The following is an 84,249-nucleotide window of genomic DNA, read 5'->3' as shown; positions in this document are numbered from 1 at the left end:
GACACCCCGCGCCACGGTTAGTAGCCCGGGGCGCGCGCGCCCCCCCCACCGGCCGGCCCGCGCGGGCAGCCGGGGGGGGCCCGCGTCGCGTCGCGTCGGCTTACCGGAACTTCCGGCTGGTCGCCAGGTAGACCTCCTTGGCGTTCGCGCCGAGGCGCGGACCGGTGACGTAGGTCCGGCGGTCGCTCAGGGAGTTGTTGGAGACGAGGTACGTACGGCCGTTGTGGCTCATGAACCAGGGGCCGCCCGAGGCGCCGCCGTTCATCGTGCAGCCGATCATGTACTGCGCCGGGTACGAGCTGGGGTAGCTGTACCCGAGCACCGCGCGCTTGGTCGCGCCACGGCAGTCGTAGATCTTCGAGCCGTCGTACGGGGACTCCGCGGGGTAGCCGCGCACCTTCATGTTCTTGATCTTGTTGGCGGCCGGGGCGTTGAACCACACCGGAAGCGCCGAACCGATGCTCTCCTGGAGGGACTTGTGGCCACTCTCCGGCTTCACGTGGATCACGGCGTAGTCGTACGCCGAGGCCACCGTCCCCTCGTGGGCGCCGCCCTTGATCCACGTCCCGGAGGTGGTGGCCCAGTCCGCCCACCAGATGCCGTAGGGCGAGACGGCCCTGGAGCGGATGTTCTGTCCGGCCTGGCTGATGTTGTACCGGCCGGTGTTGTCGAACGACGGAACGAAGGCGATGTTGCGGTACCAGCCGCCGCCCTTGCCCGCGTGCACGCAGTGCCCTGCCGTCCACACCAGGTTGGACTTGCCCGGGTGCGCCGGGTCGGTGACCACCGCACCGGAGCACACCATGTCACCCTGCGGCGTGCTGAAGAACAGCTTGCCGACGGGCGCCGCGTAGTGGTGGTACGTCGTCGCGACCCGGGTGGCGGCCTTGCGCTTCACCAGACCGTCGGGCGCGTACATGTACGTGCGGCGGCCGCCACCGGTGCTGGTGTTGCGCGCCACGGTGACCCCGGGAATGCTGGCCGCGGCCTTGGCGACCCGCTCCGGCGTCCAGAAGTCCTTGATGTACGGGTTGGTGAAATCCTCGGCCCGGGACTTCCAGTGGCTGAAGTCCTTCCAGCCACCGTTCTTCCACTTCTGCATGGCCTGGCCGGTCAGCTGGGTGGGCACACCGGCCGGCAGCTTGAAGCCGCCGAGCGACGTCCCGCCGTCCTCTCCGGTGTCGACGCCCGGATCCTTCTGGCCCGCCCCCTGCGACGACGAGGCGGACGCCTTGGCACCCTCGCTGTCCTTGTTGTTGCAGGCCGTGGTGGTCACCATGACCGCGGCGATCACGGCGGCGGCGGCCGCGATGCCGCGGCGGCGTATGAATGGCATGGAGCTGGGTCCCCCTGTGGCTGATTCTTGTCATGCTCCGGCTTGGCTGGAGCCACCCCACTATGCACGGGCGCGGACGCGGAAAGATCATGGGGGGACGGCCGTACACAAGAGCTACATGACCGAAATCCTTCCGTGACATGACGTCACCTCGGACCGCCCGCATGGTTACGGGGTGTCAGGAGAGCGAGTCGGGGCGTACGTCATGGAGGCCGCGGGCCCCGGTATTGCGTTGTGGGTCCGGGGGTGACGTCCTAAGGTCACCGGAATGTCTTTGCGTCTTCGTATGCGTCAAGCACTGCCCGAAGCCATGCGTGCCCGTGACAAGGCCGCGGTGAGCGCTCTGCGCGCGACCCTTGCCGCGCTGGACAACGCCGAGGCGGTGCCCGTCGACGAGACCGGGCCGCGCGGCTCGGCCCTCGAGCACACGCCGGTCGGTGTCGGCGTCACCGAAGCGGCGCGGCGCGAGCTGAGCGAGCGCGGCGTGGTGGACGTCGTGCGCGCCGAGGCTGCCGAGCGGCTGGCGGCCGCGGCGCACCTGACCGCTCCCGCGCACGCCGACCGGGCCGCACGGCTTCGCGCGGAGGCCGCCGTACTGCTGCGCTTCCTCGACGGGCCCGCGGGTGCATAGCGGCGGCTGCCGGGGAGGCGGATAGGTCGCTGGCAGAATATTTCGGTGACCGTTGTAATCTTGGGGGTATGGCCACCCGTACGAGTCCCCACCCGCCCACCAGGAGCTGGGCCGCACTGCTCACCGCCGAGCGGCCGCGGCCCGAAGGGATAAGGTCGCGGCCCAACGGCTGGTGGCTGGCCGTCGGCACGGTCTGCTTCGGCGCCTTCATGGGCCAGCTGGACGCCAGCATCGTCACGCTGACGTACGGCAGCCTGCGCACCGATTTCCACACCTCGCTGGCGGCGGTGGAATGGGTGTCCCTGGCCTATCTGCTCACCCTGGTGGCGCTGCTGGTGCCCGCCGGCCGGCTCGCCGACGCGCACGGCCGCAAGCTGCTGTACCTGTACGGGTTCGCCGTCTTCACCCTCGCCTCCGCCGCCTGCGGCCTCGCCCCCACGCTGCTCGCGCTCGTCGCCTTCCGCGTGGTCCAGGCGGCCGGCGCGGCCCTGATGCAGGCCAACAGCGTGGCCCTGGTGACCACCAGCGCCCCGCGCGGGAGGATGCGCAGCGCGCTGGGCGTGCAGGCCGCCGCCCAGGCCCTCGGACTGGCGCTGGGACCGACGGTCGGCGGGGTGCTGGTGTCGACGCTGGGCTGGCGATGGGTGTTCTGGGTGAACGTGCCGGTCGGCCTGGTCGCCCTGGTGAGCGGCCACTATCTGCTGCCGCGCACCCGGGCCCGGACGAAGGCCGCCGGTTTCGACTGGCCCGGGCTGCTGCTGCTCGCGGTCGCCAGCACGAGCGCCTTGATGGGCGTGTCCGCGGCCTCCGGCCTCGCGGTGCCCGGCTGGGGCGTGGCCCTGCTCTTCGCGGCGGCCGCCGGTGCCGGCTGGGCCTTTGTGCGCAGGCAGCAGCGGGCCGCGGCGCCGCTGCTGGACCTGGCCCTGCTGCGAGTGCGGGCGGTGGCGTTCGGGCTGCTCGGGGCGCTGAGCGGCTATCTGGTGCTGTTCGGGCCGCTGGTGCTGGTGCCGGTCGTGCTCACCGCGCGGGGCTCCTCGGAGCTGACCGCGGGCCTGGTGCTCACGGCGCTGCCCGCCGGGTTCGCGCTGGCCGCGACCGGCGCCGACCGGCTGCTGCCGTCCGTGTCGGCGGACCGCGAGCGGTGCCTGGCCGGGGCCGCCCTCTTCGCCCTGGCGGTGGCCGCGCTGCTGGTCGTACCGCTCACCACGGGCTGGCTGGTGCCCCTGCTGGTGCTGACCGGGCTGGGGCTGGGCACCTTCACCCCGGCCAACAACGCCATGATCATGGGTGCGATCCCGGCTCGCTGCTCCGGGACCGGCGGGGGGCTGCTCAACATGACCCGCGGACTCGGTACCGCGCTCGGCGTCGCCCTCGTCACCCTCGCCCTGCACCTGGTGGGCGGCGGGGGGCAGCACGGCGCGCGATGGGCGGCCGGCACCCTCCTGGCGGCCTCCGCCCTGGCCGTCGCCTCGGCATGGCTGAGCCCGGGCGGCCGCCCTCGCCGCGTGTGAGCCCGGGACCGTCGCACGGGAACAATTCCGGCGCACCGGGCGCTGCTCTGTGTACCCGGCTGTACCCACAGGGGTATGGGGGCCGTCCTGTCCGGCGGCCGCCGGGACGACCGGTGGAGGAGCGTGGGACCCATGGAAACGGCGCACACGGACCAGCCGCACCCGGCCGAGGAACACCTCGTGACCACGTGCGGGCGAAGGATCGCCGTACGACGTCTCCACCTCGGCCTGCCGGACCGGGCCGTCGGCCGGATCACCCTGGACGTGGGCGAGGACTGCGGCGGCGAGCCCGGGGTGTGGGCGGCGCTCACCCCCGACGAGGCACGCGACCTGGCCCGGCTGCTCCTCGGAGTGGCGGAAGCCGCCGACGACCACCGCTGACGCGCGGGGCCGCGGGGCAGCGCCGGTCGGCCTGCCGTCGTACCCCGCCCGTCTCTCGTTGCCCCCGGCGGAAGAGGCCCGGCCGCGACCGGTGTCCCACCGCAGAGCGCAACCGCCCAGCCGCACGGCGCCGAGGTACACCGGCTCGCTGCCACCCGTGTCGCCGGTGACGCCTGCGCCGTCGATGTCCGCGGGCACCGCCTCCGGGCCGGCCGGCCACCCCGAGGCGGGCGGCCCGGACACGGGGCCGACCCCCACCGCACTGTTCGCCGCCGCCCTGGCAGCGTGCCTCGCCTTCTGCGCCGGCCGCTGCCTCGACCTCACGGTCTGCCGCGCGCGGGGCTCCGGGTGAGCACCGAGTTCGTCATGGCCGGCGCCGACCGCCCCGTGTCGCCTCCATGCGCGTCGTGGCGGTCCCGCCGCCGGAACGCGACGACCGGCGCCGCGCCGCACTGCTGGCAGTCGCCTCGCACTGCACGGGCCGCAACCCTCTCGAACGGCACCCCGCGGTCGCCGTCGAACCGGCGGCGCCCTGAGCGTGCGGGGCGGCTCTCAGCGGGCCCGCAGTGCGGCGAGTGCCACGTCCAGGTCGGCCGTGCGGGGGCGGTTGTGGGGGAGCTTGCCGAGCAGGACCGCCATGCCGCAGGTGTCGGTGAGGGCGGAGAAGACGAGGCCGCCCGCGACACCGGCCGAGAGCAACGCGAAGGCGGGGTGTACCAGCAGGGCGAGGAGCAGCCCCGGCAGCACCAGCGTGCCCGCGGTGAAGCGGACCTGCCGTTCCATGCTCCAGCCGGCCCGCGTGGCGCAGGCCGCGGGCCGGTGCAGATCGTGCCCCTCGGCGGCCCACGCGCTGGTGCCCCCGGTGAGGGTGGCGGCCGGTACGCCCTGCTCGGCCAGGATGCGGCAGGCGTTCTCGGAGCGGGCGCCGGACGCGCACACCGTGAGGACCTCGCCGCGCCGGGCCGCCTGCCGGATCTCCGGCAGCGCGCGGCGAAGGCGGTCCAGGGGGATGTTGAGGGCACCGGGCAGATGGCCGGAGGCGTACTCGCGGGGCGTGCGTACGTCGATGACGGTCAGCTCGTGCAGTCGCTCGTGGGCCTGGTCGGTGGTGAGGGTGCTGGGGGTGACGGGAGGTGTCATGACAGCTGTGATCCTTGTGAGGGCCGGAGGTTGTCGTCGTCGTCCCGATTCGGGACGTACAGTACCCCTAGGGGTATTGCTGTGGAGGAGTGATCGTGGAACTGGAGCTTGAGGGTGCGTCGTTGAAGGCGGTGCTGAACCGGCTGCGCCGGGCGCAGGGCCAGATCTCCGGGGTGATCCGGATGATCGAGGAGGGCCGCGACTGCGAGGAGGTCGTCACCCAGCTGGCCGCGGCCTCGCGGGCACTCGACCGGGCCGGTTTCGCGATCATCGCCACCGGGCTCCAGCAGTGCGTGGCGGACATCGAGTCCGGCCGCAAGACGGGGGAGGACTCGGAGCAGATGCGGTCCCGGCTGGAGAAGCTCTTCCTGTCGCTGGCGTGAGGCCGGCGGGGGGCCTCAGACCACCGCGTCGACCAGCATGAACCCGGCCACGGCCAGCAGCACCAGAGCGAACACCCGTTGCAGCGCGGCTCCGGGCAGCTTCGCCGACAGCCGCTTGCCGTCCCACGCGCCCAGCACCGCCGCCCCGGCGAACGGGCCGATGAGGGACCAGTCGAGGCCGCTCGCCGTACCGGCGCGCAGGGCCAGCGCGGCGAGCGAGTTGACGCTGATGACCAGCAGGCTGGTACCCACCGCCGCCCGCATGCGCAGGCCGACGACGTTGACCAGCGCGGGGACGGCGAGGAAGCCGCCGCCGACACCGAGGACGCCGGTGACCGTGCCCAGCCCGGCCCCGGCCGCCGCCGCCCGCCCCGGCCGTACCGGCGCGGAGGCTCCGGGCGCCGGGCGGCGCCGGAGCATGGGGAGCGCGGCGGCGACCGCGACCCCGGCGAAGGCGACGGTCAGGGCGGCGGCCGGCAGCCGCCCGGCGAGCGCCCCGCCGAGCATCGCCGGCCCGATCCCGGCCGCCGCGAAGAACAGCCCCGTACGCCACTGGACCCGGCCGTCGCGGGCATGCGCGAACAGCGCGGTGCCCGATGTGACGCTGACGATGACCAGGCTGGCGGTGGTGGCCGCGACCGGGGTGAAGCCGAGCAGATAGATCAGGGCGGGGACGGCCAGGACGCTGCCGCCGCCCCCGAGCGCGCCGAGCGCGAGACCGATGACGGCCCCCGCCACCAGCGCCAGCACCACCGCGCTCACGTGACGGTCCCTGCCCTGTCGTCCCCGTCCACCGTCGGCAGTCCCGCCGCGGCCCGGACCGGCATGCCGCCGACGACGTCCACGGCGTCGACGGCTTCGACGCCCCTCGCGCGCAGCAGTCCGGCGGCCTGCCGGGACCGGTTGCCCGAGCGGCATATCACCGCGACGGGCCCGGCCTGCGCCACCGAGGGCAGCCCGGCACCGGCACCCGGCGCGCGCCCGGCCTGCCGCTCGTGGGGTTCGCGGACGCCGGGCAGTACGGCCGTGCCGTCGCTCCCGGCGGCATGCCCGGTGCGGGCGGCCGCCTCCTGCACGGTCGCGCCCCCGGGGCCGCCGCGGCCTCGGAAGATGTTCATTTCTCTCGCTCCTGTGCGCTCCGGGTGCTCCGCGCGCCCGGTCACGGGGTCCGCACGGTGAGCCCGGCCCGCTCGGCCGCGTCGAAGGAGTCGTCCACCGCGACGACGTCCCGGCCGGCCGCGTCGAGCAGCGAGGCGGCGACGGCGGCGCGCATGCCGCCCGCGCAGTGCACCCACACCTGCCCCTCGGGGACGTCGCCGAGGCGCCGGCGCAGCGCGTGCACGGGGATGTGCACCGAACCCTCGATGAAGCCGTTCGCCCGCTCGGAGTCCCTGCGGACGTCCAGGACGACGACGCCGTGCCCGGAGTGCCGCGCGAGGTCGGCGAAGCGGGCCCGCGGAAAGGACGCGAGGGACTCGCCCTCGCGCACCCAGCGCGCCGGTTCCCCGGTGGCCGCGGCGGCCGGACGTTCGATGCCGACGCGCACCAGCTCGCGCTGGGCGGCGGCGAGTTGCCCGGGTGACTCGGCGAGCAGGGTCACCGGCCTGCCCCACGGGATCAGCCAGGCCAGGTAGGTGGCGAGCTGTCCCTCGGCCTCGAAGTTGAAGGAGCCCGCGACATGGCCCGCGGCGAAGGCGACGCGGTCGCGCAGGTCGACCACCCACTCGCCGGCGGCCAGCCGGGCGGCGATCTCCTCGGCGTCGGCGACGGCGGGCGGGGTGAGGTCGACGGGCGCGGGCCCGGCGGCGTTGGCCGGGCTCATGTGGGCGTAGTAGGCGGGGATGTCGTCCAGCCCGGCCAGCAGTTCGGCGACGAAGGTGTCCACGTCCCGGGTCAGGGCCGCGTTGGACGCCTTCTCCTTGCCGATGGTGGTGGCCTCGCCCTCCGCCCGCCCCGAGGAGCAGAAGCTGCCGAAGCCGTGCGTGGGCAGCACCGTGGTGTCGTCGGGCAGTTCGGCAGCCAGCCGGTGCGCGGAGGCGTGCTGGGCGCGGGCGAGGTGCCGGGTCAGCCGGGGTTCGACCAGGTCGGGCCGGCCGACCGCGCCGATCAGCAGCGAGCCGCCGGTGAACGCCGCGACGGCCGTGCCGTTCTCCTCCAGGACGTAGGAGGTGTGGTGCGGGGTGTGGCCGGGGGTGGCCAGCGCGCGCAGGGTCAGCGCGGCGGCCGCGTCGATCTCCGTGCGGTCGCCGTCGTGCACCGGGGTCCGCTCGTACGACACCTCGGCCGCGGCCGGCACCAGGTAGGCGGCGCCGGTGAGGCGGGCCAGCTCCAGGCCGCCGGTGACGTAGTCGTTGTGCAGGTGTGTCTCGACCACGTGGGATATCCGCACCCCGCGCCGTGCCGCTGCCGCGATCACCTGGTCGATGTCCCGTGGCGGGTCGACCGCTACGGCGCTGTGCGCACCGCCGGCCAGATAGCTGCGGTTGCCGAGCCCGGCGATCTCGATGGTGTCGATGAAGAACACGGGAGTGCTCCCTTCCGGTGAATCCGGTGAAAAATTACCCCCGGGGGTATCTGCTTCGACGGTAGCATGAGTACCCCGGGGGGTATTTTGGGTCCGGTGTCGGGTACCCATCGACACCGCGGACCGGTACGGCACAGCTCCGCACCGCACAGAAAGGCCAGGTCATGCGCTACGACCGCAGCGTCCACCTCGACACCGACTTCGCCACCGCCGTCGCCCGGGTCCGGGAGGCCCTGGCCGCCCAGGGATTCGGCATCCTCACCGAGATCGACGTCACCGCGACGCTCAAGGCCAAGCTCGACCAGGACATGGAGGACTACGTCATCCTCGGCGCCTGCAATCCTCAGCTCGCCCACCGTGCTCTGGACGCGGACCGCACCGTCGGCCTGCTGCTGCCCTGCAACGTGGTCGTCCGTACCGACGGCGACGGCATCGCCGTACAGGCCCTGGACCCGGACACGATGGTCGGCCTGACCGGACTGGACGCGCTCCGGCCGGTCGCCGAGGAGGCCACCCGCCGCCTCGACGCCGCCCTGGCCGCACTCACCGCAGCCGACCCGGGGCACTGAGCCGCCCCGTACGCACGACACCCACCGGCACGGCGGACGCACCGGCCGTCCGAGCCGCGGACAGCCGGGCCGGGCGGGTCGGCGGCACGGCTAGGCTTGCCGCATGTCCGCGCAGCCCCGTACCGACGTCTCCTCGCCTTCTCCCGGCGGCGGTTCGTCGCCCGGCACCGGGGGCGGGGAGCCGCAGGCCCGTCTTCTCACCGAGGCGGTGACCCGGCTGCGGCGCGCGCTGCGCTCCTCGATCCGCACCGACTACCCGTGGGAGACCCTGCCCATGGCGCAGGTCGAGCTGTTGCAGGTGCTCGGCGAGCACTCGCCCGCGCGGATCAGCGATCTGGCGTCCCGGCGGCGCCTGGCCGTGAGCACGGTCAGCGGGCTGATCGGTCAGATGATCACCGCCGGGCTGGTCGCCCGGGACGTCGACTCCGCCGACCGCCGGGCCTCCGTCGTGACCCTCACCGACGCGGGACGGGAGAAGCTCGACGCCTGGACCACCGCCCACGAACGCCGGATCGACGCGGCGCTCGCCGCCCTCGACGACACCGCCCGGGCGGCCATCGCCGACGCGCTGCCCGCCCTCTTCCAACTCGCCGAACACCTCGGCGAACCGGGCGAGGGCACGCCGTCGGCCTGAACGGCCACCGCGTCCGCCATCCCCCGGCACGCCGCTTCGGCCGGTGCCCGGTGGGGAACTCGGCGTCCGGAACGGGCGGAACGCCGACCGGTGGAGGAGGTGCCGTCGCCGTGGACGACTGGGAGATGTGGGAGATGCGCGACGAGGTACCGCTGTCGTCGCGTGAGCGGCTGACGCTGGTGCTGATCGAGGCGGAACTGAGCCGGGACCGCGGGTTCGCCCGCCGGATGGGCGCGGCACGGCGCGAGGTCTGGCTGCCGCTGGCGGTGGCGCTGCTGGCGGTCGCCTCGCTGTTCGTCGCCGTCATGGGCGTCCGCACCTCGGACGCCGGGCTCCTGTGGTGCTTCGCGGTGTTGTGGCCGATGACCCTCTGCCAGGCGTTCCGGCTGCTGTGCCGGGCGGCCCGGCACCGGCCGGGCTCCACCGACCGCGTCACCCCCTGGATGTGACGGCACCCCTGCCTGATGCACCCCGGGGGGGGGGGCGGGGGGGGGGGGCGCGGGGGGGGGGGGGGGGCGCGGGGCGCGGGGGGGGGGGGCGGCGCGCGCCCCGCCCGCCCCCCCCCCCCCCGGCCGCCCCCGCGGGTGAGCCCCCGCCGCGGCCACCCCCGCGCCGCGGCCGCCGATAGCACCGCCCGCGCGCGCGCCCCGGGGTGTGTCGACGCTCGGGACGGGCGCGTTCAGCCCTCCTTGCCCCGGCCGCTCAGCGCGTCCCGCATCCGGTCGACCAGGCCCGCCCCCGGCGCCAGCAGCTTGTTGGCCGGCGGGGTGTCGGGCGCCGACGGGTGCGGACGGGTCGGCGCGGTCTTCTTCGCCCGGCGCACCTTGTCGCCCAGGTCCATCAGCGCGTCGGGCGGACAGGCGGACTCCAGCCTCGGGAAGAGGTTCTGCTCCTCGTCCTGCACATGCGACCGGATCTCGCGCATCAGCTGCGTCATCAGCGTGTCGAACCGCGGGTCGTCCGCCTGGCAGCCCTCCAGATCCTTCATGATCTGTTCGGCCTGCGCGTGATCCTCCAGCTCCTTGTCGGCCAGCGCGTCCCCGCCCGGTACATGCTCGCGCACCGCGGGGTACAGATAGGCCTCCTCCGCGACGGAGTGCCGCACCAGCTCGATCGTGGCCTGGTCGGCGAGGTTCTTGCGTTCCGGGGAGCCGGGCGGCAGCGCCTCGATACGGCCGAAGAGCTCCTCGACCTCACGGTGGTCGGTGGTCAGCTCATTGATGACGTTTCCGCCGTGACCCATGTCATTACCTCCTGCGAGATCTGCGGGGCATCACGGCGGGCCGTGAACGGCCCGCCGTCGCCGCGCCGAGTGCCCCGCGTACGGCCCGCTACACGGCCCTCCCGCCGCCGGTCAGCGCATCGAGTGGCGGGCCGCGGCCGTCCGGCCGCATTCCGACAGCGCCCACTCCCACCAGTGGTCCAGCACCTCCTCGTCCAGCGCCCCCGCCTCCACCAGCGCCGGCCGGCCCAGCGTCCGCGCCTGCGCGCCGACCTTCGCGCCGCCCGCCACCGGGTCCACGGCGATCACCGGAGTGCCGGTGCGCAGCGCCAGCACCAGGCCGTGCAGCCGCGTGGTGACCACCACGTCGAAGCGGGACACGAGGGCGAGGAACTGCTCGGCCGTGCCGCACAGCCGCCAGTCGCCCGCGGCCGGCCGGGTGTCGGCCGCGACCCGGCGCAGTCCTTGCCGGCCAGCCGGCCCGTGCTCCGCGCGTTCACCTCCTCGTGCCGGCGGCGGGCGCCGTACTCGCCCTGCCCGGACGAGAGCACCACGCCGGCCACCGGCGGCGGCGGACCCACGGGGGCGCCGGCGGCGAGGTCTGGCCGGGCCGGGGCCGACGTGCCGTCCCGGGCCAGGATCTCGTGGAAACCGGTGACCGCGGGATCCGCCGGATCGACGACCGAGACCCCGGCCGCCAGTCGCCGACAGGTCCTGAACCTGGCATGGAGCGCGGCCACCTGCGGCCCGTGCACCGGACCGCACACGAAGAGCAGCACGTCGTACGCCCCCGGTCGCGCCGTCTCCAGTGACAGCGCGCCGGGCCGGAAGACGGGGCTCCACGCGGTGTCGTACCGGATGCCCGCCCCGGTCAGCGCCTGCGCCAGGTGCCGCTGCGCGAGCACGTCACCGGCCGTCGCCTCACCGTCCCGGAAACTGAACCAGCCGGTCAGCAGCACCCGTTGCGGGTCCGGCCGGGCGCGCACAGCCTGCGCAGCACCGCCGCCGCGGCGTCGTCGTGCATGACCCTCTCCACCGTGCTATGAGATCTCCGGAGTCGCGCGAGTACCCGGCATTGCGGACAATTAGAATCCAACGTGTGAAACCAACTGGCAGGGAAACTCAGCTGCCAGTGCCGTCCAGCCAGCGGCGGCCGACCCGGGCGGTCCTCGAGAATCCGTGGGACCGGCCCCGGTGTTCTCCCTTCCCGAGCGGGCCGACGACATCGGGCCCCGCGGACGCGGCACGCGCCGAACGCCCATGACAGGGGCGCCGACCAGGCGCGGCACCACGCGGACGCCGCGGGCGACGCGGACGTAAGGAACAGCTCCCATGACTGGTGACACACCGTTCTCCTGGCGGCGCGCCCTGGTGACCGGCGGCGCCGGCTTCCTCGGCTCGCATCTGTGCGAGCGGCTGCTGGATTCAGGCGTCGAAGTCGACTGCGCCGACAACCTGGCCTGCGGGCGCCGCGAGAACATCGCCCACCTTCAGGACCGGCCGGGCTTCCGGTACGTGCACTGCGACGTCTCCGCGACCGGCTGCGCCGAGCTGCTCACCGGGCCGTACGACCTCGTCCTCCACTTCGCCTGCCCGGCCTCGCCCGCCGACTATCTGCGGCTGCCCCTGGAGACCCTGGACGTGGGCAGCCTCGGCACCCGCAACGCGCTGGCGATCGCCGCCCGCGACGGCGCCCGCTTCCTGCTCGCCTCCACCTCCGAGGTGTACGGCGACCCGCTGGTGCACCCGCAGCACGAGGGCTACTGGGGCAACGTGAACCCGATCGGGCCGCGCAGCGTCTACGACGAGTCCAAACGCTTCGCCGAGGCCCTGGTCACCGCCCACGCCGGCACCCGTGGCACCGACGCCGGGATCGTGCGGCTGTTCAACACCTACGGGCCGCGCATGCGCGCCCACGACGGCCGCGCGGTGCCCACCTTCATCTGCCAGGCCCTGGCCGGCGAACCCCTCACGGTCACCGGCGACGGCAGCCAGACCCGCTCGCTGTGCTACGTCGACGACACCGTCGACGGCATCCTGCGGGTGGCCCAGAGCAGGTCCGTGCGGCCCGTGAACATCGGCGGCAGCGACGAGATCACCGTGGCCGAGCTGGCCCGGCGCGTCGTCGCCCTCACCGGCTCCCGCTCCCCGATCGCGTTCGTCGACCGGCCCGTCGACGACCCCGGCCGGCGCCGCCCCGACACCGCCCTCGCACGCGAGCTGCTCGGCTGGTCGCCGCAGGTGCCCTGGGAGGAGGGCCTGAAGCAGACCATCGCCTACTTCGCCGCCCAGCAGCCGCCGGCGCCCGACGGCCAGCCGGTGCCGCGGTCCTGACCCCGCCCCCTCGCCGCCCAGGAGACAGCGCATGCACGTCCTCGGTATCAACGCCCTCTTCCACGACCCGGCCGCCGCCCTGATCACCGACGGCACGGTCGTGGCGGCGGCGGAGGAAGAGCGGTTCTCGCGCCGCAAACACGGCAAGCGGCCCGTACCCTTCTCCGCCTGGGAGCTGCCCGAGCAGTCGGCCCGCTGGTGCCTGGAGCAGGCCGGCCTCACCCCGTCCGACCTGGATGCCGTCGCCTACTCCTACGACCCCGCGCTCGCCCGCCCCGCCGAGGAGATGGGCCTGCACGACCCCTGGGACCAGCTGCGCCAGACCTACGCCCGCGAGGCCCCGGACTTCCTCGCCGAGGCCCTGCCCGGACTCGACCCCGCCAAGGTCCGCTTCGTCCCGCACCACGTGGCGCACGCCGCCTCCGCCGGGCCCGTCTCGCCGTACCCGGACTGCGCCGTCCTGGTCCTGGACGGCCGCGGCGAGTGCGGCTCCCACCTGGCCGGCCGCTACGCCGGCCGCGAGCTGACCGTGCTCGCCACCCAGCAACTCCCGGACTCCCTCGGCCTGTTCTACGAGGACCTCACCCAGCACCTCGGCTTCCTGCGCAGCAGCGACGAGTTCAAGGTGATGGCGCTCGCCTCCTACGGCGCCCCGCGCTTCGCCGGCCGGCTGCGCGCGTACGTCGAGGCCGGCGACGACGGCGGCTTCCGGGCCCGCCCGGTGCCCTGGGCCGACCTCGTCCCGCCGCGCCCGCCCGGCGGCACCTGGAGCCAGGACCACGCCGACCTCGCGGCCAGCGCCCAACTCTGCCTGGAGGAGGCCATGCTGGCCCTCGCCCGCTGGCTGCGCGCCCGCACCGGCGAGGACGCCCTGGTCATGGCCGGCGGAGTCGCCCTCAACTGCGTCGCCAACACCCGGCTGTGGCGGGAGAGCGGCTTCCGGCACATCTGGGTCCAGCCCGCCGCCGGAGACGCCGGTACGGCCCTCGGCGCGGCCGCGCACATCGCCGGCCAGAAGGACACCCTGGAGCCGATGCCCACCGCGGCGCTCGGCCGGGGCTGGAGCGACGACGAACTGCGCGCCTGGCTGGAGCGGGCGGCCGTACCGTACGAGGAGCCCGCCGACATCGCCGAGACGGCCGCCGAGGCACTCGCCGCCGACGGGATCGTCGCCTGGTTCCAGGGGCGCAGCGAGTACGGGCCGCGCGCACTCGGGCACCGCTCGCTGCTCGCCCACCCCGGGCACGCGGTGAACCTGGAGCGGCTCAACGCGGTCAAGGGACGCGAGGAGTTCCGGCCCGTCGCGCCCATGGTGCTCGCCGAACGCGCGGCCGAGATCTTCGACGGGCCGCTGCCCAGCCCGCACATGCTGTTCGTGCACGAGGTGGCCGCCGACTGGAAGGACCGCATCCCGGCGGTCGTGCACGTCGACGGCACCGCCCGCATCCAGACCGTCGACCGCGCCCAGGAGCCGCTGGTGGCCCGGATGATCGACGGCTTCGAACGGCGCACCGGGCTGCCGGTGGTGGTCAACACCAGCCTCAACACCGCCGGCCGGCCCATGGTGGACGACCCCCGGGACGCCCTGGAGTGCTTCGGCTCCGCACCGGTCGACCTGCTGGTGCTCGGCCCGTTCGCGGTCCGGCGCGGAAAGGCCTTCGCATGACCGACGCGCCCGCCTACACCGTCGTCGTCCCGACGATCGGCCGCCCGTGCCTCGCCGAGTGCCTGCGCGCCCTCGCCGAGGGCACCACCGCACACGCCCCGCACGAGGTGGTCGTCGTCGACGACCGGCCCGCGCCCGACGGCGACCTGCCGCTGGAGCAGGCCGGGCAACTGCTCGACCGGGTCCGCACCCTGCGCACCGGCGGCCGCGGACCGGCCGCCGCCCGCAACGCCGGCTGGCGGACCGTGCGCACCCCCTGGACCGTCTTCCTCGACGACGACGTCCAGGTGCTGCCCGACTGGTCCGGGCTGCTCGCCGCGGACCTGCGGGCGGCCGGCGAGGACGTCGGCGGCATCCAGGGGCAGCTGCGTGTCCCCCTGCCCCTGGACCGCCGGCCCACCGACTGGGAACGCACCACCAAGGGCCTGGAGAACGCCGCCTGGGCCACCGCCGACATGGCCTACCGGACCCGGGCGCTCACCCGCGTCGGCGGCTTCGACGAACGTTTCCCCCGCGCCTTCCGGGAGGACGCCGATCTCGCCCTGCGCATCCAGCGGGCCGGCTGGGAGCTGGTCCGCGGCACCCGGGTCACCCGGCACCCGGTCCGCCCCGCCCACTGGTGGGCCTCGCTGCCCGCGCAACGCGGCAACGCCGACGACGCGCTGATGAACCGCCTGCACGGCCGCGACTGGTGGGCCCGCGCCCAGGCACCCCGCGGCCGGCTGCCCCGCCATGTCATGGTCACCGGCGCCGCGCTCGCCGCCGCCGGCTGTGCCCTGGCCGGCCGCCGCCGCACCGCCACCGCCTGCGCGGCCCTGTGGACGCTGGGCACCGCCGAGTTCGCCCTCGCCCGCATCCTGCCCGGCCCCCGCACCGCCCGCGAGATCGCCGGCATGCTCGGCACCAGCGTGCTGATCCCGCCGCTCGCCGTACGGCACTGGCTGCGCGGAGCGGTCCGCCACCGCAACGCCGGCCCCCTGGGAGGTGCGGCCGAGTGAGTACCGTCCACGCCGTACCGCTCGCCGCCGTCCTGTTCGACCGCGACGGCACCCTGGTGGCGGACGTGCCGTACAACGGCGATCCCGGCCGGGTCCGGCTGCTGCCCGGCGCGGCCGAGGCCGTCGCCCTGGCGCGGTCGGCCGGGCTGGCCACCGGGGTGGTCAGCAACCAGTCCGGCATCGGCCGCGGTCTGCTCAGCACGGCGCAGGTGCAGCGGGTCAACGCGCGCGCCGATGCGCTGCTCGGCGGCCTGGACACCTGGCTGTTCTGCCCGCACGCCCCGGACGCCGGCTGCGACTGCCGCAAGCCCCGGCCCGGGCTGATCCTCGCGGCCGCCGCCCGGCTCGGCGTCCCGCCCGCGGCCTGCCTGGTGATCGGCGACATCGCCACCGACGTCCTGGCGGCCCAGGCGGCGGGCGCCCGCGCCGTCCTCGTCCCGAACGCGGCCACCGCCCCCGAGGAGACGACCCGCTTCGCCGCCGTCACCGCCCCGGACATCCACACCGCGGTCCGCGACGCGCTCCGGGCAGATGGGCGCGACGCCCTCCGGGCCCATGGGCGCGACGCCCTCCGGGCCCATGGGCGCCTGACACCGGGACAGTGCTCCACGTGGGGCGGGGGCCCGGCGACAGCGACGCCTGAGCCGCCCACCGGCGGCCCGTCACCGGGCCGGCGCTCCTCGCCGGACGAAGGCCCGGCGACTGAGATACCCGCTTCGCTCGATGGTTGCCCGGCCCCGGGCCGGCGTTCCTCGCGGGCCGGAGGCCCGGGGGCCGGAACGCCTGCGGCGCTCGATGGTCGCCCGGCCCCGGGCCGGTGTTCCTCGCGGGACGAAGGCCCGGGAGCTGCCCTGTCCGCCGCGCCCGAGGCTTGCCCGACGCCGGGCTGGCGCCCCTCGCGGGAGGGCCGTCCGGTGGCCGCCACGTCCGCCGTATCCGACAGCCCTCCGGCGCCGGGCTGGTCCCTCTCCTGGGACGAGTCTCCGGGAGTTGCCCCGCCCGGCGCGCCCGAGACGGGCCCGGCGGCAACGCACGTACCCCTGATACCCGGGAGGTGGTCGGCGTGAGGTCTCTCGTCGTCCGGCTCGACAGCTTCGGGGACGTTCTGCTCGCCGGGCCCGCCGTGCGTGCCGTCGCCGCGCACTCCGCGCATGTCACCCTGCTCTGCGGCCCGCGCGGTGCGGACGCCGCCCGGCTGCTGCCCGGTGTCGACGACGTCCTGGTGTGGGAGGCCCCCTGGGAGGGCTTCGAACCGCCCCCGGTGATCCCGGCCGACATCGACGCCCTGGTCGGCCGGCTGCGCGCCGCCGCCTACGACGCCGCCCTGATCCTGACCTCCTTCCACCAGAGCCCGCTGCCCACCGCGCTGCTGCTGCGGCTCGCCGGGATCGACCGGATCGGCGCCGACAGCGTCGACCACGCCGGACGGCTGCTGGACGTCCGCCACCGGCGGATCCCGGGCCGCCACGAGGCGGAGGCGGCCCGGGACACGGCCGCCGCCATGGGGTTCCTGCCGCCGCCCGGCGACGACGGCCGGCTGCGCGTCCTGCCGCCCCCGGACACCGGAAACCTGACCGGCAACGGCCCGTACCTCGTGCTGCACCCGGGCGCCAGCGCCCCGGCCCGGGCCTGGAGTCCGCGGCGCTGCGCCGAGGCGGTCGCCCTGCTCACCGACGCCGGGCACCGCGTGGTCGTCACCGGCGGCCCCCACGAGACCGTGCTCACCCGGTGCGTGAGCGGCGACCTGGCCGTGGACCTCGGCGGCCGGACCACCCCCCGCACCCTCGCCGGCGTGCTCCGCATGGCCGACGTGGTGATCAGCGCCAACACCGGCCCCGCCCATCTCGCCGCCGCCGTCGGCACCCCGGTCGTCTCCCTGTTCGCGCCGGTCGTCCCGGCCGACCGCTGGGCGCCGTACGGCGTCCCCGTGATCCTGCTCGGCGACCAGTCGGCGCCGTGCGCGGACACCCGGGCGCTGACCTGCCCGGTGCCCGGCCACCCCTGTCTGGACGAGGTCACCGGACAGGACGTGGTGCGCGCGGTGCACAAGCTCATCCAGGAGCGCCGCTCATGAACATCCTCGTCTGGCACGTGCACGGATCCTGGCTCACCGCCTTCGTGCAGGGCCCCCACACCTACCTGGTGCCGGTCACCGAGGACCGTGGACCCGACGGGCTGGGCCGGGCCGTCACCTGGGACTGGCCGAGCACCGTGCGGGAGCGGACCCCGGGGGAGCTGCGGGACACCCCCATCGACCTGATGGTCCTCCAGCGCCCGCACGAACCCGACCTCGCCCTGCGCTGGACCGGCCGCCGCCCCGGCGTGGACGTGCCCGCCGTGTACGTCGAGCACAACAGCCCCGACGAGAGCGCCGAGCGGCAACTCCACCCGCTGGCCGGGCAGTCCCGCATCCCCCTCGTCCATGTCACCCACTTCAACCGGCTGATGTGGGACAACGGCCGGGCACCCACCGAGGTCGTGGAGCACGGCATCATCGACCCCGGCCACCGCTGGACCGGCACCGAGCGGCGCGCCGCCGTCGTCGTCAACGACCCCGTGCGCAGGGGCCGTACGACGGGAACCGACCTGCTGCCCCGGTTCGCCCGGTCCGCACCCCTGGACGTCTTCGGGATGCGCACCGAAGGGCTCGCCGAGCACCTCGGACTGCCCCCCGAGCGCTGCCGCACCCGCGACCTGCCCCAGCACGGACTCCACCGCGAGCTGGCCCGCTGCCGCCTCTATCTGCACCCCGTGCGCTGGACCTCGCTCGGCCTGTCCCTGCTGGAGGCCATGTTCCTCGGCATGCCCGTGGTCGCACTCGACACCACCGAGGTGCGGGAGGCGGTACCCGAGGGAGCCGGGGTCGTCTCGAACCGCCTCGACGTACTGGAGGACGCCGTACGGACCTTCCTCGCCGACCCCGAGCACGCCCGCCGCACCGGCGCGGCCGCCCGGGCCGCGGCCCAGGCCCGCTACGGAGAGCGGCGCTTCCTGGACGACTGGGAACGCCTGATCAAGGAGGTCACCCGATGAGCCGCATTCCGCACACGGCCGGGCGCGTCGCCATGGTCTCCGAGCATGCCAGCCCGCTGGCCGCGCTCGGCGGACCGGACGCGGGCGGCCAGAACGTGTACGTGGCACAGACCGCCCGGCAACTCGCCAGAAACGGATACCGGGTCACGGTGTACACCCGGCGGGACGCGGCGGGCCTGCCGGACCGGGTGACCCTCATCGACGGAGTGCAGGTGGTGCATGTGCCCGCCGGCCCGCCCGCACCCCTGCCCAAGGACGAACTCCTGCCCCACATGGCCGAGTTCGGCGCCTTCCTGGCCCGGCAGTGGGCGGCGAACCCGCCCGACGTGGTGCACTCCCACTTCTGGATGTCCGGCCTCGCCGCCCTCACCGGCACCCGCGGCCTCGGCATCCCCGTCGTCCAGACCTACCACGCGCTCGGCACCGTGAAGAAGCGCTACCAGGGCGCCGCCGACACCAGCCCCGCCGAACGCCTCGCCATCGAGGAGGCCATCGGCCACGAGTGCGCCCGGATCATCGCCACGTGCAGCGACGAGGTGGCCGAGCTGAAGGCCATGGGCCTGCCGGAGGACCGGATCAGCGTCGTACCGTGCGGTGTCGACCCGGACCAGTTCGCGCCCGCCGGCCGCACCCGCCCGCCCGGCGCCCGCCGCCGGCTGCTGGCCGTCGGCCGGCTCGTGCCCCGCAAGGGCTTCGACCGCGCCATCCGCGCCCTGGCCGGCGTCCCCGACGCCGAACTGCTCATCGCGGGCGGGCCCGAGGCGGACCTGCTCGGCTCCGACCCCGAGGCGGCGCGCCTGTACGGCATCGCCGGCGAGTACGGCGTCCTCGACCGCGTCACCCTGCTCGGCGGGGTCGGCCGGGCCCGGATGCCCCGGCTGATGGCCGGCGCCGACCTGGTGCTGTCCCTGCCGCTGTACGAGCCGTTCGGCATCGTCCCGCTGGAGGCCATGGCCTGCGCCACACCGGTCGTGGCCACCGCGGTCGGCGGCCAGCTCGACACGGTCGTGGACGGCACCACCGGCGTCCTGGTCCCGGCCGACGACGACTACGACCTCGGCGCGGTCGTCCGCACCCTGCTCGCCGACCCCGACCGGCTCGCCCGCTACGGGGCCGCCGGCCGGCAACGGGTGCTGACGCACTACACCTGGGACCGGGTCGCCGAAGGGGTCGCCGGGGTCTACAGCGAGGTGTCCCCGGTCCGCTCCCTGTCGGGGGTGGTCCGATGAAGGCCGCGGCCCACCTGCGCACCGACCGGCGCGCCGAGCCGTGCGCCGCCCAGGACAGCGCGCACTGCGACGACCTCGCCAAGGCCCTGGAGGCGTTCCGCGAGCACGGCCCGCGCATCGAACGCTGGGGCGCCGAACTCGCCCGCCGCCTGGGCTCCGGGGCCCGGCTGCTGGTCGCCGGCAACGGCGGCAGCGCCGCCCAGGCACAGCATCTGACCGCCGAACTCGTCGGCCGCTACCGCGAGGACCGGCCGCCGTTCTCCGCGGTCGCCCTGCACGCCGACACCTCCTCCACCACCGCGATCGCCAACGACTACGGCGTCCAGGAGGTGTTCGCCCGGCAGACCGCCGCCCACGGCCGCCCCGGGGACGTGCTCCTGCTGCTGTCGACCAGCGGCGCGAGCGCCAACCTGCTGGCCGCCGCCGAGCGCGCCCACCGGCTCGGTCTGACCGTGTGGGCGCTGACCGGACGGGCCCCCAATCCGTTGCAGCTCGGCGCGGACGACACGGTGTGCGTGGACGCCCCGGTCGCCGCCACCGTGCAGGAACTGCACCTGGTCGCCGTGCACATGCTCTGCGAGTCCTTCGACCGGGCGGTCGAGCGCGGCACGGTCGGCCCGGGGGAGGCGAACGGCACCGACGGCAAACCCGGTGTCGTCGGGCGGCTCGTCGGCCGCGCCCGGACCGTCGGCCGGTCCGTGGACGGCACCCCGGCGGCCCCCAGGAAGGGACACGCATGAACGCCTCGCACACCCGTCTGGTCGTGGTCGGCGACGCCCTGCTCGACCACGACCTGTGCGGCCGGGCCGAGCGGCTGGCCCCGGACGCGCCCGTGCCGGTCGTACACGGCACCCGGCGCAGCTCGCGGCCCGGCGGCGCGGCCCTCGCCGCCTGCCTCGCGGCCGCCGACGGCCGGCCGGTCACCCTCGTCACCGCCCTCGGCGACGACCCGGCCAGCACCACCCTGCGCGAACTCCTCGCCGGCCGGGTCGACCTGGTGGAGGTGCCGCTGGACGGCGCGCTCAGCAGCAAGACCCGGGTGCTGGCCGGCGACCGGCCGCTGCTGCGCCTCGACGACGGCGACGGACGCGCCCGCGCGGCCACCGACGCGGCCGTGGCCGCCGTGACCGGAGCGGACGGCGTCCTGGTCGCCGACTACGGCCGGGGCACCGCCGACGTCGTGCGGGACGCCCTGGCGCACACGCCCGCCCCGATCGTCTGGGACCCCCATGTACGCGGCCGGCCGCCGGTGCCCGGCGTCCGCCTCGCCACCCCCTCCGCGCAGGAGGCCCGCGCCTTCGCCCGGCACCTGGACGAAAGTGAGGGGCCCGGCGAGGAGGCCGGGCTGCGCACCGCCGCGCGCGACGCCCGCACCCTCGTACGGGCCTGGCAGGCGCGGGCCGTCGCCGTCACCCTCGGCGAGCGCGGTGCGCTCCTCTCGTACGGCGAGACGCCGCTGCTGGTGCCGACGCCGGCCGCCGCCTCCGGCGATCCCTGCGGCGCGGGCGACCGGTTCGCCTCGGCCGCCGCGGGCCTGCTCGCCGACGGCGCCCTCACCGAGGACGCCGTCCAGGCCGGCGTGCACGCGGCCACCCGTTACGTCGCCGAGGGCGGCGCCCGCGCGGTCGCCGCGCCCGAGGAGTCCGGGCCGCCGGCGGAGGCAGCCGTCGACGGCGACACCACCGCCGACGCCCTCCGTACCGCCGCCCGGGTCCGCGCCGCGGGGGGCACCGTCGTCGCCGCGGGCGGCTGCTTCGACCTGCTGCACGCCGGACACGTCGCCCTGCTCCAGGCCGCCCGGCGGGCCGGTGACTGCCTGATCGTCTGCGTCAACTCCGACGCGTCGGTACGCCGCCGCAAGGGCGACGGCCGCCCGCTCGTCCCGGTCGCCGACCGGGTCCGGGTGCTGCGCGCCCTGGAGTGCGTGGACGCGGTCGCCGTCTTCGCCGAGGACACCCCCGAACGCATCCTCGGCGACCTGCGCCCGCACATCTGGGCCAAGGGCGGCGACTACGCCCGGACCATGCTGCCCGAACAGCCCCTGGTGGAGAGCTGGGGCGGCCAGGTCCTGCTGCTGCCCTACCTCGACGGCCGCTCCACCACCACCCTCGCCCACCGAGCCGCCCACACCCCCACCCCGGCGGCAAACCCATGACCCCACCCCGCGCTGCTCCGGGGGCCCGGCCCTGCCTGGCTCGCCTGCCCGTCCCGGTCACGCGGCCGCGCCCCGGACCGCGCCTCCACCCCGCCGGTAAGGCCATGCCTCGGCTCGTGCTCCCGCCTGGCCGGGCGGCTGTGCCCCGGGCCGTGCCGCTGCCCCGGTGGCACGTCCATGGCCCGTCCCGCGCCGCTCCGGTGGCCCGGCCCTGCCGGGCTCGCGCGCCTGCCGTGGCCCCGAGGCCCTGCCCGGCTCGCGCCCGCTGTCCCGGCCGTGAGGCCATGCCCCGGGTCGGCGCCCCCGCACTGGGGGCAAGGCCGTGCCCGGGCCTGCGTCGCCCTGGTGGCACGGCCCTGCCCGGCTCGCGCACCTGTCCCGGTCGTACGGCCACGCCGCCACCCCGGCGGCAAGGCCACGACCCCGGCCCGAACCGCCCCGGTGGCAAGGCCCTGCCCGGCGGTGAGGCTGTGCCTCGGCTCGTACCCCCGTTCAGCCGCGAGGCCGTGACCCGGGGCCGCGCTCCCGTCCCGGCGGTCAGGACACCCCCGCTCGCGCCCCGCCGAACCCACCTGGAGGATCCACCCGGTGACCCCCACCCTGCACCCCCCGACCGTCCTGGTGCTGCGCGCGCTGGGGCTCGGTGATCTGCTGGCCGGTGTGCCCGCGCTGCGCGGGATCCGGCGGGCCTTTCCCGAGCACCGGATCGTGCTCGCGCAGCCGCCGGGGCTCGGCGCGCTCGCCCTGACCACCGGCGCGGTCGACACCGTCTTCCCGGCCGAGGCGCCGGGCCGGGCGGTGCCCTCTCTCACCCACTGGCCGGGACCGCCGCCCGACCTGGCGATCGACCTGCACGGCAACGGCCCCGAGAGCCGGGACGCGCTGGCCGCCCTGCGCCCCGCCCGGCTGCTCGCCCACGCCTGCCCGGACGGCCCGCCCTGGCGCGCCCAGCTCCACGAACGCGACCGCTGGTGCGCCTTCCTGGACGCCTACGGCATCCCGGCCGACCCCCTGGACCTCCGCCTGCCCCCGCCCCGCACGCCGTCCCCGGCGCCGGGCGCGGTGGTGGTGCACCCCGGGGCGGCGTCGGGTGCGCGCCGCTGGCCGGGGGAGCGGTTCGCCACGGTCGTACGGTGCCTGCGCGCCGCCGGACACCGGGTCGTGCTCACCGGCGGACCGGGCGAGGAGCCCCTGGTCCGTTCCATCGCCGAGCGCAGCGGGCAGCACACGGCCGACGTGCTCGCCGGCGGGCTGCCCCTCGCCGAGCTGTCCGCGCTGGTGGCCGAGGCGTCCCTGGTGCTCAGCGGCGACACCGGCCTCGCCCATCTGGCGGTCGCGCACGGCACCCGCTCGGTCACCCTGTTCGGGCCGGTGTCGCCCCGCCTGTGGGGCCCGCCGCCCGGCCCCGACCATGTGGCCCTGTGGCAGCCCGGCCCGCCCGGCGACCCGCACGGCCGCACCCCCGACGCCCGTCTGCTGCGCATCGGCACCGGCGAGGTGGCCGCCGTATGCCTGACCCTGCTGCGCCAGGCCCGCCCGCACGCCGAACGGGAGACGGCACATGCCCGCTGACCACGCCCACGGCGACGCCCCGCGGCCCGCCGCCGCACCGCCGACGCCCGCACCGGCCGCGGAGCAGCGCCCGGCCCGGGCGGCGGCCGGCAGGCGGCCGGTCTCCGCCGAGCAGGCGGCCCGGCTCCCGGGCCGGGCCGCGGGCGGCGACCCGCGGACCACGGTCGCGGTGATCACCCGCGACCGCTGCGCCAGCCTTCTGCGCACCCTCGACGCGCTGGCCGCACTGCCCGAGAAACCGCCCGTCATCGTCGTCGACAACTCCCGGGACGACACCACCCGCAGGGCCGTCCTCGGCCACCCGGCCGTCAGCCGCCTGCTGCGGCCCGCCGCCAACACCGGCGCCGTCGGCCGCAACCTGGCCGTGCGCCACGCCCGCACCCCCTACGTGGCCTTCAGCGACGACGACTCCTGGTGGGAGCCGGGCAGCCTGGGCAGGGCCGCCGACCTGCTCGACAGCCACCCCAGGCTGGGTCTGCTCGCCGCCCGCACCCTGGTCGGCGAAGAGGGCGCCGACGATCCCCTCAACGCCGTCCTCGCCGCCTCCCCGCTGCCCGGCGAGGCCGATCTGCCCGGACGTCCCGTCCTCGGCTTCCTCGCCTGCGCCAGCGTGGTCCGCCGGGCGGCCTTCCTCGACGCGGGCGGCTTCCACCCGCTGCTGTTCTTCGGCGGCGAGGAGACCCTGCTCGCCTACGACCTGGCCGCCCACGGCTGGGGCGTCAGCTACGAACCCGCGCTGTGCGCCCGGCACCACCCCGAACAGCAGGGCGGCCGCACCGGCCGGCCCTACCTCGTCCAGCGCAACCACGTCCTCACCCGCTGCCTGCGCCGCCCCTGGCCCGTCGCCCTGCGCGCCGGTGCCGACCTGGCGCGGGCCGCCGCGGCCGACCGCCCGGGCGCGCGCCGCGCCCTGCGCGAGACCCTCGCCCGCCTCCCCGCCACCCTCGCCCGCCGCCACACCCTGCCCCCGCACGTCGAAGCCGCCGCCCGCCTCCTGGACCGGCAGGCGGACACACCCGCCGAGGAAGGCGCGCCCCCATGACCGGGCCCGGACCCGACGGCCGTACGACCGTCGTCCTGATCACCCACAACCGGCGCGACGAACTCCTGCGCACCCTCACCCTGCTGCGCCGGCTCCCCGAACGCCCCCGCGTGATCGTCACCGACAACGCCTCCGGCGACGGCACCGCCGAGGCCGTCGCCCGGGACTTCCCCGAGGTGACGCTGCTGCGCCCGGGCCGCAACCTCGGCGCCGTCGGCCGCAACCTCGCCGTCCAGCAGGTCGACACCCCGTACGTCGCGTTCTGCGACGACGACACCTGGTGGGAGCCCGGCAGCCTGCGCCGCGCCGCCGACCTGCTCGACCCCCGGCCCCGGCTCGCCGCCGTCACCGGGCGGATCCTCGTCGAGCCCGGCGGCACCGAGGACCCCGTCGTGCGCGAACTGCGCGAGTCCCCGCTGCCCGGCCCCGGCTGGCTCCCCGGCCCCGCCCTCGGCTCCTTCCTGGCCGCGGCCACCGTGCTGCGCACCGACGCCTTCCGCGCCGGCGGCGGCTTCCACCCCGGCCTCTGGCTCGGCGGCGAGGAGGAGCTGCTCGCCTGCGACCTGCTCCGCCAGGGCTGGTGGCTCGCCTACGCCGAGGACCTCACCGTCCACCACCACGCCTCCCGGCTGCGCGACGGCACCGCCCGCCGGGTCCTCGGCATCCGCAACACCCTGTGGTTCACCTGGCTGCGCCGCCCGCTGCCGTCCGCGCTGCGCCGCACCGGGCACCTGATCCGCACCGTGCCCCGGGGCACCGCCTCCGCCCGCGCCTTCGCCCGGGCCACCGCCGGACTGCCCTGGGTGCTGCGCCAGCGCGATCCGGTGCCGCCCGAGCTGGAGCGCCGGCTCGCCGTGCTGGAGCGGGCGCGCCGGAACTCACCCGCCCGGCGGTACGTCGGCTGACCGCGTGCCGCCGCCCGGACTGCGACACGCCCGGACAGTCGTTGCGCCGGGCCCCGGGGCGGGGCACAGTGATCCCCCGGTCAGGACGCGGCTGGATGATCCTTCCCCCCGCCCAGGAAGCGTTGCCCATGGAAAACGGCCGACAGCCCCGTGCCCGCCCGCGCCCCGGCGGCCCCGCCCCCCTGCTCCTGGAGACCGTGCCGGAGCACCGCCCGGAGACCGGCGCGGTCAGTGTCCTGAAGGCCCGGGGCACGGTCGACGCCGCCAACGCCCAGGACTTCGCCCGGGCCCTCGCCGAGCACATCGAGGACGCCGACCGGACCGGCGCCCACCCCCTGCTGGACCTGACCGAGGCGTATCTCGCCTGCCCCGCCGCGGTGCGGGCGCTGGACCGGGCCACCGCGGTCCTGGCCTTCTCCGGCCGCGCGCTGGCCGTCGTACAGCCACGGCCGCACGTCCGGGAGGCGCTGCGCGCCGCCGGGCTGCCCGGCGTCCGGGTGCACGCCACGCCGGCGGCCGCCCTGGACGCCCTGGAGGTACGAGGACCGGTGGCACCGGCGGGGCAGGGCGGGGAGCGCGACCCGGCCCGGCGCGGTTGATGGCCGGGCCCCCGCCGGGCAAGGTGGATCACGGTCAGGCAGCGGCCGATCGAGTTCCTTGCGACGTCCTGTCCGGGTGATGCCATGAACCCCGCTTCCGGCCGGCCGGGCACCCCGGCCGCGCTCGTCATCGAGTCCTCCGTCGTGGAGGGCCTGCCCGCCGAGGGCGCCCTGCTGCTGCGCATGTCCGGGAACCTGGACGCCGACGCGGCCGAGACCTGGTCGGAGGAGCTGCGCGACCATCTGGAGCGCGCCGACCGCGCCGGACTGCGCCCCGTCCTCGACATGGCGCATGTCCAGCTCGGCGGCGCCGCGGTGCTGCGCGCGCTCAGCGAGACGACCCGAACCCGCTCGGGCCGCCCCGACCTGATCATCGTCCGGGCCCGGCCGGGCGTCCGCGAGGCGGTGCACCTGGCCCGGCTGGACGGCGTCCGGCTGTACGCCACCCTCGACGAGGCGCAGCGCGAACTGGCCCGCGCCGCCGCCCGGGTGGAGGAGCTGCCCGCCTGGCGGTCGCAGCTCGCCGACCCGCTGCGGCCCTCGTACGAGGACCTGCACAAGGAGGTCCGGGCCCTGCGCGCCCGGGTGCGCACCGCGCCGGTGATCGGCATGGCCCAGGGCACGCTCATGGTCCGCTACGGCCTGCCCGACTCGGGCAGCGCCTTCCGGGCGCTGCGGGAGGCCTCGCAGCGGTTCAACGTGCCGCTGCGGGTCCTCGTCTCCGCCGTGGTGGCGGCCCGGCCCCCGGAGGGCGGGGAATGGTTCCCCGGCCGCCGCCCGCTGCCCGTGCCCCCGCTGCGGATCCTCGCCCGCGGCGGCCGGGACCCCCGCTACCGGCGGCAGATGGTCGACGCCGTGCTGCACGAGGCGCTGGCCATCGGACAGGCGCCGGCCGGATACGTGCGGTTCGTCGACCCCGCCGTGCACACACTGGTGCTGGAGACCCAGTACGGCTGCCCGGACGCCTTCCTCGACCTGCTGGCACGCGGCCGGGACGAGGGCACGGCCGACGGGCTCGCCCGGGCGCGGGGACGCCGGGTGAGCGTGCCCGACGTGGCGGCCGACGCGCTCCTGTCCGAGGAGAGCCGGTGCGCCCTGCTCACCACGGGCACCCACGCCCTCCAGAGCCTCCCGGTGCTGTCCGCCGCGGGTTCCTGCACCGGCGCGATCACCCTGCACTGGCCGGAGCCCGGGCACCGGCCCTCCGCCGCCCAGGCCGAGGCCTTCGGCGTGCTGGCCGCCGACACCGCGGCCTGGCTGAGCTGGTACCACCGCACGGTGCTGCTGGACGCACTGGAACACCTCCACCACACCCTGGCCGCCGCCGCCCCTGGCGGCTCCCCGGCGGGTGCGTCACCCGCCGCCCCGGGGGAACCCGGAGCCGCGAGGAGCACGCATCACCCGGAGGGGGTCCGGCACATGTCCAATCCGCAGCAGCCCGAACAGCGGCGCAGTGACAAGGGAGGCGCCACCCCGCAGGACAGCGGCGAGCTCAGGGCCCGCCAGCAGGCGGGCAAGGGCACCGGCGCCCACCCGCACGGCACCGACAAGGGGAAGAAGGGCGGGGGAGAGGGCGGCGGAGTGCCTCCGGCACAGCAGCCCGAGCACCCCTGACCTCGGCGCCGGGTCCGGGCCCGCTGTTGCGGCGCCCGGACCCGGCGTGTGCTCCGGCGCCCGGACCCGGCGTACCCTCCCGCGTATGCGCATCTCCGTCTCCTCCGACATGGACGAACCCGTGGCCCGCCTCCTCGTGGCGGAGCTGCGGCGCCGCGGCCACGAGGTACGCGCGCACGGCGCGCTGCGGCCCGGGGCCGACCCGCAGTGGGCGGTCTGCTCGGAGGCGGCCGCCCGGGACGTGGCCCAGGGCGCGGCGGACCAGGCGGTGGTGTGCTGCTGGACCGGCACCGGGGCCTCCATCGCGGCCAACAAGGTGCCCGGCGTCCGCGCGGCCCTGTGCACGGACGCGGTGACGGCGGACGGAGCGCGCCGCTGGAACGACGCCAACGCGCTGGCCCTGAGCCTGCGCCTGACCTCCGAACCGCTGCTCAAGGAGATCCTGGACGCCTGGTTCGCGGCCGAACCCAGCCAGGACCCCGAGGACCGGCAGAACGTGGCCCGCGTCGACCGCCTGGACACCGCCCGCAAGGACTCCTAGGCGGGTACGGCGGCCGGCGCGGGCCGGGCGTGCGTCGGGAGGGTGTGGGTCCGGGCTCAGTGGGCGCCCAGTCCGCCACCGCCGAACGAGCCGCTGGACCCTCTGCTCCAGCGCGGGCGCTGCTGGTTGGCGCTGGTCTTGGAGTCCATGTTGCTCAGCTCGTACGGGGTGAGCGCGCGACCGCCCTTGGGGACCTTGGGAATCTCGGCGGCCTCCCTGTTCTCCCGCACCTCCCGCACCGGTCCGTCCGGCGGCAGATGAGGCTGGTCCTCGGGCCGCGGCCGGGGGGACTCGCGGTACCTGACCCGGGAGGTCATCCAGAAGCCGCCGGCGAGCAGCGCCAGCACGGCCATGGCCACGATGAACAGCACAAGGCTCATCAGGCCGCTCGCTGCGGCCAGCTGCGTCGATGCGGTAGTCATAGGAATGGGGTACCCAGCCCAGAACGGGATGAACCGGACATAATTATGTGTCCTGTAGCGGGCCGTCCGGAGAGGTTTGCGGGCTGGTGCCCCGGCTACCCGCAGGGGGTGACCCCGACGGCTTCGCAAGCGCAGCTCTACCGGTTCCTCGAGGACCGTTTCACCTGTGCCCAGGCGTGCACGGAATGCGCCCGGGCCTGCGCCGTGCGCGCCAGTCTGGTTGACCCGGACGGAACCGAGCGCCGGGAGCGGGTGCGCCGGCTCGGCATCATGTGCGCCGAGGTCTGCGACGCCACCTGCCGGGCGCTGTGCGAGGAGAACCGCCAGGACGAGGAGTCGATCCGGGTACGGCTGGAGTGGTGCCGTTCGGTCTGCCTCGAATGCGCCCATGCCTTCGACGCGCAGTCCGGCGCCGAGTCGGCCGCGGCGTCCTGCCGCGCCTGCGCGGCGGCGTGCACGGACTTCCTGGAGACCCTCAGATGACCGGTGAGGTGACCGGCCTTCCCAATTTCTGAAACACGTTCTACGGTGTGCGCCGTCAGGACCACCCTTGGGGACCCTGGAGGCGCCGTGCACCTCGACCACACGCCCGAGCAGCAGCGGCTGCGCGCGGAACTGCGCGCCTACTTCGCTGACCTGGTCCCGGACAACGTCTACGCCCGGTACGCCGACCCGGCCGAGCAGAAGCGGTTCTACCGCGCCACCATCCGCCGGCTCGGCACCGACGGCTGGCTCGGCGTGGGCTGGCCGAAGGAGTACGGCGGGCGCGGGATGACCGCGATGGAACAGTTCATCTTCTTCGACGAGGCCGCGCAGGCCGGCGTACCGCTGCCGCTGATGGCGCTGAACACCGTCGGGCCGACGCTGATGCGGTACGGCACCGAGGAGCAGAAGGCGTACTTCCTGCCCCGCATCCTCTCCGGGGAGATCGACTTCGCGATCGGCTACAGCGAGCCCGGCGCCGGCACCGACCTCGCCGCCCTGCGCACCAGGGCCGTACGGGACGGCGACACATATGTCGTCAACGGCCAGAAGATCTGGACGACGAACGGCGACACCGCCGACTGGGTCTGGCTGGCCGTGCGCACCGACCCCGAGGCGCCACCGCACCGGGGCATCACCATGCTGCTGGTGCCGACATCCGACCCCGGCTACTCCTGCACCCTGATCACCACCCTGGCCTCCCACGACACGACCGCCAGCTACTACGAGGACGTCCGCGTCCCCGTCTCCCGCCGGGTCGGCGAGGAGAACCAGGGCTGGCGGCTGATCACCAACCAGCTCAACCACGAACGCGTCACCCTCGCCGCCCACGGCACCATGGCCGTCCGCGCCCTGCACGACGTCCAGCGCTGGGCCCTCCAGACCAAGCTCGGCGACGGCCGCCGGGTCGCCGACCTCGCCTGGGTGCGCCGGCTGCTCGCCCGCACCCACACCCGGCTCGAGGCCCTGAAACTCCTCAACTGGCAGATGGTCACGGCCGTCCAGGACGGCACCCTCACCCCGCAGGATGCCTCCGCCGTCAAGGTCTACGGCTCCGAGGCCCGCCGGGACGCCTACGCCTGGCTCATGGAGATCGTTGCCGCAGCCGGCCCGCTGAAGGAGGGCTCGGCGGGCGCGGTCCTCCACGGCGAACTGGAACGCGGCTACCGCTCGGCCGTCATCTTCACCTTCGGCGGCGGCAACAACGAGATCCAGCGCGAGATCATCTCCTGGCTCGGCCTGGGGATGCCCCGGGTGCGGCGCTAGCCTGCTGTGACCACCGTCTTCAGTTGTCACAAACCGGGGATGGTTGGCACCAAGATCACCGAATGTCTCAGGGTACGCGGCCCACACCGCCCTTGACGGTGGCGCTACGACGTGGCGAACGGCCAGCAGTCAGTTCGGTTCGGCGGTGAGCCGGTGTCGTGCGCAGGTGGACGTGTGTCTTCTTCAGGTGCTCAAGTGCGCCGTGAAGTGCATGGACCGTTTCGGGGACGACGGACGCCTGCGACGTCGCGGCGGCGCAGGCGACGCAGGCGTCGGTGAGGCGCCACAGACCTCCCCCGCACTCGCGGATCAGCAGGAGCTGGATTGGCCCGTGGGATTGGTCCGTGGCAGCCGCGGTGCCGGGAGTGCCACGGACAGCCTCGGTCGTGGCACTGACACGTCCGCAAATGTGCGGGAAGTGGACTTCGCGGCGGTTGGGCAACTTCCCGCAGGCTTTCACCCATCTGTCACTGATCATGGCAGCCACCACCCTGGATGACGCCCTCGACCAGCAGGTCAGCCGCCGGTGGCGAAGCCAGGGAAGAGGGTCATGCCGCCGTCCACGTAGAGGGTGGTGCCCACTACGTAGTCCATGAGGTCTGAGGCGAGTCCGACGGCCGCGTGGGCGATGTCGTCTGGATCACCGACGCGCCCGTAAGGGATCAGTTGCAACAGGTCCTTCTCGGCATCGGGAGTGTCCCAGGCATCGCGATTGATGGGCGTCCTGATGGCGCCCGGAGCAATCGCGTTGACCCTGATCCTGTGGGGTGCGAGTTCCTGGGCGAGTGTCGCCATCATCATCTGCACGCCGCCTTTGGAGGCCGCGTAGTTGACGTGGCCGGACCAGGGGATGAGCTGGTGCACCGAGCTCATGCAGATGATCTTTCCTGCGGCTCGCGACACCTCCGGGACGACCCCCCGTCTCAGGAATTCCTTCGTCGCCTCACGCGCGCAGAGGAACTGGCCGGTGAGGTTCACGTCCAACACCTTCTGCCACTGGGCCGTCGTCATCTCGGTGAAAGCGGCGTCGCGCTGCAGCCCCGCGTTGGCCACGAGGATGTCGATGGTCCCGAATTCCTGGACCATCCGCTCGATCATCGCGACGACCTGGTCCTCCTGGGACACATCGGCCTCGTACGCCGCCGCGCGCACTCCAAACCCGGAGATCTCCTCGACCACCTGCTCGGCCTCTTCGCGTCCGGCGACGTAGTTCACGACCACGTCGGCTCCGGCGCGTCCCAGGCCGATGGCCGTCGCCTTGCCGATGCCCGAGTTCGCGCCGGTGACCAGTGCCTTCTGGCCTTTCAGCAGCTGCGCGGGAATGACACCCTGCGGGGCTCCCTGAGTCACGCTCACGCTGGTTCTCCTCCTCGGCTGGCCGGCCGCGGGACCTTTATGTGAGTCCGGTTGGCTCCTGTCGACACCGAACCATCCGGAAGCCGGGGCCACACGTCGGCCGCGGGCAGATTGCGCCGATCGGCCGAACACGGCCGGGCCTGGACGCGGGATCCACTCCAGCCGACAGGGCAGCCCTTTTCCGGGTGCGGGCCAGATATGCGCGGGATAGGCTGACTGGCAGGAAGGTCAGGATCTCTGAGCGGTTTACCCGCCGGTCGCCTTGTATGCGATAACCAGCTCTTTCTGCGGCGACCCGACAAGCGGGGTGCACCCTCCTCGCAGTCCGCCGAGGTGGGCAACGGCCAAGTCCTTCTCTCCAGCCGTCTCGCGCCTGGGGCGCCGCAATGGCGCCGGCTTCTGGGCCCGCAGCTTGCAGTCCCCGTGGAGGTTGGGATGCGAGTTGTCGTTGATCTTTCCCGATGCGAGGGGTATGCACAGTGCGCCTTCCTGGCTCCGGAAGCGTTCCGGATGCACGGTGAGGAAGCGCTGATGTACGACCCGAACCCCGACGACGCCCGGCGCGACCAGGTACTGCGCGCCGCGGCGGCCTGCCCGGTCCAGGCGATTCTGGTCGACCAGCTGGAGGGACGGGGCGCACCGGCAGAGGCGTCGACACCATGACCAGCGCCGACAATCTGCAAGCGTTCAAGCGTGACGGCCGCATCGTGGTCGTCGGGGCGTCACTGGCGGGACTGCGGGCCGCGGAGGCGTTGCGCGAGGAGGGTTTCACCGGGTCGCTGACCATGATCGGTGACGAGCTGGGCGAGCCCTACGACCGGCCTCCCCTGTCCAAGCAGGTACTGACCGGGTGGGTGCCGGCCGACGGGACCAAGCTGCCGCGACGTCGTGAGATCGACGCGGAGTGGCTGCTGGGCGTGCCCGCCAGCGGACTGGACCTGGCGACCAACCACGTGCGACTGGCCGACGGCCGTGAGGTGCCCTTCGACCGAGTTCTGATCTCCACCGGTGTCCGGGCCCGGCCGTGGTTCGTCGAGAGCGAGGCAGCCCTGGACGGGGTGTTCGTCGTGCGGACCCGCGAGCATGCCGAGGGTCTGCAGCGAGCCCTCGCCGCCGGACCCTCCCGGGTGCTGGTCATCGGCGCGGGATTCACCGGCTCCGAGATCGCGTCCATCTGCCGAGAGCGGGACATCCCGGTGACCGTCGCCGAACTCGCGCCGGCTCCGCTGGTGGGGGCGCTCGGCGCCATGATCGGTGAGGTCGCGGCGGACCTGCAGCGCGCCCACGGTGTGGACCTACGCTGCGGGGTCAAGGTGACCCGGCTGGAGGGCGACGCGCAGGGGCGGCTTCGCCGGGCCCACTTCGACGACGGCAGCACGGTCGACGCCGACGTGGCGGTGGTGGCGCTCGGAGGCATCCGCAACACCGAGTGGCTGCAAGGCTCCGGACTGGCGGCGGGCGTCTGGGGTATCGCCTGTGACACCGGCTGCCGCGCGATGGACCTCAACGGCCTGGTCACCGACGACATCTTCGTCGCCGGGGACGTGGCGCGCTGCCCGAACCCGGTCTACGAGTACCGGCTCATCTCGCTGGAGCACTGGGCCAACGCGGTGGAGCAGGCCGAGGTCGCGGCGCACAACATGGTCAGCGGCCAGGCGGACCGCTGGCCCCACCTGTCCATCCCGCGGTTCTGGTCGATCCAGTTCGGCGTCAACATCAAGTCCGTCGGCGTACCGACCTTCGCCGACGAGGTGGTCGTCGCCCAGGGATCGGTGCCCGATCACCGCTTCGTCGCCGCGTACGGCTACCGGGGCCGCGTCACCGCGGCGGTGAGCTTCAACAACGCCAAGTGGCTGGACCACTACCGCACGCTGATCGAGACGGCCGCACCTTTCCCGCCGCCCTGCCCCGCGGCTGACCAGCCCGTCGACATGAAGCCGGTGCCCGTGGACTTCCCCGGCCCCACCCTGCTCGCCCAGGGCGCCACCGTGGTCGTCACCGGTCACGACCCGAGCGAGCGACGCGTCACGGCCGTACACCAGCACCACCGGTAGGAGGGAAAAGGAGATGACCACGACCGAGACGCCTGGCATGCTGCGCCGGATCCTCGACTACTCCTCCCGGGCCGACCCGTACCCGCTGTACGCCGAACTGCGCAGGACGCCGGTGGCCCGGCAGGAGGACGGCAGCTACGTCGTCAGCACCTACCGCGAGATCACGGACCTCCTGCACAACCCGCACCTGAGCTCCGACGCCCGCAATCTCGCGCACCCGATGGCGGGAGCCGGGGAGCAGGCCACGCCCGCGTTCATCAACCTCGACCCGCCCGAGCACGACCGCCTGCGGCGCATGGCGATGCGCCATTTCGGTCCCCCGCACACCCCGGGGCTGGTGACGGGCATGGAACCGGCCCTGACCACCACCGTCAGCGGCCTGATCGACGACTTCGCAGGCAAGGAGCAGATCGACATCGTCGACGACTTCGCCTACCCGTTCCCCGTCGCCGTGATCTGCCACCTGCTCGGCGTGCCACGCGAGGACGAACCGAGGTTCCACCTGTGGGTGAACGACCTCATCAACTCGATCGACTACGACCCCAAGACCGATCCGAAGGAAAAGCTGGACAAGGGCGTGCAGGCCCGCAAGGACCTGCGGGAGTACCTCGGCGGGCTGCTGGAGCAACGCCACGGTGGGCAGGGTGACGACCTGTTGTCCCGGCTGGCCAACGACGACGGGCCCGACGGGCGGATGACCGACGAAGAGATCGTCGCCACCGCGAACCTGCTGCTGGTCGCCGGCCATGAGACCACCGTCAACCTCATCACCAACGGCATGCTGACGCTGCTGCGCAACCCGCCGGTGCTGCAGCGCCTGCGCGACGAACCCGACCTCGTCGTACCACTGGTCGAGGAACTGCTGCGTTACGAACCCCCCGTGCACATCATCCCCTGGCGGGCGGCCTACAGCGACATCACCGTCGACGACACCGTCATTCCCAAGGGTTCGCAGGTCATGCTCATCCTGGCCTCGGGCAGCCGTGATCCTAAGCGCTTCCACGAGCCCGACCGCTTCGACCCCGATCGCCGGGACAACCAGCACCTCGGCTTCGGCAGCGGCATCCACCTGTGCTTCGGCGGCCCGCTGGCCCGGCGGGAGACCCAGATCGCGCTGACCGAGCTGGTACGCCGCCTCGACCGGCCCGGGCTGGTCGCCGACCCGCCGCCGTACCGGCGCAGTCCCGTCCTTCGTGGTCCGATCCACCTGCACATCGAGCAAGGCGGCGCATAGCGCGCCCGCCGAGAACAGCAGCGCCAGACCGAGGATCTTGATGGGCGTGAAGCGGTCGATCGCCGCCATCCGCTTCGGGAGCTGCGCCTGGGTGGCGTCCTTGGGGCGGCGCTGCCACTGACGAGCACCGAAGACGGCAAGGAGTGCGCCCAGAACGAGTTAGAGAACCGGTCGCACTACCCTTTTGACCAGTGGCTTCAAGTTGGCGGAGGCTCAATGTCCGCAGGACCCGGCGGACTATGGCCTGGGCGTGCTACGGCGCGGCCACGGAGCCCGTGCCGGCTACGGCCGTGGCAGGTGTGAGGGCCTCCGCGATGCCTCGGTCGTCCTCGACGACCAACTCCCGTGTTTTCTCGGCCACGCCCGTGTCCCTGGCGCTCATGCCCGTCGTCCGCCCCCGTCGGCGGGGAGATCAGCTGTCCAAACCCGACACGCAGCCCGCCCTTCGCGCCGAATTCGACGGCAGACCGTTCGCCCCTGTAGCGCGCTGTCCGTCCCACCCCGTCGTACCGGCACGGAAGTCGGTCAGCCACCTGGCCGCCATGGGGTTCAGCCAGGGCGTGGTGCTCAGTGCATCCGGTTCAGCGCAGCCCGGAAGGCGGCGGATCCTTCGTGGTGCCCTACCCGCCCCGTCGGCCAAGTGCTCGTGCAGCTCCACTGCGGCTGTGCCTTCCCACAGGCTGCAGGCGGGTCAGTGGGGGGCCGGTCTGCTTCGCCTGGGCTGCGAACAGCATGTACGTGGCGTAGGCAAGGGCCTCGCCGTACATCGCGGTGTCCAGGTTGGTTTTCGTACGGGCGGAGCGCACCTGCGGCAGCCCGGCCTGAGGTCGCTCTCGTACCGCCTCGCGCAGGGCATCTTCGAGGCCGGCTGCCGCCTGTTCCTCGCGCAGCCGGGCGGCGTCGTCAGCGATCAGCATGTGGCCCACGCGGCCGTAGGCCCTCCGGCGGTTGGCGTTCGCGCCCCGGACCACGGACGACCGGGCAGACGGCCCGGGCCGCGACCGCGAGGCTGACGGGTCCCAGTAGCATCCCGCGATCTCGCAGCGCCCACATGACCCCGTGACCAGCGCGAAATCCTCGGGCGCCGTCCGAAGCAGCCCGGACACGGCGGCCACCATGACGTCTGGATTGGGTCCGGGCCCGTTCCACGCTCGACGCGACGATGTGCTCGGCCATGACCTCCTCGGCCGGACGGTCGGTACAGAAGGACGGTTGGGCCCCTCGTACAGCTCCCAGAGGGAGGCATGGGCGAGGCTGAGGGGCAGACCGTGCCGTGCCGCCTCGTCCACGGCCCAGTCGACCGCTGCCAGACTGGAGTCGGATCCGTCGACGCCCACGACGAGTGGGAGTTCCATAGCCGGCCACCGCCTTCTCGTCCGGCAGCCGAGATTCTCCTGTGAATACCGTCGCACCGCCTGCCCGGCGCCGCGACACGCCACCGAGCCGAGGCAGGGCGGCTCTCCGGCCGGTTACCGACCCGCCAGGTCCTCGCGCTCGCCGGAGTCCACCTGGTCTCCGGCTGGACCAGGTGAAGGCCGAGCTCGTCCGTCTCCGCAAGATCGTCGCCGGCGCTGCCGACACGGGGCAGAGGGACCATTGGACTCCCGCAGCTGCCCACGTGGCTCTGTCGGCGCGGCGCCGTACGGGAAATGCTGCGATCGTTGGACTTGAGGGGACGGCGAGGTTCCACATGCCGTCCGCTGTGCCGAAGGAGGCCGGTCATGAGTGCCGACGCCGATGTGAACGCCTCCCGGCCGCCCGCGTGCGACGAGCTCGTCATGGGCAAGGACGGCATGGCCGCGCTCGTGGACGTGCTGATCCGGCGCGGCTTCACCGTGGTCGGACCCACCGCGCGGGACGGCGCCATCGTCCTGGCGGAGCTGCGGTCGGCCGACGAGTTGCCGTACGGGTGGGGAGTGGAGCTGGAGGCGGGTCGGTACCGGCTGCGGGAGCGGTCGGACGGAGCGGCCTTCGCGAATGCGGCGGGCCCCCAGTCGTGGAAGTCCTTCCTGCACCCGGCGCGAGAGCGTCAGTGGAGCGCCGACCGCGAGGACGGCGAGCTGGTTTTCACGGCCGACCAGGCCACGCCGCCTCGGTATGCCTTCCTGGGGGTGCGCCCCTGTGATCTGCGGGCCATCGCCGTCCAGGACCGGGTACTGACCGGTGGGGCGTACCGCGACCACGGCTACGAGGGGCGGCGCTCCGGGGCCCTGTTGATCGTGGTCGAGTGCACGGAGCCCGGCGCCACCTGCTTCTGCGTCTCGATGGGCACCGGACCTGCTGCCGGTCCCGGCTACGACCTGGTGATGACGGAAGTGGCCGACGATGACGGGCACCGCTTCTGGGTCCGCGGCGGCAGCCGGGAAGGCGCGGAGATCCTGGCCGAACTGCCCGGCCGCCCGGCCGACCCGGAAACCCGGGAGACGGCTCGCGCAGGCGTCACGGCCGCCGCGGACCACATGGGCCGGACCATGCCCGAGGCAGACCTGCGGGAGCTGATGGCCGGAACCCTCGACGCCCCCCGCTGGGACGACGTCGCCGGGCGGTGCCTGACCTGCGGTAACTGCACCATGGTGTGCCCCACCTGCTTCTGCACCACCACCGAGGACGTCACCGACCTCACCGGGGACCACGCGGAGCGGTGGCGGCTGTGGGACTCCTGCTTCGACCTGGACTTCTCCCAGCTGCACGGCGGCCCGGTCCGTGCCTCCTCGCGCAGCCGCTACCGGCAGTGGATGACCCACAAACTCGGCACCTGGTACGACCAGTTCGGGTCGTCCGGTTGTGTGGGCTGCGGACGCTGCATCGTGTGGTGTCCGGTCGGTATCGACATCACCGAGGAAGCGGCCGCCCTGCACGACTGGACGCGGTCCGGGGGGCCGGCATCCGTGCCGGAGCCACCATGAGCACCGTGACGCCCCCGCTGCCGTATCGGGTCGCCGATACCCGGGACGAGACCGGCGACACCCGGTCGATCGAGCTGGTACCGGCAGGGGAAGGCCTGGTGCCCTTCTCGCCTGGGCAGTTCGCGATGATCTATGCCTTCGGGATCGGTGAGGTGCCTGTCTCCGCCAGCGCGCTGCGGGGCCGCCACGGGGGTCTCGTGCACACCGTCCGCGCGGTGGGCGCCGTCTCGACCGCGCTGTACCGGCTGCGCCCGGGGGACACGGTCGGGCTCAGCGGGCCGTACGGCACCGGCTGGGACCTCGAAGCGGCAGCGGACCAGGATGTGCTGGTGGTCGCCGGAGGCATCGGGCTGGCTCCGCTGCGACCGGTCGTACACGCGCTCTTGGGCCGACCGGCCGCGCACGGTCGCCTCGCGGTCCTCGTCGGTGCGCGGACGCCCGCCGATCTTGTCTATCGGGACGAGACCGACTGCTGGCGCAACAGGGCCCAGGTGGAGGTGACCGTCGACCGGCCCGGCCCGGGCTGGCAGGGTGCGGTGGGCGTGGTCACCACGCTCCTGGACCGCCTCGATCTGCACCCCGAACAGACCTGCGCACTGGTGTGCGGACCCGAGGTGATGATGCGTCACACCGCACGCGACCTCGTGGCACGGGGCCTGGCCCCGCACCGCATCCAGGTGTCCTTGGAACGCAACATGCACTGCGCCACCGGCCACTGCGGCCACTGCCAGCTCGGTCCGCTCCTGCTGTGCCGGGACGGGCCGGTCGTCGGCTACGACCGCGTGGCAGACCTGCTCCTCGTGAGGGAGCTGTGACATGGTCACCGACCTCGGCCCGGTCATCCGCACACGGCCGACGCTCGCTGTGTGGAAGTTCGCCTCCTGCGACGGCTGCCAGCTGACCCTGCTCGACTGCGAGGACGAACTTCTCGGCCTCACCGAACGCGTCCGGATCGACCACTTCCTGGAGATGACCCCGGCCGAGGGCGCCGACGGCGGGCGTGCGCGGCTGGAGGGGCGGGGGCCGTACGACCTGTCCCTGGTCGAGGGGTCGATCACCACCGCCGAGGACGCCGAGCGGATCCAGCACGTCCGTCGAATCAGCCGGTATCTGGTGACCATCGGGGCCTGCGCCACCGCGGGCGGCGTACAGGCTCTCCGCAACTTCGCCGACGTCGACGAGTTCCTCGCCGCCGTCTACGCTCAGCCGGAGTACATCGCCACCCTGGAGACCTCGACCCCGATCTCGTCCCACGTGCCGGTGGACTTCGAACTGCGCGGCTGCCCCATCGACCGCCACCAGCTCCTCGAAGTCATCACCGCCTTCCTCGCCGGACGCAAGCCGCAGATCTCCAACCACAGCGTCTGCTTCGAGTGCAAGAGACGCGGCACCACCTGCATCACCGTCGCCCACGGCACCCCCTGCCTGGGCCCGGTCACGCATGCCGGCTGCGGCGCCATCTGCCCCGCTTACGGACGCGGCTGCTACGGCTGCTTCGGACCGTCGAGCAAGCCCAACCTGCGGTCCATGATCGCGCAGCTGCGCCACGACGGGATGAGCGAGCGGGACATCCAGCGTGTCTTCCGCACCTTCAACGCCGCGTCGCCGGAGTATGCACCCGTACCCGACCTCGCGGCCGCGGAGCAGCAGAGCCCTCCGGCCTGACGGACCCCCGCCCGGAAAGGCTCGCATGAACCATCGCGAAACCCGCGTCCTGCGCCTGGACGCGCTGGCCAGGGTGGAAGGCGAGGCCTCCCTGCACCTGCGCGTCGATGGGGACACGGTCGCCGAGACGCGGCTGCGCATCTACGAACCACCGCGCTTCTTCGAGGCCTTCCTGACCGGCCGGGGCCACACCGAGCCCCCCGACATCACCGCCCGCATCTGTGGCATCTGCCCGGTCGCCTACCAGATGAGCGCCTGCCAGGCGATCGAGAACGCCTGCGGCGCCACGGTGGACGGCCCTCTCGCAGACCTGCGCCGCCTGCTGTACTGCGGCGAGTGGATCGAGAGCCACACCCTGCACATCTATCTGCTGCACGCCCCGGACTTCCTCGGGCGTGCGGACGCCGTGGAGCTCGCCCGCGATCAGCGTGCCGCCGTCGAACGAGGCCTGCGGATCAAACAGACCGGCAACGCGATCCTCGAACAGCTGGGCGGCCGCCCCATCCACCCCGTGAACGTTCGGATCGGCGGTTTCTACCGGACGCCGGCACCGAATGAACTCCGTCCACTGGCGGAACGGCTGCGGCAAGCCCGGGAGGACGCGCTGGAGACCGTCCGCTGGGTGGCGGCGTTCGACTTTCCGGACGCCGTGTGTGACCACGACCTGTTCGCACTGCGTGATCCCGGCCGCTACGCCATCGACTCCGGAACACCGGCGGTCCTGGCCGCCGACGGCCACGGCGGGGCGTCGAGCGAGTTCCCCCTGTCCGAGTTCGAACAGCACGTCCGGGAAGAGCAGGTACCCCACTCCACCGCCCTGACGGCCACGCTCGACGGCCGCCGCTACCTCACCGGTCCACTGGCCCGCTATGCGATCAACGGCCGGTGGCTGCACCCCGTGGCCGCCGAGGCGGCGCGAGACGCCGGACTGGGCGACCCGCTGATCGGCGCCGTCTGCGACAACCCCTTCCGGAGCATCGTCGTACGAGCCGTGGAAGTGGTACAGGCCATCGAGGAAGCCCTGCGGATCATCGACGGATACGAACGACCTCCCCGGCCTGCGGTCGAGGTACCACCGCGCCAGGGCGTCGGCTACGGAGCCACCGAGGCGCCCCGAGGCCTGCTGTACCACCGCTACGCCCTCGCCGAGGACGGCACGCTCACCGAGGCCCGCATCATCCCACCCACGGCCCAGAACCAGACGGCCATCGAGGAGGACGTGCGCAAGGCGGTCCAGACGCGACTGGAAGCGGCCGGGCCCGCCGCCGACGACGAAGAGCTCACCCATCTGTGCGAACGGGCCATCCGCAACCACGACCCCTGCATCTCCTGCGCCGCCCACTTCCTCGACCTGACCGTGGAACGTCGATGAACAGCCGGGTCGTGGTGATCGGCGTGGGCAACACCCTGCGCGGGGACGACGGGGTCGGCCCGGCGACAGTGGAGGCCTTGCGGGACCGGGTCCCGGACGGAACCGTCCTGACGGTCAGCGACGGCGAACCCGCACGGATGCTCGACCTGTGGCGCGGTGCGGACACGGTGGTCGTGGTGGAAGCCCTCCGGGCCCGGCCGGCCCGGCCGGGGGAGCTGCACACTCTGACAGCGGCGGACGCGGCCTCCCGGACAGCAGCTACGGCGAGCACCCATGCGCTCGGTCTGGGCGAGTGCCTTGCGCTGGCGGAAGCGCTCGGGCAGCTGCCGCAGAGGCTCGTGGTGCACGCCATGGAGGTGGCGGACGTCGAACTCGGCGCCCCCCTGAGCGAAGCGGTGCGGTCGGCGCTCCCCGAACTGATCGACCGGGTCGCCGCTTCCGTTCGGCAGGCCTACGGACCGAACCACGAGGACTAGGTCCACCTCAACGCCGCACGCAGGCGCGGGCCCATGGTCGTCGGAGCACGGCGCAGAACGGGGCACCTCGGATTCCAGCTCGGCCGCGTGAGCCATGCACTCCTCCACCAAGCACAGTGCCCTGTCGCGGTTGTGCCCGGACGGCAGTGAGGCGCTCCAAGGCATGTTCGAGCGCTGACAGCACCCTCGCCCCTGCTGTCCGCCATGCGGCCGGATGCCCATCGCCGGCGGGGTGGCGACGGGTCCCGCAGTGTGGAGAGCAGGGGGCGGACCGGCCGGTGGGCACGGACACGTGAGCAGAGGTGGGACGCGTGGACACGGATGTCTCGGAGCCACGGGTCGTGGTCGGGGTCGACGGGTCGCAGTCCTCGTACGAGGCCCTGCGCTGGGCCGTGCGCTACGCCGGGCTGGTCGGCGGCACCGTGGAAGCGGTCGCGGTGTGGGAGCTGCCGGGCCTGTACGGCTGGTCGGGGCCCGCGGTGGACATGGACGTCGACGAGGAGGAGACCCGGCAGACGATGAGCCAGGAGCTGACCGACGTGCTGGGCGAGCAGGCCGTGGGCTCTGTCCGGACCCGTGTGGTGCACGGCAACCCCGCCGAGGTCCTGCTGCGGGCCGCTGAAGGAGCCCAGGCCCTGGTGGTGGGCAGCCGCGGCAGGGGCGGGTTCGCGCGTGCCCTGCTCGGCTCCGTCAGCCAGCACGTGTCCCAGCATGCCAGCTGCCCGGTTGTGATCGTGCGCTCACAGAAGCGGTGATCCGAGGCCAGGGTGTGCAGCCGGTTCACTGGAGCGCCGCGTGAATCTCCTTGCTCAGCCGCAGGAGCGCCACCGTGTCCGTGGTGTTCTCGTGCCCCCCGGTCGATGGCGTCACAGCGGGCGAGCAGTTCGAGCGGTGCGCCTTCGACACAGGCGAAGAAGACGCCGTCGTGGTGCACGGCGCTCATGAGCTTGCGCGTGGAGTCGAAGGGATGCTCGGCCACCCGGGCAGCCCGGGCTCCTTTCCGCGGATTCAGGCTGGAACACGACCGTGGTCAAGGCGATGGTGGATCCCCGCAGCCGCCTGATCCTCTGCAGCAGTGCGGGTCACCCCCCGCCGGTCCTGGTGCACCCGGACGCGGGCTGTGAACTGCTGGACCGGGCCACCGACCCACCTCTGGGCGCCCGCAACCAGCACGTCCCCCGCCCTCAGGCGGACGTGTCCTACGCGCTCGGCGACACCCCCGATGCCCTCGGCCACTGCGCCACCCTCGCCCCGGAGGCCCTGGCCGATGCCGTGCTGGCCCGCCTCGGCCTGGCCGGCGCCCGCGGCGACGTCGCTCTGGTCGACATCCGGCTCTGACAGTTGCAGGTGTGCAAGCGGCGGTTGACCATGTGGGTTTGGCAGTTCTGCCCGCTCCCCATCAGAGGCTTGCAAAGAAGGGGTGAGCCATGCCTGCCAGAGCGTCGCCGAGATCCGTCCCCGGGGTGGGTGCATCGTCTGCCTTTTCCCAAGTGAGGCCCGAATTCTGGCTCTTTCTTCCCTGTGCCACAGGAACCCCACAGGAGAGACTTCCAGGCATGATCAGAGCAAGAGGCGTGCGCCTCATCATCCTGCTCGCTACGAGCTGTCTCGTGCTGCTGGGCGTTCAGGCCGTCCCGGCCTCCGCGCAGGTTTTCTGCGGCACTCACTCGGTCGACGGCGCGATCTGGACCCAGTACACGCAGACTCCCGGCATGCAGGGCGCCCTGGGCTGCCCCACCAGTGACGAACTCGCTGTCCCCGACGGTGTGGGACGCCGTCAGGTCTTCGAGCACGGTTCCATCTACTGGAGCCCCGACAGCGGCGCCCACACCGTGTGGGGCGTCATCGGCGACAAGTGGGGCCAATACGGATGGGAAGGCGGCAACCTTGGCTACCCCCTGACCGATGAGATCAAAAACCCCGACGGCCGGGGTGTGCGTCAGCAGTTCCAGCGCGGTTCCATCTACTGGAGTCCCTCCACCGGGGCACACCCCGTCTGGGGACTGATCGGCTGGTACTGGGGCAAGCAGGGTTACGAAGGCGGCTTCTTCGGCTACCCCACCAGCGACGAGTACCCCGGCACCAAGATCGGTGGCCCGGAGGACGCCAACGCCGGTGTGCGCCAGGACTTCGAGCACAGCCGCTACCTGCTCTACAGTCCCGGCCAGGGTTCCGCTCCGGCCGCCTTCGACTCTTGCGGCAACGCGTGCATCGGTTACGGAGCCGCCGTCAACTCAAGGTGGGTCGTGAAGACAGAGGTGTACGTCAACCTGGGAGACCAGCGCGCCCGCACCGTCGACATCACTCCCACCAACGCCGCGTACAAGACGGTCAACCCCCTCGTCGACAGTGCGGTGGATGACATGAGCGGGCTGTGGAAGCAGACCTGGTCCAACCTGGACCCGATCTACTTTCCCAACGCGACGCAGACCGAGACCAATTCGGTGTACGAGCAGCTGTACTGCCACGCGAAGTACTCCTACGCCAAGAACTCGGCGGAACACTTCGGCGGCCCGACCTGGGACCTTGAGGTGTGGCGCCCGGACATCGGCATGGACAACTTGAAGATGCTCCAGTCCAAGTGCAACTGGGGCCCCGACTTCCCCCAGTAGGGCGTTTTCGCTCCGCAGAAGCCGCCTGAACGAGCCGCCACCGCTATGACCTGCGGTGACGTAGATGACCACTGATTCCCCGGCCGCATCCGGCGGCCTCATCCCTATCGGCAGCGGCCGGGGTCCCCCATGCAAGCGCGCACACAGTGCTCACACACCTCGACTTCCCCGAAACAGGCAAACCGCACAACCCCGGCAGGTCAGCGGCTCCCCTTCAGAAACAAACACTTTGACATGCTGGGGGTCATGGCTCACCGTCCGCACCCCGTCCGCGAGAGCGCCCGCTGGCAGATCGATCGTCAACTGGGGCCCGTTGCGAGATGGCCGACGGCGCGGCCTCGCCCCCTTCATGCGACCACTCCTCGGTGCCCGATGCCCTCTGATGGGGCTGTTCAGAGAATTTCGAGCAGATCGGCCACCGGCCGACGTGGGCTCGCGAGGCCTTCGGGGCCGTAGCCGAGCCTGATCACCATCTGGACGTGTGCCATGGACGAGACGGGGTCGCGGACGGCCCACCGGATCTCAGGCCATTCCAGGGGCTGCGAGGTGACCGAGGCGACGAGGTCGTCCGCGGTGGCCTGAAGCAGCACCCGTTCCAGTGCCTGACCGGCCACGAGCCAGTCCACGGGCCCGTCGCGGGCCGTGCCCAGCAGGGCGATGTTCGGGTTCTTCTCGAAGGGCGCCCAGCCACGGCCGGGCATCGGACGACCGACGCCGAAGTCACGCACAGGAACCGAGGTGCCGCGCTGCCGAGGACCGAACGCCTCGCCCGGGATACCGTCGGCCACCCCAGCGGCATGGGGCAGTTCTGTGTGCGTCCAGCGCGCCGTTTCCTCACGCACGTCCGGCGCGCGCGCCTCTCTGTCTTCTGCGTCCCGCACCAGTTCCAGGATCGACTGCGCATGCCATGCGCCGGGGAACAACAGCTGGGCCCCCTCGCCGCGGGCCGCTTCGGACAGCCCCTCCCGCACATCGGCTGGGATCTCCTCGTCCCGGAAGGGCAGCCGACTGGAGTGGCGGCGCCGGATCGCGGGGCCCAGCCGGGCCAGCGCTCCGTCGGGTGGTTCGGTGCCGCACAGATGTACTTCGGCGAGGAAGTCGGGGTAGGCCGAGTCGGGCAGCAGGCGGACCAGCGGCGCCAGGCCCGCCGCCGCGGCTGCCACGCGCAGGTTCAGCAGCGCGGCACCGCAACCGATGTGCAGGCCCCGATTGGCGGGGTCGGTCCGCGGCATGGTGCGTTCCAGGTCGGCGTACAGGCGGAGCACGCCGATGTCCGGCAGGTAGCGGAAGGTCCAGGGCTGTGCGTTGTGCAGGGAGGGCGCTGCGGCGGCGTCCGACACGAGTGCGGTGACGGTGTTCACGTCGAGGGGTTCTGCAGTCATGACGGCTTCCCTTTGTGCCGGACCTGGGTTTCACCCCGGTGCCGGGACGGCGATGACAGGGCAGGCGGCGTGGCGCAACACGCCTTGGCTGACCGAGCCCAGCAACATGCCGGTGAAACCTCCACGGCCCCGGGTTCCCACCACGAGACCCAGTGCATGCGCCGAGGCATCGGTGAGGACTTTGACGGGATGCCCGCGGACCACTTCGTGACGCAGTCGACCTCGGGGAAGCGGGCATGGCGGCCTGCCGCGATCTCGGAGGGCAAGCGGCGGCACTCCTGCTGCGGCTCGCGCTCATCGAAGATCCGGAGCGGTCCGGGCTCCCAGACGAGCAGGGCCCGCAGCTCGGCGCCGCGCAGGGCCGCCTCCTCGAACGCCACGTCGACCGCGGAGCGGAGTGTTCGCTGCCGTCGACGCCGACGACAAAGTAAGCCGGCTCCTGGGTGATGTGTTCCGGCTCGGGAACGACCACCACGGGACATCGAGTATCGGCCACGACCGGCAGGGCCACCGAGTGCGAGCCGAACACCTCCTGCCTGCGGCTCAGGTGCCGAGATCCCAGCACTACGGCGGCGGCGCCGCGACTCTGCTCGCGCAGCACCCACACCGGGTCGCCCTCCGCGAGCAGAGACCCCACCTCGAGCTGTGGGTGCCGGGTCTCGACGAAGACCGCGGCCTCCTCCAGCACCTGCTGGCCGCCTTTGTGCAGCGCCTCGTTCCACTCCTCCCACGACGGTGGGACTTCCCGCCCGCGGTAGCCCCGGGTGGGCATGCCCTCCACATGGACCAGGCGCAACGGCAACCGCCGACGGGCGGCTTCGTCTGCCGCCCAGGCCAGCGCCATCCGATGGCCGGGATCAGGATCGAGACCCACCACGACCGGCCGGTGGTCAACGGGCCCGGACATGGCCGTCTCCGGTCACCGGATGGCGGATGCAGGCATCAGGTCCTGGGACGTACAGGGCCACCGGTCCGCTGTCGGCCCAGCGCACGCCGTAGGGCGGTCTGCCGTCCGGGTGCTGGAGGCCGACGATCTCGCCGTCACGTGCGATGACTCCGGCCGTGGTCCCCCGTACGGCGATCTCGTCGCCCACACGGGAGCGCATCGAGGCGCCTGCTGCCTCGATGCCGGTGGTCGGTACGGCCTGATTGCTCTTCCTCAGTGGTGCGGGAGCGGACATCGCCCTCGCCTCCTCCCTGCTGTAGCGCGGAGGGAATGCCGCCACCAATTCCATGGAAGTCTTCGGGGCTGTCGGCCTGACAGGGGCCATTGGTCCCCGTGGCGGCCCTGTCGACCCTCTGCTTGCGCGGGGACGGTCAGTGTGTGTGCGCCGAGAGTGGTAAGGAGCGGGAAGCCGGCGTGTCCGAGGGGACGACGCACTGCTCCGGGGGCAGTCGCGCTTCGAAGTCAGCGCGCACCGAGGCGGTGAGCCGCACAAGAGCCTCGGACCATATCGGCGGGACCGGCTCGGGGTCTTTGCTCCGGAGTGCCGGGCCGGGAAGAGCGGCGAGGTCCTCGAGGAATCGCTTGCGGGCATCCCGCCCGTGGTCCGGCGGCCATGTCTGCCGCCCACCGCCCACGACCATGTGCAACAGTGGCTGAGCGGAATGCGGTGGCTCTTCCCCGGCCAGGGCGATCACGTCGGGTCGTCCGGCGCGGCGGAAGACCTGCTTGCGGCCCGGGGCCGTGAGTTTCGCCGAGGACGGTTTCATCACGGGGTGGCCGGCGTACTCGACGAGCTTGTAGGCGGCGTCCGGTTAAGGGGCCTCGCAACCACACCCACCTTCGTGCCCACCGGCCCACCGGGTGACCGGGAAACGTCGAGGTGCCGTGCACGACGGCATCGTGGAGCTGACCGGCCGGATGCCCTCGGCGACACTGGCCCGGCTGGTGGCGGAGGTCGAGGAGATCTCCGACGTGGTCGAGGTGAAGAACCTGCTCACCGCCGCCTGATCCCGGCCGCTCTCAGCGGAAAGGATGATCCTCGACTTCGTGCGAGTCGTGCGGGCCGGATCCGTGCTGGTCCACGTGGGAGGCGAGGACCGCCGCCTGGACGCGGCGCTGCACGCCCAGTGTGGCCAGCAGCCGTGAGATGTGGTTCTTGACGGTCTTCTCGGACAGATACAGCTTCTTGCCGATCTCGCGGTTGGTCAGACCCTCGCCGATCAGCGCGAGAATGTCGCGTTCTCGGGGCGAGAGGCCGGCCAGTTCAGGGGGCAGAGACGGAACCGCGGTCGGGTCCGCACGCAGGGAGTGCATGAGGCGGGCGGTCGTCGCCGGGTCCAGCATCGACTGCCCCGAAGCGACGGTGCGCACCGCCGACACGAGGTCGGAGCCCTTGATCTGCTTCAGCACGTATCCGGACGCCCCGGCCATGATGGCGTCCAGCAGGGCGTCCTCGTCGTCGAAGGACGTCAGCATCAGGCACGCCAGTTCCGGCATCCGGTCGCGCAGCAGGCGGCCCACCGTGATGCCGTCGCCGTCGGGCAGGCGGACGTCGAGCACGGCGACGTGCGGTCGCAGAGCGGGGCCCCGGGTGAGTGCGTGTTCGGCGGTGTCCGCGTCGCCGACCACGGAGATGTCCGGTTCGGCCTCCAGAAGGTCGGCCAGCCCACGTCGTACCACCTCGTGGTCGTCGAGCAGGAACACGCGGATCGGATCCTGCTCGGTGAAGGTGCGTGTCTCGGCCATGGAGACCTCGATTCCGCGAGCGATGGCACTTGCCGAATGTCCTCGATGCCGATCATCACCTGACGGTGCCCATCGCACCAGGGCCGTCCGGCCCCAGTCACCCTGCGGCGGTACCCCTCCGGCTACTGCGACCGGCTGTCACGCGCGAGGTCGGCGGGCTTCGCCGAACTGCTGGTGCCGGGTTCCCGGCACGCCATGCCGTCCCCGCTGTTCCGGCGGCTGCGCCGCCCGCCCACCCTGGACCTCGACGACATCCAGGCGACCGTGCTGCGGGCCCGGCCCGAGCCCTACTTCGGCACCCACGCGATCCTGGAGATCACCGAACCGGCCGCGGGCAGGGAACTGCTGCGCCGACTGGCGCCGCGGGTGACCTCGGCGGCACGCTGGGACGAACCGCAGCCGTCCTGGCTGGCCCTCGCCCTCAGCTACCAGGGACTGGTCGCACTGGGGCTGCCGGAGACCTCACTGGCCTCCTTCCCGGCCAACTTCCGCGCCGGGATGGCCGCCCGCGCCGAGCGGCTGCGGGACACCGGCGTGAACGCGCCGAACCGCTGGGAGTTCCCCTTCGGCACGCCGCGGGTGCATGTCGCCGTCACGGTGTTTGCCGCGAGCGAGGACGACTGGCGGGCCGAAGTCGCCGCCTACGAAAAGGAACTGGGCGAGGTGCCGGGCGTCCGGCTGCTGTCGCACCAGGACTTCGCGGCCGACGGGTTCAACGTCTTCGGCTACCGGGACGGCTTCAGCCAGCCGGTGGTCGAGGGCAGCGGCGCCGAACCGCTGCCCGGCGACGGACGCCCCATCAGGGCCGGGGAGTTCGTCCTCGGCTACCCGAGCGAGACCGGTGTGCCGCTGCCCGTACCGGCTCCGGACGTCCTGGGCCGCAACGGCACGTACGTCGTCTTCCGCAAGTACCACTCCCACGTCGCGGCCTTCAACAAGTGGCTGCACGACAACGCCTCCACCGAGGTGCCGAACGCGAGCTGCTGGCCGCCAAGTTGGTCGGCCGCTGGCGCAGCGGCGCACCCCTCGCCCTCTCGCCCGACCGCGACACCCCCGCCATCGGCGCAGACCCGAACCGGATCAACGACTTCGACTACTCCGCCGACCCGCGCGGACTGCGCACCCCGCTCGGCTCCCACATCCGCCGGATGAACCCGCGCGACACCAAGCTCACCGCCCTCACCGACGTCAACATCCGCCGCATCATCCGGCGTGGCACCTCCTACGGCACTCCGCTCCCCCCGGACCGCCTCAAGGACGACGGCCGGCCGCGCGGCCTGGACTTCATCGCCCTCGGCGCCCGTGCCATCGACAACGTCGAGTTCCTCCAGAGCGAATGGGTCGGCTCCGGCAACTTCATGGGCCTGGGCAAGGAGAAGGACCCGATGATCTCGCTCCAGGACAAGGGCGCCTACTTCACCGTGCCCGGGACCCCGCCGCGCCGGGTGCAGAACATCCAGTCCTTCAACACACTCCTCGGCGGCGAGTACTTCTTCATGCCCAGCCTGTCCGCCATCCGCTGGCTCGGCAGCACCTGACCCCCACCCCACGCGGAGACAGGCCCCATGACCTCGTACGTCCGCTACAGCCCCGACCTCGAACAGCCCTTTCCGGACGAGGACGAACTCGTCCGCCAGGTCGTCGCGGCCATGGGCAAGGCCAACCAGCAGGTCGCCGACAAACACCGCCACGGCCTGCGCGACGCCCACGCCAAGAGCCACGGTGTCCTCGCCGGCGAGCTGCGCGTCCAGTCCGACCTGCCCGCCCACCTCGCCCAGGGCCTCTTCGCGGAACCGGCCGTCTACCCGGTGATCGTCCGCTTCTCCTCCGCCCCCGGCGACCTGCGCTCCGACCAGGTGCCCGTCCAGCGCGGCCTCGCGATGAAGGTGATCGGCGCCCCCGGGCCCCGGGCCCTCGACGACGGCTTCACCACCCAGGACTTCCTCCTCGTCAACCACCCCACCCTGCCCTTCGGCAACATCGCCGAGTACGCCAAACTCCAGGGCATCCTGGAGAAACAGCCCGGCCAGAGCGACCAGCAGCTCCAGCTCAGCGGCGCAGCCGCCCGCGTGGCCGCCAAGGCCCTCACCCGGGTCGGACGTCCGCTCCCGCCCGCCGTCGAGACCCTGGCCGCCGCCAACGACCACATCCTCGGCGAGACCTTCCACTCCATGGCCGCGCTGCGCTACGGCGACCACGTCGCGAAGATGTCCGCCGCACCCCGCTCGGCGAACGTCAGGGCCCTCACCGGCGTCCACGTCGACAAGAAGGCCGGCGAGTCGGCTCTGCGCGACCTCGTCGTCGACTTCTTCGCACACAACAGCGCCGAGTACGACCTCCGCGCCCAGCTGTGCACGGACATCGAGCGGATGCCGGTGGAGGACGCCTCGGTCCTGTGGCCCGAGGAACTGTCACCGCACCAGACCGTGGCCGTGCTGCATCTGCCCGCCCAGGACGCCTACAGCGACGCCCGCCGCCGCTATGCCGACGACGTCCTCTCCTTCAGCCCCTGGCACACCCTGGAGGCCCACCGCCCACTGGGCTCGATCATGCGCTCCCGCCGGGCCGCGTACCCCGCCTCCAGTGACTTCCGGCACCGCTTCAACGGCATCGAGCCGCAGGAGCCGTCCGACATCCAGGAGCTGCCCGCCTGACCAGGTCCCGACCGACCCCGGATACGGCCGCGGGCCGGTCGGGACTCGCGTGCCAGAATGGAGAAGACCGTTCTCCGCTCTGTCTTCTTCGAGGTTCCTTTCGTGTCCCAGCCCGTCGGCCGTGTGCCCCAGCGACGCAACGCACGGTCCAACCGGGCCCGCATCCTGGCCACCGCCCGCCAGGAGCTCGGGCGGAACCCCGACGTCACCCTGGAGGAACTCGCCCGCGCCGCCGGTGTCGTACGGCGCACGCTGTTCGGGCACTTCCCCGGGCGGGCGGCGCTGCTGGACGCGCTGGCCGAGGAGGCCACCGAGGCGCTCCAGGCCGCCGTCGCGGACGGCGCGGGGGTGACGGAACCGGCCGACCGGGCGCTCGCCCACTCCACGTTGGCGCTCTGGCCCGTGGGCGACCGCTACCGGATGCTCCTGGCGCTGGCCCGAAGGGACCTCGGCATGGACCGTGTCGCCGGGATCCTGGAGCCCGCCCGGGTCAGGGTCACGGCCATCGTGGAGCAGGGACAACGGGACGGCCTCTTCCATACCCAGCTGCCGGCCCCGGTGCTGGGCGCCGGTCTGGAGGCGATGACGATCGCCCTGCTGGAACAGGTCAACACCGGGGCGCTGGAGGACGACGGCACCCGGGTGGCCGTCACCCTGCTCATCGCGGCCGGTGTGCCGGAGAAGCGGGCGCAGATCGTCGTCGACGAGGTGGCCGCCGCCGAGGGGTGAGACCGCCCCTGCACAATCCCTGACAAAAAGAGGGGGGACGGTGCCGGGTGTCCCCTCCCGGCACCGTCCCGGGGCCGTGCGCCGCTCACGGCACGGCCCGTCCTGGGGATGGAGGAGGCCGGAATCGGGGTTCCGGCCTCCGGCGTACGGGGCTCAGGCGCCCACGGTCTCGGTCTGCTCCTCAGCAGCGGGTGCCGCATCTTCCTCACCGTGCTTGCGGCCGGGCAGGACGGCGACGACGATCAGGGTTCCGGCGGCCATGATGATGCCGCCGATGATGCTGGTGTGGGCGATGGCGTGGGCGAAGGACTCGTGCACCGCGCCGAGCAGAGTCTGGGCCTGTTCGGCGCCGCCCCGGGGGTTCTTGGCGACCTGTTCGGCGACCGCGATGCCGCCGCCGACGGAGTCCTTGGCGGTGTCCATGGCGGCGGCCGGGAGGTGGCCGCCGACCAGGTCGGTCAGCTTGTCCTTGTAGGACGTGGCGAGCAGCGAGCCGAGGATGGCGATGCCCAGCGAGGCGCCGAGTTCCAGGGCGGTGTCGTTGGCGCCGCCCCCGACGCCCAGCTCCGACTCGGGGAAGGAGCCCATGATGGTGTCGGTGGCCGGGGACAGGCTCAGCCCGATGGCGAAGCCGAGCAGCAGCAGCGGGGCCACGAAGTCGGTGTAGGCGGAGCCGGAGTCGATCCGGCTGAGCAGGAAGACGCCCACGGTGCCGATCACCATGCCGGTGCCGACCACCAGCTTCACGCCGAGCTTCGGAGCCAGCCTGCCGGTGACCGCGGCACCGACGAACACGGACCCGGCCAGCGGCAGCAGGCGGATGCCGGTCTCCAGGGCGTTGTAGCCGAGGACGAACTGGAGGAACTGGGTGGAGTAGTAGATCGAGCCGAAGGTACCGAAGAAGAAGAACAGCACCGCGAGCATCGCGCCGCTGAAGGGACGCTCGGTGAACTTGCGCACGTCCAGCATGGGGTTGGGGTGCTTCAACTCCCAGGCGACGAAGGCCAGCAGGCCCACGCCGGCGACGACGGCCGCGGTGATCGGGCCGACGCCCCAGCCGAAGTGCGGGCCCTCGATGGTCGCGTAGACCAGGCAGCCGACCGACACGATCGACAGCAGACCGCCGCCGTAGTCGATCCGGCCCATGTTCTCCGCCTTCGACGGCGGCACGAGCAGCAGTGCGCCGATGACGCCGAGGACGGCGAGGGGGACGTTCATCAGGAAGGTGGAGCCCCAGGCGTGGTTCTCCAGCAGCCAGCCGGCGGCCAGCGGGCCGGCGGCGATGGCGAGACCGGAGGTCGCGGACCAGGCGGTGATCGCCCTGGCGCGCTCGGCGCGCGGGAACATCGCGACCAGCAGCGACAGTGTGGCCGGCATGACGACGGCGGCACCGACGCCCATGATCGCGCGGGCGGCGATGACGAGGTTCGTCTCGTCGACCAGGCCGCCCATCACCGAACCGCCGGCGAAGATCAGCAGGCCGAGGACGAGGGCACCGCGGCGACTGTACTTGTCGCCGATCGCGCCCAGCACGAGCATCAGCGCGGCGTAGGGGACGGTGTAGCCGTCAATGACCCACTGAAGGTCACTGCTGCTCAGCCCCAGGTCCTTCGTCATGTCGGGGGCGGCCACGATCAGTGACGTGTTCGCCATGACGACGATCAGCAGGCTCAGGCACAGGACCAGCAGGGCCCACCAGCGCCGGTGGTAGGGCTCCGTCATCTTCTCGACGGGCGTCTTCGCAAAGAGCGGCATGGTCAGGCTCCTCGGCAGGAGGTGAAGCGGAGGCTTCGGGGACGGAATCAAGGGGATCGGTGCGCGCGGGCCAAGAGGACCCGGCGTCGGGGGGCCAGTTAATTGCCCATCGATGTGCAGACTAGTTTATTGCTCATCGGTGTGCAACTATCGAGTTGCCCTACCCCGTCAACCGGAGGTCCGACATGATCCACGCACCCGTGACAGCCGCCTCGGATGTGAGCGCCCCGGCCCGGACCAGGCGGCGCACGATCATCGCCGCTGTGTCCCTCGTGGCCCTGCTGGTCGGCGGAGTCTCGGTCGACCGGATCGCCGCGGCTCGTGCGGAGAGCCGTACGGCCCAGGCGTTCCAGGACGGCATGGGAACCGCCGATCGGCCGTCGGTGCACGTCAGGGGCTTTCCCGTACTGAACCAACTGGCTGCGGGCAGCCTGGACCATGTCGACCTGACCGCCCACGACATTCCGGCCCGCGGCACCACCCGGCCGCTCCCGGTGACGAAGCTGACGGTGGGGATGGACGGGCTGAAGACCTCGGGGAGCGCCGACGAGGCTCACGCGGACGGCGTCACAGCGACTGCGTTCCTGTCGTACGCGGACGTGTCGAACGCGCTCGGCGTGCAGGTGTCACAAGGGGACGAGTCCGGCCGGGTCGACGCGACCGCGAGTCTGCCGCTCGTCGGCGACGTGACCGTGAGCGCGGCCGTCTCGGCGGCCGGCGACAACCGCATCGCCTTCACGGACGTACGCGCGGAGCAGGGTGAGCCGCCCCCGCCGCTGAAGTCACTCCTCGACAGGGCCCTGGACGAGCCCGTTCCGCTACATATCGTGCCCGAAGGGCTCCGTCTGCGCTCGGTCACCACCGGCGAGGACGGAATCGACGCCCGCTTCACGGGCCGCTCGGTCACCTTCCGCCCGGACGCGTCGTCCGCGTGAGGTCAGGTGGCGTCGGGCAAGGGGCGCCGGGCGACCTCGTGCGCTTCGTCCGCGGGCAGGCCCAGCATCCGCAGGACCATCTCGGCGAGGTTGACCGCGGCCTCGTCGCCGTCCGCCTCGGGGTGGGTGAACCGCAGCTCCACCAGGGACAGCAGGGTTCCGCCCAGGGCGGTCAGCGCGACCACGGGGTCGGAAGTGGTGAAGCGGCCGGAGGCGATGCCGACCTGGAGATCACGCAGGGCGCGTCGGGTCAGTCCGTTGTCCGAGTGGATGTGCCCGAGGCCGCGGCGGCGCACGACCTGCATCAGCTCCGGGTGGGAGCCGGCCATGCGGGCGCTGAGCCGGAAGCCGGCCGCGACGTGCTCCGCCGGGTCGTCGATGCCCGTCAGGCGCTCGTCGAAGGCCTGCCCGAACTCCTCGAGGGCGTCGACCACCGCCGTCTCGAACAGCTCCGCCTTGGAGTCGAAGTGGTTGTAGAAGGAGCCGAAGCCCACGTCCGCGCGCTCGGCGATCGCCTGGATGCTCGCGGTGGTGTCACCGCTCTCGGCGAGTATCTGCCGGGCCGCTCGCACGAGAGCCCCACGGGTCTCCGCGCGACGCCGCTCGAACCGGTTGCTGGGCGGGGCTGACGTGGACATGCGTGGAGTCTAGCGGTTGCCCCGAGGGGATCGCAGTCCTGATGAATTCATCATTTCCTGCGGCGAACTTCTTGACGACGGAACTGTCACAGTTGATGATTTCCTCATTACGGCAATGTTGCTCGGAGGGCACCATGTCTGACATGCACGTCAAGGGGGACGTCATCACGGCCCACCAGGACCTCCACAGCGAGCAGGGCGCCCGGCGCGGCGAACACCCCGGCCGCTCCCGGAACCCCGTGATCAAGGTGGCGGACCTGGCCTGGCTGGAGTTCGAGAAGCCCGACCTGGACCGGGCGGAGGTCTTCGCCCGCGACTTCGGCTTCTCCGTCGCCGCCCGTACCGAGCGCGAGCTGTGGCTGCGGGGTACCTTCGCGGGCTCGCCCTGCATGGTGATCCGACGCGGCCGTACGTCCCGCTTCATCGGCCCGGCGTTCCGCGCCGCCGAGCGGGCCGACCTGGACCGGCTGGCCCGCGCCACCGGATCGTCCGTACGGGACTCCGACGTGCCCGGCGGCGGCAAGGTGGTCGATCTGCTCGACCCGTCGGGCTTCCCGGTCCGGGTCGTGCACTGTGGCGAACAGCTCCCCGCACTGCCGGAACAGCAGCCGCTGCTCCTCAACTTCGGCACGGAGCACCGTCGTACCAACGCCCCCCAGCGGCCGCCGCGCGAGCCGTCCCGCATCCAGCGGCTCGGCCATGTGGTGCTGGAGACACGGGTGTTCGGCCGGGCCCTGGACTGGTACCTGGACACGCTCGGCATGATCGTGTCCGACTTCCTGTTCCTGGACGGACAGCGCGATCGCGGCCCGACGATGGCGTTCATCCGCTGCGACCTGGGCGGTGTGCCGGCCGACCACCACACCCTCGCGATGCACCTGGGGCCGGGCACGGGATACATCCACTCCGCCTACCAGGTCACCGACCTCGACTCCATCGCCACCGGTGGTGAATACCTCAAGGAGCGCGGCTACAAGCGCAGTTGGGGCATCGGCCGGCACATCCAGGGCAGTCAGCTCTTCGACTACTGGCGCGATCCCGACCGCTTCATGCTGGAGCACTTCGCCGACGGCGACCTGTTCTCCAGCGACGTCGAGCCCGGCTGGGCGCCGATGTCCACCAGCGGCCTCGCTCAGTGGGGCCCGCCGGCCACCCGCGACTTCCTCGGCGCGAACCCCTCCCCGCAGCGGGTCCGCGATGTCATCGAGGCCCTGCGCGGCGACAACGAAATGGACCCGGCACGACTGTTCGGCCTGCTCAAGGCCGCCACATCCTGAACCCCGCACGCGAATCCCTCACAAAGGCACTGACATGAGCACCAATGTCCTGCGCACCGCCGACGGCTGGTGGGTCGTCCGAGGCGACCGAGCCGTCCCCGTCGAGACCAAGGCCGTGACCACGGCGGAACTGCTGGCCGACCGGCCGGCCGTCCGCGAGGCCGCCGCCTCCGGCGAACCGGGCACGCCTGTCGCCGACCTGGTGGCGCTCTCACCGGTCACCACGCCCTGCCGGGTGGTCGCCCAGATGGTCAACTACCGCAGCCACGCCCGCGATTCGGGCTTCAAGGGCGACATCCCGCCCGCCTTCTTCCGCAAGGCGTCCGGCTCCGTCGGCGGCCCCGGTGACACCGTCGTCCGGCCGTCGCACGTGAAATTCCTCGACTACGAGATCGAGCTGGGCCTCGTCATGGGCGCGCCCCTGCCCGTCGGCACCGTCGTGGAGGAGCGGGACCTGCCGTCGTACGTCGCCGGACTGGTGATCACCAACGACGTCAGCGCCCGTGAGGTGCAGCTGACCAAGACCCAGTTCTACGAGAGCAAGTCGTACCCCACCTTCACGCCGACCGGTCCGTACCTGGCGTTGCTGGAGCCGGAGGACTTCGCTCATCTCCTCGACCTGCGGCTGAAGTTGAGCGTCAACGGCGAGCTGCGCCAGGACCGCACCCTCGCCGACATGATCGTCCGCCCGGCGCAGGCGCTCACCCTGCTGGCCCGCTTCCAGACCCTGGACGCCGGCGACCTGCTGCTCACCGGTACTCCCGGCGGCACGGCCCTGAAGGCGCCGCCGAAGGCCGTCGAGAAGATCGGCGCGCTGCTGCCCCCGGCGGTGAAGTGGAAGGCCTTCTTCAAGAGCCAGGCCAAGAACCCGCACTACCTGCACCCGGGCGACATGATCACGGCGACGATCGCGACCCCCGACGGCCGCATCGACCTCGGCGAGCAGCGCACGCCCGTCGCGGCCGCGAACTAAACCCCGAGGTGAGCCGCACATGACCGTCGATGAAGCCGCCCGTGTGCCCGTCGTGATCGTCGGGGCCGGGCCGGTGGGCGTGACCGCCGCCCTGCTCCTGGCCCGGCGCGGAGTCCGCAGTGTCGTCCTCGAACGCCACCAGGACGTCTACCCGCTTCCCCGCGCCGTCGCAGCCGACGACGAGATCCACCGGATCCTCCAAGCGGCAGGCGTCGGTGAGCAGTTCGCCGCGATCGCCCGCCCGGCGAAGGGGCTGCGGCTGCTGGACGCCCGGCACCGGGTGATGGCCGAGTTCCGGCGCACCGAGCACGGCCGGCACGGCTACCCGCAGACCAGCATGTTCGACCAGCCCGAGCTGGAGCGCGTACTGCGGAACGCCCTGGCCCGGCGCCCCGAGTGCGCACTGCGCGATGGCGTGGAGGTCACCGGCGTCGGCCCGGACTCCACCGGCCCCGTCCGTGTCACCTACCGCGACGACACCGGCGAGCACGAACTGTGGGCCGACGCGGTCCTCGGCTGCGACGGCGCCAACAGCCTCACCCGCGAAGCCATCGGCGGCGCCTGGGAGGACCTGCGCTTCGAGGAACGCTGGAAGGTCATCGACGCCGACACGACGGGCCCCGTCCGCTGCTGGGAAGGCGTCGACCAGATCTGCGACCCGGTCCGGCCGGCCACCTTCATGCGCGTGAGCGACAACCGCTACCGCTGGGAGTTCCGGCTCGGGGAAGGACAAGAGACGGTCCGTGAGCTGATCGCCCCGTGGCTGCCGCCCACGTACGACGGGGACTTCGAGGTCGTCCGAGAGACGCAGTACACCTTCCGGGCCCGCGTCGCCGACCGCTGGCGCCACGGACGCGTCTTCCTGCTCGGCGACGCCGCCCACCTCACCCCGCCGTTCGTCGGGCAGGGCCTGTGCTCGGGACTGCGGGACGCCTACAACCTCACCTGGAAACTCGCCCGCGTCCTTCAACAGGGCGGTGACGAACGGCTGTTGGACACCTACGAGAGCGAACGCAAGCCACACGCACTCCAGGTGGTCCGCGTCGCGGTCGCCATGGGCTGGGCCATGACCGGCGGCCAGGACGGCGCCGCCGCGATCCGCCGCAGGGCGCTGGCCGCCGCCTGCCGCATACCCGGCCTGGCCGAGCTGGCCGGCCGCGACCTCAGCCCGCCCCTCACCGCCGGGCCCCTGGTGCGGCGCGGGGTCCGCCGGGGCCTGGCAGGCACGCACTGCCCCCAGCCGTGGGTGAGCGTCGGCGGACGACGTACCCGTCTCGACGAGGCGCTCGGCGACTCCTTCGCCGTGCTGACCGCCGCCGAACCCGGACCCTCCCTGACCGCGCTCGCGCACGGTCTCGGCGTGCGCGCGGTCCCGGTGGCCGGCCTCGGCGACGACGGCACCCTCGCCGGCTGGCTGCGCGCCGGACGCGCGGACGCCGTCCTGCTGCGGCCCGACCGCGTCGTGATGGACGTCGTCCCCTCGGGCGGCCGCGACTTCACGTCGACCGCCGCCTGGGCATCCCTGCTGCACACCACACGAACCCCCGTCCCTTCCCCACGGACGGCCCCGAAAAGCCTGTTGAGGAGTACGACGCGATGAGCACGCCCTTCTTCGCCCCCGATCCGCAGACGGCGGCCGCCAGTCGCATCGCGGACTTCGCCCGGCTCCAGGGCATGGACCCGGAGGACTACGCCGCCCTGCACCGCTGGTCGGTCACCGACCTGGAGGGCTTCTGGGGCGCGGTGTGGGAGTACTTCGACATCGACGCCGCCACCCCCTACGAGCAGGTGCTGGCCGAGGAGCGGATGCCGGGCGCCCGCTGGTTCCCCGGCGCCACCCTCAACTACGCCCACCACGCCCTGCGCAACCTGGCCGACGACGAGGTGGCGATCCTCGCCCTCGACGAGACCGGCTCCGGGTACGAGGTGACCGGCGCCCGGTTGCGTGCCCTGGTGGCATCCGTGGCCGCCACCCTGCGCGACCTCGGCGTCGGCAGGGGCGACCGGGTCGTCGGCTATCTGCCCAACACCCCGCACGCCATCGTCACGTTCCTCGCCGCCGCGAGCCTGGGCGCCGTCTGGTCGGTGTGCGGCCAGGACTACGCCCCCCAGGCCGCCGCCGACCGCTTCGCCCAGCTCGAACCCACCGTCCTCGTCGCCGCCGACGGCTACCTCTTCAACGGAACCACCCACGACCGCCGCGAAGCCGTCCTCGAACTCGCCCACGCCCTCCCCACGGTGAAGGCGACCGTGCTGGTGAGCCACATGGGCCTGCCCTGGCCGCCGCAGGCCTACCCGTCGCCGGTCGTCCCCTGGGAGGACGCCTCCACCCGCACCGAGGAACTCGCCTGTGTGCCGGTCCCGTTCGACCACCCGCTGTGGGTCGTCTTCTCCTCCGGCACCACCGGCCTGCCCAAGGGCATCGTCCACGGCCACGGCGGCGTGCTCCTGGAGCACCTGAAAACCCTGGGACTCCACTCGGACCTGGGCCCCGGCGACCGCCTCCTCTGGTACACCACCACCCACTGGATGATGTGGAACCTGGTCGCCTCCACCCTCCTCACCGGCGCCACCACCTGCACCTACGACGGCAGCCCCGTCCCCTTCGCCACGCCCGACGTCCTGTGGGAACTGGCCGCTCGCCACCGGGTCACCGTCTTCGGCACCAGCCCCCAGTACCTGCTGGGCATGGCCAAGTTCGGCATCGACCCCGCCGTGCACGACCTCTCGTCGATCCGGGTGGTCGGCTGCACCGGCTCCGCGCTGCCGGCCTCCGCCTATCCCTGGGTCCGGGAACACGTCGGCGACCGGGTACTGCTGGCCTCGATCAGCGGCGGCACGGACGTCGTGTCCGGCTTCGCGGGCAGCGCGCCCACCACCCCCGTCTGGGCCGGAGAGTTGTCGGCCCCGCACCTGGGCGTGGCGCTGGCGGCGTACGACGCCGAGGGCTTCCCCGTCATCGACCGGGTCGGCGAGCTGGTCGTCACGCGCCCCATGCCCTCGATGCCGCTGTACTTCTGGAACGACCCGGAGGGCACCCGCTACCGCGACGCCTACTTCGGCTCCTACCCCGGTGTGTGGCGGCACGGCGACTGGATCACGGTCACGGGGCACGGCTCGGTGATCGTCCACGGCCGCTCCGACTCCACGCTGAACCGCAACGGCGTACGGCTGGGCAGCGCCGACATCCACGACATCGTCGAACGTCTCCCCGAGATCGCCGAGGCCCTGGTCATCGGCGCGGAGGAACCCGACGGCGGCTACTGGATGCCGCTGTTCGTGGTCCCGGCGGCGGGCGTCGAACTCGACGGCACCCTCCGGGAGCGGATCAAGGACGCCATCCGAACCGGCGCATCACCCCGCCACGTCCCCGACGAGATCCTCGAAGCGCCGGGCATCCCGCATACCCGCACCGGCAAGAAGCTGGAGGTCCCGGTCAAGCGACTGCTCCAGGGCGCCCCGGTCGAGCAGGTCGTCAACCCCGCCACCGTGGACAACCCGGAACTCATCGGCTTCTACGTCCAGGTGGGCGCCGAGCGCCGCAAGGGCGGGTCCGACTCGTTCTGACGGTGCGCCCACAGCAGCAGCGTCATTGGCCATGAGGAGACTGCGGAGCGCTCTCGGGTGCATGATCCAGCGGCGCTCCGGGGAGGACGCGGGCATGGGCGACCCCGGGCTGTTCACACCGCGCTCCGTGACCTGGCAGATGCACGGCGACCCGATGATGTGGGTCGCCGGCGTCCGCGCGCTCTACCTCCAGGCCCTGCACCCGCGCGCCGTCCGGGGCGTGTTCCAGAACTCCGACTTCCGCCGCGACGCCTGGGGCCGGCTGATGCGCACCGCCGACTTCGTCGGCACGACCACCTACGGCACGACCGAGGCCGCCGAACGCGCAGGCGCCCGCGTCCGGAAGATCCACAGCATGCTGAGCGCGACCGACCCGGACACCGGAGAGCGGTACGGCGTCGACGAACCCGCACTGCTGCTGTGGGTGCACTGCGCGGAGATCGACTCCTATCTGCACGTGCTGCGCCGCTCCGGCTACCCGCTCACCGACACCCAGGCCGACCGGTACATCGCCGAACACCGCGTCAGCGCCCGCCTGGTGGGGCTCGACCCGCGGACCGTACCGGCGAGCCGGGCGGAACTGGCCGCCTACTTCGAGAAGACCCGCCCGGAACTGGCCGCGGGATCCGAGGCCCGGGCGGTGGACGACTTCCTGCTCCACCCGCCGACGCACCCCCTCCTCGTACCGGCCCGCGAGGTCCTGTGGCGGCGCGTGGCGCAGCTGGCGTACGCCGCTCTGCCGCCGTACGCCCATGAGCTGTACGGCAGACCGGCCCCCGAGCCGGCCGTCGTCACCCGCCGGCTGCGCACCACCGGGACCCTGCTGCGCCGCATTCCCGCACATCTGCGCTGGCAGCTCCCGCCCAAACACATCCTGCGGGCCATGGAGCGGCTCGGCCCGCAGGCCCGCCCCGCACCGTACAAAGCCGGGCGATAGACCGCCGTACTGGGCCGTCAGGGGGTGGCGATGCCGCACCGGCCCCCGGCACCGGGACAGGAAGCCGCACGCTTCTGGCCGCGGCCGATCACCACGTGTTACGAAGAACCATGCCTGCCCACGAGGGAACCCGCGCCTACGACACCGTCATCGTCGGCGGCGGCCACAACGGTCTGGTCGCCGCCGCCTACCTGGCCCGCGCCGGCCGCTCCGTGCTGGTCCTGGAACGCCTGGACCACACCGGCGGCGCCGCCGTCTCCACCCGCCCGTTCGCCGGCGTCGACGCCCGCCTGTCGCGCTACTCCTACCTGGTCAGCCTGCTGCCCCGGAAGATCGTGCGGGATCTCGGGCTGGACTTCCGGGTCCGCGCCCGCACCATCTCGTCGTACACCCCGGCGGTACGCGACGGGCGGCCCACCGGTCTGCTCGTCGGTGGCGGCGAGCGGCGCACCCGGGAGGCCTTCGCCCGACTCACCGGCGGCGAGCGCGAGTACGCCGCATGGCAGCGCTTCTACGGCATGACCGGCCACGTCGCCCAGCGGGTCTTCCCCACCCTCACCGAGCCCCTGCCCACCCGCGACGAGCTGCGCCGCCGTATCGACGACGAGGCCGCCTGGCGGGCCCTGTTCGAGGAGCCGATCGGCATCACTGTCGAGGAGCGCTTCGAGGACGACCTGGTCCGCGGGGTGGTGCTCACCGACGCCCTCATCGGCACCTTCGCCGACGCCCACGACCCCTCCCTCGCCCAGAACCGCTGCTTCCTCTACCACGTCATCGGCGGCGGAACCGGCGCCTGGGACGTGCCCGTCGGCGGCATGGGCGCCCTCACCGACGCGCTCGCCGCGGCCGCCCGTACGGCCGGGGCGGTCATCGCCACCGGACACGAGGCCGTACGGATCGACACCGACGGACAGCGCGCCGAGGTCACCTACCGCACCGCCGACGGCGAGGGCGTCGCCGCCGCCCGGCACGTTCTGGTGGGCGCCTCCCCGCAGGCCCTGGCCGCACTCACCGGGGACCCGGCGCCGGAGCCCGCCGAGGGCGCCCAGCTCAAGGTCAACATGCTCCTGAAGCGGCTGCCCGCGCTCCGCGACCCCGCCGCCGACCCCCGTGAGGCCTTCGCCGGCACCTTCCACATCGCCGAGGGCTACCGGCAACTCGCCACCGCCCATACCCAGGCCGCCGCCGGTGAACTCCCCGCCGCACCGCCCTCGGAGATCTACTGCCACTCCCTGACCGACCCCACCATCCTCGGCCCCGACCTCGCCGCCCGCGGCTACCAGACGCTCACCCTGTTCGGCCTGCACACCCCGGCCCGGCTCTTCGACCGGGACAACGACGCCGCGCGCGAGGCCCTGCTGAAGTCCACCCTCGCCCAGCTCGACGCCCATCTCGCCGAACCGCTCGCCGACTGCCTGGCCACCGACGCCGACGGCCGCCCCTGCATCGAGGCGAAGACCCCGCTCGACCTCGAGCGGGACCTCGGGCTGCCCGGCGGCAACATCTTCCACCGAGCCCTGTCCTGGCCGTACGCCCAGGAGGGCACCGGCCGTTGGGGCGTGGAGACCCGGCACGCCAACGTGCTGCTGTGCGGCGCGGGCGCGGTGCGTGGGGGAGGGGTGAGCGGAGTGCCGGGGCACAACGCGGCGATGGCGGTGCTGGAGGCGGCCGTGTGACGCGACGGCGCCCGCCGCACCGTCCGGACGAAGTAATCTGACGATGCGTCAGAAAAGGCCTTCCGTCGTCCGGACGGCTGCGGCATCCTGCGCCCATGCAGACGGAGCTGAGCAAGAAACTGGGAGTCGAGCACGCCGTCTTCGGCTTCACGCCGTTCCCCGCCGTCGCCGCGGCCATCAGCCGGGCCGGCGGCTTCGGAGTGCTCGGCGCGGTCCGCTACACCGCCCCCGGCGACCTCAAGCGCGATCTCGACTGGCTCGACGCGCACGCCGGGGGCCGGCCCTACGGGCTGGACGTGGTCATGCCCGCCAAGAAGGTCGAAGGCGTCACCGAGGCCGACGTCGAGGCGATGATCCCGGAGCAACACCGGCAGTTCGTGCGCGACACCCTCGCCCGGCACGGCGTCCCCGAACTGGCCGAGGGCGAGGCGTCCGGCTGGCGCATCACCGGCTGGATGGAACAGGTCGCCCGCAGCCAGCTCGACGTCGCCTTCGACTATCCGATCAGGCTGCTCGCCAACGCCCTCGGCTCCCCGCCCGCCGATGTCGTCGCCCGCGCCCACGACCGGGACATCCCGGTCGCCGCGCTCGCGGGCAGCGCCCGGCACGCCCGCAAGCACCAGGAGGCGGGCATCGACATCGTCGTCGCCCAGGGCTACGAGGCCGGCGGCCACACCGGCGAGATCGCCACGATGGTGCTCACCCCCGAGATCGTGGAGGCCGTCGACCCGCTGCCCGTCCTGGCCGCCGGGGGCATCGGCAGCGGCCCGCAGGTGGCGGCCGCCCTCAGCCTCGGCGCCCAAGGTGTGTGGCTGGGCTCCATATGGCTGACCACCACAGAAGCGGACCTCCACTCAACCGCGCTGACCCGCAAGCTGCTCGCCGCCGGCTCCGGGGACACCGTCCGCTCCCGCGCGCTGACCGGCAAGCCCGCACGCCAGCTGCGCACCGCGTGGACCGACGCCTGGGACGACCCGGCCGGCCCCGGCACCCTGCCCATGCCGCTCCAGGGCCTGCTGGTGGCCGAGGCGCTCTCCCGCATCCAGAAGCACGAGGTCGAGCCGCTGCTCGGCACGCCCGTCGGGCAGATCGTCGGCCGGATGACCGGCGAACGCAGCGTCCAGGCCGTCATGGACGACCTCACCCGCGGCTTCGAACGGGCCGTGGACCGCATCAACCGCATCGCCGGAAGGAGCTGACGGCCATGACCACGCCCCCCGCCGGATTCTGGGCCCAGGCCGCCCAGGACCCCGGCCGCACCGTCCTCGTCGCCCCCGACGGGCAGGAGTGGACCGCCGGCCGGCTGCACTCCGCCGCCAACCGGCTCGTCCACGGACTGCGCGCGGCCGGACTGGAACGCGGCGACGCGTTCGCCGTCGTCCTGCCCAACGGCGCCGAGTTCCTCACCGCCTATCTCGCCGCCACCCAGGCCGGCCTCTACCTCGTCCCCGTCAACCACCACCTGACCGGCCCCGAGATCGCCTGGATCGTCGCCGACTCGGGCGCCAAGGTGCTCATCGCCCACGAGCGGTACGGCCCGGCGGCCCGCGCCGCCGCCGACGAGGCGGGCCTCCCGGCCGGGCACCGGTACGCGGTCGGCGAGGCCGACGGCTTCCGGCCGTACCGCCGACTCCTGGACGGACAGCCGGAGTCGGCACCCGCCGGCCGGGAGCTCGGCTGGGTCATGAACTACACCTCCGGTACGACGGGACGCCCGCGCGGCATCCGCCGCCCGCTGCCCGGCAAGGCCCCCGAGGAGGCCTATCTGGGCGGCTTCCTCGGCATCTTCGGCATCAAGCCGTACGACGGCAATGTCCACCTGGTCTGCTCGCCGCTCTACCACACGGCGGTCCTCCAGTTCGCCGGTGCCTCGCTGCACATCGGCCACCGCCTGGTGATGATGGACAGGTGGACGCCCGAGGAGATGCTCCGGCTCATCGACACCCACCGGTGCACCCACACCCATATGGTGCCGACCCAGTTCCACCGGCTGCTCGCCCTCCCCGAGGACGTGCGCGCCCGCTACGACGTCTCCTCCCTGCGCCACGCCATCCACGGCGCCGCGCCCTGCCCGGACCATGTGAAACGGGCCATGATCGACTGGTGGGGGCAGTGCGTGGAGGAGTACTACGCGGCCAGCGAGGGCGGCGGCGCCTTCGCCACCGCCGAGGACTGGCTGAAGAAGCCGGGCACGGTCGGCAGGGCCTGGCCGATCAGCGAACTCGCGGTCTTCGACGACGACGGCCACCGGCTTCCGCCCGGCCGGCTCGGCACCGTCTACATGAGGATGACCACCGGCGGCTTCTCCTACCACAAGGACCGGACCAAGACCCGCAACAACCGCATCGGCGACTTCTTCACCGTCGGCGACCTCGGCTATCTGGACGAGGACGGCTACCTCTTCCTCCGCGACCGCAAGATCGACATGATCATCTCCGGCGGGGTGAACATCTACCCGGCCGAGATCGAGTCCGTCCTCCTCTCCCACCCGGCGGTCGCCGACGCGGCCGCCTTCGGCATCCCGCACGACGACTGGGGAGAGGAGGTCAAGGCCGTGGTCGAACCGGCCCCCGGCCACACCCCCGGCCCCGGCCTGGCCGCCGCCCTGCTCGACCACTGCGCCGAGCGGCTCGCCGGCTACAAGCGGCCGCGCAGCGTCGACTTCGTCGCCGAACTGCCCCGCGACCCCAACGGCAAGCTGTACAAGCGGCGGCTGCGCGACCCCTACTGGGAGGGACGCGCCCGCCAGGTGTGACGGACGCCGGGGCGAGAGCCGCCCGCCGGGGTGCTTGACCGGCCGGTCCGGCGGCCGCAGGATCGGCTGTCATGAGGCAGGGACACGGCAGCACGGTCGACGGGGTGCTGCGGCGCAGCGCCCGCCGCACCCCGGCGCGCGTCGCGCTGGAGTACCGCGAGCGGACCTGGACGTACGAGGAACTGGACGACGCCGTCTCCCGCGCCGCCGCCCTGCTGCTCGCCGAGGGCCCCGCCCCCGGCGACCGGGTCGCCGCCTACGGCCACAACTCCGACGCCTATCTGCTCGGCTTCCTCGCCTGCGCCCGCGCGGGCCTGGTCCATGTGCCCGTCAACCAGAACCTCACCGGGGACGACCTGGCCTATCTCATCGGCCAGTCGGGCAGCACCCTGGTCCTCACCGACCCGGACCTCGCCGCCCGACTGCCGGGCGGCGTCCGGGCGTTGCCCTTCCGCGACACCGAGGACTCCCTCCTCGCCCGGCTCGCGGACACACCGCCGTACGACGGTCCGGAACCCCGCACCGAGGACCTGGTGCAACTGCTGTACACCTCCGGTACGACCGCGCTGCCCAAGGGCGCGATGATGACCCACCGGGCGCTGGTGCACGAGTACCTCAGCGCCATCACGGCCCTCGATCTGAGCGCCGGCGACCGCCCCGCGCACGCCCTGCCGCTGTACCACTCGGCGCAGATGCATGTGTTCCTGCTGCCCTACCTCGCGGTCGGCGCGACGAACATCATCCTGGAGGCACCGGACGGGGACCTGCTGTTCGACCTGGTCGAAACCGGCCGCGTGGACAGCCTGTTCGCGCCGCCCACGGTGTGGATCGGGCTGGCGGGACGGCCCGACTTCGCGACCCGCGACCTCGACGGCCTGCGCAAGGCGTACTACGGCGCCTCCATCATGCCGGTCCCCGTGCTGGAACGGCTGCGCGCCCGGCTGCCCCGGCTCGCCTTCTACAACTGCTTCGGCCAGAGCGAGATCGGCCCCCTGGCCACCGTGCTCGGCCCGGATGAACACGAGGGCCGGCTCGACTCCTGCGGCCGGCCCGTGCTGTTCGTCGACGCCCGGGTGGTGGACGACAAGGGCGAGGACGTGCCCGACGGCACCCCGGGCGAGATCGTCTACCGCTCGCCGCAGCTGTGCGAGGGCTACTGGGACAAGCCCGAGGAGACCGCCGAGGCCTTCCGGGACGGCTGGTTCCACTCCGGCGACCTCGCGGTGCGCGACGGCGAGGGCTACCTCACCATCGTGGACCGGGTGAAGGACGTCATCAACTCCGGCGGTGTGCTGGTCGCTTCACGCCAGGTCGAGGACGCCCTGTACACCCATGAGGCGGTCGCCGAGGCCGCGGTGATCGGCCTGCCCGACGAGCGGTGGATCGAGGCGGTCACGGCGGTGGTCGTGCGGCGCGGCGAGGTGACGGAGGAACAGCTCATCGCGCACGTACGGGAGAAGCTCACCCCCTTCAAGGCGCCCAAACGCGTTCTGTTCGTCGACGAACTGCCCCGCAACGCCAGCGGCAAGATCCTCAAGCGCCGGCTGCGCGACCGCTTCGGCGGCTCATGACGGTCACTCGGGGTCGCGCGGGCGCAGGTCCACGATGCGGCGGATCTTGCCGACGGACCGCTCCAGCGACTCCGGGTCCACGATCTCCACGTCCACGGACACCCCGATGCCGTCCTTCACGGCCGCGGTGATCGCGCCGGCCGCCGCCTGCCGTACCTCCGCCGGTGCGTCCGGCCGGGCCTCGGCCCGCACGGTCAGCCGGTCCAGCCGGCCCTCACGGGTCAGCCGGAGCTGGAAGTGCGGCGCCACCCCGGGCGTGCGCAGCACGATCTCCTCGATCTGGGTGGGGAACAGGTTCACCCCGCGCAGGATCACCATGTCGTCGCTGCGGCCGGTGACCTTCTCCATCCGCCGGAACGCCCGGGCCGTGCCGGGCAGCAGCCGGGTCAGATCCCGGGTGCGGTAGCGGACGATCGGCATGGCCTCCTTCGTCAGCGAGGTGAACACCAGCTCGCCCCGCTCGCCCTCCGGCAGCACCTCGCCGGTGACCGGATCGACCACCTCCGGGTAGAAGTGGTCCTCCCACACGGTCAGGCCGTCCTTGGTCTCCGCGTACTCCTGCGCCACACCAGGGCCGATCACCTCGGACAGCCCGTAGATGTCGACCGCGTCGATCGCGAACCGCTCCTCGATCTCCCGCCGCATCTGCTCGGTCCACGGCTCGGCCCCGAAGACCCCGACGCGCAGCGAGGTGCCGCGCGGGTCCACGCCCTGCCGCTCGAACTCGTCCAGCAGCGTCAGCATGTACGACGGGGTCACCATGATGACGGCCGGTTCCAGATCCTGGATCAGCTGCACCTGCCGGGCCGTCATACCGCCGGACGCCGGGACGACCGTACAGCCCAGGCGCTCGGCACCGTAGTGTGCGCCCAGCCCACCGGTGAACAGGCCATAGCCGTAGGCCACATGGACGACGTCACCGGGCCGGCCGCCGGCCGCCCGCAGCGAGCGCGCCACCATGTCGGCCCACATGGAAAGGTCGTTGTCGGTGTAGCCGACCACCGTGGGGCGGCCGGTGGTCCCGCTGGAGGCGTGGATACGTCGGATCCGCTCACGGGGTACGGCGAACATCCCGTACGGGTAGTTCTCGCGCAGGTCGGCCTTGGTGGTGAAGGGGAAGCGGGCGAGGTCGGCCAGCGAGCGGCAGTCCTCCGGACGGACGCCGGCCTTGTCGAAGGAGTCACGGTAGAAGGGCACATGGTCGTAGGCGTGCCGCAGCGAGGAGCGCAGCCGCTCCAGCTGGAGCACCCGCAGCTCCTCTGCCCCGAGCCGCTCACCCGCGTCACGCAGGTCCGTCGCATCCGCCGCATCCGTCATGGGGACGCCTCCCTTGCCATCCTCGCATACCGGACAACCGATCATTCGGTCGCCCTGTCGCTGGCCAGTAACGCAGGCCACCGCGCTCCGAGGCAAGGGGTCTGGACGGAATGCCCCGGTGATCCCGACGCGACCGGACGGCTGGATCGGTAGGGTCGACGATCATGAGTGACGCATGGAAGAGGGACCGGATCGGCAGCGCGCTGCGCGGTGAGAATCCCACGGTGCTCCGGAGGCTGGACGCGGGGTTCGCGGTCATCGGGGACGTCCAGTTCCTGCCGGGGTACTCGGTGCTCCTGGCGGACGACCCGTCGGTGCGCCGGCTGTCGGAACTGCCCAGGAGCAGGCGGCTGGCCTTTCTGTCCGACATGGACAGGCTCGGCGAGGCCGTCGAGCGTGCCTGTGCGCGGCTGGACCCCGGCTTCCGGCGGGTCAACCTGGAGATCCTGGGGAACACGGACCCGTTTCTGCACGCGCACGTGTGGCCGCGGTTCGACTGGGAGCCGGATCATCTGGTCGGGAAGCCGGTGTGGCTGTATCCGGCGGAGACGTGGGGCGACAGCCGCTCCGCGCTGGGTCCCCAGCACTCGGCCTGGCGCGAGGCGATCGGTGCGGAGTTGGACCGGCTCGCGGGCTGACGTCCGCGGCTCCTCCTGTCCCGCCGCCCGCCCCACGCGCTACCGCTGCACCGGGCACTCCATTCGCTGCTCAGCCGGTGCCGCGGTCCAGTACGCGGCGGGCGGCCTCGGCCTCCGCCGCGGGCGGGGAGAGTTCGTCCAGGGTGTCCAGCTCGTCGTCCGACGCCAGCTCCTGTTCCCAGGCCTCCGCGAGCCGCTCCTGCTCCTGGCGCGGCCGGGCGGCGATCTCCTCCCGGTGCTCCCGGTCCAGGGCTGCCAGGAATCGTTCGACCGGGTCTGTCGACATGCCGTGCTCCTTGTCTCGGACGGGCCTGCTGCCTGGCCCAGCATGGCCGAACCGGCCTGCGCCCGCCGCCCGACACCGCCTGGGAACACCCTGTTGGCCGCGCGGCCCGCATCCGTGCCGGAAAGACATTGCGCGCCGGACGGGCCGGCCGGGATGATCGCCCCCATGCCGATCTTCACCGCGGCCGACGGCACCCGGCTCGCCTACCACCTGCGGGGCAGCGGCGCGCCCCTCGCCGTGCTGCCCGGCGGCCCGATGCGGGCCTCCGCCTACCTCGGTGACCTCGGCGGGCTGGCCGCGCACCGGCGACTGGCGCTGCTGGACCTGCGCGGCACCGGTGACTCGGCGGCGCCGGCGGACCCGGGGACGTACCGCTGCGACCGGATGGTGGAGGACGTCGACATATGGCGCGCCCACATGGGGCTGGACCATATGGATCTGCTCGCCCATTCGGCGGGCGCCGCCCTGGCGATGCTCTATGCGGCCCGGTACCCGCACCGGATACGACGGCTGCTGCTGATCACCCCCAACCCGTCCGCCCTCGGGCTGCGCGCCACCCCGCAGGACCGGCTGGCCGCGGCCCGGCTGCGCACCGGGGAGCCGTGGTTCGCCGAGGCGTTCCCCGCCTTCCGGGCCTGGCTCGCCGGGGAGGCCGGCTTCGACGACGTGTTCCTGCCGTTCTTCCACGGCCGCTGGGACGACACCGCCCGCGCCCACTGGGACGCCGAGCCGGAGCAGACCAACGAGGAGGCGGCCGACGGCTACTTCGCCGAGGGCGCCTTCACCCCGGACGCCACCCGTGCGGCGCTGGCCGGGCTGACCGCTCCGGTCCTGGTCCTCGCCGGGGAACTGGACGGCGGTCCGCGCCCCGGTCTCGCCCGACGTGCCGCCGAGGCGTTCCCGGCCGCCGAGTACGCCGTCCAGCCCGGCGCCGGCCACTACCCCTGGCTGGACGACCCCGACTGGTTCCGGAACCGCGTCATGGACTTCCTCGCCGAGGACTGACCGCCGTGGAGCGGAGAGGAAGACCGTGCAGTCCTAGCGGTCCGCCGCCACCGCCACCTCGCGAGCCCAGCGGTAGTCCGCCTTGCCGCTCGGGGAGCGCCGGATGGAGTCGGTGACGACCAGCTGGCGGGGGATCTTGTAGCCGGCCAGCCGGGTGCGGCAGTGGGTCTGGATGTCGGCCAGTGACGGCCGCGGCGCCCCCTCGCGCAGCTGCACCACCGCCGCCACATGGTTGCCCCAGGTGGCGTCCGGCACCCCGGCGACGAGCGCGTCGTACACGTCCGGATGCGCCTTGAGCGCCTGCTCGACCTCCTCCGGGTACACCTTCTCGCCGCCGGTGTTGATGCACTGCGAGCCCCGGCCGAGGACCGTGACCACGCCGGCCTCGTCGACCGTCGCCATGTCGCCCAGCAGCACCCAGCGCTCTCCGTCCCGCTCGAAGAACGTCTCGGCGGTCTTGCGGGGGTCGTTGTAGTAGCCGAGCGGGACATGTCCGCGCTGGGCGATGCGGCCCACCTCGCCCGCCCCGACCGGCTCACGCGTGACCGGATCCACCACCCGGGTAAGGGAGTTGACCCTGATGCGGAAGCCGCGCTCGGGACCTGAGTCCTCGGTCGCGGTGCCGTTGAAACCGGACTCGGAGGACCCGAAGTTGTTCAGCAGCAGGGCGTTCGGGACCAGTTCCCGGAACTGCCGGCGGACCGTCTCCGACAGGATCGCGCCCGAGGAGGAGACGCTGAACAGGGACGAGCAGTCGGTGCCCTTCAGCGGCCCGCTCAACGCGTCGATCAGCGGGCGGAGCATCGCGTCGCCGACCAGCGACATGCTGGTGACCCGCTCCCGTTCGACCGTGCGCAGCACCTCCTCCGGCACGAACCTGCGGTGCAGCACGACGCGCTGGCCGAAGTGGAAGCCGATGAACGCCGTCAGCGTCGAGGTGCCGTGCATCAGCGGGGGAGTGGGGAAGAAGGTGATGCCCGCACCGCCCGCCGCGACCCGCTCGGCCAGCTCCTGCGGCCTCCGCACCGGCTCCCCCGTCGGCGCCCCGCCGCCCAGCCCGGCGAAGAACAGGTCCTCCTGACGCCACATCACCCCCTTGGGCATGCCGGTCGTCCCGCCGGTGTAGATGATGAACCGGTCGTCCCCGGAGCGGGCCGGGAAACCCCGCCCGGGGGAACCGGACGCCTCGGCCTCGGCGAACGGGACCGCCGAGGTGATCAAGGGCGCCCCGGTGCCGACCCGCAGCAGATGCCGTAGCCCCGGCGTGCGGGGCAGCGCCCCGGCGACCCGGCCCTCGAACTCCGCGTCGTAGGCCAGCGCCACCAGGTCCGCGTCGCGGTAGAGATACACCAACTCCTCTTCGACGTAGCGGTAGTTGACGTTGACCGGGACGATCCGGGCCTTCAGGCACGCCAGCACCGTCTGGAGGTACTCGACGCCGTTGTACAGGTGCAGCCCCAGATGTTCGCCGGGCCGGACGCCGCTGGCGGTCAGATGGTGGGCGATCCGGTTGGCGGCGGCGTCCAGCTCGGCGTAGGTGAGGCGGCGCTCGGCGCCGGTGCCCGGGTGGTCGAGGTGGACGAGCGCCTCGCGGTCCGGCACCACGTCCACGACCGACTCGAACAGGTCCGCAAGGTTGTACTCCACCGCTCCTCCTGACCCCGCCGTCCGGCTGCGGAAACCCGCGTCCTCGCTCCGCCGGTCATCAGAGCAAAGGGGAGCACAGGTGTGAAGGGGCCGGGGCCAATAAATCTGACTGACTGTCAGAAAACTCTTGAAGTGCCCCCTCGCCTCCTGCAACCTGTTCTCGTTCTCACCGAGGGGAGATGGCCCATGGGCGGGACCGAACACCTCACCGTGCAGCGTGAAGGCGCCACACTGGTGCTCACGCTCAACCGGCCCGACGCCAGGAACGCGCTCTCGCTTCCGATGCTCGTCGGCCTGTACGACGGCTGGATCGAGGCCGACGAGGACGACACCGTCCGCTCGATCGTGCTCACCGGGGCCGGCGGCGCCTTCTGCGCCGGCATGGACCTCAAGGCGCTGGCCGGCGACGGAATGCGGGGACAGCACCACCGCGACCGCCTCAAGGCCGACCCCGACCTGCACTGGAAGGCCATGCTGCGCCACCACCGCCCGCGCAAACCGGTGATCGCCGCCGTCGAGGGGGCGTGCGTCGCGGGCGGCACCGAGATCCTCCAGGGCACCGACATCCGGGTCGCGGGCGAGTCCGCGACCTTCGGCCTGTTCGAGGTGCGGCGCGGACTGTTCCCCATCGGCGGGTCCACCGTCCGGCTGCCCCGGCAGATCCCGCGCACCCACGCCCTGGAGATGCTGCTCACCGGCAGGCCCTACAGCGCCCGGGAGGCCGCCGCCATCGGACTGATCGGCCAGGTCGTCCCCGACGGCACCGCCCTCGCCAGGGCACTGGAGATCGCCGAGCGGATCAACGCCTGCGGCCCGCTCGCCGTCGAGGCCGTCAAGGCGTCGGTGTACGAGACCGCGGAGATGACGGAGAGCGACGGCCTCGCCGCCGAACTCGCCCGCGGCCGGCCGGTCTTCGACACCGCCGACGCCAAGGAAGGCGCCCGCGCCTTCGCGGAGAAGCGGCCCCCCGTCTTCAAGCGGGCCTGACCCGAGGAGCCCCGATGCCCGAAGTCCTCCAAGCGCCACTCGTCGTCGAGTTCCCCTTCACCCGCTCCCTCGGACCCGTGCAGAGCGCCTTCCTCACCGGCCTGCGCGAACGCGTCGTCCTCGGCGTGCGGACCAGCGCCGGACGCACCCTGGTCCCGCCCGTCGAGTACGACCCCGAGACCGCCGCGGAACTGCGCGAGCTGGTCGAGGTCGCCCCCACCGGCACCGTCACCACCTGGGCCTGGAACCACGCACCCCGCCGCGGCCAGCCCCTCGGCACCCCCTTCGCCTGGGTCCTGGTCCGGCTCGACGGCGCCGACACCGCCCTGCTGCACGCCCTCGACGCCCCCGGCCCCGACGCCGTCCGCACCGGCATGCGGGTCCGCGTCCGCTGGGCCGCCCAACGCACCGGCGCCATCACCGACATCGCCTGCTTCGAGCCGTACGACGGCGCACCCGCGGAAACCGGCGGCCGCACCGGCGCCTTCGACAACCCGGTCACCGGGATCGTCGCCCCCGCCCGGCTCGACTACACCTACGCGCCCGGCCGCGCCCAGTCCGCCTACCTCGAGGCCCTCGCGGGACGGCGGATCGTCGGCGAACGCTGCCCGGTCTGCCGCAAGGTCCACGTCCCCCCGAGGGGCGCCTGCCCCACATGTGGGGTCGCCACAGCAGAACAGGTCGAAGTAGGTCCCCGGGGCACAGTGACCACCTTCTGCATCGTCAACATCAAGGCGAAGAACCTCGACATCGAGGTCCCGTACGTCTACGCCCACATCGCCCTCGACGGCGCCGGCCTCGCCCTGCACGCCCGGATCGGCGGCATCCCCTACGACCAGGTGCGCATGGGCCTCAGGGTGGAGCCGGTGTGGGCCGAGGGCGCCCGCCACCCCGACCACTACCGGCCCACCGGGGAGCCCGACGCGGACTACGAGACGTACAAGGAGCTGCTGTGAGCGCCCGCACGCCGCACAGGGACATCGCCGTCGTCGCCTTCGCACAGACCGACCACCGCCGCTCCAGCGCCGACTCCTCCGAGGTGGAGATGGTGATGCCGGTCCTGCACGAGGTGCTGGGCCGGACCGGGCTGAGGACCGCCGACATCGGTTTCACCTGCTCCGGCTCCAGCGACTACCTGGCCGGCCGCGCCTTCTCCTTCACCCTCGCCCTGGACGGCGTCGGCGCCTGGCCGCCGATCTCCGAGTCCCACGTCGAGATGGACGGCGCCTGGGCTCTGTACGAGGCCTGGATCAAACTCCTCACCGGCGACGCGGACACCGCGCTCGTGTACGCCTACGGCAAGTCCTCGCCCGGCTCGCTGCGCGACGTGCTCACCCGCCAGCTCGACCCGTACTACCTGGCCCCGCTGTGGCCCGACGCCGTGGCCCTCGCCGCCCTCCAGGCACAGGCCCTCATCGACGCCGGCGAGACCGACGAGAACGCCCTCGCCGCCGTCGGCGCCCGCAGCCGCGCCGACGCCGCGGCCAACCCGCACGCTCAGCTCAAGGGCGAGGCTCCGCACGGCGACTATGTCGTACGGCCCCTGCGCACCGGCGACTGCCCGCCCGTCGGCGACGGCGCCGCCGCCGTCATCCTCGCGGCGGGGGAGCGGGCCCGCGACCTGTGCGCGCGGCCCGCCTGGATCCGCGGCCTCGACCACCGCGTCGAGGCCCACGGGCCCGGCGTCCGCGACCTCACCGACTCGCCCTCCACCCGGCTGGCCGCCGAGCGGGCCGGCGCCTTCGAACGGCCCGTCGACACCGCCGAGCTGCACGCCCCGTTCGCCTCCCAGGAAGTGATCCTGCGCAAGGCGCTCCGCCTCGGCGACGACGTCCGCGTCAACCCCTCCGGCGGAGCGCTCGCCGCCAACCCGGTCATGGCCGCCGGACTGATCCGCATCGGCGAGGCCGCCGCCCGCATCCACCGCGGCGACTCCGACCGCGCCCTCGCCCACGCCACCTCCGGCCCCTGCCTCCAGCAGAACCTGGTCGCCGTACTCGAAGGGGAGCCCCGATGAGCAAGGAGCCCGTGGCCGTCACCGGGATCGGCCAGACCAGGCACGTGGCCGCCCGCCGGGACGTGTCGATCGCCGGTCTCGTCCGGGAGGCCGCCCGGCGCGCCCTGGCGGACGCCGAGCTGAACTGGGCCGACGTCGACGCCGTGGTCGTCGGCAAGGCGCCCGACTTCTTCGAGGGCGTGATGATGCCCGAGCTGTACCTCGCCGACGCGCTCGGCGCCGTCGGCAAGCCCCTGCTGCGGGTGCACACGGCCGGCTCCGTCGGCGGGTCCACCGCACTCGTCGCCGCGAGCCTGGTCGCCGCCCGTGTCCACGGCACGGTCCTCACCGTCGCCTTCGAAAAGCAGTCCGAGTCCAACGCGATGTGGGGCCTGTCCCTGCCGATCCCCTTCCAGCAGCCGCTGCTCGCCGGGGCCGGCGGCTTCTTCGCCCCGCACGTGCGCGCGTACATGCGACGCAGCGGCGCTCCCGACACCATCGGCTCCCTCGTCGCCTACAAGGACCGCCGCAACGCCCTGCGCAACCCCTACGCCCACCTCCACGAACACGACATCACCCTGGAGAAGGTCCAGGCCTCGCCCATGCTGTGGGACCCCGTCCGCTACTCCGAGACCTGCCCCTCCTCCGACGGCGCCTGCGCCATGGTCCTCACCGACCGGGCCGGAGCCGCCCGCGCGCCCCGGCCGCCCGCCTGGCTGCTCGGCGGCGCCATGCGCAGCGAACCCACCCTCTTCGCCGGCAAGGACTTCGTCTCCCCGCGGGCCGGCCGGGACTGCGCCGCCGACGTCTACCGGCAGGCCGGCATCACCGACCCGCGCCGCGACATCGACGCCGTCGAGATGTACGTGCCGTTCTCCTGGTACGAGCCCATGTGGCTGGAGAACCTCGGCTTCGCCGCGGAGGGCGAGGGCTGGAAGCTCACCGAGTCCGGCGTCACCGAACTCGACGGCGACCTGCCGGTCGACATGTCGGGCGGCGTCCTGTCCGCCAACCCCATCGGCGCCTCCGGGATGATCCGCTTCGCCGAGGCCGCCCTCCAGGTGCGCGGCCAGGCCGGCGAACACCAGGTGGACGGCGCGCGCAAGGTCCTCGGGCACGCCTACGGCGGCGGCGCCCAGTTCTTCTCCATGTGGCTCGTGGGCGCCGAGCCGCCCGACTCCTGAACGCCGCGCGAAAACCCTCCTCACATGGCCTGTCGGCCGTAGGGACCGGTCGCTAGGCTGGCCCGCGGACGACGAACCGGGAGGAGCACGGACGTGGCCGAGAGCACCATCCAGCAGCACCCGCTCATGGGCTGGGACAAGCCGGAGCTGGACCTCAGCAACGCCGAGTGGCAGTCCAGCAGCCGAGGGCTGGGCGATGTCCAGATCGCATTCGTCGAGGGGTTCATCGCGATGCGCAACAGCGGCCGCCCGGAGAGTCCTTCACTCATCTTCACCCCGGCCGAGTGGGGCGCCTTCGTCTCCGGCGCACGGGAGGGCGAGTTCGACCTCACCTGAACGACCGGTTGTTCCCGCCGTAAATCCGGGACACGCGACCGCGGCGCCCCGCCGGGACCCGCCCCTGAGCGAGGCTGGCCCCCGCAAGGGGAAGGTCGTGCTCCGGAGGTGAGGAACGATGAGCGCTGCGCCGGTCGTCGCCGCGGTCGACGGGTCCGAGGACAGCCTGCGCGCCCTGGACTGGGCCCTGGACGCGGCCCGGCGCCGCGAGGCACCGCTGCGCGTGGTGCACGTACGGCAGTACGCCGCCTGGGGCCAGGCCGACATGCTGGTCACCGGGGTGCCCGAGGCTGAGCAGGACCCCGTCCTGGACGAGGCGCGCGCCCGGCTGGACGTGAGCACCGGTGTCCCCGCCGTGGAGTACGGGTCGCTGGAGGGGGCGCCGGGCGCGGTGCTGCCCGGACTCGGCGCCGAGGCACAGCTGTTGGTGCTCGGCTCCCGGGGCCGCGGCGGCTTCACCGGCCTGCTGCTCGGCTCCAACGGGCTCGCCGCCGCCCGGGACGCCGAGTGCCCGGTGGTCGTCGTGCCCCGGCCGGGACGCGCGGTGCACGACGAGGGGCCGGCCGAGCCCGGACCCCGGGTGGTGGTCGGGCTGCACGCCGACAGCCCCGACGAGTCCGTCCTCTCCTTCGCCTTCGCCGAGGCCGCCCTGCGCGCGGCCCGGGTGCAGGTCATCGCCGCCTACCCGTGGCCCGTCCAGACCTGGGCCGCTCCGGGCCAGTTCGTGCCCGCCCTCGACCAGGAGGCCGTCGCCCGCGAGACCCGGGCCCTCGCCGAAGGGTTCCTCGCCGCCCACCGCGACCGGCACCCCGGCGTCCGGGCCGACACCGAGGCCCTCGCCGGGAACGCCGCCGGACATCTCGTCGCCGCGTCCCAGGACGCCGAACTCGTCGTCGTCGGCCGGCACCGCCGCCGGCTGCTCGCCCCGGCCCGCATGCTGGGCTCCGTCACCCAGGCCGTCCTCCTCCACGCGGCAAGCCCGGTCGCGGTGGTCCCGCCCGGACCCCCGGAGGGCTGAGCAGCGCCCCGGCCTTCCTGGACATATATGAAGGCAAAGGGAAAAGAGAACGGAAAGGCACACCATGAACAGAGCGCACCGCTGGACCGCCGCGCTGGTCGGCACGGTCGGCGCGGCCCTGGCGGCCGCCGGCCCCGTGATGCTGGTACGCGGCCGACTGGGCCGGAAGGAGATCCGTGCCGAACTGGCCGCACAGAAGATCAGCTTCCCCCGCCACGGACTCCCGGCCCGCCTCGCCCCCTTCGCCGGCCAGAGCGTGCAGACCGGCCCCCAGGCGCACGCCTACGCCCAGCTCATCAAGGACCATGTCGTCCAGGCGACCGGCGGCCGCACCTACGCCGAGATCACCGAAGAGCTGCACACCAGCGGCGGCGACGACGAGAAGCTCACCCAGCTGCGTCAGACCGCCTTCATGGGCGAGACACTGCGCGGCTCCCTGTTGAGCGCCTATCAGGCCTGGCATCTGACCACACTGGTCACGGGGCTGGGCGGGGCACTGACCGGCCTCGGCGTGGCACTGCTGGCCACAGCCCGCACCGCGGGTGCGCGCCCGCCGGCGCCCCGGGGCACCCGGCGGTAGCAGAACGGCCGGCAGCCCGCAATCCCTTCGACGGCGACCGGCGTCCCGACGGCTGTGGGGCGCCACGCCATGGCGTCCGGACCAGCCTGAACCTACGGTTCCGCCACACCCGGCGCTCCCGCCGCGGCCGACCGCGCGGGAGCCACCGGGGCTTCGCACGCCACCGAAGGAGCCGCCATGTCCCTGCCCGCGTCCCGGAAAACACCCGGAGCACCTCCGCCGGCCCGCCTCCCGCTCCTGCTGTCCCGGCTGCTCGCCCTGGTCGCCGTCGTCCTCGCCACCGCCCTCACCGGCCCCGTGCCCGCCGCCCACGCCGCCGTCTCCCTCACCCGGGTCGGCGACTTCGGCTCCAACCCGGGCGCGCTCACCATGTACGTGTACCGGCCCGCGTCCCTGCCGGAGCACCCGGCGGTGGTCGTGGCCCTGCACGGCTGCACCCAGAACGCCCAGGTCTACGCCGACAACTCAGGACTGCCCCGACTCGCCGACCGCGACGGCTTCCTGCTGGTGTTCGCGGAGACCAGCACCGCCAACAACCCCAGCCAGTGCTTCAACTGGTTCCAGAGCACGGACAACCGGCGCGGCCAGGGCGAGGCCCTCTCCATCCGGCAGATGGTGAGCCAGGCCGTCACCGCGTACGGCGCCGACCCCCAGCGGGTCTACGTCACCGGGCTGTCCGCCGGCGGCGCCATGACCGCGGTGATGCTGGCCACCTACCCCGACGTCTTCTCCGCCGGCGCGGTCGTCGCCGGGCTGCCGTACGACTGCACCAAGGACAACAGCCCCTACACCTGCATGAACCCCGGCGTCGACCTCGGCCCGGACACCTGGGCCCAGCGGGTGCGCGACGCCTACCCGTCGTACCAGGGCCCCTGGCCGCGCGCCGCGATCTGGTACGGCGACCAGGACACCACCGTGGTCCCGCGCAACGCCACCGAACTGCGCGACCAGTGGACCGCGCTGCACGGCCTGTCCCAGACCCCCACCCGCACCACGTCCATCGGGCCGGACGCGACCCGGCAGGACCAGTACCTGGCCGCCGACGGCAGCGTCGCCGTGGAGGTCGACCGGGTCCCCGGCATCGGCCACGGCACCCCCGTCGATCCCGGCACCGGCACCGCGCAGTGCGGCAGCACCGGAGCCCCGTACTTCCTCGGCTCGATCTGCTCCAGCTACTGGATCGCCCGCTTCTTCGGCCTGGACACCTCCGACCCGGGCGGCCCCGGCGGTTCGGGCGGCGGCAGCACCGCCGCCTGCTGGACGGCCAGCAACTACGACCAGGTGCGGGCCGGACGCGCCACCACCAGCGGTGGCTCCACCTATGCCAAGGGATCCCAGCAGAACATGGGTCTCTACAACACGTTCGTCACCCACACCCTGAAGGAGTCACCCACGGGTTACTACACCATCGCCGACGGCGGCTGCCCCTGACACGCCATCAGCCGCCGCCAGGCATAGGGGCCGACCACGGTCCAGGGGCCGCCGTCATAGCGGCCCCACACATGTCCGCCGCACCCACCACGCCCCTAACCTCCAGCGCGTCCACCCATCGCCGGAGGAACCCACATGGCCATCCCGCCACCGGCCCGGCCGAGACGCCGAGCCGCACTGCACGCCCTGTCGCTCGCCGCGGCCTGCCTGCTCCTGACCACCCCGGCCACCGCGGCGCCCGCAGCCCCGCCGGACGGCCACTGCGCCGGCCGCGCCCTGCTCACCGTGCCCGGCGCCGCCCGTCAGCAGGCCGACTGCCTGGACGAGCTGACCACCGCCGGGACCGTGGCCTCCGGCCACACCGATCCGGCCGACTACGCCGGTCTCACCCCCAAGGACCTGCCCACCCCCAGCGGTGTGCCCGGCATCCAGATCGACGGCTACTTCCCGGACACCTCCACCACCAACACCCACCACGGCTGGAACCACGACTCCCAGTTCGTCATCCGCCTGCCCGACCGCTGGAACGGCGGCCTGGTGGTCGCCGGCACCCCCGGCAACCGGGCGCAGTACGCCAACGACCGGGCCATCGCCGACTGGGTGCTCGCCCGGGGCTACGCCTACGCCGCCACCGACAAGGGCAACACCGGCACGGCCTTCTACCGCGACGGCCGCCGGCCCGGCGACGCCGTCGCCGAATGGAACGCCCGCCTCACCCAGCTCACCCGTGCCGCCCGCGCCGTCGTCACCCAGCGCTACCACCGGCCACCCGCCCGCACCCTCGCCACCGGCCTGTCGAACGGCGGCTACCTGGTGCGCTGGCAACTGGAGAACCACCCCGAGCTGTACGACGGCGGAGTGGACTGGGAAGGCACCCTGTGGCGGGCCGACGGCCCCAACCTGCTCACCTTCCTGCCGACCGCACTGCGCGACTACCCGGCCTACGCCGCCGGCGGCCCCGGCGCGGCCACCGCCGAGGCCGCCCTGCACCGCGCGGGCTTCCCGGCCGGCTCGGAGTTCCTGTGGCCGTACCACCACCGCGTCTACTGGGACCTCACCCAGCGCATCTACCGGGAGGAGTTCGACCCCGGCTACGACGGCCCGGCCGAGGCCGGCACCCCCTACTGCGCCTCCGGCACCCCCGGCTGCGACGCCGACTACGACTACGCGGCCCGCCCCGCCGCCGTGCACCGGGCCGTGGCCCGGGTCGCCCTGACCGGACGCATCGGCAAGCCCCTGATCACCCTCCAGGGCACCCTCGACACCCTGCTGCCGATCAGCGAGGACTCGGACGTCTACGCCCGGATGGTGCACGCGGCCGGACGCGACGCGCTGTTCCGCTACTACCGCATCGAGGACGGCACCCACACCGACTCCCTGGCCGACGCCTTCCCCGACCGGCTCCGCCCCATGGTGCCCTGCCACCACTCGGCCTTCGAGGCCCTGGAGGACTGGCTCACCGGCACCGCCCTCCCACCCGCCGGCCACACGGTCGCCCGCCCGCCCACCGCCACCCCGGCCACCCTGCTGACCAACTGCCCCCTCCGATAGCCCCACCTCCGGGCGCCCGCAGGTCACCCCGTGCAGTCCGGGCACGTACCATGGCCGCATGTCGTTCCTCCGCCGCCGCAGCGCCACTCCTGCCGGACCCGACTTCGACGTGCTGGCCATGGACCCGGGCGACTGGCCGGGCAACCTCGGTGCGGGCCTGCTGCCCGCCCCCGACGGCACCTGCCAGGGTGTCTTCCTGCGCTACGACCTCTTCGGCGGCCGCGGCCCCGCGATGATCATCGGCAATCTCCCCGAGGGCTCCCCGGCCCGCGAGGTCGCCGAGGGCGAGATCCCCTTCGAGGTGGGCCAGCTGCTGCTGGCGCTGGAGAACGACGAAGAGGTCACCGTCTCCGGCATCGAGGACACCCCGGTCCTCCAGGGCGACAACCTCCTCATCGTGCGTCGGCTGAAGCTGTCCGAGTCGCGGATCTCCTGCGTGCAGTTCGACCGCAGCGACGGCGTCCTCGTCACCATCGCCGCCTGGGACCGCCCCATCACCGACGACCTGTACGCCCTGCTGAAGCCGCTCCCGGCGGAGCTGTTCCAGCAGGGCTGAGGTTCCAGGGCGCCGTCAGCCGGCCGACCCCTCGAGGGTCACGTCGGCGGCGCGCACGAACGCCACCCGGTGGCCGTACTGGATCTCGTAGTACAGGTCCTTGCCCACCACGACCCGGTGCGAGTCGGTGGTGAAGGTGACCGAGTAGTCGTACTCGCCCGGCACCTCGTCACCGACCACGTACCGCTGCCCGGCCGGCAGGGTGTACGGCAGCGCCACCACCGACTGGGCGGGGATCCCCGCCGGGTACGCGGCCTTCTCCGGGTAGGCCCTGCCGTACACCGGGACGGCGGTCAGACCGTCCTTCGGGGTGATCGTCAGCCCCTCGGCGGGCACCGCCGCCGGCTGACCGGGCGGGTTCTCGAACCAGGCCTTCTGGCCGAGGTACCAGATCGCCGTCCAGTCGCCCCAGCGGTCGGCGACCGCGTACTGCTGGCCGGTGGAGACCCGCGAGGACAGATCGTTGACGTCGGTGGTCGGGTCCTTGCCGAAGCCGATGTCCTTGACCAGCGGCGCACTGGTGTCATGGTCCGTGTAGAGCCGCACCTCGCTGGAACCGTGCGCGGTGCAGGCCACGCCCGAGGCGGTGCAGCCCGTGTACGGGGGCTGGTTGGCGGAGTAGTCCGGCAGGATCGTCACCATGCCGGAGCTGCGGCCCCCGGCGCGCTTGAAGGGGTGGCCCAGCAGCTCGAAGTAGTGCCGCCAGTCCCAGTAGGGGCCGGGGTCGGTGTGCATGCCGGGGATGGACGCCGCGGTCGGACCGGGCACGTTCTCGTGGCCCAGGATGTGCTGCCGGTCCAGCGGAATGCCGTACCGCTCGGCGAGATAGCGCACCAGCCGTGCCGAGGACCGGTACATCGCCTCCGTGTACCAGGCGTCCGGGGCGGCGAGGAAGCCCTCGTGCTCGATGCCGACCGAGGCGCCGTTGATGTACCAGTTGCCGGCGTGCCAGGCGACGTCCTTGCCCTTGACATGCTGGGCGATCAGACCGTCGGTGGAGCGGATCGTGTAGTTCCAGGACACATAGGTGGGGTCCTGGACCAGGTTCAGCACGCCGTCCCAGGTGCCCTCGGTGTCATGGATGACGATGTATCTGACGCGCTGTGACAGCGGGCGGTCGCCCAGGTCGTGGTTGCCGTAGTCGTTGTCGCCGAACTGGGCGTACGGCGCCGGGACCCACTCGCAGGACACCGACTCCGGGCACTCGGTGCCGTCCGACCTGACCGTGCGCAGGCCGATACGTTTCAGCTGGGCGGTGTCCGGGGTCAGCCGCGGCTGGGCGGCGAGGGCCACCAGCTGGCCGTCGTCCGTGACGCGCTCCTCGCCCGTGCGCAGCACGTCGTACACGTCGTTCGCGTACGCCGCCGCGGTCGCCGTGTCGTCGGCGCCGGAGAAGCGGGCCACCGCGCCGTACCAGTCGGCCGGGTCGGTGCTCAGTGGCTCGCCCAGCCGTCGCTGCGCGTCGGCGAGCAGGGCCGCACCGCCGGCCACGTTCGCCGCCGGGTCGGTGCGCAGCCGCGCGGCCGGCACGCCGGTCAGCTCGGCCGCCCGCGGCAGCGTCCTGAGCCGGGCCGGGAGCGCGGATTCGGACGGCACCCTGACGCTGGGGTGCAGGGCGGCGCGGGCGGTGTCGCCGCGGGCGTCCTCGCTGCCCTCCGCGAAGTGCTCGGTGGTGGCGAGGGCGGTCCGGGCGTCGGTGAGGTGCATGGGGCCGTAGCCGCCCGTCACGCTGGGCGCGCCGGCGTGCCGGTCCCAGCGGGACTGGAGGTAGGAGACCGCCAGCAGGACGCTCGGCGGCACGTGGTACTCGGCGGCCGCGGCCGTGAACGCGTGCTGGAGGCGGCCCGCGGAGGCTGTCGTGGCGGGCGCGGCCGGAGCCGCGCCGAGCAGCGGCAGCAGCAGGGCCGCAGAGGCGAGCGGGACGGCGGTCCGCCGCAGGCGTCTGTGGCCGGGGGCGGATGTGGGATCGGTGGCGGAACCTCGCAATGCAGCCTCCTGTGACGGGCGGGCGTGGCGAAGCGTGCGGCGCCGAGCTGGGTCAGTGGTACCGGCTGGCCGACGATCCGTCAATCATGCCGTCACAGTGGCGATTTCCCACGTCACGGAGGGTTTTCGGCGAGTTTCGCGGCGGCGGTGCGCGGGCCTGGGCGGCGTCAGAGGCGTACACCTGTGGGTGCCGCGCCGGAACTCGCCCGAACGGCCGCGGCCCGATTCGCCCGGAAGGCGGAACGCGAGCGCATCGGGCGGGAGCAACACGAGGGTCGGGGGGGGGGGGCGCGCCGGGGGGGCCCCCCGCCGGCCCGCCCCCCCC

86 protein-coding genes and 3 pseudogenes are annotated in these 84,249 nt (G+C 73.1%); 65 read left to right on the top strand and 24 right to left on the bottom strand.

The features are described from left to right. Positions 1 to 100: 100 nt before the first annotated feature. The gene (locus ACFVIU_RS07505; RefSeq protein ID WP_385841214.1) at positions 101 to 1,336 is read right to left on the bottom strand and encodes a trypsin-like serine peptidase; all 1,236 of its coding nucleotides are present in this window, start codon (positions 1,334 to 1,336) and stop codon (positions 101 to 103) included. A gap of 310 nt (positions 1,337 to 1,646) precedes the next feature. Between ACFVIU_RS07505 and ACFVIU_RS07500 the strand changes: the two genes are divergently transcribed. The 5 genes from ACFVIU_RS07500 to ACFVIU_RS07480 all read left to right on the top strand — a co-directional run bounded on the left by ACFVIU_RS07500 (position 1,647) and on the right by ACFVIU_RS07480 (position 4,395). After that, complete coding sequence (locus ACFVIU_RS07500; RefSeq protein ID WP_385841350.1) at positions 1,647 to 1,967, top strand: hypothetical protein; 321 nt, start codon at positions 1,647 to 1,649, stop codon at positions 1,965 to 1,967. A 68-nt stretch (positions 1,968 to 2,035) separates the two neighbouring features. Beyond that, positions 2,036 to 3,478, top strand: a complete 1,443-nt coding sequence (locus ACFVIU_RS07495) for an MFS transporter (protein ID WP_385841213.1) — start codon at positions 2,036 to 2,038, stop codon at positions 3,476 to 3,478. A gap of 132 nt (positions 3,479 to 3,610) precedes the next feature. Continuing rightward, positions 3,611 to 3,859, top strand: a complete 249-nt coding sequence (locus ACFVIU_RS07490) for a hypothetical protein (protein WP_385841212.1) — start codon at positions 3,611 to 3,613, stop codon at positions 3,857 to 3,859. A gap of 166 nt (positions 3,860 to 4,025) precedes the next feature. Next, a complete protein-coding gene (locus tag ACFVIU_RS07485; RefSeq protein ID WP_385841211.1) occupies positions 4,026 to 4,211 on the top strand; it encodes a hypothetical protein in 186 nt (61 codons plus the stop codon). A gap of 55 nt (positions 4,212 to 4,266) precedes the next feature. Beyond that, the gene (locus ACFVIU_RS07480) at positions 4,267 to 4,395 is read left to right on the top strand and encodes a hypothetical protein (RefSeq protein ID WP_385841210.1); all 129 of its coding nucleotides are present in this window, start codon (positions 4,267 to 4,269) and stop codon (positions 4,393 to 4,395) included. A gap of 16 nt (positions 4,396 to 4,411) precedes the next feature. Here the strand turns inward: ACFVIU_RS07480 and ACFVIU_RS07475 are convergent, their stop codons facing one another. Further along, positions 4,412 to 4,999, bottom strand: a complete 588-nt coding sequence (locus tag ACFVIU_RS07475; RefSeq protein ID WP_385841209.1) for a rhodanese-like domain-containing protein — start codon at positions 4,997 to 4,999, stop codon at positions 4,412 to 4,414. Positions 5,000 to 5,094: 95 nt separating this feature from the next. On the opposite strand from ACFVIU_RS07475, the gene ACFVIU_RS07470 reads away from it, so the two are divergent. Further along, entirely contained in the window at positions 5,095 to 5,382 is a 288-nt protein-coding gene (locus ACFVIU_RS07470) for a metal-sensitive transcriptional regulator (protein WP_385841208.1), read from the top strand. Between the two features lie 15 nt (positions 5,383 to 5,397). Here ACFVIU_RS07470 and ACFVIU_RS07465 read toward each other — a convergent pair whose 3' ends face one another. From ACFVIU_RS07465 to ACFVIU_RS07455, 3 genes are read right to left on the bottom strand one after another with little or no spacing between them, the layout of a single operon-like run. Beyond that, positions 5,398 to 6,144, bottom strand: a complete 747-nt coding sequence (locus tag ACFVIU_RS07465; protein WP_385841207.1) for a sulfite exporter TauE/SafE family protein — start codon at positions 6,142 to 6,144, stop codon at positions 5,398 to 5,400. Continuing rightward, the gene (locus ACFVIU_RS07460; RefSeq protein ID WP_385841206.1) at positions 6,141 to 6,500 is read right to left on the bottom strand and encodes a rhodanese-like domain-containing protein; all 360 of its coding nucleotides are present in this window, start codon (positions 6,498 to 6,500) and stop codon (positions 6,141 to 6,143) included. The genes ACFVIU_RS07465 and ACFVIU_RS07460 overlap by 4 nt, the downstream gene beginning before the upstream one ends. A gap of 41 nt (positions 6,501 to 6,541) precedes the next feature. Then, entirely contained in the window at positions 6,542 to 7,906 is a 1,365-nt protein-coding gene (locus tag ACFVIU_RS07455) for a rhodanese-like domain-containing protein (RefSeq protein WP_385841205.1), read from the bottom strand. 164 nt (positions 7,907 to 8,070) lie between these two features. Here ACFVIU_RS07455 and ACFVIU_RS07450 point away from each other — a divergent pair, with 164 nt between their 5' ends. The 3 genes from ACFVIU_RS07450 to ACFVIU_RS07440 all read left to right on the top strand — a co-directional run bounded on the left by ACFVIU_RS07450 (position 8,071) and on the right by ACFVIU_RS07440 (position 9,558). Continuing rightward, complete coding sequence (locus ACFVIU_RS07450) at positions 8,071 to 8,475, top strand: DUF302 domain-containing protein (protein WP_385841204.1); 405 nt, start codon at positions 8,071 to 8,073, stop codon at positions 8,473 to 8,475. Between the two features lie 103 nt (positions 8,476 to 8,578). Then, positions 8,579 to 9,109 carry a MarR family winged helix-turn-helix transcriptional regulator gene (locus ACFVIU_RS07445; RefSeq protein WP_385841203.1) on the top strand — a complete coding sequence of 177 codons (531 nt, stop codon included), beginning with the start codon at positions 8,579 to 8,581 and terminating at the stop codon, positions 9,107 to 9,109. 110 nt (positions 9,110 to 9,219) lie between these two features. Next, positions 9,220 to 9,558, top strand: coding sequence for a DUF3040 domain-containing protein (locus tag ACFVIU_RS07440; protein WP_385841202.1), 339 nt, complete (start codon positions 9,220 to 9,222; stop codon positions 9,556 to 9,558). Between the two features lie 230 nt (positions 9,559 to 9,788). Here ACFVIU_RS07440 and ACFVIU_RS07435 read toward each other — a convergent pair whose 3' ends face one another. The 3 genes from ACFVIU_RS07435 to ACFVIU_RS07425 all read right to left on the bottom strand — a co-directional run bounded on the left by ACFVIU_RS07435 (position 9,789) and on the right by ACFVIU_RS07425 (position 11,317). Further along, positions 9,789 to 10,352, bottom strand: coding sequence for a hemerythrin domain-containing protein (locus ACFVIU_RS07435; RefSeq protein WP_385841201.1), 564 nt, complete (start codon positions 10,350 to 10,352; stop codon positions 9,789 to 9,791). A gap of 111 nt (positions 10,353 to 10,463) precedes the next feature. Beyond that, on the bottom strand, positions 10,464 to 10,712 hold the full coding sequence (locus ACFVIU_RS07430; protein WP_385841200.1) for a polysaccharide pyruvyl transferase family protein: 249 nt from the start codon (positions 10,710 to 10,712) through the stop codon (positions 10,464 to 10,466). Next, a complete protein-coding gene (locus ACFVIU_RS07425; protein ID WP_385841199.1) occupies positions 10,637 to 11,317 on the bottom strand; it encodes a hypothetical protein in 681 nt (226 codons plus the stop codon). The genes ACFVIU_RS07430 and ACFVIU_RS07425 overlap by 76 nt, the downstream gene beginning before the upstream one ends. A gap of 346 nt (positions 11,318 to 11,663) precedes the next feature. Between ACFVIU_RS07425 and ACFVIU_RS07420 the strand changes: the two genes are divergently transcribed. The 15 genes from ACFVIU_RS07420 (at position 11,664) to ACFVIU_RS07350 (ending at position 28,019) form a co-directional block, all read left to right on the top strand. After that, complete coding sequence (locus tag ACFVIU_RS07420) at positions 11,664 to 12,665, top strand: NAD-dependent epimerase/dehydratase family protein (RefSeq protein WP_385841198.1); 1,002 nt, start codon at positions 11,664 to 11,666, stop codon at positions 12,663 to 12,665. Positions 12,666 to 12,696: 31 nt separating this feature from the next. Then, the gene (locus ACFVIU_RS07415) at positions 12,697 to 14,331 is read left to right on the top strand and encodes a carbamoyltransferase (RefSeq protein ID WP_385841197.1); all 1,635 of its coding nucleotides are present in this window, start codon (positions 12,697 to 12,699) and stop codon (positions 14,329 to 14,331) included. Next, positions 14,328 to 15,329 (top strand): glycosyltransferase family 2 protein, encoded by a 1,002-nt coding sequence (locus ACFVIU_RS07410; RefSeq protein WP_385841196.1) that lies wholly within the window; start codon positions 14,328 to 14,330, stop codon positions 15,327 to 15,329. Before ACFVIU_RS07415 ends, ACFVIU_RS07410 begins: the two co-directional genes overlap by 4 nt. After that, positions 15,326 to 16,396 (top strand): HAD-IIIA family hydrolase, encoded by a 1,071-nt coding sequence (locus tag ACFVIU_RS07405; RefSeq protein WP_385841195.1) that lies wholly within the window; start codon positions 15,326 to 15,328, stop codon positions 16,394 to 16,396. Before ACFVIU_RS07410 ends, ACFVIU_RS07405 begins: the two co-directional genes overlap by 4 nt. Further along, positions 16,393 to 17,403, top strand: coding sequence for a glycosyltransferase family 9 protein (locus ACFVIU_RS07400; protein WP_385841194.1), 1,011 nt, complete (start codon positions 16,393 to 16,395; stop codon positions 17,401 to 17,403). Before ACFVIU_RS07405 ends, ACFVIU_RS07400 begins: the two co-directional genes overlap by 4 nt. Continuing rightward, entirely contained in the window at positions 17,400 to 18,362 is a 963-nt protein-coding gene (locus tag ACFVIU_RS07395) for a glycosyltransferase (RefSeq protein ID WP_385841193.1), read from the top strand. The genes ACFVIU_RS07400 and ACFVIU_RS07395 overlap by 4 nt, the downstream gene beginning before the upstream one ends. Continuing rightward, positions 18,359 to 19,591 carry a glycosyltransferase gene (locus ACFVIU_RS07390; RefSeq protein WP_385841192.1) on the top strand — a complete coding sequence of 411 codons (1,233 nt, stop codon included), beginning with the start codon at positions 18,359 to 18,361 and terminating at the stop codon, positions 19,589 to 19,591. Before ACFVIU_RS07395 ends, ACFVIU_RS07390 begins: the two co-directional genes overlap by 4 nt. Continuing rightward, positions 19,588 to 20,331 carry an SIS domain-containing protein gene (locus tag ACFVIU_RS07385; protein WP_385841191.1) on the top strand — a complete coding sequence of 248 codons (744 nt, stop codon included), beginning with the start codon at positions 19,588 to 19,590 and terminating at the stop codon, positions 20,329 to 20,331. Before ACFVIU_RS07390 ends, ACFVIU_RS07385 begins: the two co-directional genes overlap by 4 nt. Beyond that, positions 20,328 to 21,746 (top strand): PfkB family carbohydrate kinase, encoded by a 1,419-nt coding sequence (locus ACFVIU_RS07380; RefSeq protein WP_385841190.1) that lies wholly within the window; start codon positions 20,328 to 20,330, stop codon positions 21,744 to 21,746. The genes ACFVIU_RS07385 and ACFVIU_RS07380 overlap by 4 nt, the downstream gene beginning before the upstream one ends. A 588-nt stretch (positions 21,747 to 22,334) precedes the next feature. Further along, complete coding sequence (locus ACFVIU_RS07375) at positions 22,335 to 23,318, top strand: glycosyltransferase family 9 protein (protein ID WP_385841189.1); 984 nt, start codon at positions 22,335 to 22,337, stop codon at positions 23,316 to 23,318. Further along, positions 23,308 to 24,360 (top strand): glycosyltransferase family 2 protein, encoded by a 1,053-nt coding sequence (locus ACFVIU_RS07370; RefSeq protein WP_385841188.1) that lies wholly within the window; start codon positions 23,308 to 23,310, stop codon positions 24,358 to 24,360. Before ACFVIU_RS07375 ends, ACFVIU_RS07370 begins: the two co-directional genes overlap by 11 nt. Continuing rightward, positions 24,357 to 25,265, top strand: coding sequence for a glycosyltransferase family 2 protein (locus tag ACFVIU_RS07365; protein WP_385841187.1), 909 nt, complete (start codon positions 24,357 to 24,359; stop codon positions 25,263 to 25,265). The genes ACFVIU_RS07370 and ACFVIU_RS07365 overlap by 4 nt, the downstream gene beginning before the upstream one ends. Before the next feature lie 128 nt (positions 25,266 to 25,393). After that, entirely contained in the window at positions 25,394 to 25,864 is a 471-nt protein-coding gene (locus tag ACFVIU_RS07360) for an STAS domain-containing protein (protein ID WP_385841186.1), read from the top strand. A gap of 84 nt (positions 25,865 to 25,948) precedes the next feature. Then, complete coding sequence (locus tag ACFVIU_RS07355) at positions 25,949 to 27,478, top strand: ANTAR domain-containing protein (RefSeq protein WP_385841185.1); 1,530 nt, start codon at positions 25,949 to 25,951, stop codon at positions 27,476 to 27,478. Between the two features lie 85 nt (positions 27,479 to 27,563). Further along, positions 27,564 to 28,019, top strand: a complete 456-nt coding sequence (locus ACFVIU_RS07350) for an RpiB/LacA/LacB family sugar-phosphate isomerase (RefSeq protein ID WP_385841184.1) — start codon at positions 27,564 to 27,566, stop codon at positions 28,017 to 28,019. Between the two features lie 56 nt (positions 28,020 to 28,075). Here the strand turns inward: ACFVIU_RS07350 and ACFVIU_RS07345 are convergent, their stop codons facing one another. Further along, complete coding sequence (locus ACFVIU_RS07345) at positions 28,076 to 28,441, bottom strand: DUF6479 family protein (RefSeq protein WP_385841183.1); 366 nt, start codon at positions 28,439 to 28,441, stop codon at positions 28,076 to 28,078. 108 nt (positions 28,442 to 28,549) lie between these two features. Between ACFVIU_RS07345 and ACFVIU_RS07340 the strand changes: the two genes are divergently transcribed. Next, complete coding sequence (locus ACFVIU_RS07340; RefSeq protein ID WP_385841182.1) at positions 28,550 to 28,924, top strand: ferredoxin; 375 nt, start codon at positions 28,550 to 28,552, stop codon at positions 28,922 to 28,924. Positions 28,925 to 29,011: 87 nt separating this feature from the next. Continuing rightward, complete coding sequence (locus ACFVIU_RS07335; RefSeq protein ID WP_385841181.1) at positions 29,012 to 30,190, top strand: acyl-CoA dehydrogenase family protein; 1,179 nt, start codon at positions 29,012 to 29,014, stop codon at positions 30,188 to 30,190. A 516-nt stretch (positions 30,191 to 30,706) separates the two neighbouring features. Here the strand turns inward: ACFVIU_RS07335 and ACFVIU_RS07330 are convergent. After that, positions 30,707 to 31,546, bottom strand: coding sequence for an SDR family oxidoreductase (locus tag ACFVIU_RS07330; protein WP_385841180.1), 840 nt, complete (start codon positions 31,544 to 31,546; stop codon positions 30,707 to 30,709). A 435-nt stretch (positions 31,547 to 31,981) separates the two neighbouring features. Between ACFVIU_RS07330 and ACFVIU_RS07325 the strand changes: the two genes are divergently transcribed. The 3 genes from ACFVIU_RS07325 to ACFVIU_RS07315 are packed head-to-tail and all read left to right on the top strand — an operon-like array spanning position 31,982 to position 34,834. After that, the gene (locus tag ACFVIU_RS07325) at positions 31,982 to 32,209 is read left to right on the top strand and encodes a ferredoxin (protein ID WP_385841179.1); all 228 of its coding nucleotides are present in this window, start codon (positions 31,982 to 31,984) and stop codon (positions 32,207 to 32,209) included. After that, the gene (locus ACFVIU_RS07320; protein ID WP_385841178.1) at positions 32,206 to 33,600 is read left to right on the top strand and encodes an NAD(P)/FAD-dependent oxidoreductase; all 1,395 of its coding nucleotides are present in this window, start codon (positions 32,206 to 32,208) and stop codon (positions 33,598 to 33,600) included. The genes ACFVIU_RS07325 and ACFVIU_RS07320 overlap by 4 nt, the downstream gene beginning before the upstream one ends. A gap of 13 nt (positions 33,601 to 33,613) precedes the next feature. Beyond that, entirely contained in the window at positions 33,614 to 34,834 is a 1,221-nt protein-coding gene (locus ACFVIU_RS07315) for a cytochrome P450 (protein ID WP_385841177.1), read from the top strand. Positions 34,835 to 35,087: 253 nt separating this feature from the next. Here the strand turns inward: ACFVIU_RS07315 and ACFVIU_RS07310 are convergent, their stop codons facing one another. The 3 genes and pseudogenes from ACFVIU_RS07310 to ACFVIU_RS07300 all read right to left on the bottom strand — a co-directional run. Continuing rightward, positions 35,088 to 35,216 (bottom strand): hypothetical protein, encoded by a 129-nt coding sequence (locus ACFVIU_RS07310; RefSeq protein ID WP_385841176.1) that lies wholly within the window; start codon positions 35,214 to 35,216, stop codon positions 35,088 to 35,090. 238 nt (positions 35,217 to 35,454) lie between these two features. Then, positions 35,455 to 35,751 (bottom strand): hypothetical protein, encoded by a 297-nt coding sequence (locus ACFVIU_RS07305; protein WP_385841360.1) that lies wholly within the window; start codon positions 35,749 to 35,751, stop codon positions 35,455 to 35,457. Positions 35,752 to 36,057: 306 nt separating this feature from the next. Further along, positions 36,058 to 36,189 (bottom strand): annotated as a pseudogene (locus tag ACFVIU_RS07300) (universal stress protein); the annotation flags it as partial. 366 nt (positions 36,190 to 36,555) lie between these two features. On the opposite strand from ACFVIU_RS07300, the gene ACFVIU_RS07295 reads away from it, so the two are divergent. The 9 genes and pseudogenes from ACFVIU_RS07295 to ACFVIU_RS07255 all read left to right on the top strand — a co-directional run bounded on the left by ACFVIU_RS07295 (position 36,556) and on the right by ACFVIU_RS07255 (position 43,865). Continuing rightward, positions 36,556 to 37,740: a 4Fe-4S dicluster domain-containing protein gene (locus ACFVIU_RS07295; protein WP_385841175.1), complete on the top strand. Its 1,185-nt coding sequence runs from the start codon at positions 36,556 to 36,558 to the stop codon at positions 37,738 to 37,740. Continuing rightward, positions 37,737 to 38,555, top strand: coding sequence for an FAD/NAD(P)-binding protein (locus ACFVIU_RS07290; RefSeq protein ID WP_385841174.1), 819 nt, complete (start codon positions 37,737 to 37,739; stop codon positions 38,553 to 38,555). The genes ACFVIU_RS07295 and ACFVIU_RS07290 overlap by 4 nt, the downstream gene beginning before the upstream one ends. Position 38,556: 1 nt before the next feature. Further along, on the top strand, positions 38,557 to 39,405 hold the full coding sequence (locus ACFVIU_RS07285) for an oxidoreductase (RefSeq protein WP_385841173.1): 849 nt from the start codon (positions 38,557 to 38,559) through the stop codon (positions 39,403 to 39,405). A gap of 25 nt (positions 39,406 to 39,430) precedes the next feature. Beyond that, positions 39,431 to 40,777, top strand: coding sequence for a Ni/Fe hydrogenase subunit alpha (locus ACFVIU_RS07280; protein ID WP_385841172.1), 1,347 nt, complete (start codon positions 39,431 to 39,433; stop codon positions 40,775 to 40,777). Then, entirely contained in the window at positions 40,774 to 41,253 is a 480-nt protein-coding gene (locus tag ACFVIU_RS07275) for a hydrogenase maturation protease (protein ID WP_385841171.1), read from the top strand. The genes ACFVIU_RS07280 and ACFVIU_RS07275 overlap by 4 nt, the downstream gene beginning before the upstream one ends. A 33-nt stretch (positions 41,254 to 41,286) precedes the next feature. After that, a pseudogene (locus ACFVIU_RS07270) lies at positions 41,287 to 41,403 on the top strand (universal stress protein); the annotation flags it as partial. Between the two features lie 161 nt (positions 41,404 to 41,564). Next, positions 41,565 to 42,008: a universal stress protein gene (locus ACFVIU_RS07265; RefSeq protein WP_385841170.1), complete on the top strand. Its 444-nt coding sequence runs from the start codon at positions 41,565 to 41,567 to the stop codon at positions 42,006 to 42,008. A 271-nt stretch (positions 42,009 to 42,279) separates the two neighbouring features. Then, entirely contained in the window at positions 42,280 to 42,591 is a 312-nt protein-coding gene (locus ACFVIU_RS07260; RefSeq protein ID WP_385841169.1) for a SpoIIE family protein phosphatase, read from the top strand. 218 nt (positions 42,592 to 42,809) lie between these two features. Further along, positions 42,810 to 43,865: a DUF2599 domain-containing protein gene (locus ACFVIU_RS07255; protein WP_385841168.1), complete on the top strand. Its 1,056-nt coding sequence runs from the start codon at positions 42,810 to 42,812 to the stop codon at positions 43,863 to 43,865. A gap of 392 nt (positions 43,866 to 44,257) precedes the next feature. Here the strand turns inward: ACFVIU_RS07255 and ACFVIU_RS07250 are convergent, their stop codons facing one another. The 4 genes and pseudogenes from ACFVIU_RS07250 to ACFVIU_RS07235 form a co-directional block, all read right to left on the bottom strand. Continuing rightward, positions 44,258 to 45,247 carry an Acg family FMN-binding oxidoreductase gene (locus ACFVIU_RS07250; protein ID WP_385841167.1) on the bottom strand — a complete coding sequence of 330 codons (990 nt, stop codon included), beginning with the start codon at positions 45,245 to 45,247 and terminating at the stop codon, positions 44,258 to 44,260. Between the two features lie 30 nt (positions 45,248 to 45,277). Beyond that, positions 45,278 to 45,451, bottom strand: coding sequence for a universal stress protein (locus tag ACFVIU_RS07245; protein ID WP_385841166.1), 174 nt, complete (start codon positions 45,449 to 45,451; stop codon positions 45,278 to 45,280). A gap of 316 nt (positions 45,452 to 45,767) precedes the next feature. Further along, positions 45,768 to 46,091, bottom strand: a pseudogene (locus ACFVIU_RS07240) (universal stress protein); the annotation flags it as partial. A 46-nt stretch (positions 46,092 to 46,137) separates the two neighbouring features. After that, entirely contained in the window at positions 46,138 to 46,428 is a 291-nt protein-coding gene (locus ACFVIU_RS07235) for a DUF1918 domain-containing protein (protein WP_385841165.1), read from the bottom strand. 650 nt (positions 46,429 to 47,078) lie between these two features. Between ACFVIU_RS07235 and ACFVIU_RS07230 the strand changes: the two genes are divergently transcribed. Then, positions 47,079 to 47,201 carry a hypothetical protein gene (locus tag ACFVIU_RS07230; protein WP_385841164.1) on the top strand — a complete coding sequence of 41 codons (123 nt, stop codon included), beginning with the start codon at positions 47,079 to 47,081 and terminating at the stop codon, positions 47,199 to 47,201. A gap of 12 nt (positions 47,202 to 47,213) precedes the next feature. On the opposite strand, the gene ACFVIU_RS07225 is transcribed toward ACFVIU_RS07230, so the two are convergent. After that, entirely contained in the window at positions 47,214 to 47,939 is a 726-nt protein-coding gene (locus tag ACFVIU_RS07225; protein WP_385841163.1) for a response regulator, read from the bottom strand. Positions 47,940 to 48,134: 195 nt separating this feature from the next. Here ACFVIU_RS07225 and ACFVIU_RS07220 point away from each other — a divergent pair, with 195 nt between their 5' ends. The 4 genes from ACFVIU_RS07220 (at position 48,135) to ACFVIU_RS07205 (ending at position 51,322) form a co-directional block, all read left to right on the top strand. Beyond that, positions 48,135 to 49,091, top strand: a complete 957-nt coding sequence (locus ACFVIU_RS07220) for a hypothetical protein (RefSeq protein WP_385841162.1) — start codon at positions 48,135 to 48,137, stop codon at positions 49,089 to 49,091. Next, a complete protein-coding gene (locus tag ACFVIU_RS07215; protein ID WP_385841161.1) occupies positions 49,088 to 49,477 on the top strand; it encodes a hypothetical protein in 390 nt (129 codons plus the stop codon). Before ACFVIU_RS07220 ends, ACFVIU_RS07215 begins: the two co-directional genes overlap by 4 nt. Positions 49,478 to 49,504: 27 nt before the next feature. After that, a complete protein-coding gene (locus ACFVIU_RS07210; protein ID WP_385841160.1) occupies positions 49,505 to 50,593 on the top strand; it encodes a catalase family protein in 1,089 nt (362 codons plus the stop codon). Between the two features lie 102 nt (positions 50,594 to 50,695). Next, positions 50,696 to 51,322, top strand: coding sequence for a TetR/AcrR family transcriptional regulator (locus tag ACFVIU_RS07205; RefSeq protein ID WP_385841159.1), 627 nt, complete (start codon positions 50,696 to 50,698; stop codon positions 51,320 to 51,322). 153 nt (positions 51,323 to 51,475) lie between these two features. Here the strand turns inward: ACFVIU_RS07205 and ACFVIU_RS07200 are convergent, their stop codons facing one another. After that, on the bottom strand, positions 51,476 to 53,077 hold the full coding sequence (locus tag ACFVIU_RS07200) for an MFS transporter (protein WP_385841158.1): 1,602 nt from the start codon (positions 53,075 to 53,077) through the stop codon (positions 51,476 to 51,478). A gap of 185 nt (positions 53,078 to 53,262) precedes the next feature. Between ACFVIU_RS07200 and ACFVIU_RS07195 the strand changes: the two genes are divergently transcribed. Next, positions 53,263 to 54,012 (top strand): DUF2993 domain-containing protein, encoded by a 750-nt coding sequence (locus ACFVIU_RS07195; protein WP_385841157.1) that lies wholly within the window; start codon positions 53,263 to 53,265, stop codon positions 54,010 to 54,012. Positions 54,013 to 54,014: 2 nt separating this feature from the next. Here ACFVIU_RS07195 and ACFVIU_RS07190 read toward each other — a convergent pair whose 3' ends face one another. Further along, positions 54,015 to 54,650, bottom strand: a complete 636-nt coding sequence (locus ACFVIU_RS07190; RefSeq protein ID WP_385841156.1) for a TetR/AcrR family transcriptional regulator — start codon at positions 54,648 to 54,650, stop codon at positions 54,015 to 54,017. 134 nt (positions 54,651 to 54,784) lie between these two features. On the opposite strand from ACFVIU_RS07190, the gene ACFVIU_RS07185 reads away from it, so the two are divergent. The 9 genes from ACFVIU_RS07185 to ACFVIU_RS07145 all read left to right on the top strand — a co-directional run bounded on the left by ACFVIU_RS07185 (position 54,785) and on the right by ACFVIU_RS07145 (position 67,406). Continuing rightward, positions 54,785 to 55,927: a VOC family protein gene (locus tag ACFVIU_RS07185; protein WP_385841155.1), complete on the top strand. Its 1,143-nt coding sequence runs from the start codon at positions 54,785 to 54,787 to the stop codon at positions 55,925 to 55,927. A 34-nt stretch (positions 55,928 to 55,961) separates the two neighbouring features. Further along, the gene (locus ACFVIU_RS07180) at positions 55,962 to 56,900 is read left to right on the top strand and encodes a fumarylacetoacetate hydrolase family protein (RefSeq protein ID WP_385841154.1); all 939 of its coding nucleotides are present in this window, start codon (positions 55,962 to 55,964) and stop codon (positions 56,898 to 56,900) included. A gap of 19 nt (positions 56,901 to 56,919) precedes the next feature. Further along, positions 56,920 to 58,500 (top strand): bifunctional 3-(3-hydroxy-phenyl)propionate/3-hydroxycinnamic acid hydroxylase, encoded by a 1,581-nt coding sequence (locus ACFVIU_RS07175; protein ID WP_385841153.1) that lies wholly within the window; start codon positions 56,920 to 56,922, stop codon positions 58,498 to 58,500. Beyond that, positions 58,497 to 60,467, top strand: a complete 1,971-nt coding sequence (locus ACFVIU_RS07170) for an acetoacetate--CoA ligase (RefSeq protein WP_385841152.1) — start codon at positions 58,497 to 58,499, stop codon at positions 60,465 to 60,467. Before ACFVIU_RS07175 ends, ACFVIU_RS07170 begins: the two co-directional genes overlap by 4 nt. Before the next feature lie 94 nt (positions 60,468 to 60,561). Further along, positions 60,562 to 61,404: an oxygenase MpaB family protein gene (locus ACFVIU_RS07165; protein WP_385841349.1), complete on the top strand. Its 843-nt coding sequence runs from the start codon at positions 60,562 to 60,564 to the stop codon at positions 61,402 to 61,404. 110 nt (positions 61,405 to 61,514) lie between these two features. Then, the gene (locus tag ACFVIU_RS07160; protein WP_385841151.1) at positions 61,515 to 63,080 is read left to right on the top strand and encodes a phytoene desaturase family protein; all 1,566 of its coding nucleotides are present in this window, start codon (positions 61,515 to 61,517) and stop codon (positions 63,078 to 63,080) included. 95 nt (positions 63,081 to 63,175) lie between these two features. Beyond that, positions 63,176 to 64,279, top strand: coding sequence for an NAD(P)H-dependent flavin oxidoreductase (locus tag ACFVIU_RS07155; protein ID WP_385841150.1), 1,104 nt, complete (start codon positions 63,176 to 63,178; stop codon positions 64,277 to 64,279). A 5-nt stretch (positions 64,280 to 64,284) separates the two neighbouring features. Further along, positions 64,285 to 65,835 carry an acyl-CoA synthetase gene (locus ACFVIU_RS07150; protein WP_385841149.1) on the top strand — a complete coding sequence of 517 codons (1,551 nt, stop codon included), beginning with the start codon at positions 64,285 to 64,287 and terminating at the stop codon, positions 65,833 to 65,835. A gap of 71 nt (positions 65,836 to 65,906) precedes the next feature. Further along, entirely contained in the window at positions 65,907 to 67,406 is a 1,500-nt protein-coding gene (locus tag ACFVIU_RS07145; protein ID WP_385841148.1) for an acyl-CoA synthetase, read from the top strand. Positions 67,407 to 67,409: 3 nt separating this feature from the next. On the opposite strand, the gene paaK is transcribed toward ACFVIU_RS07145, so the two are convergent. Next, positions 67,410 to 68,723, bottom strand: a complete 1,314-nt coding sequence (paaK, locus tag ACFVIU_RS07140) for a phenylacetate--CoA ligase PaaK (RefSeq protein WP_385841147.1) — start codon at positions 68,721 to 68,723, stop codon at positions 67,410 to 67,412. A 164-nt stretch (positions 68,724 to 68,887) separates the two neighbouring features. Here paaK and ACFVIU_RS07135 point away from each other — a divergent pair, with 164 nt between their 5' ends. Further along, positions 68,888 to 69,361, top strand: a complete 474-nt coding sequence (locus ACFVIU_RS07135) for an HIT family protein (protein WP_385841146.1) — start codon at positions 68,888 to 68,890, stop codon at positions 69,359 to 69,361. A gap of 70 nt (positions 69,362 to 69,431) precedes the next feature. Here ACFVIU_RS07135 and ACFVIU_RS07130 read toward each other — a convergent pair whose 3' ends face one another. Beyond that, positions 69,432 to 69,647, bottom strand: coding sequence for a hypothetical protein (locus ACFVIU_RS07130; RefSeq protein ID WP_385841145.1), 216 nt, complete (start codon positions 69,645 to 69,647; stop codon positions 69,432 to 69,434). Positions 69,648 to 69,812: 165 nt separating this feature from the next. On the opposite strand from ACFVIU_RS07130, the gene ACFVIU_RS07125 reads away from it, so the two are divergent. Continuing rightward, positions 69,813 to 70,652, top strand: a complete 840-nt coding sequence (locus tag ACFVIU_RS07125; RefSeq protein ID WP_385841144.1) for an alpha/beta fold hydrolase — start codon at positions 69,813 to 69,815, stop codon at positions 70,650 to 70,652. Between the two features lie 33 nt (positions 70,653 to 70,685). Here ACFVIU_RS07125 and ACFVIU_RS07120 read toward each other — a convergent pair whose 3' ends face one another. Continuing rightward, positions 70,686 to 72,299, bottom strand: coding sequence for an acyl-CoA synthetase (locus tag ACFVIU_RS07120; protein WP_385841143.1), 1,614 nt, complete (start codon positions 72,297 to 72,299; stop codon positions 70,686 to 70,688). Between the two features lie 186 nt (positions 72,300 to 72,485). Here ACFVIU_RS07120 and ACFVIU_RS07115 point away from each other — a divergent pair, with 186 nt between their 5' ends. From ACFVIU_RS07115 to ACFVIU_RS07070, 10 genes are all read left to right on the top strand, one after another. Next, positions 72,486 to 73,286 carry a crotonase/enoyl-CoA hydratase family protein gene (locus ACFVIU_RS07115; protein WP_385841142.1) on the top strand — a complete coding sequence of 267 codons (801 nt, stop codon included), beginning with the start codon at positions 72,486 to 72,488 and terminating at the stop codon, positions 73,284 to 73,286. Positions 73,287 to 73,300: 14 nt separating this feature from the next. Next, a complete protein-coding gene (locus ACFVIU_RS07110; RefSeq protein ID WP_385841141.1) occupies positions 73,301 to 74,242 on the top strand; it encodes a Zn-ribbon domain-containing OB-fold protein in 942 nt (313 codons plus the stop codon). Continuing rightward, positions 74,239 to 75,303: a thiolase domain-containing protein gene (locus ACFVIU_RS07105; RefSeq protein WP_385841140.1), complete on the top strand. Its 1,065-nt coding sequence runs from the start codon at positions 74,239 to 74,241 to the stop codon at positions 75,301 to 75,303. Before ACFVIU_RS07110 ends, ACFVIU_RS07105 begins: the two co-directional genes overlap by 4 nt. After that, positions 75,300 to 76,466, top strand: a complete 1,167-nt coding sequence (locus tag ACFVIU_RS07100; RefSeq protein ID WP_385841139.1) for a thiolase domain-containing protein — start codon at positions 75,300 to 75,302, stop codon at positions 76,464 to 76,466. Before ACFVIU_RS07105 ends, ACFVIU_RS07100 begins: the two co-directional genes overlap by 4 nt. 93 nt (positions 76,467 to 76,559) lie before the next feature. Then, positions 76,560 to 76,802, top strand: a complete 243-nt coding sequence (locus tag ACFVIU_RS07095; protein ID WP_385841138.1) for a DUF397 domain-containing protein — start codon at positions 76,560 to 76,562, stop codon at positions 76,800 to 76,802. A 118-nt stretch (positions 76,803 to 76,920) separates the two neighbouring features. Continuing rightward, on the top strand, positions 76,921 to 77,820 hold the full coding sequence (locus ACFVIU_RS07090; protein WP_385841137.1) for a universal stress protein: 900 nt from the start codon (positions 76,921 to 76,923) through the stop codon (positions 77,818 to 77,820). Between the two features lie 64 nt (positions 77,821 to 77,884). Continuing rightward, on the top strand, positions 77,885 to 78,400 hold the full coding sequence (locus ACFVIU_RS07085; RefSeq protein WP_385841136.1) for a hypothetical protein: 516 nt from the start codon (positions 77,885 to 77,887) through the stop codon (positions 78,398 to 78,400). A gap of 177 nt (positions 78,401 to 78,577) precedes the next feature. Then, positions 78,578 to 79,831, top strand: a complete 1,254-nt coding sequence (locus ACFVIU_RS07080) for an alpha/beta hydrolase family esterase (protein WP_385841135.1) — start codon at positions 78,578 to 78,580, stop codon at positions 79,829 to 79,831. 135 nt (positions 79,832 to 79,966) lie between these two features. Further along, on the top strand, positions 79,967 to 81,382 hold the full coding sequence (locus ACFVIU_RS07075) for a 3-hydroxybutyrate oligomer hydrolase family protein (protein WP_385841134.1): 1,416 nt from the start codon (positions 79,967 to 79,969) through the stop codon (positions 81,380 to 81,382). A gap of 58 nt (positions 81,383 to 81,440) precedes the next feature. Further along, on the top strand, positions 81,441 to 81,938 hold the full coding sequence (locus ACFVIU_RS07070) for a hypothetical protein (RefSeq protein ID WP_385841133.1): 498 nt from the start codon (positions 81,441 to 81,443) through the stop codon (positions 81,936 to 81,938). 15 nt (positions 81,939 to 81,953) lie between these two features. Here the strand turns inward: ACFVIU_RS07070 and ACFVIU_RS07065 are convergent, their stop codons facing one another. Further along, positions 81,954 to 83,924, bottom strand: coding sequence for an N-acetylmuramoyl-L-alanine amidase (locus ACFVIU_RS07065; RefSeq protein ID WP_385841132.1), 1,971 nt, complete (start codon positions 83,922 to 83,924; stop codon positions 81,954 to 81,956). Between the last annotated feature and the right edge of the window lie 325 nt (positions 83,925 to 84,249).

This window comes from Streptomyces sp. NPDC127190 (assembly GCF_042672505.1).
Classification (GTDB): Bacteria; Actinomycetota; Actinomycetes; order Streptomycetales; family Streptomycetaceae; genus Streptomyces.
This window is presented reverse-complemented; position numbering and strand designations above follow the sequence as displayed.

Bases quoted from the DNA above. Each gene is read 5' to 3' on its own strand.
- ACFVIU_RS07090 (WP_385841137.1), top strand. From the start codon at position 76,921: ATGAGCGCTGCGCCGGTCGTCGCCGCGGTCGACGGGTCCGAGGACAGC.
- ACFVIU_RS07350 (WP_385841184.1), top strand. From the start codon at position 27,564: ATGCGCATCTCCGTCTCCTCCGACATGGACGAACCCGTGGCCCGCCTC.
- ACFVIU_RS07295 (WP_385841175.1), top strand. From the start codon at position 36,556: ATGAGTGCCGACGCCGATGTGAACGCCTCCCGGCCGCCCGCGTGCGAC.
- ACFVIU_RS07305 (WP_385841360.1), bottom strand. From the start codon at position 35,751: ATGCTGATCGCTGACGACGCCGCCCGGCTGCGCGAGGAACAGGCGGCA.
- ACFVIU_RS07410 (WP_385841196.1), top strand. From the start codon at position 14,328: ATGACCGACGCGCCCGCCTACACCGTCGTCGTCCCGACGATCGGCCGC.
- ACFVIU_RS07325 (WP_385841179.1), top strand. From the start codon at position 31,982: ATGCGAGTTGTCGTTGATCTTTCCCGATGCGAGGGGTATGCACAGTGC.
- ACFVIU_RS07210 (WP_385841160.1), top strand. From the start codon at position 49,505: ATGACCTCGTACGTCCGCTACAGCCCCGACCTCGAACAGCCCTTTCCG.
- ACFVIU_RS07175 (WP_385841153.1), top strand. From the start codon at position 56,920: ATGACCGTCGATGAAGCCGCCCGTGTGCCCGTCGTGATCGTCGGGGCC.
- ACFVIU_RS07435 (WP_385841201.1), bottom strand. From the start codon at position 10,352: ATGGGTCACGGCGGAAACGTCATCAATGAGCTGACCACCGACCACCGT.
- ACFVIU_RS07460 (WP_385841206.1), bottom strand. From the start codon at position 6,500: ATGAACATCTTCCGAGGCCGCGGCGGCCCCGGGGGCGCGACCGTGCAG.
- ACFVIU_RS07390 (WP_385841192.1), top strand. From the start codon at position 18,359: ATGAGCCGCATTCCGCACACGGCCGGGCGCGTCGCCATGGTCTCCGAG.
- ACFVIU_RS07380 (WP_385841190.1), top strand. From the start codon at position 20,328: ATGAACGCCTCGCACACCCGTCTGGTCGTGGTCGGCGACGCCCTGCTC.
- ACFVIU_RS07165 (WP_385841349.1), top strand. From the start codon at position 60,562: ATGGGCGACCCCGGGCTGTTCACACCGCGCTCCGTGACCTGGCAGATG.
- ACFVIU_RS07370 (WP_385841188.1), top strand. From the start codon at position 23,308: ATGCCCGCTGACCACGCCCACGGCGACGCCCCGCGGCCCGCCGCCGCA.
- ACFVIU_RS07355 (WP_385841185.1), top strand. From the start codon at position 25,949: ATGAACCCCGCTTCCGGCCGGCCGGGCACCCCGGCCGCGCTCGTCATC.
- ACFVIU_RS07315 (WP_385841177.1), top strand. From the start codon at position 33,614: ATGACCACGACCGAGACGCCTGGCATGCTGCGCCGGATCCTCGACTAC.
- ACFVIU_RS07220 (WP_385841162.1), top strand. From the start codon at position 48,135: ATGCCGTCCCCGCTGTTCCGGCGGCTGCGCCGCCCGCCCACCCTGGAC.
- ACFVIU_RS07180 (WP_385841154.1), top strand. From the start codon at position 55,962: ATGAGCACCAATGTCCTGCGCACCGCCGACGGCTGGTGGGTCGTCCGA.
- ACFVIU_RS07160 (WP_385841151.1), top strand. From the start codon at position 61,515: ATGCCTGCCCACGAGGGAACCCGCGCCTACGACACCGTCATCGTCGGC.
- ACFVIU_RS07130 (WP_385841145.1), bottom strand. From the start codon at position 69,647: ATGTCGACAGACCCGGTCGAACGATTCCTGGCAGCCCTGGACCGGGAG.
- ACFVIU_RS07145 (WP_385841148.1), top strand. From the start codon at position 65,907: ATGAGGCAGGGACACGGCAGCACGGTCGACGGGGTGCTGCGGCGCAGC.
- ACFVIU_RS07070 (WP_385841133.1), top strand. From the start codon at position 81,441: ATGTCGTTCCTCCGCCGCCGCAGCGCCACTCCTGCCGGACCCGACTTC.
- ACFVIU_RS07155 (WP_385841150.1), top strand. From the start codon at position 63,176: ATGCAGACGGAGCTGAGCAAGAAACTGGGAGTCGAGCACGCCGTCTTC.
- ACFVIU_RS07280 (WP_385841172.1), top strand. From the start codon at position 39,431: ATGAACCATCGCGAAACCCGCGTCCTGCGCCTGGACGCGCTGGCCAGG.
- ACFVIU_RS07395 (WP_385841193.1), top strand. From the start codon at position 17,400: ATGAACATCCTCGTCTGGCACGTGCACGGATCCTGGCTCACCGCCTTC.
- ACFVIU_RS07450 (WP_385841204.1), top strand. From the start codon at position 8,071: ATGCGCTACGACCGCAGCGTCCACCTCGACACCGACTTCGCCACCGCC.
- ACFVIU_RS07250 (WP_385841167.1), bottom strand. From the start codon at position 45,247: ATGACTGCAGAACCCCTCGACGTGAACACCGTCACCGCACTCGTGTCG.
- ACFVIU_RS07495 (WP_385841213.1), top strand. From the start codon at position 2,036: ATGGCCACCCGTACGAGTCCCCACCCGCCCACCAGGAGCTGGGCCGCA.
- ACFVIU_RS07195 (WP_385841157.1), top strand. From the start codon at position 53,263: ATGATCCACGCACCCGTGACAGCCGCCTCGGATGTGAGCGCCCCGGCC.
- ACFVIU_RS07365 (WP_385841187.1), top strand. From the start codon at position 24,357: ATGACCGGGCCCGGACCCGACGGCCGTACGACCGTCGTCCTGATCACC.
- ACFVIU_RS07200 (WP_385841158.1), bottom strand. From the start codon at position 53,077: ATGCCGCTCTTTGCGAAGACGCCCGTCGAGAAGATGACGGAGCCCTAC.
- ACFVIU_RS07080 (WP_385841135.1), top strand. From the start codon at position 78,578: ATGTCCCTGCCCGCGTCCCGGAAAACACCCGGAGCACCTCCGCCGGCC.
- ACFVIU_RS07505 (WP_385841214.1), bottom strand. From the start codon at position 1,336: ATGCCATTCATACGCCGCCGCGGCATCGCGGCCGCCGCCGCCGTGATC.
- ACFVIU_RS07255 (WP_385841168.1), top strand. From the start codon at position 42,810: ATGATCAGAGCAAGAGGCGTGCGCCTCATCATCCTGCTCGCTACGAGC.
- paaK (WP_385841147.1), bottom strand. From the start codon at position 68,723: ATGACGGATGCGGCGGATGCGACGGACCTGCGTGACGCGGGTGAGCGG.
- ACFVIU_RS07100 (WP_385841139.1), top strand. From the start codon at position 75,300: ATGAGCAAGGAGCCCGTGGCCGTCACCGGGATCGGCCAGACCAGGCAC.
- ACFVIU_RS07135 (WP_385841146.1), top strand. From the start codon at position 68,888: ATGAGTGACGCATGGAAGAGGGACCGGATCGGCAGCGCGCTGCGCGGT.
- ACFVIU_RS07500 (WP_385841350.1), top strand. From the start codon at position 1,647: ATGCGTGCCCGTGACAAGGCCGCGGTGAGCGCTCTGCGCGCGACCCTT.
- ACFVIU_RS07225 (WP_385841163.1), bottom strand. From the start codon at position 47,939: ATGGCCGAGACACGCACCTTCACCGAGCAGGATCCGATCCGCGTGTTC.
- ACFVIU_RS07075 (WP_385841134.1), top strand. From the start codon at position 79,967: ATGGCCATCCCGCCACCGGCCCGGCCGAGACGCCGAGCCGCACTGCAC.
- ACFVIU_RS07445 (WP_385841203.1), top strand. From the start codon at position 8,579: ATGTCCGCGCAGCCCCGTACCGACGTCTCCTCGCCTTCTCCCGGCGGC.
- ACFVIU_RS07490 (WP_385841212.1), top strand. From the start codon at position 3,611: ATGGAAACGGCGCACACGGACCAGCCGCACCCGGCCGAGGAACACCTC.
- ACFVIU_RS07420 (WP_385841198.1), top strand. From the start codon at position 11,664: ATGACTGGTGACACACCGTTCTCCTGGCGGCGCGCCCTGGTGACCGGC.
- ACFVIU_RS07190 (WP_385841156.1), bottom strand. From the start codon at position 54,650: ATGTCCACGTCAGCCCCGCCCAGCAACCGGTTCGAGCGGCGTCGCGCG.
- ACFVIU_RS07385 (WP_385841191.1), top strand. From the start codon at position 19,588: ATGAAGGCCGCGGCCCACCTGCGCACCGACCGGCGCGCCGAGCCGTGC.
- ACFVIU_RS07110 (WP_385841141.1), top strand. From the start codon at position 73,301: ATGCCCGAAGTCCTCCAAGCGCCACTCGTCGTCGAGTTCCCCTTCACC.
- ACFVIU_RS07215 (WP_385841161.1), top strand. From the start codon at position 49,088: ATGAACCCGCGCGACACCAAGCTCACCGCCCTCACCGACGTCAACATC.
- ACFVIU_RS07275 (WP_385841171.1), top strand. From the start codon at position 40,774: ATGAACAGCCGGGTCGTGGTGATCGGCGTGGGCAACACCCTGCGCGGG.
- ACFVIU_RS07475 (WP_385841209.1), bottom strand. From the start codon at position 4,999: ATGACACCTCCCGTCACCCCCAGCACCCTCACCACCGACCAGGCCCAC.
- ACFVIU_RS07415 (WP_385841197.1), top strand. From the start codon at position 12,697: ATGCACGTCCTCGGTATCAACGCCCTCTTCCACGACCCGGCCGCCGCC.
- ACFVIU_RS07170 (WP_385841152.1), top strand. From the start codon at position 58,497: ATGAGCACGCCCTTCTTCGCCCCCGATCCGCAGACGGCGGCCGCCAGT.
- ACFVIU_RS07235 (WP_385841165.1), bottom strand. From the start codon at position 46,428: ATGTCCGCTCCCGCACCACTGAGGAAGAGCAATCAGGCCGTACCGACC.
- ACFVIU_RS07150 (WP_385841149.1), top strand. From the start codon at position 64,285: ATGACCACGCCCCCCGCCGGATTCTGGGCCCAGGCCGCCCAGGACCCC.
- ACFVIU_RS07115 (WP_385841142.1), top strand. From the start codon at position 72,486: ATGGGCGGGACCGAACACCTCACCGTGCAGCGTGAAGGCGCCACACTG.
- ACFVIU_RS07185 (WP_385841155.1), top strand. From the start codon at position 54,785: ATGTCTGACATGCACGTCAAGGGGGACGTCATCACGGCCCACCAGGAC.
- ACFVIU_RS07345 (WP_385841183.1), bottom strand. From the start codon at position 28,441: ATGACTACCGCATCGACGCAGCTGGCCGCAGCGAGCGGCCTGATGAGC.
- ACFVIU_RS07320 (WP_385841178.1), top strand. From the start codon at position 32,206: ATGACCAGCGCCGACAATCTGCAAGCGTTCAAGCGTGACGGCCGCATC.
- ACFVIU_RS07085 (WP_385841136.1), top strand. From the start codon at position 77,885: ATGAACAGAGCGCACCGCTGGACCGCCGCGCTGGTCGGCACGGTCGGC.
- ACFVIU_RS07360 (WP_385841186.1), top strand. From the start codon at position 25,394: ATGGAAAACGGCCGACAGCCCCGTGCCCGCCCGCGCCCCGGCGGCCCC.
- ACFVIU_RS07310 (WP_385841176.1), bottom strand. From the start codon at position 35,216: ATGAGCGCCAGGGACACGGGCGTGGCCGAGAAAACACGGGAGTTGGTC.
- ACFVIU_RS07285 (WP_385841173.1), top strand. From the start codon at position 38,557: ATGGTCACCGACCTCGGCCCGGTCATCCGCACACGGCCGACGCTCGCT.
- ACFVIU_RS07290 (WP_385841174.1), top strand. From the start codon at position 37,737: ATGAGCACCGTGACGCCCCCGCTGCCGTATCGGGTCGCCGATACCCGG.
- ACFVIU_RS07125 (WP_385841144.1), top strand. From the start codon at position 69,813: ATGCCGATCTTCACCGCGGCCGACGGCACCCGGCTCGCCTACCACCTG.